Source organism: Maribacter huludaoensis, from assembly GCF_029350945.1.
GTDB classification, from domain to species: Bacteria; Bacteroidota; Bacteroidia; order Flavobacteriales; family Flavobacteriaceae; genus Maribacter; species Maribacter huludaoensis.
The window spans coordinates 288,357-403,699 of sequence record NZ_JARKMS010000003.1 but is presented as its reverse complement, the minus strand read 5'-3'; the positions used below and the strand labels follow the sequence as shown (position 1 = coordinate 403,699).

Genomic DNA, 115,343 nt, shown 5'->3' with positions numbered 1-115,343 from the left:
ATTTTACAATTAATTAGGGTTGATGACGATAATGACCATAAAACTATCAAAGCTTACCAAGATTATAATGGTAGAACTAAAGTTATAAATCTTGATGCAGGTTATATTAAAGCACTGGAAATTCAATTATCTCAAGTAGATGTTGATATTCTTCACCACAACAGTTTACCTGAACTTTTAAAACAAAATGCAGCGCGTTATCAAGAGGTAGACAACATTTTGTCAGAATTGGGTAAATCTGAATTTCTTCCGGAATTTAAGGTAAAGGTTCCCTATTACCCATTAGATTCATTAGATATGTTAAAAGTAGATAGTTTGGTTTCCTACTATAAAAAAGCTATTGAGTTAAGTGAATCTATATTGCATAATTCACAACTTAATATTTTAAAATTATCTGATGCCAATACGGCATATCAATACAATACGGTACTTTACCTTAAGGAAAGTTATCTTAAACCTATTCAAGAAATTGTAAGTTATGATTCTTTAGGAATTTTAGAATATACATCACGTCAGCAACTAATGAATCATGTTTTCCCCACAGGAATGCCAAAATCTGAAATCGATATTGAGATGCAGATAGATAGTGTTATGTCGTCCAAATTATATTCTATTCCAACTACTTCTTTAACTGACCCATCTTACTCAAACATTGAAAATCTCCAAGCTATAGCAAAAATGGGGTATGACGGTATTTTGGCAATTGCCGATGAAGTAAAAGAAACACTGGCCCAAGAGAAAAGACAAAATGAGTTGGCAAATCTAGAAGAAGAAATCATATTACAAAATGATTCACTGGTCACTTTTATTGAAATAAATAAAGATAGCATACCACTGAAATATGCGAATGCTTTAAAGCAAATTAAATTGTTTGCAAGCACAACCCTGAACGATTATTCTAAAGTAAAATCTGCCCAAAACAGATTAACGGCGGCTAGAAGTACGGTTACCTGTTTAAAAAAATTAAATGAATTATCCGTAACGGTTTCCAAAATGGCCACATATAAAAGTACCATAGAAGATTCATATACCGATCGTATCTGGAATCCGTTTATGGCAACCTTAATGGATGAAGACATAAAAAAACGAATAACATCTGCTTACACTAAAATTCTGGAGCCCTATTTCTTAGAGCAAATAGAACAATCGCTTACATGTGAAAACACCACCAATTTACATGAGCAGATCAACGCCACTTACCATACGGTAATAATGTTGAAAGATAAGGATACCAAAAAGCTGGAACGTAAGCTGAAAAAAGAAAAGGAACCTACAGTAATTTTAGAAATGTTGAATGTACAAAACACAAAGCAATAGTCTATGAAATCGTTTGGTACATACATAATAAAAGGGTTGTTTTTGTTTTGTTTTCTAACAGCATTCCATGGTATTTCACAAGAAGATGAGCCAGAGGTATTACCCGAGTATTCTAAATATAAAGACCTCACTACTAAAACCTGGATTAACACCTACGGGAATATTAGAATTGGCAAACGTTTGTTTTGGGACGCACAAACGCACCTAAGATTAGCCGAAACAGAAGACACTCCTTTTGTAGGTCAGGTAGCCCAAGTCTATAACAGACATGCAATTGGATATATACATTCTAAATATTTCAATGTACGTTTAGGTGGTGTACTCCGTTTGAACTTTAATACCGACGAAGCTTCAACTGACCGTAATTTAGTGCCCGAATGGCGTATTTGGCATCAGTATCAATTTGCACAGGCTTTGGAAAGTATGATGATTTATCACCGTATTCGTATAGAGCATAGATGGACCCAAGGTTTTGCCGAGAACAGCGAGTATATTTTTAGAAATAGATGGCGTTACATGTTCAGAATGAAAATTCCATTGAACAATCATAAGTTAAAACCAAAAACATTGTACGTAGCCCCAGAGGCAGAATTGATTATGCAGAGTGGAAAAGCTGTAGTAGCCAGCCCTATGGAAGATTTACGACTTACAACTACCTTAGGTTATATACTAACACCTAGATTGACCGTGGCTGCGGGTGCCATGTATTCCCAAGGTCAAGATTTATCCAATGGCGGATTTTTTAAACATAGTTGGGCCATGCGCTTTCATGTATACTTCTCTCCAGATTTTAGAAAGGTTAAGAACAAACTTCCAGAAATTCATTTAACGGACTAGATAGGTACCGCAATTAAAAGAGTATGAAGAAAAAGGATATTACACTTTACGGCTTACTTGCTATACTTACTGTATTGGTAATTTATTTTGGCATAAAATCAAATTCGCTTGAAAATGAAATTGGAGAGGGCAGTAAGGCAAAAGATGAACTAGATGTATTGGTTACTGGCAATAAAGAGTTAGTTGCAATTGACTCCGTGTTAATGAAGGGTGATTATAATAAGGCCATTGAGTCTTATAATAACACCTTACAAAACCATGAAGAATTGAATACCGTTATACCATTACGTATTGCTCTTGCACAAAAGTTAATGGAGAATAGCAGTGTAAATGTCGCCGAAAAGGAGACTGAAAAAACAGCTGTTGATTCTTCTGCTATCGCTTCGGTTACTAAAAGCGAAATCAGAAGTATTGATTCCTTAAGTTTTGCACTAGAAAAGGCGCGTGTACAAATAAGTAATATGCGCCAACAGTTGAACAACAAATCTTTTGGCGAATATTTAAGTTTTACCAGTAAAAAAGGTACTGCACTACATTATGTAGGACAGGTAAAAAATAATAAGGCCAATGGTATAGGTATTGCCGTATTGGAAACGGGCAGTAGGTATGAGGGCGAATGGAAGGACAATTTACGCGAAGGTAACGGTACTTTTTATTGGGCAGATGGGCAATATTATATTGGCAGCTATAAAAATGATATGAGAAACGGTGAAGGCACTTATTTTTGGCCCAATGGGGAAAAATATAAAGGGCAATGGAAAGATGATAAACGCAACGGTAAAGGCATTTTTCATAAAAAAGAAGGTTCTGTTATCAGTGGCATCTGGGAAAATGACAAGCTAAAAGAAGCGGATAAGTAAGCTTATTCATTTAGTTTCATTATAAAACACAAATTTTACTTATTCAGATATGGTCTAATCTCAATAAGAAACCCTTCAATTATGGAAATCGCAAAAATGATTTTTTAGGTATGTTTTACGTTTAAGTTTAAGTAACTTTAGGTTTTAACCAACCTATCTGTACACTAAAATGAAAACGCTATTTCGTTACCTTACTTCCGTATCGTTTATTTTACTTACCACAACACTTTTATCCCAAGACTTTTCTGCACTGGAATATAGAACTATTGGTCCGCAAAGAGGTGGTCGTGTAACTACGGTTACAGGTACACCCATGTTACCGGGTACCTTCTATTTAGGTGCATCTGGTGCTGGTGTATGGAAAACCGATGATTACGGCACAACTTGGAACAATATATCTGATGGATTTTTTGATACTCCCTCCATAGGTGCCATTGAAGTTGCGCTAAACGATCCTAATATTGTATATGTTGGTACAGGTTCTGATGGATTACGAAGTAATATCATAAGTGGTAAAGGCATATACAAATCTATAGACGGTGGTAAAACCTGGAGTAATATAGGACTTGAAAATGCAGGACAGATCGGAGCGGTAGAAATTGACCCTACCAATAGTAATGTGGTTTGGGTGGCCGCTATTGGTAATGCATTTAAGGCAAATGAAGAGCGTGGTATTTACAAAACTGTGGATGGTGGTACTACTTGGACAAAAATGTTGCATATATCCAATACCACGGGATTTGCCGATTTAGAATTGTTACCTGGCAATCCTAATGTGGTTTACGCTGCCGCATGGAAAGCACAACGAACTCCTTGGACCATCATCTCTGGTGGTGAAAATAAAGAAGGCGGTATTTATAAATCGGTCAATGGAGGTAAGGACTGGATAAAATTGGAAGAGGGACTGCCGCAGGGGTTGATCGGCAAAATAGATTTAGCCGTATCCCCCGTAGATTCAAGTATTCTTTATGCAGTAATTGAAGCGCCTGGTGATGAGGGCGGAGTATACAAATCTATTGATCAGGGTAAAAGTTTTGTACAGACATCAAGCAATACAGGTCTTGTAAATAGACCTTTTTATTACACTAATATTGAACTAGACCCAACAAACCCTGATATTGTCTATTCCAATGCCAATCCGCTTTTAAAATCTACGGATGGTGGCAAATCATGGACAATGATGTCCGTACCACATGGTGACAATCATGATATATGGTTGAATCCTAACAATCCAGATTTATTAATTCAGTGTAATGATGGTGGTGCCAATGTTTCTCATAACGGGGGCAAAACCTGGTCTTCTCAATTTAATCAACCTACCGCAGAAATCTATCAAGTTGCTGTAGATGATCAATATCCTTATTGGATCTATGGCGCGCAACAAGATAACACAACGATAGCCATACCTAGTTCTGCTCCAAGTGCAACAGCGGTACAAGGAAGCTCGCAGACCATGATAGATGTAGGTGGTTGTGAAACCGGACCCACTATTCCTAAACCTGGCAATCACAATATTGTTTACAATAACTGTAAAGGTCGTTTTAGTGTTTATAACAAGATTACAGGAGTTGGCAGGGAATACTCTATTGGAGCATCCAACATCTATGGGCACAATCCTAAAGACCTAAAATATAGATTTCAAAGGGTAGCACCAATTCATGTTTCACCACATAATCCAGATGTTGTTTATATGGGCTCACAGTTTGTACATAAGACCAGAAATGACGGGGTTATTTGGGAAACCATCTCGCCAGATTTAACCGCATTTGAGTCCGACAAACAAGTAAACTCGGGGAGCCCGATCACTAGGGATATCACAGGTGAAGAATATTACAGCACTTTATATTCTATTAGGGAATCTAAAATAAAAGAAGGATTGATTTGGACAGGCTCCAACGACGGCGTAGTTTCTTTAACGCAAGATGGCGGACAAACTTGGACGAACGTAACGCCTAAGAAAATGCCAAAAGGGGGTAGAGTGGAATCTATTGAACCTTCTCAATTTAATCCCGCAAAAGCGTATATGTCCGTTGACAGACATTTATTAGGAGATACAACCCCGTATTTCTATAAAACCGAAGATTATGGTAAAACTTGGGAGTTGTTGACCAACGGAATTCCGTCTGACTATACTAGCAAAGTATTACGAGAAGACCCTGTTCAAGAAGGGCTTTTGTTTGCAGGTACTGAATATGGAATGTTCGTATCCATGAACGATGGCAAAGATTGGAAGCCGTTTCAACAGAACTTGCCCGTAACACCAATTACCGATATTACTATTTATAGAGGGGATTTAGTTTTAAGCACCATGGGTCGCGGCTTTTGGGTATTGGACAACATCACCACGTTAAGAAATAATGCAATATCATTGTTAAAAGATACTCCTGTATTATTTCAACCGGATAATACAATTAGATACCGAACACCTAGAAGATCAAAAGGATTTCCTGATTATTCTTCTACCGGAGTACTTATTGATTACTACTTACCAAAAGATGGTAAAAACAATGTACAATTAGAAATATTGGATGCCAGCAAACAAACTATCGCTACTATTAGCAGTGATTCCACTAAAACAAAATCCACAAAAGAAGAAGTGGACAATATGAGTTTAAGTATGTCTTTCAGTTATTTTGATAATACGTTGAATACTAAAAAAGGCATTAACAGATTTCAATGGGATATGCGCCAAAAAGGAGCATGGAGTGATAAGGCTTCTAGAAGTTACAAAAATGGACCTATGGTACCACCAGGTAATTATACTGTTAAATTAACGGTTGATAATGAATCATTTGAGCAGCCATTTGAAATTTTAGTGGACCCACGATTAGCCGATGAAGGTATTGACGAAAAAATTATTGCAACGCATTTAGCTTTTGAAAATAAAGTATTGGATTTATTGACCGACGCCAGAAAATTTCAATCGAAATTAGAGGCTGAAATCAAAAAAAGTAAAGGGGACAGAAAAGAGTCTTTAGAGAGCGTATTAAAAGCCATTAAAAATGATGAAGGAGCGTATCCACAGCAGATGTTAGTACCACAAATAGCATATTTATCATATATCGTTGGGGGTGCAGATAAAATACCCGGTAACGAAGAAGTTGAACGCCTAAAAGATTTAGAACAACAATTACAGGCGGTTAAACAAAAGGCTCAACTTAACTAATTACATATTGGCAATTGTTGAAGTATTCGGCAATTGCCAAAAAATTCGTCGATAAAATTTTACTTTCCGTATAAACAAAAAGGGTAGACTTCTATTCCTTTTTAGTAAAGAAGTATAAAGTTTCACTTTTAATGTGTTAATTAAAAACGCACCTTAAATGAAACAATTTATAATCATAGCTAGCATTTTATTTGCTCACTTTGGTTTTGCTCAAGATGTTGAAACAAATTCCTCATTAAAAAAATTACATAGAGTTTATCAAAATCATAAACTCCACAATACGTTCCCTTTTCTTTTCCTTCTAATTGAGTATGTTTTCGCTTGCCTACTCTTAAATTAACAGTGTTTAAAAGTGTTACTTGATAATTGATTGTTACTAAATCTATATTATTAGGTGATATAGTATGTTTTGATTTGAGCCTATTTTAAATTTTTCACAGCTAAAGTTTGCGACAGGTTAGCAATAATTTTAGCGCTCTTAACAAAACACCCTATACCATGGAAAAAGATAATAACGAGACTTCTAAGATTAAGGACTTAGAAAATTTCAGAAAAGATATGACAGGTAAGCCCCTTACTACAAATCAAGGGCTTAAAGTCAACGACACCAATAACAGTCTAAAGTCAGGCGAAAGAGGATCAACCTTGTTAGAAGATTTTCTATTACGAGAGAAAATTACAAATTTTGACCATGAGCGTATACCGGAGCGGATTGTACATGCCCGCGGCAGTGCTGCACATGGTTATTTTGAATTATATGAAAGTATAGAAGAATATAGTAAAGCGGGTATTTTTACGGATACTAAACGTAAAACACCCGTATTCGTACGTTTTTCTACAGTTGCCGGGTCAAAGGGATCACCTGATTTAGCGAGAGATGTAAGAGGGTTTGCCGTAAAATTCTATACACAAGAGGGCACGTGGGACCTTGTTGGAAACAACATGCCTATATTCTTTATTCAAGATGCCATGAAGTTTCCCGATCTAATACATTCGGTTAAACCAGAGCCTAATAAAGAGATTCCGCAAGCTGCATCTGCTCACGATACATTCTACGACTTTGTCTCACTGACAACAGAAACTTTACACAATCATATTTGGGCAATGAGCGATAGAGCTATTCCTAGAAGCTTGCGGATGATGGAAGGGTTCGGTATTCACACCTTTAGATTGATCAATGACAAAGGGGAGGCGCATTTTGTAAAATTTCATTGGAAACCAACTTTAGGGGTGCATTCTGTAACATGGGAAGAAGCCGTAAAAATTAACGGTGCCGATCCAGATTTTCATAGAAGGGATTTATGGGATGCTATTGAAGCAGGGCAGTACCCTGAATGGGAATTAGGTCTACAAATTATTCCAGAAGCAGATGAGCATAAATATGACTTTGACCTTTTGGACCCCACTAAATTAATACCAGAGGAAATGGTACCGGTAAAAATTATTGGTAAAATGACCTTGAACAGAAATCCTGACAACTTTTTCGCAGAAACGGAGCAAGTAGCATTTTTACCCGGACACATAGTACCGGGAATCGATTTTACAAACGATCCATTATTACAGGGGCGATTATTCTCATATAGGGACACACAATTATCCCGATTAGGCAGCCCGAATTTTCATCAAATTCCCATTAACAGACCTGTAGTGGACACACATAACAATCAACGTGATGCCTACATGCAAATGGAAATTCCAAAAGGACAAACAGCTTATTTTCCAAATAGTTTAAGTGGTGGTTGTCCTCATTTATCCAAAATGGCAGAGGGAGCATTTCATTCATATGAAGAACGTATAGATGCCAAAAAAATAAGAACACGTAGTGAAAGTTTTAGCGATCATTTTTCTCAACCAGCGCTATTTTATAGAAGTTTGGCAGACTGGGAAAAAGAACATGTTGCAGCTGCATATACCTTTGAGTTGGGCAAATGTAACCATGAACATATTAAAGAACGTATGCTATGGTTAATAGCACAAATAGATACGGATCTTGCCAACAAAGTAGGGGAAGGACTGGGAATGGATATTCCAAAAGAAATAGAGCAACCAATAAATCAAGCAATTGGTGCTGATGCCGATGTGAAAAAGCACCAACCAGGAAAAAAGAAAATCTATTTAGAAAAATCTAAAGCCCTTAGCATGGCACACACCAAATTCGATAGCATTGCCACAAGACAAATTGCAATTTTAGCCGCAGATGGTTTCAGCATGAGCGATTATTCTCCAATTAAAGAAGCATTGGAAAAAGAAGGTGCTATGTTAAAAATTGTTGCTCCACATGGTGGCACCATTAAATGTGATAAAGGAAAGGAACATAAAGTAGATGCAGCAATTGCAACAACAGAAAGCGTTCTTTTCGATGCCATTTACATTCCAGGTGGTGAAAAGTCCGTTAGCACCATTGTTGAAAATGGAAAATATATAAAATTCATTAATGAAACTTTCAAATACTGCAAGGCAATTGCAGCAGATAAGGAAGGTGAAAATGTATTAGATCATACGTTCGTAGCTAACTTTAAAGAAGATGGCGCAATACATATCAACGATTCAACAGATAAGTTCATTAAAAGTATTGCCAAACATAGAAACTGGGATAGAAGAGAACATTCTGATAAAGTTCCGGTATAAAAAAATGCTCGGGGCAATATGTGCCGAGCTTTTAATCTAAATAATTAAAGCCCCTCAGGGAAAGCCCATGAGGTATTCAAAGTAAAACAAACATTTAAATTCAAGGCAAGCCTCGGGGTATGATACCCTTTGGCGGTGCCAATAAATTCAAAAATTATGAAAACTAGAAATATCAAAAATTTTGCACTAATGACATTTGCGGTATTGGCATTTGCATCTTGTAACGAGCAAAAGAAAAAAGATGCCGATAAAAAAGCCATGGAAGAAAAAGTAGCCATGGAGGAGGCTGAAATGAAAGCTGAAGAAACAAGAATGAAGGAAGAAGCCAAAAAGAAAGAAATGATGGCAACAAGTATTGCAGCGGTTGCCAGTAAAAATGAAGAGCTAAGCACATTGGTATCTGCGCTTAAAGCGGCAGATTTAGACCAAATGTTATCAGAACCTGGTAGCTATACCGTATTTGCCCCATCTAATAATGCATTTGAAAAACTTCCTGAAAAAATGTCGATTGCAGAATTGGGTAAACCGGAGAACAAAGAAATGTTGACTCAAGTATTACAATACCACGTTGTATCTGGTGTAATTACTAGTGACAAGCTCGTAGAGGCTATTAACGGAGCCAACGGAAAATATACCTTTACAACCGTTGGAGGTAAAGATTTGACCGCAAGTTTAAAGGGTGATAAAATCAACTTAAAGGATGAAAAAGGTAATAGAACAGAAATTGTTTTAGGTAATGTAGAAGCTTCCAATGGGGTAGTACACGTTATTAATGATGTGCTAATAATGAAGTAATCAGTATACACTTTCTGTAAACAAAAAGAAGGACTTCAATAGTCCTCCTTTTTATATTTTAAATAGAAATTTCTATTCTTCACTTGATAGCACATCGCTAAGTTCTAACTCCTCATCCATAGTATTATCTACGGGTACAGAGTCTTTTACCGTATTAAATTTTGCAACACGTTCCATATCATCCTCTTCGCCAGAAAAGTAAGGGAAGACGTCCATAATAGGTGATTCTGATATGGAAGGAACAGAATATTCACCCATAGTATCTTTCATAACACTAATGGTATTGTCATATGCTTCTTTTACGTCATTGGCCTGAACTAAAAGGTACATGTTGGTTTTACGTTCTTTACCACTTTCTTCATCAAAGGCAATTAAAGAAACTTTTGATTTGAACCATCTGTCCGAATTTTCAAAGGGATGAATTTCTGCAAAATTTGCAACCTTTATATTCGTAATCTTTATTTCTTCCGTATCGCTTAGGTAAGCGGACATTTCTTCCGTAATTCTACTTTCTGCTTCGGTATAAGAAATTGCATCTACCAAAAATGGCTCGGTTTTCACCTTTAACATTCCAGATGCATCATCTAATTTTCTATATTTTATTTTACACTCGTACCACGTTGCACTCATATCTTATATTTTTTTTGGGGTGCTAAATATACTTCTTAGTCATAGTTTGCAACCTTAAAAAAAGCAATAGATATTCACAATTTCAAAATGATGGGTATAGTTGATTAGTACTTAAGTACTTATCAAAAAAAAAAAAAAAAAAAAATGATGCAAAAAGAAAATTAATTGAGTTGTGCGCTAAAATAATTCTTGTTTTACATGGTCATAATAAGAATCACTCACCGGAATAATCACATCGGATAATTGCAAATCTCTACCTTTTAATCCAGTGACATAATTTCTATTGACAATGTACGATCTATGCACTCTCATAAATAGACTGCTAGGCAACTCTTGTTCTAATGCCTTTAAACGCTGATTGCTGATTATTTTTTTGGTTTTCAGGTGAAAAGTTACGTACTCACTATCACTTACTACAAAAAGAATATCGTCATACTTAACTTTATGAAGATCATACCCAGATTTTATGGTTATAGTATCCAATTTATCAATAGTGGTATTGGATTGTACCTTGTTTACCGCAGTAACAAAGCGTTCAAAGGTTATTGGTTTCAACAAGTAATCTACAGCATTTAATTCGTATCCTTCTAAAGCATAGTGAGAATAAGCCGTCGTAAAAATTACTTTGGTTGTAGACCCGAGCATTTTGGCAAAGTCCGTCCCTTTTATTTCTGGCATTTGAATGTCCAAAAACAATAGGTCAACTTGTTTTTCCTTCATTATGCTCAAAGCTTCTAATGGATTCTCAGCTTCACCTACTAAATTTAAAAACTCTAATTTATCAATATAGGTTATTAATAAAGACCTAGCCAACTCTTCATCATCTACAACTATACAGTTTATACTATTCATGTAATCTGAGTTTTAAATTCACCTTAAACGCCTTAGAAGTTTCATTGATCATTAATTCATGTCGATCAGGATATAAGATAGCCAAACGCTTTTTTACATTTTCTATGCCAATACCGCCAACATCATCTTTTACAATAACATGCTCTGGTTTTGAATTTTCCAGCTCAAAATCAATACCATCAGTAAATGAAGTAATTTTCAAGTTGATAAATGTGCCTTCAATCTTTTCAATATTACTATGTTTTAAGGCGTTTTCCAAAAAAGGAATCAGCAACATGGGTACAATGGGCACATTTCGATCTTCAATAGAAAACGTAGTGGAAATAGGGTAGGTTTTACTACTCTTTAGGGAGAACAGTTTTATGTAATTCTCAATATAATCTATCTCTTTGTATAACGGTACAATTTCTTGTTCACATTCATATAGCACATAACGCAACATGTCTGATAAATAGCTAATACTCTTTTGGGTTCTACCGGCATCAATTGCAGATAGTGCATAAATATTATTCAAGGCATTAAATAGAAAATGAGGATTGATCTGTGATTTTAATAGCTTAAGCTCTGTTTGTAACGCTTCATTTTTATTGATGATGATTTCCTCTTCTTTACGTTGTGCAAACAAGAATATTTCTACAAGTGTTGCAATGATATAGGCAATTGTAATTAAAAGTAAGTTAATGAAAAACCGTGAAGGTGGCCTTCGCAATTCTTGTAAAGGTCTTCCACCGTCAAACCTTGGTCCGGGTCTTGGTCCGGGCAAAGCACCCATATTAGGTTCGTTAACCATTCCTCCAGACCAAGGGATTACATTGGTCAAAATTAAGGTCAAGCCAACTACAACTGCAATGGATGCTAATGCAAATAAGATGTACTTTCTTCTTAATAAAAGGTATGGAACTGTTAAATAAATCAGTACAGCAATGACTATTATTTGAAAAATAAGTACCATACCGTTTTCCAGTACGAACTGAAAATCGCTGCCACTAAAGATCCATGCGGTAGACCAAACCAAAAGCCATAAGGCTACATGAAATACTATATTCTTATGTCTGTTCATGGTACAAATAAAAGGAATAAATTTTCAACCCAACCTTAAAAACAGTGCTATAAACCGCTGCTAATTAAACGTTCATTGTATATAGAACACCTTTCGCTTAAAAGTAAACGGCAAACACTTAAAACGACCATTCCGCATTAAAGATTCTTACATCTTTGCTAACGAATATTAGTTATAAAATTAAATATATATGAAACGTATTACATTAAAAACAGGATTGTTATTTGCCCTATTAGTAGCTTTTGGAACAGTAGCAGTTAACGCACAATCTAAAGGTGAAAGAAGAGAGCCCCCAACATATGCCAAACTTTTAGAAGAAATGGATGCAGATGAGGATGGTCAGCTTTCCAAAGAAGAAGTAAAAGGTCCATTAAAGGATAACTTTTCTGAAATAGATACCAATGAAGATGGTTTTATTTCTAAAGAGGAATTTGATGAGGCTCCAAAACCTAAAGGAAGACCTAGAAATTAATTTCTACACAGTTTATTCTAAATATTGATTCAGTAAAACACCTTAGGGCAAGCCCATGAGGCATTCACAGGAATCACACTTTTAAATTCGAAGCAAGCCTCGGGGTATTATACCCTTTGGCGGTGCCAATAAAATTTGTTGAAGTTAGCCCAAAGCTTCATGGTCCGCCATGAAGCTTTATTTATCATCAATAAGATAAGCATATAAACAAATGGTCTTATTCAGAAAGGTTAGAAGTAGATTGATAAAATTAGAGAAATTCAAGACCTATTTAATCTACGCATTAGGCGAAATTCTACTTATAGTCATAGGTCTTCTAATTGCATGGAAGATCAATGATATCAACGAATCCAGAAAAAATAGAATTGTAGAAGTTAAAATCTACAAAAGTCTAAGTCAAGAACTGAATACAAATTTAGGTGTATTGGATAGTGCCATTGCAGACTATACCAAGAATATACAAACCTTGCAAAACACCATAAATTATTTGGGTATGGAACCTGCGGAATTAACTGCCGATGCCAAGTCAATGATCGTAAATCTAAATTACCATAAAACCATTGTTAGGGATGAAGCCATAAACTCAGTTAATGCAACCAATAAATTTGAATTTATTGAAAGTGATTCGCTCAAAAAACTGATTGCCGCTTATCCCAATGAACTTGACAACTTTAACAATCAACAAATCAAGATTGAAAATATTATAAACGAGCGCCTAAAACCTATCATTGAAAAGCATATTTCATTAATTGAAATTTTACCGGAAGACAGCTATAATTATCAGCGTATGAAAAACTACGGCAACCAATCAAATTATCCGGATTTGCTAGTAAGCAGAGAATATCAAAATAGTGTCATTGACAGGTTGTTACAAACCAAAGGACAACTTTCTATTGCCAAAAATTTAAGGAATAAGACAAAAATTATTGCTACAAAACTAAATCAAGCACTGAACAGATCCTAACAAATTCACATTAATATGAAATCATATGTCTTTACCTACTAAACATTTACTGGCTTACAAATTTAAATAGCCATCAAACTTTCTTGATCAAAACACTGTCTCACTTAAAATTTCCACCGGTTCACTGATTTTTAAAAATCCATAGTAATCAAGACATTAGTTTTATACTGTTTTAATAACATTAATCAATTTAAAAAGTCAATTATGAGAAAAAATAACATCAAACAAATACCCTCTATTTCTTTTGCTCTTGCATTAGCATTTATAACCTTTGTTGCCTGTAGTAGCGACAGTGTAGATGATGGAGTGATAGATGATAGTACAACAGACGAAAGTGATGTAGATGATGAAGTAGTCACTGAGCTTCATGTTGCGTATAGTGCGTTTAATTCAGATGCCGTGACTGTGTATTTAGATGGTTCCGAAGTTGTTATAGAGACTACCGGACTTCCAAATCATGAAACGGTTTATTGGGGAGAGGGTAATTCCCTATATAAAGAAGAGCCAGATGTTGCCCTTACTCCAAGTATCATGTCCAGTAATAACAATGCTTATACCATACGTGTAGATGCTACTCCTGATTTAACGGGTAGTACTGTACAAACAGAATTAGGTACTGTTGGTATTGCGGTAAGCGGCTCTTCAATATTCAATGACCAAGAAGGTGGGGGTGCCTTAGATCAAGCTGCTGCTAGTTTAGATTGGACAGGTGCCCATATTGGTCCTGGTGTGTATCATTATCACCTAGAGCCAAAGGCTTTTACCAATGACGACGATAACCTAGTAGGTATATTATTGGACGGCGTATTTCTTTACGGACGTAAATGCAGTGCAACGGGAGATTACCCAACGGATTTAGATGCTTCTGGTGGACATACTTCTACCACACAGTATACTGATGGTGAAGAAGAATACCATTATCACATTATCAATGAAGTGTATTCTACTACAGGTTCCTATTTAGCATTTGCAGGTCCATATCAAGGTTACTAAAAATGAATAGTAAACACTTCCATATCATTTGCCTTGCACTGATGTTGCAGACCGGTTGTAAACAAAGTTCCGGTTCAAAGCCTCAGGTAGCAACCCCTGTTGAAGTCAATCAAGATACTAAATTCAAGGAAGAGTTGACCCTTAATCAATTAGAAGGTACCTGGTGTTACAAAAACTCACCTTATGATGGTTATGCATTAACCTTACATGAGAACGGCACATTGGCAGAAAAGGTGGGTTTTGTTAAAGGAAAAAGAGAAGGAGTCGCCAAAAGATGGTCTGTCAATGAAGTTCTTAGGGTTGAGTATCATTATAAAAATAATCGACTTGAAGGTTCTTACAAAACCTGGTGGGAAAACGGTCAGTTAGCTCAAGAAGCGAATTACGTAAATGGTAAAATGGATGGTGTGGAGAGAAAATGGTATCCTGATGGGCAATTGGCAAAAGAACGGCAATTGGTAAACGGTAGGGAAGAAGGGCTACAAAAGGCTTGGTTACAAAACGGAACCTTATATGTAAACTATGAAGCCAAAAACGGACGCATATTTGGTCTAAGACGAGCAAATTCTTGCTACCAATTAGAAGATGAAGTTGTAGTTAAATCAGAAAATGAACCTTTATGAAAAAGACTTTATTTCACGTAGCAGTTATACTTGTTTTGATTTCCTGTAAACAAACGGTAAAAAAAGAAAATATTCAGGTAACTGAAACCAGTAGGGTAGAGCACTTGCCATATTACAATGATGAGTCATTTACACCACACTGGATAACTCCAAATACAGATGAAGAAAAGCAATTTCACAAGATTCCCGATTTTAAGCTGGTTGATCAATTAGGTGATACATTGACCCAGAAGTCATTTGAAAATCAAGTATATATTACCGACTTCTTTTTTACTACATGCCCCGGCATTTGTTTGAAGATGACGAACAATATGACCAAAGTACAAGAGGCTTTTCTCGATGATCCTGAGGTTGCTATTCTTTCACATTCCGTAACTCCGTCCATTGACTCTGTTTCTGTGCTAAAAACATATGCCGATAAAAACGGAGTAATACACTCAAAATGGCACTTGGTTACTGGTGATAAAACTGAAATTTACAACTTAGGTAGAAACGAATATTTTGTGGAGAACGATTTAGGTATACCAAAGGACATCAATGACTTTTTACATACAGAAAACTTCTTGCTCATAGATAAAAATAAACACATACGGGGTATCTACAATGGACTCAACCGTGCTTCAATAGCACAATTGATTACTGATGTAAATGCCTTGCTAGAAGAAAGTTGATTGCAATTGTTTGATTATTTATTGACAAAAAGCCCGTAAACATTAGCTTACGGGCTTTTTAATATCATTTAATCTATGTGCTATTTCAGAGCAGCCAATAATTTTTCAGCTACCAATTCTGATGAAGCAGGGTTTTGACCCGTAATTAAATTACCATCTTGTACCGCATATGCTGCCCAATCCTCTTTCTTAGAGTAAATTCCGCCATTTTCTTGTAGCATATCCTCTACCAAAAATGGTACAATCTCAGTTAGCTGTACAGCTTCCTCTTCACTATTCGTAAATCCTGTTACTTTTTTACCTTTTACCAAAGGATTACCATCTGTACCTGAGACTCTTTTTAAAGCCGCAGGTGCATGACATACAAATGCAATTGGCTTTTCTTGCTCATTAAAAGCCTCTATCAATTTTACAGAAGTAAGGTCGTTTGCCAAATCCCATAACGGTCCGTGACCACCAGGATAGAAAACGGCATCAAAATCATTGGCATTTACATCTGCCAATACTTTTGTGTTGGCAATTATCTCTTGCGCTTCTTTATCCTCTTTAAAGCGTTTGGTATCTTTTGTTTGTGCATCTTCAGTATCACTACTAGGGTCAATTGGTGCTTGACCTCCTTTTGGTGTTGCTACCGTAATTTCTGCTCCTTTATCTAAAAGAGCATAATATGGAGCTGCAAACTCTTCAACCCAAAATCCTGTTTTCTTTCCCGTGTCTCCCAATTGATCGTGAGACGTTAATACAAATAATATTTTCATTTTATCTTCTTTTTAGTTACGCAATTATTTTGAAGTCTTATTATTAGACTTTTACTATCATTTTACCTTTGTTCTTACCATCCATCATATCCAAGAATGCTTGTGGTGTATTATCAAAACCTTCTACTATTGTTTCTTTATAGGTCAGTTTTTCTTCGCCCAACCATGTAGACAATTGTTTCATTGCCTGTGGAAATTTATCAGCGTAGTTAGACACAATGAATCCTTGCATTAATGCACTGTTCTTTACCAAGAAAGGCTGTAAGGCAACCGCCATGGGCAATTCAGTTTTATTGTAGACCGATATAGCGCCACAGATAATAATACGAGCAAACTGATTTATATTGAATAATACAGCATCAGAAATTGGTCCGCCTACATTATCAAAGTAGACATCCACTCCATTTGGTGCCGCTTCTTTAATAGCAGCTTTCATATCTTTGGTTGTTTTGTAATTGATACCGTGGTCAAAACCGAATTCTGATTTCAGCATATCAATTTTTTCGTCTGTACCAGCTATACCGATGACATTTAAACCAAGAATTTTACCGATCTGTCCTACGACACTACCTACAGCACCCGCAGCACCAGAAACTACCAAGGTTTCACCTTTTTTAGGCTTCCCAATTTCATGAAGCCCTAAATAGGCGGTCAATCCGGTCATACCGACGATACCTAGAAAGGCACTTAATGGTGCTTTGCTTTTATCTATTTTCTGCAAGCCTTCGCCTGTAGAAATTTGCTTTTCTTTCCATTGTAATAGTCCCGATACATAATCTCCTTTTTGGAAATTACCATTATTAGATTCCAACACTTCTGCTACGATACCGGAACTTATAGGTTCTCCCACTTTAAATGGAGGAACGTATGATTTTGCATCGCTCATTCTACCACGTAAGTAAGGATCAACGGATATATATTTCGCCTCTAATAAAAGTTCACCATCAGAGATAGTTAGTTCATCTTCCAATTCTTTAAATTCAAAATCGGAAAGTGTAGGGGTTCCTACGGGACGTTGTTTTAAATTAATCGACTTATTCATAAGCTATTTTTTAACTGTTCAAAGTTATCAAAAAAAAGAATGAACATTCATTTTTTAACATTGCTTTATATTTTGAATTTGACATTTCATTAAAAAAGCACCTAAGTGGTGCCTTTCTAATTTAGTTACTCAGAAATCATAATAGATTTCACATTTACAAATTCCTTCATTCCAAAACCGCCATGTTCTCTACCATAACCTGAATCCTTAACTCCTCCAAATGGCATATTTGGTTCTGCCAGACCAAAAGAGTTTATAAATACCATACCGGTGTCAAAATGTTTTTCCGCAAGTTCTGTCGCCTTCTTAATATCTTTAGAAAATATACCACCACCTAAGCCAAATCTACTGTCATTGGCTATACGCATAGCATCTTCATTATCCTTCGCTTTAATTAATGAAGCCACAGGTCCGAACAACTCATCATCATACGCCGGTTGCCCAGGCGTAACGTTGGCTAGTACCGTTGCAGGGTAGAAGTAACCCTCACCGTCAGGTATTTTTCCTCCACATAATATACTGGCTCCTTTCTCTACACTTTCTTGCACTTGTTCGTGGATCTTCTCTCTAAGATCTTCACGTGCCATTGGTCCCAACTCGGTATCCTCATTCTTTGGATTTCCTACTTTTAAGGCATCCATGGCTTTTACGAATTTTTCCTTAAATTCATCATATACCTTCTCGGTAGATATAAATCGTTTGGCAGCAATACAGGTTTCCCCATTGTTATAAATACGTCCCATAACACTTTTTTCAACTGCTACATCTATATCGGCGTCGTCTAATACTAAATACGCATCATTGCTACCTAGTTCCAATACCGTTTTCTTAAGATTTGCACCTGCTTTTTCCCCAATTTTTTCTCCAGCCACAGGGCTTCCCGTAAGGGTAACGCCTCTAACCAAATCATGTTCTATTATGGCATTAGACTGATCGTGTTCAATTATAAGAACATTGAACAAGTCTGCCGGCAAACCTGCCGTATCAAAAATGGTCTTTAATAATTTGGCGGTACCTGTAACATTAGATGCATGTTTCAGTAAAATACTGTTACCTGCCATAAGGTTTACAATAGTATACCGTAGTACTTGATAACTGGGATAATTCCAAGGCTGTATACCGTATATTATTCCCATAGGGGAATAGGTGATAATTCCTTTTCCTCCGTTTGATAGTTCACGCTCTTCATTCTTTAAAAATTCTGGTGCGTGTTTTGCCGAATATTCGCAAATAGAAGTACACAGGTCTACCTCATGGTTGCTTTGTTTAAGCAATTTTCCCATTTCATCGGTCATTAACTCCGCTAGTTCTTTCTTGTAATTTTGAAGTTCCTTTCCAATTGCCTTTATGACATCACCACGTTCTTCAACGCTCTTCATTTTCCATTTCTGAAATGCCTTGTGTGATCGTTGAATGGTCTCTTCAACTTCTGCATCGGTCATATAGGTATGAGATGCTATTTCTTTTCCCGTTGTGGGATTTATTGTTTTAAATGTATCTTGTTTTGTTGTCGTTGACATAATTTGTTTTTTAAGTTACTCGATAATCCAGATTTTAATACTCCATCGCTTACGCTGAAATACTAATTTGTTTTCAAAACATAGTTTTGGGGATTATCCCAAAGAATGTTTATTGTTGCTCACTTGGCACCAAATAAACATCGTTGATATTTACTCTAGATGGCTGAGTTAACACGTAATAAATGGAATTTGCAATATCCTCCGCCTCAAGCGTTTCCATTTTTTGCATTTCCTTCATCTTATCTTTGATATCCTCATCGGTGATTGTGCTGGTCAAATTTGTAGCCACGGCACCAGGTTCTATAGAGGTAATGTTTATACCATATTTTGGTGCCAATTCTTGGCGTAAACCTTCTGAAAACATTTTTACTGCAGATTTCGTTGCACAATACACCGCTCCACCAGGAAAATACCTGTTGGCGGCCATAGACGATATATTTATAATGTTACCGCCTTTATTTTCTTTCAATGCCGGTAGCACTGCCGCAACACCATTTAATACACCTTTTATGTTGACATCTACCATTTTATCCCATTCGTCTGTTTTTAATTTTTCAACGAACGATAACGGCATTAAACCTGCATTGTTGACCAAACCGGTAATTTTACCATATTCTCTTTTGGTCTTGGAAACCACCTTTTCAAAATCTTCTTTCTTAGTTACATCTCCTGTAACTACAAGAGCTTCTCCACCTTTTTTAGTGATGTCTGATTTTAAATCGTTCAATTCATCTTCACTACGTGCCATTAAAACTACTTTTGCTCCATTATCTGCTAACTTCTTTGCTGTAGCTCTACCAATACCGCTAGATGCTCCTGTTATAATTATTACTTTATCTTCTATTTTCATTGCGTTTTAATTTAATTTGAGCACAAGATAAAACCAGTTTTGAGGTTCCATTGACCAGATAAGTTGAACTATTAACGTATATAGTATTACGATACTTCTTTATTGTTTTAAGTCAAAAAACCTTCCCGTTTAGGGTGTTAAAAAGGATACTGAAGAAATTATAGATTTATTAAGACCGTTACTTATTTAAATGCCATTAATTTGATGCCTTATTTCCTTTTTCTAAATAAAAGGTGGAGTTATGATGACAAATAAAATGATAGGCATTGTGGGTGGTGTTGGTAGTTATGCGGGCATAGATTTAATTAAAAAAGTCTACGGGAAGCCACATCTGACCAAGAACATTTACCGGTATCTATGCTATCCGTACCTCATAAGATTATTGACCGTACCAAATTTTTATTGGGTGAGACAGATGTGAACCCCGGTATTGCCATTTCTGAAATCATAGCTACTTTGATTTCTAGTGGAGCCGGTATCATTGGTATTCCCTGCAACACCGCGCATGCCAAGCCTATTCTAAGTTTCATTGAAAAGAGCATACCTGAATCCTGTATTTTGGTAAACCTAATTGAAGAGGTTGGTAATTATATATCGGAAAAACATCCGGAAATTACTAGGGTAGGTGTATTGGGAAGTACCGGTACCATTTTGGCAAAAGTATATCCTGAAGTGCTATCAAAATACGGTATTGAGGTAATACAACCTTCTGAAGATATTCAAGATTTATTTGTGCATCCGTCAATTTATGATACTAGTTATAGTATAAAGGCTTTCTCTAATCCTGTTCATCAAAAGGCAAAAGAAAATTTGAGTATGGCAGCCACATATTTATCTAGAAAAGGTGCTCAAGCGGTAATATTAGGTTGTACCGAAATTCCATTAGCCATTCAATATGAAAAAATAGAAAACAGTTTAATTATTGATGCCACTACGGTATTGGCCAGTGCCCTTATCAGAGAATCTAAAAAAATGGAACAATTAGTTTAAGTATGCATAGCAGGCATACAAGTTGCTCTTTTCAATAACATATATTCGCCTTTAATTTTAAAATTCCGAATAGATGAGCCTGTGTAACGTTTAAAGGTTTTTGAAAGATGACTTACATCTGTAAAACCTAAATCATCTGCTATTTGGGTAAGGGTGAAATCTGAATTTAATAGGCGAATTTCAACCAATTTCAGTTTTGCCTTTATTATATATTCTCGTAAAGACATACTAACTTGTTTTTTAAAATATTCACTTACATAGGTGGGCGACATGTTAAATACCTTGGCTAAATTTTCGACCTTTAATAATTCCGTCTTATCGATATGGGTATTAATATAGGTGAGCATTTTAGTGATGCGATCATCAACTTGGTTCTTTGGCAATTCAAAATAATTGCTCTTTTTAATATTGCGGATCAAAATTTCTAAAATACTCGTCATTAAACTAGTGACCAAGTTTATAGATTCTTCTCCATAGTTTCTAGACTCTTGAAGAATCATACCTATTAGATTTTCTAGATAGTTGCGATCCATTTCATTCTTAATGATATCGCCTGGCAATTGATTGTAGTTAGATAGAATGTAAGACGCTTCTTTAAACCATTCATTTCTATCAATAGTTATCCTATTCGCATTTTTAAAAAACGAATCGGTAAACTTTAAAAAAACAAAACGCGTAGGTTTTTCTATAGTAAAAGAATGGCACTTTAAGGGAGGTAACAAAAACATACTATTTTTACTATAGCTATAGTCATTATAGTTTATGCACTGCGTACCTTCACCTTCTTTAATTAAAACCAGTTCAAAAAAATTGTTCTTCACTGGGCGTTGCTTCCAGTTGGTCAATTCAATTTCTTGTATTTCAAAAGGTTTATGCGCTTCTAATACCTGCATTTTTTTAATTATTAAGTAATTTACAGACTAAAATAAGTAAAATGAAATAAAATTGACGCAACAAAACCTTTATTTATACAAATTAAACCGTTACTATTACTTATAGTTGTAACTTAAAGTAAATATCTTTGCAAGAAGATTACCATTAAAAATTTGTTATTCTATTGGATTTATTTAATCAAAACAGTTTATTTTCAACTGATGAAGTACGTAAAACTACTTTTGACTTGCCGGGAGCAGAAATTATCTTATTTGAAAATTACTTTAATAATCAAGAAAGCAAAAGGCTATATCACAACCTAGTAAACAATACGCCTTGGCAACAGGATAAGATTATCATTCATGGTAAATTAATTGATTACCCAAGATTAACAGCTTGGTACGGAGAGAAAAGCCAAGATGCTACCTCTACAGAAAAGAATAAAGTTATTCCGTGGAATGACGAATTGTTATTCATAAAGAACCGAATAGAAAAAGAGGTCAATATTAAATTTACACGTTGTTTGCTCAATTATTATCGTGACGGTAAAGACAGTGTGGATTGGCACCAAGATTATAAAGGAGAACAACGTAAGAACACTGTAATAGCCTCGGTAACATTTGGCGCTACCAGACCTTTTCAATTAAAGCACGTATCACGATCAGATTTAAAACGAGTTGACATCCCATTAGTTAATGGCAGCCTTTTATTGATGCAAGGCGCTACACAAGAAAATTGGAAACATAAAATTCCTAAAACTTCAAAAATAATTCCCCCAAGAATTAACCTAACCTTTAGATGGATCGGTTGATCTTTTATTCTTCATTCTTTATATTTATACCCAATAGTAGTTAACACTTTAGATTTACCATGAAGAAATCCTATTTAACCTTAGTAGTACATATCCTTGTAAAGGAAGCATATAGAGAAGAAATAAAAGCTGAATTGCTTAAACTTATTAGTCCTACTAGAGGAGAGGAAGGTTGTATTGCCTATGACTTACACCAAGATAACGACAACCCAAATTTATTCCTATTTCATGAAAAATGGGTTAATCAAGAATTTTTGACCAAACATTCTCAAAGTGACCACATTGCGGCCTATAGAATTGCTTCTAAAGATAAGTTGGAAAATGTTACCGCTTATAAAATGACGGATCTTACCAACTAGAACAGTAACAAAAAAGGTTTTATTCCTAATAATTAGTTTATAAACCAGTATTTATATTGGTTTACTGCTTTTTTTGGCGAAATTTTAATATTTAAACCCTTAAAAACCTCTTTTTGTACATACATCACCTTCTTTTGTACCATAAAAATGCTGGGCTACTCATATATCTTTGTTTTAAAATTAAACAGTAGATATAAAACATATAAAAATGAATACTCCAAACATTGCCAAAGAAGACATACTAAACGCCTTTAATTACAGACACGCTACCAAGGAATTTGATGCTACAAAGACCATTTCTGACGAGGATATGAAATTCATCTTAGAAACGGCACATTTATCGCCTAGTTCATTTGGTTTTGAACCTTGGCATTTTGTGGTGGTACAAGATAAAGAGTTAAGAGAGCTGTTAAAACCTGTTGCTTGGGGCGCGCCGTTAAAATTAGATACTGCCAGTCACTTTGTTTTAGGTTTAGCAATGAAAGCGCCTATGGTAAAGCATAACGCACCTTACATTGAACATATGATGAAAGAGGTAAAACAAATGCCTGCCGAAGTTATAGAAATGTACTCTAAATTTTATAGGGAATTTCAGGAACGCGATTTTAACCTGGATACGGATAAAAAGTTATTCGATTGGTCTTCTAAGCAAACCTATATTGCATTGGGTAATATGATGACATCAGCGGCTTTAACAGGCATAGATTCTTGCCCAATTGAAGGATTTCATCAAGAAAAAGCAGAGGCTTTATTACAAGAGAAATTTGGAATTGATACCGATAAATACGGACTAGCTTTTATGGCAGCCTTTGGGTACAGAAAAGCAGATCCGGAGTTTCCTAAATCTAGAAGAAATTTTGAAGACATTGTAACTTGGAAATAAGGACAAGTACATTTAAAAATCACATTTATGAAAGCAATAGGATACAAAGAGAATTTACCAATTGACAATGTAAATTCGCTCCAAGACATAGACGTTGAAACACCTAAAGCAGCTGGCAAAGATATTTTAGTTGAAGTAAGGGCCATTTCGGTAAACCCAGTAGATTATAAAATTAGAACCAACAGACCAGCTCCAAATGGAGAATGGAGTATTATTGGTTGGGATGCTACAGGTGTTGTTAAGGAAGTGGGAGAAGATGTATCTCTTTTTAAAGTAGGTGATGAAGTTTGGTATGCCGGTGATTTAAACCGACAAGGTAGTAATGCCCAATATCAGTTGGTTGATGAACGTATCGTAGGTAAAAAACCTGCAAGTTTATCATTTGCAGAAGCCGCTGCCTTACCATTAACTACGCTAACGGCTTACGAAATGCTGTTTCATAGATTAGAGGTTTCTAAAGATGATGCCAACAAATCTATCTTGGTTATTGGTGCTGCTGGTGGCGTGGGTTCTATTTTGGTGCAACTGGCAAAAAAGCTTACCAAATTGAATATTATTGGTACCGCTTCTAGAGAAGAAACTATTTCTTGGTTAAAAGAATTGGGTGCAGATACGGTAATTAATCACAGAAATAAGCTTAGTGATGAATTTGACAAATATAACTTGCCAGCACCAGAGTATGTGGTGAGTTTAAATGCTACGGAACATCACGTAGATGAAATTGCTAAATTGATTAAGCCACAGGGGAAATTCGGATTTATAGATGACCCAACATCCTTAAACGTGATGCCTTTTAAGGGTAAAGCGGTATCTACACACATTGAGTTAATGTTTACGCGCTCTATGTTCCAGACCGATGATATGATTGAGCAGCATAACATTTTAAACGAAGTTTCTGAGCTTATAGACAACGGAACAGTTAGAACCACTTTGGGAGAAAACTTCGGGACTATAAATGCTGAAAATCTTAGAAAAGCACACGCTTTTTTAGAGACCGGAAAAGCAAAAGGCAAAATTGTTTTAGAAGGATTTTAAATCCATTATCATAAATGTCACATCGAGTGTTTTTATTGAAATAGCATGGAAATAAAAAAGTATCGAGAATTTGGGAACATGCTTGCCATTCTAGATGAAGTAATGTAAAACACTATTAATAGAAATATTAAAACATATCAAAATGAAAAAAACAATACTTCTTGTATTTGCAATAGCAATAACGGCATATTCAAACGCGCAAACACCAACAACAGACGACACAAAGTCTGTAAATGAAGTAGTAACCGCAGACAACGTAGAATGGGGTTGGTTAAACCCTTTACGAGGCGATAAGAGTCCGGCTGCAGGAAAACTTTGGGGAGACAGAACCAAAAACGAACCAGCGGGATTTTTAGTGAAATTCAAAAAGGGATTTTCATCACCACCACATATTCATAATATAACCTATAGAGGTGTAGTAATTAAGGGATTGTTACATAATGATGATGAAAATGCCGAGAAACAATGGCTGCCAGCAGGTTCTTATTGGCAACAACCAGCAGGAGAAGCGCATATTACCGCTGCTGACGGTGAAGAAAATATGGCTTTTTTAGACATTCAAGAAGGTCCGTATTTAGTAAAACCTACATCAGCAGCTTTTGATAATGGCGAAAGACCTGTAAATGTTGATAAAACAAACTTGGTCTGGTTAAATGCTAACGACATTCAATGGGTTTCAGAAAAGAGCAATGTTCAAACTGCCTTTTTATGGGGAAGTCACGAAAAAAATCAGCTACGTGCCGCACTCGTAAAACTGCCAGCTGGTTTTAACGGAAGCATAAAAAACTTAAGCCCAAACTTTAGAGCGGTTATTATTTCTGGTGAAGTAACACATCAGTTTTCTAACGAAGATTCTAAAAACGAGTTACAACCTGGTTCTTATTTTGGAGCGCAAAATGGTGCTACATCAAAAATTTCAACAAAAAAAGAAACAGTTATTTATATAAGAAGCAACGGCGTATTTGAAGTTAAGTAAACGGGTAATATGCTGATTTTTTAATTGTATTAGAGATAAAAAGCTTCCTTGTTTTGGTCATAAGAATGTACAGACTCAAACACTTAATCAAAAAATAGTTTTCTTGAAAAATTCTTAACCCTTAGTCATAACAGATTTGCATTTAACAAGATTTAAATGTTAAAAGGGTCAAATATAATTTCAAATAAGCTATTAACTACTTGGTAATTAGTGGTTTTATTAAAGTTCTTTCTTTAAATTTATAAATATCAGTTTAATGAAATGTAGAGCATAAAATTTAAAGAAATGAAAACAAATATTGGAATTACCGAGGAAAACAGATCAAAGGTTGCAGAGCATTTATCCACCATATTGGCTGATGAATATGTGTTGTATACCAAAACATTAAGAGCACATTGGAATTTGGAGGGTATTGATTTTCACACCAAACATGTGTTTTTTGAAGAGCATTATAATGCAATTAAGGAATATATTGACGGTGTTGCAGAACGTATTAGAAAAATAGGTCATTATGCCCCTGGAACTTTAAAACAATTTTTGCAGTTAACACATTTATCGGAAGAAATAAAAGGAGACAATTCTAGCAGTAATTATATGAAAGTCTTGTTAGCCGACCATGATACCATTATTGTAGAAATGAGAAAAATCATCCCTACAATAGAAGAAGATTTTGGTGACGTTGGTACTGCCGATTTTTTAACTGGACTGTTACAAGAACATGAAGAAATGGCTTGGATGTTACGTGCCAGTTTAAGCTAAAAGTATTTAAACAAAGGTTTAGATTTAAATTATGCAGCAAAAATCTTGCGACCACATAAAAGCAATTTCCGAAATCAAAACTGCTACTGAGCGTGTTTGTGAGGAATGTATTAAACTTGGCGATGGCTGGGTACATTTGCGCACATGTCAAGAATGTGGTGTAACACTTTGTTGTGACGATTCTAAAAATAAACATGCTACGGCCCATTTTCATGCAACTAAGCACCCGGTTATAAATTCGGCAGAACCTAATGAAAAATGGTTTTGGTGTTATCTTGATAATGCTTTTGTAACCTATTAAACCAAACCAATTATGATCGACCCAAAATTTCCTGAATTAACTAATGTTCAGGTAGAAAAGCTTAAGAAGTACGGTAAAATAGAGTTCTATAAAGAGCCAACGGTCGTTTTGGATTTTGGAGACCGGCATTATGATTTTTTTGTGGTGCTTACTGGCGGAATCAGAATTATAGACCCTGATAAAAAAGATGAAAATATTGCCATTCATACCAGGCATCAATTCTCAGGTTCAAGTAGTATTCTTTCGCACAGAGCCGTTGGGGTTTGCGGTGAAACCTTGGCAAATAGCCAGCTAATAAGAATAAGTCCAGAAAATCTAAAAAGTGCCATTGCCAAATTCAGTGATATTAGCGATGTACTTCTGAATGCATTTTTATTGCGTGAAGATGCGCTAAAAAACAATGTTCAGGGTATTAAGCTCATTGGTTCTGAACACTCCAATGAAACCTACGCTATCCGTGATTTCATGGATAAGAATGATATTTGGTACAATTTCATTGATTCAGATAAGGAAGACGGATTGGTGCAGTTATTGGAAACTTTCAATTTAAAAGAATCTGACCTGCCTGTTTTGATCAATAGTCAGAATGAAATTTCCGTTCGTCCATCCATAGATGAAATTGGTACGTGTACCGGTGTTAGATTACAATTGGATGATGATATTTATGATGTTCTGGTGGTAGGTGCTGGTCCCGCTGGCTTGGCTGCTAGTGTGTATGCCGCTTCAGAAGGCTTAAAAGTGTTGACCATAGATAGTAATTCACCTGGCGGACAAGCCGGTAAAAGTTCTAAAATTGAGAACTACCTAGGGTTTCCTACCGGAATTTCAGGACGTGACCTTGCCAATAATGGCTATATACAGGCACAAAAATTTGGTTGTACCATATCCGTGCCGCATAGGGTAGAGGGCATAGCGCGCAAAGATGGTTATTACGAAGTTAATTCTAACAACACATCTATATTAAAGGCTAAAACGGTCATTGCTGCAACAGGTGCGGCGTATAGAAGACTGCCTTTAGAAGGTATTGAAAAATTTGAAGGTTCCGGTGTGTACTACAGCGCCACTTCAATGCACGCCAATATGTGTAAAAACAGCGAAATAGGTATTGTGGGCGGTGGCAACTCCGCAGGTCAGGCGGCATTGTTTTTAGCAAGCCATGCGCATAAAGTATATGTAATCATCAGAAACGAGGATATTGGCGCAAAAATGAGCGACTATCTAGTGCAGCGAATTTTCGCATGTGATAATATTGAAGTTTTAACGGGTAGTAATGTCGTTAAGGTTGACGGTGATACGTATTTGGAAAAGGTAGAAATCAAGCAAAGCGATACTTTAGTCCAAAACAACATTAATTACCTATTTACATTTGTTGGCGCAAAACCGTGTACGGAGTGGTTAGACAATATTATAGACACAGATGCTAAAGGCTTTGTACATACAGGGCTCACTATTTGCGATAATGCTTTAAATGGCGAATCAGTTTTTAAACATAGAAAGCCTTACACTTTTGAAACCAGTTTACCCGGACTTTTTGCTGTTGGAGATGTGCGTTCCGGGTCGGTTAAACGTGTAGCTTCGGCAGTAGGAGAGGGGTCTATTGTAGTTAGTGACATCCATAAATTTTTAGCGCTTGAAACCGAAGCAAAAATTATATAGTACTTTTAAGCCCTATGCCACGTACCATAATTGAAAATATTGTAATTCAAGAATACAAAGACCAAACCTTTTTTGAGTTTTGTAAGTACACTACCATCAGGTTTTTTGAGATCGTGTATTTTGAAAAGGGTAATGGCACCATTAAGATTAATGGGAAAACGGTAAACTATTCGGCTAACAGCATTTTTGTTTTTGTACCAGATGATATTTATATCGTAAATCCGGAATCGGCAACTACTACCATTGCCATTAAATTCTTAAAAAGCTTTTTTAGGGGGGATGCGCCACAAAATGCAAATCTTCCAGTGAACGATTGGTTTCGTAAAATTGAAGGTATTCTAAACAGTGAAAGTCATCAATTACGAGAAATGCGTTTTGAAACCGAATCGGACAAAATACATTTACTTTCATTGATAAAAATGGTGGCGGCAGAAAATGATAAGAAGAAATCATACGACCTGTTTATCATTCAAAATTCACTTTCTGTAATTCTTCACCTTATTGCCCGTAACATTCAGTTTTTAAATGCTGATATGAGTGCCAAAATTGTGGAGTCTTCTAAAATTCAGCAAATCATCAACTTTATTCACGCCAATATTTACAATCCAGAACTGCTGACCACCAAAAACTTGGCAGAAGAGTTTCATATGGCGGACAATTACATCAGTGAATATTTTTAATAAACATACTGATGTTTCGCTTAAAAAGTACATTCTTAACTACAAATTAAAACTGGTAGAAACCCGATTAAAATATACAGATCTGCAGTTCTCAGAAATTGCAATGGAATTAGGCTTTACAGATTCCAGTCACCTTAACAAGACTTTCCAAAGTTATAAGGGGATGACTATTGGTGCTTATAAGGCAAGTATTTCCCAATAAATTACCATTAACCTCTTTTTTTACTAAAAGCCCTTTGTTTTTTACTTATCCAAAGCTTGAGTGCCTAGGTAACTTTGTACTGTAATACTAACAGAAAAATATTTACCAAAAACTCAATATTATGGAATACAAGAATTTTCAAACATTTACGGCAGAACAAAAAGGAGGAATTTTAACAGTGACTATCAACTTTGGTCCTGTAAACGTACAAGGGCAAGAAATGCTTGCAGATTTAAGCAGTCTTTGTTTACGATTAGAGCGCGATAGAAGCGTAAAAGTAGTTGTTTTTGAATCTTCAAATCCAGATTATTGGGTATGTCATTATGATACCAACTTACTTAGAGATATGTCTATGGAAGCGGTACCAAGAAACGAAGTACAGTTATTAGACTTACAAGCAATTTTAGAAAGATTGAGCAACGTGCCACAAGCAACTATTGCTAAAATTGAAGGTTTTGCACGTGGTGGCGGACACGAAATGGCGTTGGCACTGGATATGCGTTTCGCAGCTAGAGGAAAAGCCAAATTTATGCAAATGGAAGTAGGTATGGGCATTTTACCTTGTGGTGGTGGCGCTTCACGTATGGCAAGACAAACAGGACTTGGAAAAGCACTTGAAATTATTTTGGGTGCAAAAGATTGGGATGCAGACGAAGCTGAAAAGTTCGGAACAATAAACAAAGCTTTAGACGCAGACGAAATAGGACCTTATGTAGATGCTTTGGCAGAGCGCATTTCTAAATTTCCGGCAGACTCTATTGCAGCTAGCAAACGTGCAGTTTATGCATCCATAGACTTGCCAATTAAAGAGGCTTTAAAAGAAGAAGCCTACCAATTGTTTCAGGCTACAAGCAGAACACCAGCCATAAAAAGATTCACCTACGCCGATGAGAATGGCGCTCAGTTTGACCATAACAACCAAAAGAATTGGGAACAAATGGTGATGGATATTCAAGAAGTAAATTAAGGGCGCCGAGCGCCTTGCGCTACAAGCTTTACGCCAATCGCATATCGCAGTTAGCTTAGAGCGTGTTGCGCACAGCGAATAGCGAATAAAGTCTCTGTCTAAGGCTAGAGATATTTTCACAGATAAACAGATTAACGAAAAATAAAAGAAGATTAGATATGAAAGCAATGCTTATAAACAACTACGGAGAAAACGGAAATTTCGAAGTATCAGAAATTGAAAAACCAGCGGTAAAGGCAAATCACGTATTGGTAAAAATAGCGGCATCTAGTGTAAATACGATTGACACTATGATTAAGAATATGGGAACCGATTTACCATTATCGCCAGCTACACCAGCCTTATTAGGTATGGATTTCTCAGGAACTGTAGAGTCGATTGGAGATGGCGTAGAAGGTTTTAAAGTAGGCGATGAAGTGTACGGTTGCGCTGGCGGTTTAGCCGATTTACCAGGAACCTTAACGGAATATATTGTAGCGGATAGCAACCTTGTAGCGCACAAACCAAAAGGCTTAACAATGCGCGAAACTGCAGCTTTACCATTAGTAGCTATTACAGCTTACGAAGGTTTAACAAGAGCAGGCGTAAAAGAAGGTCAGAAAGTATTGGTACACGGTGGTTCCGGTGGTGTAGGTCATTTAGCGGTACAATTGGCAAAGTATTTTGGAGCAGAAGTTTTTGCTACAGGTACTGGGGATAATCAAAAAGCTATTGTTGAAAAATTTGGCGCAACCTTTATCGATTTTAAAACTGAAAAAGTAGCCGATTATACTGCAAAATATACCGATGGTGGTTTTGATGTGGTTTTTGATACCGTTGGTGGTGCAAACCTGACCAATTCTATTGAAGCTGTTGCCTTAAACGGACATATTTCTACTACGGTTTCGTTGTGTGAGTTAGACTTAACTCCGTTGCATTTTAAAGGAGCATCATTACACGTGGTATTTATGCTAATACCAATGTTGCATAATTTTAAAAGAGATGCACACGGTACTATTTTAGAGCGTTTGGCTGAAATTTCTAATGAAGGACATTTAACGCCAATAGTAGATGAAAACAAGTTCTCGTTAGAAGAAGTTGGTGATGCTTACGCACATTTACAAAGCGGAAAAGCTATTGGTAAAATAGTAGTTGAGAACTAAAAACAAATAAGGATTTGCAATGTATCCTTATGGTTGATTACTAGTGTTAAATGCCTCTTTTTAGAGGCATTTTTCATTTAAAACATAGCAAAACCTTGTTTTTTACTAAAACCACCATTTTAACTACCAAAGCAGAACAGCCGGTTGTGCGTAATTTTGTTATAGATAAAAAACACAATAGCAGTAGCTATACTTAAAACATATAATTATGAAAACAATAGAACATACAAATGCACTTGCAGAAGCTCGTGCTTTAGAAGTACCATCAAGAGAATTATCCTTAAGACGCGATCCATCAGTTGCACAATTTTGGAATGAAAACCGTAAATTGTTAGAAGCTGCTTGGGCAGAATGGGAAATAGAAAACAAAGACGATTTACTAGTTCCTGACGAAACTTTGCTAGACCCACGTTTACGTAAAGCTATTAAAGAGGCTTGGGAAAACCCGGAAAAAGAATCTGCTGTTGCCGATTTATGGGAAGAAGTTATACCTGGTGTTTATGTAGCACAGTTTTTTGATGTAGATCGCTTAGCGGATTTTCGCAACTATTTAGAAGCTGTGGCAAACTCAAGAATACCAAAACGTGCGCCTTATGGCATACAGCTAAACCGATATGGAATGATGCTAGACCCTCGTTCTGAAGGGCATTTGGCAGCACCTAATTTTCAGGCTTTTTATAATGATATGATGGACCGGTTTATGCGTCCGATAGCACGTTTGTTATTGGGAACCTATGGTTATGACAATCAGACTTTTGGATTTTCAATCCAGTACAATCCAGACAAAGACAAGGATTTGCACGCACATACCGATGCTTCTGCGGCTACCTTGAATATCAACATTAACTTACCGGATGAAAAGTTTACAGGATCTGAAGTCGATTTTTATGATAAAGCTTCAGGAAAAACGGTACAAGCTATTTTTGAGCCGGGTAAAGCCATAATCCATCGAGGTAATGTGCCACACGCAACACATCCAATTACAAGCGGACAACGTAGTAATTTAGTAGTTTGGTTATATGGTGACCGTATGCAAATACCACGTGGTAGTACTAGCAGTTACGGGAGTAGTAGCAGTGACTCTATTAAAGATGTTGCCTTGGAAAGTGTTACGGCTCGTCAACGTTGGAGTTTGCCAGATGGTCCTAAAGATATCGTTGCACCATTTTAATTACAGCAAGCGTAGTTTATTATATTAGACAAAAATAAAATTATAAAACTGGCAATAGTTATATTGCCAGTTTTCATCAACATAAAAAATACAATGAAACATATTTTAATAACAGGAAGTACAGACGGTATAGGTAAATTACTAGCCTTGCGTTTGGCTAAAGAAGGGCACTTTGTTGCCATTCACGGTAGGAGTGATGCTAAATTAAACGCTACTTTAAAAGAAATAAAACAACAATCTAATAATGAAAATGTTATTGGCTTTTTAGCGGACTTTTCAGACTTAAGTGCAGTTAAAAAAATGGCTGTAGAAGTTGCAGAAAAAATGCCAGTAATTGATGTTTTAGTCAACAATGCAGGCGTTTTAATGACAAACGGTAGTAGTGGGACTACAGATATACGGTTTGTGGTAAATTACTTTGCACCTTATGTATTAACTAATGGCATCTTAGCAAATTTAAAAGCATCAAACGCACCAAGAATTGTGAATTTAAGTTCTGCCGCGCAATCAACTATAAATCTACAAGCATTAGAAGGCAAAACAGGCTTGGGCGCCAACGAAGCTTACGCACAAAGTAAACTGGCATTGACAATGTGGAGTTTTTATTTAGCGGAACAAGAACCATCAATTACGGTAGTAGCAGTAAATCCAGGTTCCTTATTAAATACCAAAATGGCTAAAGAAGCTTATGGACAGCATTGGTCACCAGCAGAAAAAGGCGTTGACATTCTATACAATTTAAGTATGACAGATTTAGCAAAATCAGATGAGTATTTTGATAATGATAAAGGTTCATATGCCACAGCACACGCAGATGCATACAACACTCAGAAAATTAAAAATTTACTTTCTATAACAAATACATTGGTTTAGGACTTTTTTGTTCTTTTAATTTGATACAACCTTTTTATTTTGAATAATTTTGCAAGAGTAAAACACCTCAGGATAACCCCATGAGACATTCAACGGAAATAAACTTTTAAATTGGAGGCAAGCCTCGGGGTATTATACCCTTTGGCGGTGCCAATAAAATTTCGCTATTAAAACCAATAAAATGAGGATTGTAGTAAAATTGCTATTTGCATGCACAGCTTTAATAATAACGTCTTGCGGTAGTAAAAAGGATAGCGAAGAAGCCGAAACCACTATAAACTTACGTTTTGTAGATGAGTATGTTCTGCCGGCAGAGTCAGCTCTTAACAGCACTAAAGTTGGTGGCTTATCCAGTATTGATTATGCAAATGGCAGTTATTATTTGATCAGTGATGATACTGAATCTCCAAGATTTTATCAGGCTGAGATTTCGTTCGACTTAAATGGTTTTGATTCCATCTTCATGAAATCGGTCACAATCCTTAAGGATACAAATGGTCTAGGTTTTTCTAAAGGAAGTATTGATCCAGAATCTTTAAGATATGATAACGGCTCGTTCATTTGGACAAGTGAAGGTAATATCAATAATGGAGTAAACCCATTTGTACGTATTTCAGATTCAAAAGGAAAATTCGTTAAAGAAATTGAAATCAGAGACCGCTTTTTAATTCTCGCTGACCCAAAGTTTGGTCCTCGTCATAATGGTGTTTTTGAAAGTATAACCTTAAATCATTTCCAAAAAGGATATTGGGCAGCAATGGAATTACCACTAAAACAAGATGGCGATGAACCAACGGTAGACGAGACTGATTCGCCAGTAAGGATTGCTTTTATCAATAAAGAAACCGGTAGTTTTGAAAAAGAAATAGTGTACGAATTAGATAATGTGGCCAGGCAAGCTAAAAATGGGCATTCTTTTGAATTGAATGGTGTTGTAGAAATTTTGGAATATGATACCAATAAGTTTTTAGTTTTGGAACGTTCTTACGCTATGGGGTACAAAGATGGTGGTAACACGGTTAAAATTTATGATGTAGATGCCAGTAATGCAACGGACGTAAGCAATTTTGTAAGTTTAAAAGACAGAAACTACACAAAGGCAACCAAAAAGCTTTTGTATAATTTTGATACTATTAGAAATGAGTTAACAAACGGTATTGTAGACAATATTGAAGGTATTACGTTTGGACCAAATTTTGAAAATGGTAAAAGGTCTTTAATTGTGGTTGCCGATAACAACTTCAATCTTTACGGCAGTCAACTCAATCAGTTTATTTTGTTTGAAATTGGCAAGTAATTTAAAACCTGTACCCTTAAAGTATTCCAGTTTAAAAATGAGATTAATTTTAAAATGGTCTCATCTTTTCTTATTTTTCAATAATTCCCAAAAGTTTCAAAATTATTTAGGAATTTAAAATGGAATTGAAGTTCTTGCACGATTAATTTTTGCTCATAATAATGGATGACTTAATTACATTTTCAATTGCCGTTTTTACTGGTTTCTTTGCCATTACAAACCCAATTTCTAACATGACCGTTTTTTTATCGTTAACCCAAGGTGCCGATAATAAAACTAAAGAGGATATCAATAAAAGAGCAAACCTAATTGCATTTATTATTGTACTGGTCTTTGTGCTTTTAGGAAAGTATATTTTTGAACTTTTCAATATTAGTATTCCGGCGTTTAAGATCACGGGCGGAATTCTAATTTTCTATATTGGTTTTGAGATGCTTCAATCAAAACAATCTAACGTAAAAAATATAAAACACGTAAATATTGATGAGAATATTGCCGTGTCTCCACTTGCCATTCCAATTTTGGCCGGTCCGGGAACTATTGTTACCGCAATGAACTTTGTGTCCAGTGCACAACCGGTACATATTGCCATAGTTATTGCCGTATTCGGTTTTATGAGCCTTCTAACTTATTTCACGTTCAGACTTAGTAATTTAATAGTAAAATTAGTTGGCTTTAACGTTATTTCGGTAATTGGAAAAATAATGGGTCTTATCATAGCCATTATTGGTACGGGTATGATCATAGAGGGTATTAAAATCTCCTTTAATCTAATTACGAAGTAATTGGCTTACTAAACCATAGGTCATTATTCTTAATTGATATAACATGAAAAAAGTACTTGTTTTATTTGCTCACCCAAAGTTTGAGAAATCTAGGGCAAATACCATTTTGGTCAATTATATCAGAAATAAAGAGGGTGTAACCTTTCACGATTTGTATGAAGAGTATCCAGATTTTCATATTGATGTTTCCTATGAAAAAAAATTATTGGAAGAACATGATGTAATCGTTTGGCATCATCCAATGTACTGGTACAGTTGTCCGCCTTTATTAAAGCAATGGATAGATATGGTGTTGGAATTTAATTGGGCGTACGGACCAAAGGGCAAGGCCCTAACTTCAAAAATATGTCTAAACGCTATTACTACCGGTGGAAGTAAAGAATTGTATTGCTCACAAGGTAGCAACAGCTATACCATTACCGAGTTTTTAAGACCTTTTGAACAGACCGCCAACCTTTGTCTGATGAATTATAGACAACCATTTACCGTTATGGGTACCTATAGATTAACTGATGAACAGCTTAGCGAATACGGTTCGCAATACAGTTCTTTGATAGATAGCCTACAAAATGAAAAGACGGTGCTTAGTACGTAAAGTTCAGTTGTATCAAGAGCGCTAAATAAACCAAACCAATTATGACCGGAAGCCTTCTTTTTGATGCCATTGTATTTTTATTGGGAGCGATCATCTGTGTTTCAATAGCTAAAAGACTAGGCTTGAGCTCCGTTTTAGGCTATCTGATCGCCGGAGTTTTAATAGGTCCGTATGTTTTAGGATTTATAGGTGAAGAGGGAGAAGACATCCTTCATTTTGCTGAATTTGGGGTAGTGGTCATGCTTTTCTTGATTGGGCTTGAAATTGAACCAAAGAACTTCTGGAATATGCGTAAATCCATTGCTGGTATGGGTGGTTTACAAGTTGCCGGGACCATGCTGCTCTCTTATCTCTTTTTTATACTAATTGATTTTGATTGGAAGGTTGCCTTGGTGATATCTATGGCGGTAGCTTTATCTTCAACGGCTATAGCCATGCAAACTATTGATGAAAAAGGCCTTATGGAAACTACCTTTGGTAATTCGGCATTTTCCATATTATTATTTCAAGATATCATCGTGATCTTTATGTTGGGAGCAATTCCTTTGCTTTCCAATACCGAGGTTGAAGCAGCTGCAGATAGTCATGAATCTACCGGTAATCTTTTAGATGGTTTGCCCATGGGCTACCAAACATTGGCCATTATTCTATCTGTAGTGTTGATCATAGGTGCGGGTCAATATTTAATTGTTCCCATGTTAAGAAGAGTTGCTAAAACGGGAGTTAGGGAACTGCTGTTTGCCTCTGCTTTGTTAATCGTATTCAGTATTTCATTCTTAATGGAGTATGTTGGTCTATCACCTGCTTTAGGTGCCTTTTTAGGCGGAGTGGTACTTTCTAGTAGTGAGTACAAACATGAACTTGAAAGTAACCTTGAACCTTTTAAAAACCTTCTTTTAGGTTTGTTCTTTATAGCCGTAGGTGCGTCCATCAATTTTGTGGTCATTGCCAAAATTCCGTTGACCATTGGCGGTATATTATTGGCAATAGTTTTGATAAAGGCATTGATACTTTTTATTACGGGAAAGGTATTTAACCTAAAACTGGACCAAAACTTGTTGTTAACATTTAGCTTGGCCCAAATTGGGGAATTTGCTTTCGTATTGTTATCCTTCGCATTTCAATTAAATATCCTAGATCAGGAACAGATGGATATAATGTTGGTAATCACGGCACTGACCATGTCCATTACTCCCATTATCAGTATCATAAACGAACGTTTCATCTTACCAAAAATTGGAACTAAGGAGTCCATCAAAAGACCTATGGATCATATTGCGAAATCACAAAATGTTATTTTGGTAGGTTTTGGTCATTTTGGAAGTACGGTCGGTAGATTTTTACGCTCTCATGGTATTGAAGCTACTATACTAGATCAAGACTCCAATAGGGTAGATGTACTCCGCAAAATGGGTTTTGAAGTATATTATGGTGATGCCACTAGAATTGATCTTCTTGAAGCTGCAGGTATTGCAAAGGCTAAAATATTGATATGCGCCATAGATAATCCTCCCATAACACAAGAAATTACCAAACTTGTAAAAGAAAAATATCCTCATGTAGAATTAATGATACGTGCCCAGAATAGAAATGATGCATATGAATTGCTGAATTTGGGCTTTGAGAATATTTACCGAGAATCATTGGATACCTCTTTAGCATTGGCAAAAGATGTCTTAAGTAAACTAGGTTTTAGAAAATACACCTTAATTAGACAGGTCCAGAATTTCATTAAGTATGATGAATCTAGTTTAAGAAGGCTTGCAATGGAACCTAAAGGCGATGATGATTACCTTTTTAAGGTTAGAAAAGAACTTGAAGAGCAAGAGCGATTATTGGAGGAGGATTTTAAAAGAGGCATTGTTGAATATGATATTCATTGGGATAGTGAGTCTATTAGAAAAGTATTGAAAAACCAACAGAACAATGCCAAATCTTAAACGCTAAACCAATAACGTAAAGTACCACCAAAACTCAACCTTAAAACTTCTATACAATTTACTCATTCGTAGATCAAATTCCCTAAATCATCTATTAGTACAGTTTTTTCATCTGTTTCATTTAAACCACTTGCCATATTACTTGTCAAAGTATGGAACGATAAAGTAAAGTTTAACTTTTAAAACTAAAACAGATGAAAACAAATACTAAAACATATGCAATACTTGGTTTGTTATTAATTGCTTTTGCTTTACCTAGCAATGCCCAAACACGTAAAAGAACAACAACAAAAACTACCACTACCAGGACTGTAACTAAAACACCTGGAAGGGTTTCCAGTAAGAAAGTAGTATACAGAACACCAACGAAAAAGGTGGTTTCGGTGAGATCGGTTCCTAATAAAACCGTGGTTAGACACAATGGTCAAAATTATTACTATGCCAATAATAAATATTATACGGCTTCTAGAGGTAGATATATTGCTATTGCACCAAAAGTAGGATTTAGAATCAACACTTTACCTGCTAATTCAGCAAGAGTAAGATTTAATAATCGACTTTATTTTAATGTAGGGGGCACTTTTTATATTGAAGCAAATTCTGGATATGAGGTGGTTGAACCAGAAATTGGCACCGTAGTTTATGAATTACCAGATGGGTATGAAAAAGTTACTATTGACGGTTTAACATACTATGAATATGCTAACATACTTTATGAAAAAATACAACTGGACGGTTCTAGAGCCTATGAAGTGGTAGGTATTATTGATATGGAATAATTAAATTAAAATTGAATTTGTAAAGGGCTTACCCATAATGGGTAGGCCTTTTCTGTTTATGAATAGTAGTGAAATATGACAACGGTTAGTTTTTACAAGAACACGTTTTGTTAGATTTACTACTTCATTACATTATTCATCCTCAAAACAATAATTAGCTAATGTCGTCAACAAATCAACTACTTGGTATTTTCATTTTTGCTATGACTCTGCTAAGTGCAACCCCAAATACTGTTAATACCAGTAAGAATACCCTAAACTTTACCATTATCAATAAAGACAAAGCCATTGGCACCCTAAAAGCTACCAAAGTTGTTAATGGTACAAAAATTCATTATCAAAGTATTACGGCAATTAAAACAAGGGTGATCAAGGAAATTGAAGTAGATTATAAATATGATGTTGTATTTGAGGATAACCTATTAAAAAAGGCTAGCGTAATCATTGGGGTAGATGATAAACCCTATGCCGATATCATCACCAACCGTGCAGATAAAACCTACCTAATTACTAAAAACAAAAAGAAAGAATCGGTTATAGAAAATGCTATACATTATGCGACCATAGTTTTATATTTTAAAGAACCTATAGGTATTGATAGTTGCTATTCTGAACAAGATGGTAGCTTTAACACCATTGTACCTTTAGGCAATCATGTCTATAAAAAGATCAACGCCAAAAAACATGAAAATGTGTACTACTATGAACGTGGATATTTACAGAAGGCTGAAATTGATGGCGGATTGATAAAATTTGAAATAGTGGCAGAAAATTGAATTTTAACCTAATTAAATAAATGGTCATGAATACAGGATTAGTGTTATCTGGAGGTGGTATTAGAGGTGTAGCCCATATTGGCACCATAAAAGCCTTGGAAGAATATGATATTTTTCCGACCCATATTTCAGGTACCAGTGCAGGTGCCATAGTTGGTGCGCTATACGCTGGTGGTATTCAATGGCAAGAAATTTTAGACTTTTTCAAGGCAATTCCAATTTTTCACACCAATAGGTTCGCAAGAAGAAAACCCGGATTTTTAGATACCGAAAAGTTTTATGACGAGTTTAAAAAGTTTTTTCCAAATGATGATTTTGGTGCCTTACCAAAACCATTGTTTATTACTGCTACCGACATTATAAAGGGCGAATTAGTCATATTTGAAAAAGGAGAATTGATCAAACCCATTCTAGCCTCGGCAACTTTTCCCGGTGTTTTCTCTCCAATTGATATAGAAGGGTCTTATTATATAGATGGCGGTGTACTGAACAATTTCCCTGTAGAACCTCTATTAAGCTCTTGTGAAACTATAATTGGTAGCTATGTAAACGCTCTTAAACCTGTAGCCATCAATGACCTCAAACATTCATACAATGTTCTTGAAAGAGCATACAAAATAAAATCAGCCGCAGAATCTCTTGCAAAATTCCCTACTTGTAAATTTGTAATATCACCAAATGAACTTTGTGAGTTCGCAACTTTTGATATGCGCAATATAGATACGATCTTCAAAATTGGTTACGAAAGCACCATTAAGGTTTTAAAAGATTTAGAATAAAAAAAGTAAAATGTATTTACTCAGAGACATACTGTGCACGTTCCATGAAGAAATCTTCAAATCGCTCTAATTTTGGAGATAATTTTTCGGCATATAGTACATACTGGCATTTTCTTATACTTTGTGAAACCGTAACCATTGCGATATAATCGGATTTCTGAATTAAAAAATCACCGTCATCAATACTGCAAATTTTTAATTGCGAAGTACTTACACCATTTAACAAAAACAATTTATGTAGGGTAGTAGGGGTGGTAATCAATACATCGATCCCCTCAAAAATTTCCGACTTCTGAATGTCTATATGCAGTTCTTTATAACTGGCATAGAGCCTCATATCCGTATACTTGGTATACTCAAAAAACTTATCATAGAGCTCCAGCACTTTTTCTTTGTTTTCAACAACGACCACTGCTCTAGGCGCATTACCGTCTGCCTTGCACTGTAATTTTTGTAAAGTTGTCAAAATTAAAGCGGTGGTTTTTCCACTCTCCTTAGGACCATAACAATATACATTTGCTCCACTTTTAATAACCGGTATACTCTTCTTCTGAAGTGAAGTGGGCTTTTCAATTGCCAATGCTGTCAACCTTTCAAGTAAATGCGGATTCAGTTTTTTAAATGCCATAGCTAATGATACAAATTAAACGAGCTGTTCATGTGCAAAGATACTACCTACAAGGGGGCAATACCAATTAGAAGGAATATTTAAGCACTAGCTATATAGTATTAGAAAAACGCCCAGCATAATACCTGCCAATGGAACTAGCTTTTCACGCTTATTTTGCTCTTTGAAGATAAAGCCACCTATGACCACGGCAATAAGAATTTGACTTCGTTTAATGGCCGATAAAAGCATGATCAATGCATCTGGATCCTGTAATGCCTTAAAGTAAAAGTAATCTGCAATTTGAAGTAAAATACCCACCAATGGTATGGTCCATCTCCAAGTAAATGCCTTTCTTTTTTCGGCATAAGGAAACCAAGTTACCGTAAGTATGATCAATAAAAATAGAACCGTGTAAAAGCAAAACCAAAATTGCAACGTCTGCGGATTCAAGGCTAAGCTTTGAATTAAAAATTTATCGTACAAACCGCTTGAAGCTCCTAAAAAAGTTGCTCCAACAATAGCAAAAATCCATTTATTTCTCTTAAAATGGATTCCTTCTTTTTTACCGATTCTTGAGTAGAGAATCACAGAAAATATGATAAGAAAAAAACCGATCCACTGCCATGAATTCGGTTTTTCCTGATAAATGGTAATGGCACCTATAAAAGTAAAAAATGGTCCCGCAGATCTTATGGGCGTAACAATGGTTATGGGCAAATGTTTTAATGCTTGGTAGGCCAGCACCCATGATGCTGCCATGATAGCTGATTTAATTGCAATAAATCCGTGAGTTTCAAGAGGAATATTGGTGATATAGAAATCTATGGACACCATATATTCCTTGAAGAGCAAGGAGCCAAAATAAAAGGGCAGGAGCAATAAAAACCCCGATGAGATCGTACCCAACAATACAGGAAAAACCTCATTGCCCTGTACAGCATGTTTTTTGCATAAGTTGTGTAATCCTAAAAATAACGCCGCTAAAAGTCCAAGGTACATCCACATAATGCGCGCGAAGATATTGGTTTTATCTTATTTGTTCATAACCTAAAAACCTTGTATAGCTCCTTTACAACAAAAAGGGGATGCCTTTTGTAAAGACACCCCCTTTTTCAACACTCAAACTTAATGTTAATAAGCCATTTTTACGATTTTTTCAGCGTCTTCTGGCATTAGAGCTTGTCGCTCACCTAATTTCCATCCTCGTTCGGTAAAACGTTTAGCAATCTCTTCAGCAGTACCTTCGTATTCTTTAGTATAATCTGACAATTTGGTATCTATGCCCAATTCTTGAAAGAAAGCTTCGGTTTTCTCAATAGCCGCATAAGCCTTGTCATCAACACTTCCCTCGGTTATATTCCATACACGTTCGCCATATTGAGCCAATTTTTCCTTTTTGGCCTCAAAATTATACTTGTAATGACTTGGTGCCACAATTGCCAATGTACGTGCATGATCAATACCGAACAACGCGGTTAATTCATGCCCCATCATGTGCACGGCCCAATCTCCAGGTACTCCTTTTTGAATTAATCCGTTCAAGGCCATGGTACAGCTCCACATAAAATCGGCCGCAGGTTTATAATCGGTAGGATCTTTAATCACCTTTGGCGCTACTTCGATCAACGTTTGCATAATACTTTCTGCAAATCTATCTTGTAACGATGCTTCTATAGGATACGTCATGTACTGTTCCAAAACATGTGTAAAAGCATCGGTAATTCCGTTTACCAATTGACGTTCAGGAATAGATGTAATCACTTGTGGGTCAAGTACGGAAAACTCTGGGAACAATCCTGGTCCGCCCATGGCTAATTTCTCCTTTGTTTCCGCTCTTGTTATTACCGCTCCTGAATTCATTTCAGAACCTGTTGCCGGTAAAGTCAAAACCGTACCAAATGGCATTCCTTTTTGTGTTCTTACCTTTTTGGTTAGTATATCCCATGGGGTGTCACCTTCATAAACAGCTGCCGCAGAAAGGAATTTTGTCCCATCAATTACAGAACCGCCGCCTACTGCCAATAAGTAAGATATATTTTCATCCTTAATAACCTTCAACGCCTTCATCAATGTATCATATTCTGGATTGGCAGGAATTCCGCCAAACTCAATAACATCAAAATTGGACAGTGCCTTGGTTACCTGATCGTAAATGCCATTTTTCTTAATACTTCCGCCACCGTAAAGCATAAGTACTTTTGCATTGGCGGGTATTTCACTTTCTATTTTTTTAATCGTATCCTTTCCAAAAATGATTTTGGTGGGATTCTTAAATTCAAAATTGTTCATTTTCTTTCTCTTTTAATTTTTAATTGTTCATTGGCTTTACTATTCTATAACAGTAACCAAATCTTTCATTGGTTTTCTCACCTTTACAAGGTTCACCAACCAATCTTCACTTTCATTCCTATAGCCTAACGGCAATAATACCGCACTTCTTAATCCTTTTTCACGAAGACCCAATATTTTATCTACAGCTGCAGGATCAAAACCCTCAATAGGCGTTGCATCTACTTTTTCAAAAGCTGCCGCAGCAATGGCTTGTGAAAAAGCAATATAAGCTTGCTTTGCCGCGTGGTTAAAATTCTCCTCTTCATCTTTTTGTGGATATGAATCCAACAACATCTTTCTATAGTTTTCCCAACCTTCATTTTTAAAACCACGAATTTCATTGGTAAGGTCGAACATATAGTTAATGCGTTCTTCCGTATACGTGTCCCAAGCGGCAAATACCAAAAGGTGAGAACAATCTGTAATCATAGATTGGTTCCATGCTACCGGTCTAATCTGTTCTTTTATATCTTGATTTTTAACCACTATAATTTCAAAAGGCTGTAAGCCACTAGAAGTAGGAGCCAAGCGTGCCGCCTCTAATATGCGTTCCACTTTATCTTCGGCAACTTTTTCACCATTCATGGCTTTAGCTGCATATCTCCAATTCAATTTATCCAATAATTCCATTATCTAATCTTAATTAAGTTGTTTTTGCTAATTGTTCTATATCATTCGACGTAATTATAACATCGGTATTACTCGTGGTATTTGCCAAATTGAGCATTGCTTGTGCAATACTGTCGGCATTAATTATTCTATATTTCTTTAAGGGACCAATGAATAGGGGCTGAATTACTTTAAAAACTACCAGACCTATCTTTTCTAGTAATCGTTGTTCGTTTCTTTCCCCGCCTATTAAAGAGGGTCTTAAAATGGAAGTTCTCGGTATTGCCTGATTTAAAACTTCTTGCTCCATTTCTCCTTTAGTACGGTTATAGAAAACACTACTTTTCTTATTTGCGCCCATTGCGGAAATAACCAAAAAAGTGTTGATTCCATTAGCCTTCGCCAATTTTGCCGCGGCTACAGGTATACTAAAATCAATGTCTCTGTACAAAGATTTATCCGGAGTCTTTTTTGCGGTGGTACCTATACAACAATAGACTTCATCACCGGTAAAATCATTTTTAAAGTGTTCCAATTCTAAAAGGTTACCTATATACTGCTTCACTTTATTGGGCAAACCCTTTATGTTAGATCTTGAAAACAACTTTATGCTTTCATATCTATCATCAACAATAAGTTTCTCTAAAAGCAAGCCACCCGTTAAACCAGAAGCTCCCAAAATAATAGCTGTCTTTTTCATCCTATTCGCATACTTTTATACTGCTCCAAGCTGCCTCAAAAGCTTGTTCCAACTGTTTGTCGTCCAAAACTAAGGCACCACGATTTTGAGCAATGGTTAAAAAGGAAAGCGGATTTATAGCATAGGCATACAACATATAATCTGACATGGGTTTTATGACTCCTTCTTTAATTCCTCTTTTCCATACATCTAACAAGGGTTGTAAATGCCTTATTCCTTCTTGTCTGCTTTCTTCATCTATCATGGGCGTATTATCACATTGGGCCAAGAACATGGCGTAGGCATCTTCTTTCAGTTTAAATTCAGCAATTCGTTTCCAGATTACTTCAAAACCTTCTTTGACCGACATGGTTTCATCATAAGTAGCAAAAGCGTAAGCAGTGTAACTTGATTTCACCTCTAAATATGTCTTGTTTACCAAATCTTGCTTGTTTTCAAAATAGAGGTAAATAGTGGCAGGAGAAACACATGCCATTTTAGCTATTTTGCTCATAGGCGTTGCATGAAAGCCGTCGTTATTAACAAGCTCTATAGTTGCATTTATTAATGCGTTGCGTTTGTCTATACTTTTTTGAAGTGCTGCCATGAATTAAAATCTTTGTACAAAGTTACAGAAAATGAACGTTCATTCTTTTTTATTAACAGAACTTTAATTGGTCGTATTAAAATATAATATCCTCATAAATTCTAAGAACATCCTATAATGGCTCTATCTGATAATTCACTAACTTTAAGATGTCTAATAAAGGTAGTTCCCACGTCCTTTTCATTTATTACATCATTTAACCTTACTAGGTATTCCATAAACACATGTATAAAATTCTATCATTAGACGGCGGCGGTAGTTGGGCAATTATGCAATTACTTACGCTAAAGGACAGATATGGTAATATAAATGGTCATCAGATTTTGAACAAATTTGACTTGGTCATTGCCAATTCAGGTGGTAGTATTGTATTGGCTGCTTTAGCTGAAGACTATACTATTGACAAGGCCATCTCTTTATTTAAAGAAGAGAAGAACAGGGCAGCTATTTTTTATAAAAACAGATTTAAAGATCGATACTTTCCCGTGGATTATCTGGGACTTTTCAATGCCGGTTTTGGACCTAAATATAGTACCAAACGCAAAAAAGAGGCATTTGAACATTTATTTCCCCAAATAGATAAAATTCAAATGAATGAACTGCCAAAACATATTGGAAAAGATTCGTTGAAAATTATAGTCGCCACGTATGATGCCTTAAACAATAGAGCTAAATTTTTCAAGTCGTTCTCAAACAACCCCGACACGGACGACTCCGTAAGATTAACACAGGCCATAAATGCATCTTCAAATGCACCGGTTCAATATTTTGATTTTCCAGCAAGGTTCAAAGCACAGGGAAGCAATATTTTCTATGAGCTATGGGACGGAGCCTTAGGCGGATTCAACAATCCTATTTTAGCGGGAATCATTGAAGCATACAAGCTTGGTGTTGACCTTAAGACCATTCGTGTAATTTCTCTTGGCACCAGCAATTCCTTAATGTCAGCAGATTCTAAAAGGGACTTTTGGAACTGGAAACAGATTGCCCTTCAATTTAGAAGAAAAAAACTTCGATTTTCTACATGGAAACCGCAGCTTAACTTTTTTAAAGAAACTGTTTTACACCAAGCTAAAACCATATTATATCAACCGCCAGACACCGCCAATTACATTGCTATGATGTTCTTAAAAGCTGCAACGGGCAATAAACCCAATGAGCAGATTATAAGATTATCGCCTCTAATTCACTATGATGTTCATACACCAAAAGAAATAGTGCCGTTGGTTAAAGACTTATATCTATTGGATATGGATCTTACAAAAGATGAGGAGATCGATAAACTTATAGCCTGTTTTATGGCTTGGAAAAACGGACATATATATAACCAACCTATTGAGTTCAGGGTAGAACGCAGTAATGACCTCTTGTTTTTACAAGGCGACAAATGGTATAAAAATGGTATAGAGAGATGGATTTTGTGGAAATTTTGATTTAAATATTGCAAATTTATAATGATTATGTTAAATTTAACATAATGTTATTACCTAAATTGTAATACAGTACACTTAAAACATTAAACACTATATATTTTATGAAAAATGCTTTTAAAACCGGTAAATTTTTAGCGATTACATGTGCCTTTAGCACTTTGATGTTCACATCTTGTTCAGAGGAAAAATTAGATACAGAAATTGAAACTGTGCAGGAAGTTAAGACGCTTGAAATTGCCTTAAAATCCCCCACTGATAATCCTATAATTATTGATGATCTGGGGATTACCAATATACAATCCGCAAAATCAAGTAACGCAACCAAAGGCCGTTATAATATTACTTTAAAGTATTTGTTACCACCCACCGAAAGACAAGTTGAAGTTTTTGAAGCTGCGGCAGCAAGATGGGAAAGAATTATTATTAAAGATGTACCAGATGTAGCCGGACCTATTCCTTCTGCTTTCGCTGGTTTTCCTGATATTGAAACTATAGATGATTTGGTAATTGAAGTTGCCTTGGCGCCAATAGATGGACCAGGTGGAATTTTAGGCCAAGCAGGTCCTCAATTTGTTAGAACTGAAGATTTCTTATCATTGACCGGAGTTATGTTCTTTGATGTGGATGATCTTGATTTTCTTGAGGAAATAGATTTATTTGAAGAAGTAATTGTTCATGAAATGGGCCACGTTTTAGGTATTGGTACATTATGGAACACAGCTCCTTTTGGCTTTGACAGAACCCTTAGAGCAGGACCTGATAGCAACCCGTATTTTACAGGAAAAAAAGCCAACGTGTTCTGGAATGCCGAAGGTGGTACAAACGAATTACCTATTGAGAACATGGGCGGTCCTGGTACTGCTTTAGGTCATTGGAGAGAATCTACCCTAAACAATGAGTTAATGACCGGTTTCTTAAATCTAGGAGAGAATCCATTAAGTAGAATTACTGCTGGATCAATGAAAGATTTAGGCTATGGGTCCGCATCTGTTGGGGAGTCTTATGATTTACCTCGTGGAACTGAAGGTGTTGATATCAATGATCTTGGTGATTTTGGCACTGCTGAAAATCAAGGTTTAAACATTGCCAAAATGGAAGAGCTAGTACCATTGAGAGGTTTTGTAAATGTTAAAAAATAAGACACATCCTCTTACAGGGATATCATAACCCTTAAACCATTTAAATTATTAAGCTTGCACCATTTCTTTAATGGTGCAAGCTTTTTATTTTCCATCACATCTACATATACCCTGAGGTTATTCTACAATTTATAAACAACCTTTACGCGTAATTAGTCTTGGCTACTAAAAGTGTACCTATCTTTGTTCAAAATTATTTTATGCCAAGCCAATTTTCAGATTTAGGAATTTCTAAGGATTTACAAAAAAGTCTAGATGAATTACAGATAACCGAACCCACCTCTATTCAGAAGAAATGCATTCCTATTATTTTGGACAAAAAGGATGACCTTGTTGCCTTAGCAAAAACAGGAACTGGAAAAACCGCTGCATTTGGTCTACCATTATTGCAATTGATAAACAGCAAAAGTACAGCTGTACAAGCTGTTATTTTAGCACCAACAAGAGAATTGGCACAACAGATTTATGCCAACTTATCATCGTATACCTCAAATAATACTGATGTTTCCATTGCTGCTTTGTGTGGTGGTATTCCCATTAAACCTCAAATAGAGGTACTTAAAACTCCTACCCAAATTATTGTCGCTACACCTGGTAGATTAGTTGATTTAGTAAAACGCGAAGCTTTAGATATTACTAAACTGAAGTATTTGGTTTTAGATGAGGCCGATGAAATGGTAACTGCATTAAAAGACGATTTAGATACCATTATTGCTAGCATACCTAAAGCTAGACGTACTTTTCTATTCACTGCAACCATGTCCGGTGCCATTAAACAAATGGTGCAAAATTATATGTCCAAACATGTGGTGCATATTGAAGATGATATGTCTACTCTTGGTCATAAAGGCATTGATCATAAATATGTAGTTGTGGAGCCCATTGAAAAACTAGATGTATTAACTCATTTTTTGAATTCAAAAGAGGGACAAAGCGGAATCATATTTTGTAAGACCAAGGCCGCCGTAAACAAACTGGCAAAAAAATTGGCGATAAATAAATTTTCTTCGGGAGCGTTGCACGGTAGTCTATCTCAACCTATTAGAGATCGCATTATGGGGCAATTTAGAGAGGGACACATTAAAATTCTTGTGGCTACCGATTTGGCTGCCAGAGGTATAGACGTTAAAGAATTGGGTTACGTAGTAAATTATCATTTACCGGACACCTATGATGCCTACGTGCATAGAAGTGGACGTACGGCCAGAGCAGGGGCAAAGGGACTTTCTTTGACCATTTTACAAAAAGAAGAGGTTGCAGAAGTTTTCGATTTTGAAAAAGAATTGGGTATTTCTTTTTCTAAATATCAAAAAGCGGACGCCAAAAGTATTGAAGAGAACAACACTTTATTATGGGCCAAGAAAATATTTAAAACAAAACCGAACAGAGAAGTATCGGAAGAATTAAAAACTAAGGTCCATACTATTTTTCATCACTTGACAAAAGATGAATTGGTTGACAAAATACTAGCGAACCATCTTGCCCAATCCATCATATTAAAAAATAAAACTGAGGGTGATAAAAGTAAATAGCGGCATAGAGCTTTCCGTTTTAGAAAGTATTAAAATATTAAAAATAAGCTTTCTATAGTACCCTAATTAAAGCTTTACTCGTAAAATTCGGAAATGGTCTCAATTGGTTTTCTTTTAATATCTGGCACATAGGTTGGTGTCTTTGGGTACCCTACCGGTAGTAACAAAAATGCGCGTTCATTACTTGGACGATTTAAGAGTTTTGCCAGAAAGTTCATAGGACTTGGAGTATGCGTCAATGTTACCAGTCCTGCATTATGTATTGCCGTAATCAACATACCTGAAGCTATACCAACAGATTCATTTACGTAATAATTGTTAACCTTTTCTCCATTCTCACCTATATCGTGCACTTTTTTGAATACGATAATTAGCCAAGGCGCAATTTCTAAAAAAGGCTTGTACATATTTGTCCCCATAGGTTCCAAATCCTTTTTCCAACGTTCGCTCATTCTACTTTCGTAGCTTACTTTTTCTTCTGCTTCGGCAGCTTCCCTAATTTTAGTTTTTAACGCAGCATTGGAAACAGCACAAAAAGTCCATGGTTGTTTGTGTGCACCAGAAGGTGCCGTAGATGCCGTTTTTATAAGAGTTTCAATTACTTCTTTTGGTACAGGGGTATCTGCATATTCCCGTACTGATCTTCTTTCGTCTAAATGCTCATAAAAATCCCGGCTCTGTTGCACGAGTTCTACTTGAGATAGTGCATTTGCTTTATAGAGCACATGCGTATGTCCGTTAACCGATATATGGGATTCAGTAGCCATTTAATACCTTTAATTTTAAATTAATTTCTATACTCAAAGATATTGCTTTTTTGATCTATCGGAAATTCCCTTTTTATTAGCCTTATTAGAGTAAATGTAGAATTTCAGTAAACATTCATTACAGTTACAATTCACTAATTAAACGAAGGCAATTCTACCACGTAAGATTCTACAGAAATGCCATCTTCGCTACCGCTCCAATCTGAGCCAAAAAGTACTCTTGTACCAGTGGGGCTAATTACTGCATGTGGTTCTCCCCAATAATCAAATTCATCTTCATCCGCTCTATGGTGACCAATTCTGTACACATTTACATTGCCGGGCTCCACACGGGCAACTACCAGTTCTTGATCTAACAGAGATTGACCATCGCCTTCAAAGCCTATCATGGAAGCAGCTATCCAACCCGGGTTTTTATGTGCAACAGCAGAAATATGTGTACCTGTTTTTGGATAGTCATATCCTAAATCTTCAGAAATTACGGGTAGGCAATCTCCTGTATTTAAATTGAACGCCACTATATTACCCAAGCATCCGCCATTAGGACCGGCATCAAAGGTTACGGAAAAACCAGCATCTGTACCATCAACCATTCTTCCTAGACAGGAATGTTCTATTTTACTTTTGTTTAGTCTTGCTTTAAAATTACCACTTGTGTCGTATGATGATACATTGTGATAAAACAGATTACCGCTAGGCGCAGGCATTGCTGCAGTATAATTAATATCATCAATATTGAAGGATACTAATTCTTGCGTAGAAATTCGATAAGAAAACGTTTCGCTATTATCGCATCTAAATCCGATGACATCAGAATCCCAAGACATCATCTGCACATCATTGCCCATACTAATACTTCCGGTGCAGTTAGATATTTCTTTAAGGTTTACCAATACTTCTTTATTACCGGTAGACACCAAATACTTCACAAACTCATTAGTAGCGGCATCCAAATAATATAAAATATCAGGGTCATTAAAATCCCAAAACAGTTGTTCTAGATCACCGGGTCGCACATCGTCAAGATTTCGAATAAACTCATAGGTAATCCCATTCAATAATTGATGCACTCCGTTCGTTTGGTCGTATAAAATCATTCTAGTCTCATCAGCGTTCCAAGCTTGTATAGTGCTGTACATTGGTTTAATGACTCCGCCCGGTCCGGCATTAGAGATCCGTCTAATAATAGTCCCAAATGAAGGGTCTACTATAGTTTCCAAATAATTTGGTTTAGCAATGTCTTGCATAGGGTGGGGTGTAAGATCATTTGCTATTAGCTCTGTAGCCACATCTACCAAAATAGTATTTTCTTCGGTTGTAGGTTCTTGTGCTTCCTCTTCTTCAGAGGTATTCTCAATGCTCTATACTTGGGTGTCCTCACTATTTTGAACAGGTAGTATAGCCTCTTCGTTAGAGCAGCCAATTAGTGTACAACTAAGTGAAAATAACCATAGGCAAGTCATCATTTTTTGCATAGCGTAGGAATTTTGGGGTTTAATTATGTACGGATACAACTAGCATTATAGTTGTTAACACAATGATTTTCCGTAATTTGACTACGGATTCCCAGATCTACCTAATATTAAAATTGATTTATGTACAAGCTTACTATAAGATTAGTTGTGGTATCTATCCTATTTATTTGTCAAGGGTGCAGTAGTGATGAAAATGAGGCAGTAGCTGAAAACATTGATTCTTCTGAGGTGGACATTACCGAAACGGCAAACGTACTTGACGACACCTTTAACGACACTATCGTCAACCAAACTAAATTGTTTTGGTTATACCTACATCACGAAGAAATACCCGATGCCTTGATACAAACGGAAGCACCGAGACGAGATTTAATTGTAATGAATGCATGGTTTCATGATTATGTGCGGCAATTTAAATCTGTTAATCCTGATATAAAAACATTAGTCTATAAAGACCTTTCTTCTACCAGAAGTTATGCCGTAGACGATGGAACTGACAATGAATATTTACCAACAGGAGTAGGCTTTCATTATGCCGATACCCATTTTCCTGAATGGTTTTTAAAGGATGAAGATGGTTATAGATTAGAATATACGGGCTATGAAAATCATTGGCAAATGGATATTGGAAACACGGCATACCAACAACTGTGGGCAGAACAAGTGGGAAACGAGCTGGTTGCCAATGATTGGGACGGCGTATTAATGGACAATGCTATTTATAAAAGAGATACGTACCATGAAAATGTTTATCCTGCAAATTATGATACTGACGAAGCCTTTCAATCTGCTTATGAAGCTATGCTAACAGTCATTAATGCCAGACTTAAACAAGATAACAAATTAGGTATTGCCAATATAACGGATACTAGATTACACTCTGGTGTTTGGGAAAGCTATTTACAACATTTAGATGGTGCCTTAGATGAGTGGTGGCTTGTTTTCGGTAATGGAAATTACCTATCTGATTATTCAGAGGGGTTTGTTCCTCAAATTAGCGAAGTAGCTACCAATGAGGCAGAAAATAAAATAACCTTAGTACAACCGCATACTTCAATCTCTGATAATCAAGGATTCTACTATGCTTTTGCAAGTTACTGGCTGGTTAACGATGGTAACACCTATTTCTCCGAACAAGAAATTACAGATGCCTATAGTTCCCCATCACCTTGGCGAGAGGAATACAATTGGAATTTTGGGGAAGCCGTTGATAGTTATTTGCAATTAGAAAACGGACTCTTCAAAAGAGAATTTTCTCGTGCATTAGTACTGGTAAACGCCAGTGATACCGCTAACGTACAAATAGATTTGGATATACCGTATTTAAATGAAGTAGGGGAAGAGGTAAGTTCTATTGAGTTGAATTCCTTAAGCGGAACTGTTTTAAGAAAATTAGATAGTAATTAATAATTACTTAAACAGTAATCGTTAACAGCAAGCTTTTATCCCTTAATATTAATCCATCTTAAAATAAAGACTTTACAATTACCCCAGTATTAAATTTTGGCAGCTAATCTACACGCCTGGTTAATAGCTCTTTTGGCATCTAATTCTGCAGCAACATCTGCACCACCAATTACATGTACTTTTATACCTTTTTCCTGCAACGGTTCCAATAGTTCTTTAAATGGTAACTGCCCAGCACAGATTACAACAGTATCTACCGCCAGTAATTTCTGCTCATTGTTTTGGGTATAGTGCAATCCCTCATCATTTATTTTAGTGTATTGTACTTCATTGATGAACTGTACTTTTTTCATTTTTAAGGTGGATCTATGTATCCACCCCGTGGTTTTTCCGAGATTGCCTCCAAATTTACCTTTGCTACGCTTAAACATGAATATTTCCCTTGGAGATGGGTGAGGTTCCGGCTGTATATTCTCTGTGCCACTACGTGCTTCCAAAGTCTTATCAATTCCCCATTCTTTAAGCCATGCATCAATATTTAAAGCCGTGCTTTCGCCTTCATGCCCCAAGTATTCAGAAACATCAAAACCAATTCCGCCCGCACCTATGACGGCAACACGTTTACCTACGGGTTTTTTATACTTCAATACATCTATATAGCTAAGCACTTTAGGATGTTCTATACCATTGATCTTGGGAGTTCTAGGGCGTATTCCAGTAGCTACGACGACTTCATCAAAATTGCCGTTCTTAAGATCCTCTGCATTTACCCTAGTATTTAATTTAAGGTCTACCTTGTGTATTTCCAACTGTTTAGTGAAGTATCGTAAAGTTTCATAAAACTCTTCTTTACCCGGAATTTGTTTTGCAAGGTTAAATTGACCTCCTATTTCATTTTCGGAATCGAACAAGGTTACCTCATGACCGCGTTGTGCTGCTACCGTTGAGGCTGCTAAACCTGCAGGCCCGGCACCTACAACGGCTATTCTTTTCTTTTTTTCTGTTGGTGTATAGTTAAGCTCCGTTTCATGGCATGCACGCGGATTCACCAAACAACTAGCGACCTTACGTTGAAAAACATGATCTAAACAGGCTTGATTACAGCCAATACATGTATTTATTTCATCTGCCTTGTCTGCTTCTGCTTTATTTACCCATTCTGGATCTGCTAAAAATGGTCTTGCCATTGAAATCATATCCGCATGACCCTCTGCTAAAACTTGCTCGGCGGTTTCAGGCATATTTATTCTGTTAGAAGTAATTAGCGGAATAGATAACTCTTCTTTCATTTTTTTGGTTACCCAAGTAAATGCGGCTCTGGGTACAGATGTTGCAATGGTCGGTATACGGGCCTCATGCCAGCCGATTCCTGTATTAATAATGGTAGCCCCTGCTTTCTCAATTTCCTTCCCCAAGGCGACCACCTCTTGCCAAGAGCTTCCATTTTCAACCAAATCTAGCATTGATAGACGGTAAATAATAATAAAATCCTTACCAACGGCCTCACGTGTTTGCTTTACTAATTCTATAGGCAAACGCATTCTATTTTCATAGCTGCCACCATAATTATCTGTGCGCTTATTTGTTCTTTCAACAATGAATTGATTGATTAAATAGCCTTCTGAACCCATGATTTCCACACCATCATAACCTGCTTGTTTTGAAAGTTTTGCAGATGTCACAAAATCGCGAATGGTGCGGTTGATTCCGGATTTTTTGAGCTTAAAAGGTTTAAAGGGAGAGATAGGCGATTTTATTGCAGACGGTGCTACCGCAAATGGGTGATACCCGTACCTACCGGCGTGTAGTATTTGCAAACAAATTTTTCCACCCTCTTTATGTACGGCGTCAGTAATGACCTTGTGATGTTTTGCATGTTTTTCAGAACTCATTCGTGCAGAAAAAGGACCTGTCCAACCTTGAATGTTTGGAGAAATACCACCGGTTACAATTAACCCAACTCCGCCTTTAGCACGTTCAGCATAATATGCGGCAATTTTTTCTATACCATTCTTTTCTTCTTCTAGTCCGGTATGCATTGAACCCATAAGAATTCTGTTCTTTAGGGTCGTAAATCCTAAATCCAAAGGTTCAAAAATATGTTTGTACTTGGTCATCTTCTTTATTGTTTACTTTATTTACTATGCATGCATAATAATTGAATATACGTTTTTAAAATTGAACATGTTAATAGTTACTATTTTTTTTGAATAACAAACTTGACATGATATACAATCAAATATTAAAAAGCATTAGTAAAATATCTTTTTTAAGATCAATAAAACGGCTTACACTTAAAATAAAAAGAAATTAAAAACCCCTATTAAAACGTATTTTAATAGGGGTTAGCGTTCTGCAGAGTTTTAAGATTATTCCTTATTCGCTTTTGCAAATTTATAAGTAATCCCAATATTTAGACCAAAAGAAGAATAAGGTACTTTTTGAGATAGTTCTTGAGTAGTATCCGTATTTGTATTGGATAACTCATCTACATATATAGTATTCCTATTTATCCCCTCCGGCAAATTGTCTATGCTATAAAAACCATTAACCGCTACAGTACCATCAGGTAATTTTACATCGGTATTGAATTCAGAAATTTCAGAGTCTTTACGCTTTAGACTAATACCGTAATATTCAACCTCGGCAAAAACACTAAAATTAGAATCTAGATCATATTTATACCCAAGCGCACCCACAAAACCCAATGGAAAATGACCATGGAAATCTTCTTTGTAGTTTGTTTCGGAATAAGAACCGTTAGGTACACCTAAAGCTTCAGCTTCTTGCTCTGAAAAAACTGATTTTTGATAGATAACGCCTTCAGTTTTTCCGCCTAATTTTATCAATGCACCAAAACGGCCATATATATTATTCGTGAATTTATAAACTACAGAGGCAGAGGCTCCAAAAGCACGTGCTCTTGCTACCGCATTAACTTCCGTATTTGGCAAATTAACGATTGATACATCCTGGTCCGTACCATGCAAATACCCAAGACCAAGGTCAAAACCAAAAGAGTCATCAAAGAAATAAGTTCCTCTAATTTGAAAATTTGTTCCTTCACCATAACTACCATATGAGTTTTCTGTTGAAGATGCGTTAATACGTTCTCCTAATTTCATAGTGGCGCTACCAATTGCATAGCCAGAACTTGCGGATACCTGCCATTGCCCGTAAGTAACCGAACTTAATAAAATTGCTGTACAAACAGCGATCAAGTGTTTCATAATTAAATAATTATAAGTTGAAAATTAAATAAAACTAATTTTTTAAAAGGCAAAATACAAACACGCAACAATCTCATATACAATGTTTTAACATGTAAAACTTAAACGTATCACTCAGAATTTTAATTGTACCTTTCAAATTAGTTTATCAAAGTTACTTTATTAGAAAAAGTTCTTACGTGCGTGCTTTTTATTTAACACTCTAATTAAAATTTACATTTTATTTATGCCTGTTTTTTACCAAATGCGCAATACGGTATTTTTAATTCTCTATTATTAATAATTTATTAAGAAATAACACTCATGCTATAATTTTGAAGCCATAGTTAATTACTTTTTTGTCTGTTTACTCTAAGAACGGATTCGCATATTTTTCATCGTTGACAAACTCATTATCCGTTAATGTATTTAAAAAATCTACCAAGGCCTGTTTGTCGGTATCAGATAAATTTAATCTCCTTACGTTGTTACCTTGGGTCAATCTATTATCTAAATTAGGATTGTCTTGAACGCCACTGTTGTAATGCTCAATTACCTCCGCCAAGGTTTCAAATCTGCCATCATGCATATACGGAGCGGTTAAGGCTATGTTTCGTAAAGATGGAACTTTAAATTCCCCCAATTCATTGTTATTACCCGTTAAACCGCCAACGCCTAAATCCGTGATAGTGGCATCTAATCCATTATTTCTTGCATCGTCACCTACAAATACGTTGGTAGCATGGCAATCAAAACACCTTGTCTGGTTGCTCATAAACAATTGCTTCCCTCTATTTTCAGATATTGTAAAATTTGGAAAGTTATCCTCTATATCCTGTGCTTGGGCCAAGCCTTCATCAAATTTAGATTCATATGAAACCATTGATCGTATAAACTGTGATAGGGCCAAAGCTACTCTGTTTCTTGTAATATTCTCATCGCCAAAAGCATTCGTAAATAAAGCCGCGTAATATGTTTGTTCTGCCAATTTAGCTTCTAATTCTGCCAATGTGAGCCCCATTTCCACTAAATCCTGAATAGGCACCAAGGTTTGGTCCTCTAAGGTCTCCGCTCTTTCATCCCAAAAAAACCTACCGTTTTCATAAAATCTGGCATTGGCCAGCCCCATAGAATTTCTTGAAGTTAATTCTCCATTAAACCCGGTACTCAATGCATTTGGGTCAGAAAATCCGTGTTGTTGAATATGGCAAGATGCGCAAGAAACGGTATTGTTCAACGACAGATTTTTATCATAAAATAATACCCTGCCCAAAGTTGCCCCGTTATCTGTAATTTCATTATTGTTAGGAGTGTTATCCTCATTTCTAACATCATTGTTCAAAAAGAATTCTGGCAAAAGGATATTGGCATAATTGAACGGAGAGTCCGGTAAGGTCAAAATTGACGAATCATTGGCAAGGTCATCAGCAATTTCATCATTATCATTAACGACCGTATCATCATTCTCATCATTGACCAGTAATTGTTCTTCTTCTGTTATATCTATATACTCATCTTTACTACACGAACATAAAGCAATTACCATAATGCAAAAAGTGACAAAATTCTTTTTCATATTATATTGATTTTAAAAATTGATAAAAAAATAGAAAGTAACTTTTTGTCTTATAGGCCAGTTAATTAAGGGGAGAGTAGAGATAGGATTATGATATTGCAAAAGCTTCGCCATTACTGGCGAAACTTCTACAAACCAAAGGTTAAGCACTAGAAATTGGGGGATAGGTTAAAGTTATTTACCGCAGTAGAAATTTCATATCCCAAACGTAGACCTTCATCACTATCTGCTTGTACGTGTACACCTAAGGGTATTCTTGAATATCCATTTTCCAGTGCCATTTCGGTAAAAGAATTGAACCTTCTAGGTGCACCATTAAATTCTGATCTACCGGCATGGGTTCTATCGGTGAAATTAATTGCATCACCACCAAATATGTCCATAAATACTCCGGATGCCGCTGCTGCAAAAGTTGCATGACCTGATGGATACGCTGGGAAAGCTGGATTTGGAGACGAAATAAACCGTGCTAGATTCGTTTGAAAATCGTCATTTATATATTCTAAAATAAACCTACTTGGACGCTCTGTATTGTATGTATATTTATCATCCCAGGCAGATACTGCCGCATCGTTCATGGCAAATCCTAATTTTAACAATAACTCTAGCGTTTGCCCGTAGTTTAAATCTTCTTGTTCTATAAGCTGATTGGCTATGGAGAATTGTCTTCCTGGTGGGCTCATCATCAATCCCTCAACATCATCTGACCAAAATTCTGAAATCCATAAGTCTTCATTATCTTCCAATCTGGCCGCAGTTGCCGTACGTTCTACCTCATCCATTTCATTATAATAGCCACTATTGCTATTTGCATTATGTGCAAATGGTGGTGGCGTACTTGAAGTCTGTTGCGGTGAAATCACGAAAGTCCTCACCCTGTTCCAGTAAGGAAACCAAGCGCTTTCTCCTTCAGATGCCTCCCAAAGACCTTCGCCCACTAGTGCAACATAAGAACCGGGGTTTGGATCTAATTGTTGGGTCTCTGCTTCATTATCCGTTTGGCTATAGGCAATGACCATTTCTGCCACCAATGCTCCCCATTCCTCAGAATCTTCTATTTCTTCTTGAGATAAATTTTCATATAGTTCTTGTGCTATCTCATTTTCCAAGGTGGCAATACCGGCTTTTGCGTTGTTGGATACACTAAACATAAAATGATCGAATACCAGTGCATAACAAGTGTTCAACGCCAAATTTCTATCCACATTATCGGATCTATCATCTTGATCTAGATCAAAACCTTGTAATTGATTCCTGGTTGACCCATAACCTTCCATATCCGAAACCGCTGTTTCATATCCGGCCAAGTGAATATATGCCAAAGCTCTTGCGGTAGTATTAGGTCTTAAACCGTTAGTGTAACGGTCTAATACTAACCACAAGTCGTTCCATTGGGTTATAAGCTGCACTGTCTCCTCCGAAGGGTTTAAACCGTTATTTCTATTGTTTTGTCTTCTAGCAGTCAAGGAATCTTGTGCTACGGTTTCAACATCATCCGTACCTGTCTCACCAATTTCTAAAACGTCCAATTCATCTTTTGCACAAGATTGCACCAAAACCACTGTAAGGATTATAATTATCCATCTTAATCTATTATTACGCATAACATTTTTTTGTATTAAGGTTAATGTTTATTTCAGGCTATTTTTTTTGCCTTTTCCTTAATACGTTTAGCTTATGATTTTACCCAACCCTTATTTTAAAAATAAATGAAATTAATTTTTGGTTCGTGGAAAAAATGGTAGTATAAATTGAAATTCCAATATTAATTAAGGACTTAAAACTGTACACTTAATTGAAGGTTAGGGGCAAAGGCTATGGTTTTACGGTATGGGTCATTGATCGGTGGTTCGTTCTGAAAAATATTGACAATATTATCCTGATCGTACAGATTAACGAATGAAAGGCCTACAATACCTTTCCAACTTTTCTTGGCATTCGTAAATGCGTAAGTAGCAGATACATCTAATTGATGCATATGGGGAAACCTGTTGGTGTATTCAATATCTAAATCGTTCTGAGAAGAACCTTCATTTGTTTCAAAATCCGGAACAACTACGGGCATACCGGAAAAGTAACCCCAAGTGACAGCCAAGTTTATAGGGTCTAAATGCCATAACCCTGTTACGTGTAAAATATGGCGCTGATCAAAATAAATAGGTAAGGTTTGTCCAAAGTCGGTATTTACTTCGCTTAGTGAATAACTAAAGAGTGCTTCAAAATTATTCCAACGTTTTTTTACAAAAAGATCGCCCCCTTTACTTTTTAGCTTACCTTTTTCTAGCTTATCCGTATTGGTCTGTAACGTTACATTATTGGTATTCCTAATATAGAGTTCTAAATCTACCAACCAGCCAGATTTGTTGTACAAAGCTCCAAGCATAGTTTGGTAACCCTCCAATACAGCTGTGGTTTGATCAGGTAAAAACCAAAATTGTGTCTGATTATTAAAGTCATCAAAATCATCCCTTAATTTTTTTTGAATGAATTGATGTGATCTACCTGCCGAAGTTTTTATGTATAATGCATCACTTGTTCTTACATTCATTGAAATTCTAGGGTCTGCATAGAATCTTTTATTAGGTTCGTAATAATCTGTGTGCATCCCAAAATTGGCAGTTATTTTATCGCTCCAATTTTTGTTGACCGATACATACATGCTATGCGTTAATGCATCTTGATTTCTACGATTGTCTACGCTATTCCCATCATTTCTTTCATCAAACCTTAAACTATAATCCGTTAATGCATATCCGGTTTCCAACGCAGTATTTTCATTTAGCTGCAATTGAACATCGCTAATGAACCTGGTATCATCAATGGTATTGGAGTATTTTTCAAAACTTGAACGCTCTGAAGCAGAAAAACCTTCACTTTTATTATCTATAAATACTGATGATTTGCTAAACCTTGCCTGCGCTTTAAGCTTCTCTGAGAATGTACCTTCCCACTTTACGGTCATACCCCAGTTATTTAAAGACAAATCCCTAAAATCTTTATTATCCTTATCATCAGCATCTTCTAGAGTTGCCGACAATAGGTTTTGAATACTGATATAACTAATGGTTGCCTTATGGTTTTCATTAATATCATATACGAGTTTTGAATTGATATCATAAAATCCCACTTTAAAAAATTCACTATTGACATTATCGGCAACATCCTCTAAACGACTGCCCTGAAAATTAAGATTAGAAAAGGCGGTTAATTTTGGGGAATTAATACTGGGATAATTAGATCTTGCGGCAACATATAAAGCCAATTTATCCTTTGCCAAAGGTATTTGAACAGTTGCCCCTGCATAGACGGTATTTGCCTGAACTTCATATAGGGTGGAGTCTGGTACGGTATTATTTGTGGTCATATGTATGAGTCCGCCAACACGACCTCCCCATTTTGCAGCCAAGATATTTCTCTGTATTTCAATTTTACTAACCGTAGTAGGATTAAAGGGTGCTATGGCTCCATAAAAATGACCATTGTGGTAAATAGGTATATCGTCAATTTCAATTAAGGATTGGTCAAAAGTATTTCCTCTTAAATTTAAACTACCTGGCTTACCGCTTGGCGTATGTACACCAGGAATATTCTTTACTACATTAAAAACATCGCCATCAGTTTCACCCGCCAGCAAACCCAAAGCCTTCATATCAATTTGAAAAGTGTTATCACTAATTTTAGCGTTAACACCCTTTGTCAAGTAATCGGTAATTTGAACTTCATTTAAATGAATTATTTCATGCGCTAGGCGTAGAGGTGTTTTTAACGCCAACAGTTCTGACGCTGTTAAATGCACAGTATTATAAAATGCGGAACGGATGTGGACAGAATCTAGAGGGAACAGATTCTTAATCGTAAAATTGGATTTTACGGGATACAAAAACCGCTCTTTGCCATTGTTCACCTTTACCGTAATATCACCAAGCAATTCAGAGGTTGCAACATCTTCAACGGTAAATGACACATCCTTTCTTACAGGAACGATGAGATATGAATTTATACCATTCCCTGTAAAGGTTATGGGAGCTACTTCTTGTATCGCATTTAAACAGTCAGTTAAATTAACACAGTCAAAATTTGACGGTAACAGTACCTGTTCCAAAAGCGTGTAGTTATAGATGAAATCTACCGAATAAGTATTTTTTAAATGCTCTAGGTGATCAACCAGTTTGATTTTAGATGGAATTTGGGCATGAACAGCATTATGACAAAATAAACCAATGACAACAAGAACAAGACACTGTAAAACTGCTTTCCGGTTCTTATTGTTTACTATCATATTATGTTTTTACGTATACTATTCAAATATAACGGTATTGCCATCTTGAAGACTATATGGAATTTCCATTGTAGTAAAAATAACGCTTAATGAGTTTGCTAAGTCATTATGTGCAACCGTACCCGTAAACTGTAGTGATTTATACTCTTCAGGTAAATTAACTTCTACATTGTAATATCTTTTTATATCGGTAATTACAGAACTAAGGGGAGTTTTATCATAGGTACTTACACCGTTCAACCATTCAGGACCAGAAGATTTATGTGTTGCCTTTTGAAGTTTTCCACCAGTAAGCATTACACTTTGACCCTTGGTAATTATTTCTGAACTGCCTAGATGTGTTACTTCTATTTTACCTTCATAGCAAAATACCGTAAAATCATTGTTCTGTGTGCGTATATTAAATTGCGTGCCCAAAACCGTTACTTGCGCCGTATTGGTTTTTACTACAAAAGGAGCACCACTGGTAACATTGAAAAAAGCTTGGCCAGAAAGGGTAAGCATCCTGCTATTTTCCCAATCATTTTTATTATAGGCTATGCTTGACGCAGCATCTAGTTCTACCAAAGAGCCTGTTGGCAATTCTATCGTTTTTTTCTCCGCTATATCGGTAACAACGGTCGTGGCGCTATTTGCCATAAAATACCAGACTAAACCACAGGAAAGTAATAGCGCTATACTTGCTGCTATACGCAACCAATTTTTGTTGTTATTTTTTATAGGAACAACTGTCTTGTTCGCTTCTTTTAACCTGGTCAAACCCCTATCCACATCAAATGGTTTTACCTTCCAAGTATCAATTTCATCTATTACGGTCTTTAGCGCATCCAGTTCGCCCGAACCTTTCAATTGTTCTTTCTCCTCGTTACTTAAACGATTATCCATCCAACGGGCAATTAAGTTATTATCTTCTAAATGCTTGCTCATATTACCAATACGTTTTTAAAGCTATTTAACCAACCGCCTAAATAGAAAAATCTTTAATTTCCGCAATGCTGTTCAATTTTATCAAGGCCTTTGAAATACGTTTTTCAATAGCGGTCTCACTAACTTCTAATCTAACCGCTATTTCTTTGTACGTAAGTTTATCTATTCTATTCATTAAAAAAGCTTCGCGTTGCTTTTCTGGTAAAGCTGATATTACGGACTCCAATTTTATTTGAAACTCTTTAGTCCTTAGTGTAAAATAAGGGTCTTCATTATCATGCGCTTGCACCAATCCTTTTTCAAATTTTAAGGCCACCTTATTGGTACGTAAAGTGTCTATCATTAAGTTACGGGATATTTTGTATAAAAAACCGGTAACTTTCTCATAAACTACCGTACTGCACTTAGACCATAATTTTACAAATGAATCATGAACAATATCTTCTGCCCTTTGCATATTCCCAAACTTATAATACAGGTAATTGCGCAAATCTTTGGCATGGGTTTTATAAATCTCGTTGTAAACGCTTTCTTCGCAAACCGATGGTTTTCCCATTCTTTGTTATTATAAACTAAAAGACCACTTGTATCTTAAATTATACTAATATCATGAATTATTATTAAAAAATTCCTTGAACACAGGCCTAACACCTTTAAAAACAAAATAATAAATGAAACGAACAAGCAATTTTCAGTTGTTACAGGTAGCAATGTACTAAGCAATACGGTCTTTAGAAAAACCAATTTGTTTACACTAATCTCAATTTTAAAAAAAATTAAATTGTGAAGTATTAAAACGCGCAGATGAAGAATGCAAACTATGCAACCTTATTCATTTTGAAATAGTTACTTATTACTGAACATGCTTAAAGCACTACCGCTTTTTAACATAAGAATCTATACCGAAAGCTTTATTTAATTCTGAAATTAGTTCCTTCTTTTTCGATTCATTAGCACAATCAACCGGTACACTTACATAGGTTAATCCTTTTGGGTAAGAACCTTGTGTATGTGTATACCCTAAGTCTTTTAATCTTTTGACAATAGCAGATATATTATTTTCATCTTTAAAAACCCCCACCATTGCCATACATTCAAACTTGGTTTCTGGACTAGAAACCATAGCCTTATCAGATATTTTTGTTGGCACTTCTTTTTTTGAAATAACCGTCTCTTCTATCACCGTAGACCCATTATTTTCCACAACAGAATCCAACATTATTTCTTGAGACTCTGATGTTGCTAGACTTGGCTGTTTTTTAAAGGTTTCTTTCTCAATAATAGCATCTAACTTATCGTTTTCAAAATCGGCTTCAGTAATTGTCGTATCGGAAATAACGACTGCCATTATTTTGTTAGGGTCTATAGCATCTTTTGCAGGTATTGTTACCGGTACATAAATATCTGAACTAGAATATACATATGTTCGTTCTTTAGCATGATAAGAAGTAGGTAAAGGTGATTCTTCAGTGGTTTCCAATTCAATAGTAGAATCTGCAATTTTATCTTCTTTGGTAAATATATACAGGTAAATAAAAATAGAGAATAAAGCTATTACGATAATCGCAATTGCAAAATCCCATCTGCCTTCTTTACTACTAAAAATATCTTTTTCGGGGGTCATGGTTATGTATACGTTTTAAAATATAATTATCTACCTAAAAAAGTAAATATAACCAATCTAAATATTATGTCTATAATTAAGAAATGATTGTCATCTATAATATGTAGAGATAATCAATGAATTAACTACCCAACCTTTTTACCATACATGTGATAATAAACAGAATCTATAGAATGATGTATGTCTGTCTTAGAAAAGGGTTTGGTTATAAAATCTATGCAGCCTAATTCTCTTGCAACTTCTTCAAATTCTTGTTTTGTAGAGGTTGAAATAAAAGGTAACCGATAACTGAACATTTCTAAAAATGAGAGCCCGTTCATGCCAGGCATTTCTATGTCTGAAATAACAAACTGAGGCTTGTTGATCTGTATATGCACCCAAGCGTCATAAGAATCTTCAAAGGTCGTAACCTTACCGACCATTGGGTGGGTTTTAGCGAGCTTTTCTGCCAATGACAACCAAAGAGGTGAATCATCAACAATTACTAATTCGAGTTTCATTAATTTGAGTTTGAGGTTTGAAAGACGAAAAGTACCCCATTGACTTAGAATGAAAAATTAATTCTGTTTAAAGGCGTAAAAGTATCTTTATATGTAATTATTACACCTAAAATGCCGCTTATTTAGTGTCATTACAATGTAATAGCTTCTAAACATAAAACATTACCTTGTACATAAAATAAAAATATTATGTGTAAAATATCTAATGACAAAGCTTTATGTTATAAAAAAAGCCAGAATTTCTTCCAGCCTTTTTGCTCTTTATAATCTTCTTAAGTTTATACTTGTTAAGACCCCAATAATTATTGACGTTAATAAATAGGGCAGTAGAAGCTTTAGCCAGCTAAAGCCATAATCTAATTCGTAAAATTTAGCTTTGTAATTTTGCCAATCTACTCCATCTGCAGATTTATGATCAAATATCTTGGTATAAAAACCTTCACGTAAATTTTTATGAAAATTGGTCAGCGCCTCTAAAAACGACAAATGGCTCACCATATCCGTACCTGCAAGTTTATTAAAGCTTAACTGTGCATGCATGGTAGGCACCAATAGCGCAATTTGTTCACTTACCTTATTTCTAAGCATTATCTTATCCGTCATTTCTTGGCTAGTTTCCTTGGCTGCCATATCTCCCATATGTTGCATGCCGTAATACCAGATCCAACTAAATTCATCTTCAGGAACTTCATATTTTATAAATTGTGGATATGAGCCTATAAAACCGTTCATGGTAATATCTTTTTTCATATCCCATTTCTCATGATACCCATCTCTTTGCTCTACCATGGCATCTAACGCTTCTGGTACTTGATAGGTGTTTATCACATAATTGTTCACTAAGGCAGGAAATAAAATAGTTAATACCACCCAGATCGAAATTAGCGCCAAAGCATTAAAACTGGAATTCTTTAAAAAAGTAACCATCCAAAAACACAATGCACTCCAAAACAAAATATACAATACACTTAGAAGAAAAATTGCCCAAAAATTGGCATTCATCGGAATTTGTAAAATAGTACTTGCCAGAATCATTAAGAATATCAGCACAGCAAATACAAACACTATTCTAACCAGAAGTTTTTTAAATAAAAATTGTGCTTTCCCCGATGTTTGTGCCGCCAATATGCGCCATGTACCCAATTCCTTTTCTTCTGAGTATAAATTAAAGGTCATGGCTATCAATATCAAAGGAAAGAGATATATAATAACAAAACCTAGGTCTAAATTGCCAGAAATGAGCAATGAAGGATTCTCAAAATCGGTATCGTATTTTTGCCCCTCTAAAGCGCGAATGGTTACCGCTTGTAACAACGGATTGACATCACTCTGCCCAATGGAAATAGCACTAATATTTTCGGGTTTCTTAATTAAGGTAAACCTCAAATAATACAAAAGCAGCCCTAAGTCCTCACTATGATACTGAATGTTCTTTTTAATGCTTTCTTCCTGAAAAACTTGAGCGGCGGCAATGGTTTTTTCTTGTTTAACTAAATATTGCTTCCCAATTAAAATACCTATAACACCAACGGTCAACAATAAAGCCAGGCTAACCATAAATATTCTTGTCCTAAAAAATGATTTAAATAATAATCTATACATCTATATGGCTTTTAGGTTTGTTGACAATCTTAACAATGCAAAAACGGATAATACTCCCCATAACATTAAAGCTAGCAATGAAATGACTTCATTTTTAAATACATCCGCAATGCTTAAGAAATGATATTCAAAGGGCGGAAATTCTTTCCAATAATTACTTGAAATGGTATTAGGACCGGCTTTTCCCTTGTTCGGAATTAAATCCATTTGCAGCTGATTCATTTCTTGGGCGAGGGTAAAACGATATGTTTCCGCTTTGTCCTTAAAGTGTAGAAAAGATTGAAAATCGGTTCCTGAGAATGCCATAGACAAATTCTTGATCGCGGTATATGGATTGATGAATGCAGACATACGTTCTACATTATTCTGCTTATTATACACTTTGTACAAATTTTCTTGATGCTTTAAATACACTTTAGTGCTCATAGCTTCTCCTTTAGACATCACAAAACCACCATAATTAAAAGGAAGGTCTTCAACCTTTTCTACGTTATGTACACGTAATACAGAATCTTTCAATGCTTTAAAGTGTGGGTCATTAGGATCATGACTATCTCCTATCTGGGCCAGATCATGTTCCACCGCAGTTTCCATTTCAATTTTAGAAGGGGTAGGGTATAGGTAAAAACCAACTGCCTGTAATGATTTTGGAACAATAACTACGAACAATAACCAAATACCCAACAATTTTACCAAGGCACCTTTTGCCGATGCACTAAAGGCTGAAATCAAAATAGTAATGGCACTTAAAATTCCAAAGAACATTAAATAAGCACATAGTAGTACCAGATATCTAAATATGCTATCTGAGTGCATGGTATCATGAGATTCCACTAGTACAAACAACAACAGTACCAAAAATATAGCGCCCAGAAACAACAAGGAAAGACTCCACAAACCAAGCCATTTTCCGAAAACTATTTCTTTACGTGTTATACCTTGACCTATCAAAAGTTTCAATGTTCCGTTTTCCCGTTCCCTTGCTATGGTGGCAAATCCTAAATAGAAAATTAATAAAGGGACTATTACTTTTAACAGCATAGCCATACTCACTTCCCCAAAACGCAACAACCCGGTAGACATACTAGCTTCTGAAAAGTTTACGGTATTCTGTTTATGCGCCTCTAGAAAAACGGCGTTACCTACAAAGTTTTCCATACCTAGATCAAAAACACTTAACACATGTTTTAACCGCAAAGCGAACGACCCGTAATGGGCCATTCTATGCGGGTGTTTATCTGGATTATTTTCCCAACTTTCTTGGACTTCCTCTTGAATTTCATCTCTCGTAAAATTCTGGTCATGATAATTCTCCCACCCGGTATAAGCAGAAAAAAGCAACAAGAACAGCATTAGCGTTGATGCTACTAACATGACCTTAGACCTAAAGGCATCTTGCCATAGTTGCCGGGCCAATAATACAATTACATTCTTTCGCATACTTAAAATTTATAAGTGGCGTTCAATAATATATTTCTTGGTGCACCAGGTCCTAATCTTGAGGGGTTTAGCCCACCCAACCAATAGGTTTCATCAAATAAATTATTGATTTTTAGCGTTAATTGCATACTTGTGTTGTTAGGCTTGTAATATACCGCTGCATCAAATACGGTATAAGATGGTAACAGCAATCTATCCGTGTCGTATGTTGGATTATACCATGTAAAGCGCTCATCCATAAATTGGGCGCCCAAGCCAACTCCAATACCTTTTAAAGTGTTGTTCGTAAAATCATATCTACCCCAAATAGTTGCATTATGCTTAGGGGCCCCACCAATTGGCTCGCCAATAAATTCCTCTATGGCATCTTCTACAATCTCGGCATCTGCATACCCATAAGAAGCGGTAAGTTGAAAATTTGATGCTATATAACCGGATACATCCATTTCAAACCCTCTACTTCTTTGCTCACCTCTAGTCGTCAGATTGTCCAAATCATAGGTATCCCCTAATAAAATGTTCTTTTGGGTAATATTGAATATGGCTAGGTTGGCAAATATTTTTCCGTTCAAGAACTCTCCTTTAGCCCCAAATTCCGTTAAACTACTTTCCAGTGGGTCAAATCTGCTTGGTGAAGTGGACCAAAAGAAACCTTCAGCAGTTGGTGATAACGATACGGTGTTTGTATGCGGTTGAAAACCTTCTAAATAGGTAGCATATGCACTTACGGTATTAGAAACTTCATAGGTTAGACCAAACCTAGGTACAATGGCGTCATTTGTAAACTCTTGCTCATCACCTTCATAATCAAAAATATCAGTAAACCGTTCATATCTTAAATTCACTAAAGCTGAAAATTTGCCGACTTTAAACTGATTTTGAATATAGAAACCATTTGAAGTATTCAAGTTTGCAGGAATACTTAATTCTGCCAAATTATAAGCATTTGTATTTCTAGCACCGTTAAAGGGGTCTGCAAAGTTAAAATGAGGCACAGCAGGTACAGGCATGGTTACACCATCTACCACCATTTGCTGATAATTACCAGGATTAGCAGGGTCGTAGTTTGCTTGACCGCCATCAACCGTTAAATACCTTCTGGCTCTTAAGAATCCTGCTCCAATCTTTCTTTCCCAACGTGTACCATCGTAACCAACCAATATTTTATTGGTAATCCTATCTGTTTTAATGTCATACGTAAAATAGGTGCTAAAATTATCGGTCTCCCAGTATTGCTGTCTTTCATCATATCGCATTCTTGCTAGGGTAGGAATAACATTTCCATCAATATCTACGGCAGTTCCATCCACTCTATGCTCAGCTAGATCCTCATCCCAAGTTTGCTTCATAAACTGCGCATTGAAACCTAAATTGTCAGATAACTTTTTACTGAAGTTCGCCATGAATATGAACTCTTTGTTCTTGTAGTGATCGGTAGATGCACCCACGTTCATTGTAATTGGCGTACTATTGATATCATAATTACCATTGATAGCCCCAAAGATCGGCTGCCCTCTGTCTAAATTACCTACCGCATCACTATAGATCATTTCAACATTCAACGAAGTTGTTTCGTTCGGTATATAACTTAAAGAAGGCGAGAGCAAAATGGCATTGTTGTTTACCACATCTCTAAACGAATCTGCTTCTTGAATTGCGGCATTAAAACGATATAGAAGGGTTTTAGATTCGTTCAACGGACCTGTAAAATCTGCCGTGGCTCTTAACGTTCCAAAGCTACCTGTTGTCAAAGAAACCTCACTACGCTTTTCTGTCAATGGTTTTTTGGTTACCATGTTTACGGTACCCCCTGGATCTGCGCTAGAAAAAGTAACCGAAGACGGACCTTTTATAACTTCAACACGTTCTAAGTGAGAAGTAATAGGCTGTAGAAAGTAATATTGACGGGTACGCATACCGTTCAATACCTGCCCATCATCTGCCTGCGTAATCCCTCGAATATTATAATGATTGTACAAGCCCGTAACCGATACGTTACTAACCGTTTTTACGGCATCTGGAACTTGAAAAGCTAATCGGTCCGCAATTAACTCTTTGGTAACCGAAGTTATGGCTTGTGGCAATTCTTTATTGGCAATGGCTACTTTTGTTGCCGAAAAAGAATAATCACTATTGTAATCCGTTCTTGCTCTACCTATGACTTCAACGGACTGTAATTGCTCTATATTTTCTTGAAGGTTAATTGTGCCCAAATCATAATCGGTCATTTGATTGAATGATTTTTGAAAGCTAAGGGTTTTCATACCTATGTAGCTTACCGTAATTTGATAATTACCGGTTGTAGAAAGCTCAAAACTAAAATTACCATCTTCTGCGGTAACCGTTCCTCCTTTTTTGGTCGTGTTTTCAAGTACATATGAAATGGTAGCACCAAAAATAGGTGATGCGTTATTATCGGTAATTTTTCCGTTAATGTTCATTTGAGCCAATGCAGCATGGCACATAAGCATTAGTAGGATGGTTGTTATATAGTGTCTCATTATATTAAATAGTTTCTAAATAAAGTTGATTAAGTTCATTGGCGTTTATTTCGCTAGCTTTCATTTTTTGCGCTAAAACACCCTCTTTCATTATTCCGATCGTAGTACCCAATTCTACAGCATTAAAAATATCATGTGTAGCCATAAATATTACCTTGCCCATAGCTGCCAATTCCTTACAGATTTTGGTAAATTCTGCTGTGGCTTTGGGATCAAGACCAGAAGTAGGCTCATCCATAAAAATGACTTCAGCATTTTTGGCAAGGGCAACCGCTATACCTACTTTCTGTCTCATTCCTTTAGAATAGGAGGAAAGTCTTTTGTGCTGTGCATCTTTCTGCAAACCTGTTTTGCTCAGAAAATCTTCCAATTCTGGCGTGGAATAGGAAAAACCTGCCAAACGACTAAAGAAATTAAGGTTTTCTATACCGCTCATATTACCGTATAGCTGAACGGTTTCTGGAATGTAAGCAGTAAGCGTATTGGTATCATGGACACCTACTTCTTTATTGCCAACAAAGGCTTGTCCACCATCTTTTTTTATAAACCCCAAAAAGATATTGATGGTTGTGGTTTTACCCGCTCCATTTTGCCCTAGAAGACAAAATATTTCACCTTTTGATACTTCAAAAGAAACGTCTTTTAAAGCCATTTTCCCGCTGTAGGACTTGGTTATGTTTACTGCTTTAAGCATATAAATGTTATGTATTAAAATTGAATGTATATGATGTAAATACCGTGCTGCGCAATGATAAACAGAGCGTTCAAGTATTTAAGTTCTAGTAGAAATAGCTAGAATCTGTATGGAATCCGTATATAATAAATCAGTTACAATCACTGCAACCTCCTTGGAATAAGAGGTTATAAAAACTAGTAAATGATTGAAAACCGAATACTTATCTCAAAAATGAAACAAGCAAAATTACAAATGGATTATACCGATTGTGGAGGTGGTCTAGTAAAGAGATAACTAGATAGAAACCTATCATTGTTGGCTTCAACAGGGGTTACGGTACTGACTTTAGCCGGCACTACATAGAAAACCACTTTTGGTATGGCTGAAGTTTCAACCTCTACTAAGGGCGTAAAATTAACGGCTGTAGTAATATGACAGACTTCACAATGTTGAATATCTGTATCATCTGTATGGTGAGTAAGCGAATGAAGACCTGCAACCTTGAATAACAATATCAAGGTAACATAAAACAAGGCTATAAGATGCTTAGCGTTCTTCATGGGAAGCTTCAAAAATAAATAATAAAATAATTGTTTTTACCAATACACCTTAAAAATGCATCTGAATTGGATACTATGAGAAGTATGGCACGTTTGTAAAATGAATATGCCCACGTTTACTTAGAATACTTTCATGCATTTAAACAAAACATGCTTCGCACTTACCTTGTATCAATAATTGTGATATCTCTATTTTTCTGTTTGGAATTTCGGGAAGTGATACATGTACGGGCAAACAATCTACCTTACCACACTGTAAACATTGAAAATGTGGATGAACATCTTTATGTTCTTTAGAGGTACAGCCATTGCATTTTGCATACCATTTTAATCCATCTTTCCCTAAAAAGGAGTGTAGAACTCCATCATCTTCCAACTTATCCAACACACGGTAAATAGTGGTTTTATTAAACATTTCTCCCAATTGCTCTATCAAAGCTTTTGCAGAAATGGCCACTGAGCCTGTGCTAAACTCATTAAGTAATACCTCAACAGCCTTTGTTTTTCTAATTACTCCCATAAAACAAATATAACGCAACTTTGTTGCATTAACAAATATTATAATTACATTTGCAACTTAGTTGTATTAACAATAACCTCAATGCTATTAATTAAACAAAAATCTGACATTTTAGGAACTTTTGCCAGTTCCTTATGTCTTGTTCATTGTATTGCCACTCCGTTTCTATTTCTTGTCCAAGCTAGTGCAGCAACCTTTTACAGTGGTCCGCCTGTGTGGTGGAAATCTTTAGATTACGTGTTCTTGGCTATTTCATTTCTTGCCATATTTTGGTCAACAAAAAATACAACACTAAAATGGATAAAACCAATGCTTTGGAGTACTTATACAGTGTTAACAGCTATAGTAATCAATGAAAAAATAGAACTCTTTTCTATACCGGAATTTGTTATCTACATACCGGCCATTGCTTTAATCATCCTGCATTTATATAATAGAAATCACTGTAAATGTGCTACTGATAATTGTTGTGTAATTAAATAATAAAGAACAGGTAGAAATAACTAAAAATAGTATTGCTAAACGGGCTAATTTCTATTCATTTAAATAATACTTTACCTGTAGAATTACAGATTATCTATCATTAATTCTAAATTAGTAATTTAGTCCTATATTCAACTTGTTGTATTACTAATTACACTTCCAACAAATAACCAATGACCAAAGTTTTTATATGTTTTTCAGTACTAACTGTAGTAATCACTGCTTCTTGTAATACCGACAAAAAAAAAGCTTTTGAGATTTCGCGTTCTAAGGAAATAGCCGCAAAAAATAAAGTTCACAACAAATTACTGGATATAGAAAAAGAGCAGGGTTGGAGCTTACTTTTTAATGGCGAGTCATTAAAAGGATGGCATCTTTTTAACAACCCGGATTCCACACAATTCTCGGCTTGGGAAGTAAAGGACGGAATGATATTTTGTAATGCTACTGACGAAAGTAAAATATTTGGAGATTTAGTTACCGATAAGGACTATGAAAATTATGAGCTGCAATTCGATTGGCAAATGGCACTTAGAGGTAATGGTGGCATATTTATCAATGTCCAAGAAACTCCCAAATATAAGGCAACTTACAACACTGGTGTAGAATATCAACTTTTAGAACCAGAACATATGGATACCAAAACCCCTTTAAAAAGACCTGGTACCATATGGGGATTGTCACCTCAATTAAATACTGTTGAAGCCAATCCGGTAGGGGAATGGAATACTTCACGAATAATCCAACAAGACGGAAAAATTCAATTTTATCTTAATGGTGTACTTACAGCCGAAGAAGATTTAAACTCCATAGCTTGGAAAAATAAAGTTGCCAACTCCAAATTTAAAGATGCACCAGATTTCGGAAAAACTAGTAAGGGCAAAATTGCATTTCAGAATTGGTATTTTGAGTCTTGGTTTAGAAATGTGAAAATTAGGGAATTATAAAAACATGATTTATATAGCATCGTAACAATTAGAAATGAATATTTTTAAGGACATTTTAAAAATCAGTATCGTAAATTTTAAATAAAGATCAACCGACCGACTACCATACAAGAAGTCCTAATTCAATTGGACGAAATCATAGATAGTGCCATAGCCAACAACGATCGCATAGGGTACTTTGCTTTTTTATACAGAAGAGTCACCGCCGAAATACTTAAAGAAGTTCAATTGGGCAATTTTGAAGATAATGCCCGAATGGAAATCTTTGATGTTGCCTTTGCCAATTACTACTTAGATGCATACCGCGGTTATAGTGAAAACCAACCTATTAGTAAATCATGGCAAATTGCATTTGATACTAAAAATGACCCTTTAACCATTCTACAACATATCATGTTAGGTATCAATACCCACATTAATCTTGATTTGGGTTTAGCAGCAAGCGCAGTAATGCAAAGCAAGCAAATTACCGATATTGAAAATGATTTCAATACAGTAAATTCTATTTTAGGTAATATTGTGAACGAAATGCAAGACCGCCTAAGCCGTGTTTCTCCATTATTGTTTTTACTTGATTTTGCAGGAAAAAATACCGATGAAGAAATTATAAATTTTAGTTTGGCTAAAGCCCGCAAAGTTTCATGGTTAAATGCAAATTTACTTTGGGGTTTAGGGAATGAGCACCAAGATGTAGCTATTCAGCAAATGGACAACACGGTTTTAAAACTTGGGAAACTTATAAAAGCTCCAAAATCAAAAATAGTTACCTACGCGCTAAAATTTTTAAGCAAGTTTGAAGAAAAAAATGTAGGTACGGTAATTTCTAGGTTGCGAGCGGATTAACTGCCCAAGAAACTTCTTATAACACCAATCATCCAAGGCTATACAACATTCTAATTAATAAGTTTTACTTAAAACTTAAAATGTTAAAATAATTCTGGTTCTACCAATATTTATTTAACAGTAGTGCCTATTACTTACACCACTGTAAGAAAACGAAATATGCTATTATGTTATTTTGTTTAATTTTAATATAAAATTATTAAACAATACGTATCTTTATCTAATATCAGTATAATTGCAGTATACACTGCTTAAATCTAAATAAATATGTTCGGAATATTTAAAAAGAAATCAGAGAAAGAAAAGTTACAATCTCAATATGAAAAGCTTTTAAAAGAGGCACATACCTTGTCTACAACAAATAGAAAAATGAGTGATCAAAAAACGTTTGAAGCCGATCAGATTATGAAAAAGATCGAACGATTAAATTAATTGGATTTTTACCCAAATTACCATTCTTGCATTTAAAACAAACGAATGACCATACTCAAAATTGCCATATTTCTTTCTAGCAGTGCTTTTCTATACTATGGTTATGAATGTTTAACTGCACAAAAAATGATAAACGAATTCGCTAGGTTCGGGTTAAAAAATCAACGTATACTAATCGGTTACCTGCAACTATTGGGAGGGCTTGGCCTAATTTTAGGATATTTCCTTTCTCCTATACTGGTTTTCGTATCTGCAGCCGGTCTTACTCTGCTTATGTTCTTGGGTTTTGGTGTTAGAATCAAAATTAAAGATAGCATAGCAGAATCGCTACCTTCATTAATACTAGGTCTTATTAATCTATTTATAGCAATAAACTTCTGTAAACAACTTACAAGCTAAACTTTATAAAAAGGCTATTAACAAACACAAGGTTAAGAACAAGGCCGCAGGAAAAGACTTAAATAACGGATCTTTAATTTTAAAATGCATTATTATAGAACCTAATAATAAAGCAGCTAACCCTAAAGCTGCAGGTTGTACCAACACTGGCACCCAAATACCTACAAGCAATAAAATAGCTAAGGTAACTTTTAAAAATCCTACAACATAGCACATAGTTTCCGATAATCCGTAAACCTTAAACTCTTCTATTATTGTTTTGGCATTACCTCCACGCCATTTAGTTTCCTTCTTATTCTGTATTAGCCAAACATTAAGAATGCTTAAACCAACAATAATTTGACATACAATTATTAAGTAATTCATTTTTCAGGTAGTTTTGTTTATAACGGTCAATATCAACTTTAAACAAAAATACTAATTATGTTTATATTTAATGTAAATTTGTTAAACAAAATAAGTTATGAATAAACAGGAGTGTAAAATACATATTATTGGTGCCGGTATTAGTGGTTTAATAGCAGCAACTGTTTTAGAACAACATGGTTTTTCTCCTGTGCTCATTGAAGCTACCCATAGCGTAGGTGGTAGAGTGAAAACAGATGTTATAAACAACTATCAATTAGACCGTGGTTTCCAGGTCTTGTTAACGGCTTATCCCGCTGCCAAAAAATATCTTGATTATGATTCTTTACAGCTTCAATACTTCTTGCCTGGGGCATCAATCTTTAAAAATCAAAAACAAGTGGTAATCGGTGATCCGTTAAGAGATACATCCCTACTTTTTTCAACTCTTTTTGCCAACGTTGGCTCATTTTTAGATAAAATAAAGATTCTAAAATTAAATACCAGACTTAAAAATAAAACTATTGATCAAATTTTCTCGGACAAAGAACAATCTACTATTTCCTATTTAAAGGCGCTAGATTTCTCTGAAAGTATGATAAATGATTTTTTTAAACCCTTCTTTAGCGGAATATTTTTAGAAGACCAACTAGAAACCTCTAGCAGAATGTTTGAGTTTGTTTATAAAATGTTTGGTGAAGGCAGTGCTGCATTACCTAAAGGTGGTATTGAAGAAATTCCCAAACAATTATTACAGAAATTAGAAAATACGACGGTTACGTATGATTCAGCCGTATCCTCAATCGTAGATGGTAAAATTATTCTTAATAATGGTCAAGAAATAGTAAGTGATTTTATTATCGTTGCAACTGAAGCTAGTAGCTTAATTCAAAACTTAAAGAATCAGAAAATTGATTGGAAGCGTTGTGATACTTTGTATTTTGAAACGGAAGACAGGGCAATTCAAAAACCGTTGATCGGATTAATTCCTGATCAAAACACATTGATCAACAATATTGTTTACCATACCGGTCTTAAGACATCCGTAAATGGCGGTAAGGAATTACTATCGGTTACCGTGGTGAATAATCAGGGCTTATCCGGGAATACTCTTGTTGACCAAGTACAAAAGGAGCTGAAAGAATTTTGTGGTATAACCACTTGCTCATTTATAAAACACTACAGCATTCCTAAGTCATTACCAAAATTAAGTGATTTGCAATATGAAATATCACCTTCTGAAACCCGCTTGACGGAAACTATATATTTGGCAGGTGATGTACAATTAAATGGTTCATTAAATGCGGCAATGATTGCTGGTGAAAAAGCGGCACTTGGGGTTTTAGAAAATTTGCAGGGTTTATTTAAATAAATTTAGGCCCAATTGTTAGACCAGTCTTTCCAAACCACATCTAAGCCTTGTGCTTTCAGCATTTCCGTAATTTGTTCCGTTGGTCTTTCATCGGATATTTCAAATTGCTCCAATGATTCTGGCGCTACGGCATACCCACCTGGGTTGGTTTTGGATTCTGCACTTATGGACGTAATGCCTAAATTGACGATGTTATTTCTAAAGATTTCACTTTCCCGTGTAGATATGGAAAGTTCTACATCTTCATCCAATAACCGAAAAGCACAAATTAGCTGCACCAAATCTGGATCTGTCATTTCAACTTTAGGTTCCAGACCGCCCGAATGTGGTCTTAACCGAGGGAAAGAAATGGAGTATTTGGTCTTCCAATAGGTTTTCTGTAAATATTTTAAATGTAGTGCTGTAAAAAAACTATCGGCACGCCAATCTTCCAACCCGAATAAGGCACCTAATCCAATTTTATGAATACCCGCCTTGCCCAAGCGATCGGGCGTGTCCAACCTAAAATCGAAATTCGACTTTTTACCTTTTGGGTGGTGTTTTTTGTATTCGTCCCTATGATAGGTCTCTTGATATACCAACACAGCATACAATCCGCTTTCGATCAATAGCTCATATTCATCTTGCAATAAAGGCTGAACTTCAATAGTAATGTTCGCAAATTGAGAACGAATTAATTGTAAGGCATTATTGATATAGTCTACACCAACTATTTTGTTTGCCTCACCGGTTACCAAAAGAATATGGTCATAACCTTTAAATTTTATATAGGCAACTTCCTTTAAAATTTCAGCATCGGTCAAGGTTCTACGCGGTATTTTGTTGGTCATGCTAAATCCGCAATAGGTACAAATATTTTGGCACTCGTTACTTAAATACATGGGCGAATACATTTGTATGGTATTGCCAAAGCGCTTTTTGGTCAACTGCCGACTTAACTGCGCCATTTGCTCCAAATAAGGTTTTGCAGCGGGCGATATCAATGCTTTGAAATCTTCTAAATCGCGTTTAGAATTGCCCAAGGCACGTAACACATCATGCTTCGTTTTTGCAAAAATACTCTCTAAGGTTTTATCCCAATTATAGGTGTCAAAGACCGACTTAAAATTGCTCATGTTGTTTAGTTCAAGAAACTGGTTAAAGGACTACTAGCTTCGGCTTTTTTATGCACTACCGGAGCCAATTTTGCTTCATAGGCCATTCTGCCCGCTGTTACGGCCATTCTAAATGCTTTTGCCATTTTAACAGGATGTTGGGAAACCGCTATTGCCGTATTAACCAGCACTGCGTCTGCACCTAATTCCATGGCAAAGGCAGCATGTGATGGTGCCCCAATACCGGCATCAACAATAACCGGAACATTGCTCTGATCTATTATAATCTCTAGAAAATCTTGTGTTTTCAACCCTTTGTTACTGCCTATTGGAGCGCCTAACGGCATTACACATTGCACACCAACTTCTTCCAAACGTTTGCACAGAACGGGATCGGCATGTATGTAAGGCATCACCACAAAACCTAATTTTACAAGCTCTTCTGCCGCTTTTAAGGTTTCTATTGGGTCTGGCAGCAAGTATTTTGGATCTGGATGTATCTCTAATTTCACCCAGTTGGTCTCTAGAGCCTCACGAGATAATTGAGCGGCAAATACCGCTTCTTTTGCCGTACGCACCCCAGATGTATTGGGCAATAAATTGATACGTTCATGTTGTAAATGCCGTAATATATCGTCTTGTGTATCTTCCACATCTACACGTTTAAGGGCAACGGTGACCAACTCACTTTCAGAAGCCAATAAAGCTTCTTTCATTAATGATGACGAGCTAAATTTCCCTGTCCCCGTAAACAATCGTGAACTAAACTTTTTATCTGCGATCTGTAACATATTATTTTATTTTTTCATCTGAGATCCATCGTTGCTCATCAAGCGGACCTCCATTAATCAATTTTTTAAATTCTGATATGGAATTGAAGTTTCGGGTTATTTCGCCAGATACCGCAATACCATGAACACCGATTTTCATTAGTTCCGTAACATCTTCCAAAACAATACCACCTATGGCAATAACCGGTACCTGCGATTTCAATTCTTCAAGGATGGCCAAATACCCGTTTATGCCTAAAACCGGACTCAAATTTTCTTTGGTCTTCGTAAAACGAAAAGGACCTAGACCTATATAATCCACTTTCTTATCCAATAAAGCTTCACAATCTTCTAAGGTATTGGCCGTACCGCCAATAATTTGCCATGATGCCAGTTCTTTTCTAGCAACGGTAGGGCAGGTATCGGTCTTTCCTAAATGTACTCCGTCCGCTTTTACCGAAGCTGCAATCTTATAAAAGTCATTGATTATTAATCTCGTCTGGTATTTTTCCGTGATCTCCCTTGCTTTTTTTGCGGTTTCCCAAACCGTTTTTCCCGGTAACTTCTTTAGGCGTAGCTGCACCAGTTCCGCTCCTGCGGTACATGCTTTTTGAATGTGTTCTAAATGCTCTTCGGGTGTTTGTCCCTGTGATATATAGTGTAATTTCGGAATCATATATTTTACTGCTTAATTGCCTTTTGTATTGTTCTCTAATTGTGCCTGCCGCTTTTCCATCCATACCTGCTCATATGCCGTTTTTAAGCTTATAAAGCTTTGTATAGGGTTGTCCATATTCCATACACCGCCTAAGACCCCAATTCCCCTAAACCCTAAACTTAAGGTTTCCGCTATGTTGGTATTGGTAATACCGCCCATACCTATAACCAATTTAGTACTATGGTTGACATTAAAACCTTTACCTTCATATCCCTTTTTAGAGATGGATGTAAAAACGGGACTCAGCAAATGGTAATCGAACTCAAATTCACAATTTTCCAATACCTGTGGGTCATGAAAAGAGGAACTTATGGTTTTACCATACATATTCAGTTTTTTAAAGTACTGACCGGGGTTATCAATATGATCTATTCGCATTTGTTCTTGAAAATGCAACCCTTTTAGAGAATAATCATTGATCAGCTCATGATGTAAGTGTACTACGATTCTATTATGATATTTTGAATCTATAGCATTCAAATAATCACAATGTTCTTGATAGTCCTTAAAAGGTTTTCTTAGATGATAATATTCCAAACCTTCCTGAAACAATTGATGTAGCAGTTCAATTTCGTTAGGAATATCTTTTTCCGGTGCTATTAGTACGATCATTTTTTTGAGTTAAGGATTGCAATGAAAATCCTTTTGCCTTTTTGCAAAAGATTGAAATGGAAAGCCTGCCCACGCTTTTTAGCGTGGGAACTTCCTTAAACACTTAAAGATAGACTTCTGAACCTTTCTCTTTAAATTCTTTTGACTTTTCATCCATTCCCTTTTGAATGACCTCATTGTTTACAATTTCATTGCTTGCTGCAAAATCCCGTACTTCTTGAGATATTTTCATGGAACAGAATTTGGGTCCGCACATGGAGCAGAAGTGTGCAATTTTGGCCCCTGCCGCAGGTAAAGTTTCATCATGATACTCGCAGGCGCGCTCTGGATCTAAACCTAAGTTGAATTGGTCTTCCCATCTAAACTCAAATCGTGCTTTGCTTAATGCATTGTCACGGTGTTGAGAACCCGGGTGACCTTTGGCGAGATCTGCGGCATGGGCTGCCAATTTGTAGGTTACCACACCTACACGAACATCTTCTTTATTGGGTAGGCCCAAATGTTCTTTTGGGGTTACATAGCATAACATGGCGCAACCGTACCAGCCAATCATTGCCGCACCTATTCCAGAGGTTATATGATCATAACCCGGTGCAATATCGGTAGTCAAGGGTCCTAAAGTGTAAAAAGGTGCTTCATCACAGACTTGGATCTGCTTTTCCATATTTTCCTTGATCATATGCATGGGAACATGACCAGGACCTTCAATAAAACATTGTACCTCATGCTTGCGCGCAATTTGTGTTAATTCCCCTAAGGTTTCCAGTTCTGCAAACTGAGCTTCGTCATTGGCATCAGCTACCGAGCCCGGGCGTAGACCATCACCTAATGAGAATGCCACATCATACTGTTTTAAAATCTCGCAGATCTCTTCAAAATGGGTATATAAAAAGCTCTCTTTATGATGCGCCAAGCACCATTTTGCCATAATAGACCCTCCACGAGATACAATACCCGTTACGCGCTTTGCGGTCATTGGTATATAACGCAGCAATACCCCGGCGTGAATGGTAAAATAATCTACGCCTTGTTCCGCTTGTTCTATTAAGGTATCCTTAAAAATCTCCCATGTAAGATCTTCTGCAACTCCGTTCACCTTTTCCAATGCCTGATAAATGGGTACCGTACCTACCGGAACAGGAGAGTTGCGAATGATCCATTCCCGGGTTTCGTGAATGTTTTCACCTGTTGACAGGTCCATAATGTTATCCGCTCCCCAGCGGCATGCCCAGACCGCCTTTTCCACTTCTTCTTCAATAGAGGAGGTCACTGCGGAATTACCTATGTTCGCATTTATTTTTACCAGAAAATTACGCCCCAAGATCATAGGCTCTGCCTCTGGGTGGTTAATATTAGAAGGTATAACGGCACGGCCACGTGCCACTTCGTCCCTTACAAATTCTGGCGTAATCTTTTGTGGAATAGACGCTCCAAAATGCTCACCCTTATGTTGTTCCCTAATCTGGGTCATTTCATCTATACGCTGATTTTCACGTATGGCTATATACTCCATCTCTGGAGTAATGATCCCTTTCTTAGCATAATGTAGCTGCGTAACATTTTCGCCTTTTTTTGCCCGCAACGGTTTCTTCAAAAGCTTAAAACGCATGTGATCTAAACTTTTATCGTTCAATCTCTCGTTGCAATATTTTGATGAGTACGTATCCAATTCTTCTACATTACCTCTTTCCCTGATCCAATTTTCACGAATTCTCTCAATACCTGCGTGCACATCTATCTCTATGTTAGGATCGGTATACGGACCAGAAGTATCATAAACGGTTACCGGTTCATTAGGAGTTTTCTTTTTGGTCAAGGAATCTATGGTATCCGTCAACGTTATTTCGCGCATTGCTACCTTTATTTCAGGATACAATTTTCCCGGTACGTAAATTTTTTGGGAATTGGGAAATGGTTTACGGGTTATACCGCCTTGTTTAGGTGCTGTATCTTTATTCTTCATATTCTTGTACGGTGATTTTTGTGGTCGTTATCTTTTGTACCTAGTGTTATTACTAATTTGAAGTGGAATTTTACCCTCCTTGTGTAGCCCTGATCACTAAAACTTTATCATTTTCGTTCAGCGTTTTGGTGTTCCAAGCACTCTTGGTAATAATATTCTCATTGACCGCTACGGCAATGCCATTTTCGGAAATCTTCAATTCTTTGATAATACGGTCTAAAGTAGTGTCAGGCCTAAATAGGTGAGGGGTGTCGTTTACGATTATGTTTATCATCTGCTTAAAAATTTAATCAAGAGCGCATGGCCACATTGATTTGATTACAGTGTAAACTAGGGGAATTTGAAATTGAAATGATAATTGGAAAGTACAGGTAGTTGTTCCCGATAACTTTTCCCTACGTTGATATTAATCAAATCAGGTTCTAAGGATATTTCTCAAACTATGAAATAGCTACTCCTAAAGTCTACATGGCTAAGTTAGGAATTAGATATGAGATATGATGGTGAAAGTTAGTATGATTACCAGTTTATTTCAAATTCATTAATATCTGTTAAGTTCAACATCAGCTGCTCTACTATTTTAATACCTTTCAAAGCAACCGCTTCCTCAAAAACTGGTCATCATACTTTCGTTTAAAAGGCAATACATGCTGTTTTTCTCTATATTTCTTAGTTTCTAGAATACTATTAAACCCACTTCCAGTAAAGATTTTTGACGCCTCTTTTAAATGCTTATCTGCTATACCAACACTATGAATAACACTAGAATTTTTAAAGACTTGCTGTTCTGGAATTTTAGAAAATGAATAGATATAAATGTGTTCATTTGTGCGGTACAATAGCGCTTGTCTGTACAATAACAAAACCTCATCTATAGGGGAGGAGTGCATCACCAAAAAATAGGGTTTCTTAAGTGTTACTTCTTGTGAACATTCTCTTGGTTTTAATTGTAGTGTTAGTGGAATTACTTCCTTGTAATTATAATTCGCCAGCATAACTCCCTTTTCAAGGCTATATATGACATCGTAAACGGGCCTCTCATATTTTTCAAAGTAATCTTTATGTAATATGCGAACCAGTAATACGGTCTGTATGGTAGTAAGTTCTGTGATGCTATTTTCGAGTTCCCCGTAAAATCCCGCAGGGAAAACATCAACAACCAAAGTAGCTATCTTATAATCCGTTATGCAGTTTCGAAGAAAGAGGTCGAAACCTTCTTTATCCTTAAAGAATGCATCTTCTTTATGTATCGTTTTTATATCTTTTGGTACCCGGTCATGGTAAATAGAGTTTGTCAACAACACACAATCCGCCAGTGGAATATTTTGTGTGTATATGTAATTCAGAACCCTGTTTATATGCCCAAAACCGGCACCATAGACATAAAATAAATACACTATATCTTATTTAATAATTCTGCGATAATGAACATTTTATGCTCATTAGGTATCTCATCTATCGCCAAAATTGCATACACATAACTTTCTTGATTTGAAGAAAGTGTAAAAGCTTCGGTATCGTTCACCTTTACAATGTTACCTTCTAGATTTACCCTATATAATTCTTCTTCATTACGTTTCACCTTAATTTTATCATCATAAGGACGGACTTCAAAAGCATTTTCATTCTCCTCATTATTAGAGATTTTTACTTTGTCTGGGTATATCTTTACTTTCCACAACAAATCAGAATCTTTATCACGTAATTTTAAACTTCCTTCTTTGAACTTTACCTCATACTTCATTTTTCCGTTGGCATAGAATTTATGCTTGTCTGGTTTACTTTTAAAAGTATAGGTCGTATTGTTCGCAACGATTTTTATAGGCGATAGATCAAAACCTCCAATTAATGCTCCGTCAGCGTTTGCTATGGTAACATCGAGGCTATTGGTTGTCGCACTTGCTTCAGTAGTAGTTTCTGCTGAGCTAGATGAATTCTTGTTTTCTGTTTTACAGCTTCCTAATAGAAGCAATGATAGTACAAAAAGTAGATGTAATTTTTTCATGGTTTTAAAATATTTAGGTAATTTGATATTTCTATTTCTTCGGTATACTTTGTTTTAACTTTCTGATACAATACCTCAGCCATAGCTTCCTTTTCTGCAGGTGTCATTTTATGTATTTGCAGCAGAATATCTAACAGTTCATTCGGCTGTAATGGGTGGTATAAAAATCCATCCGTTTTATCACTTATTACATCTTTTATTCCACCTACATTCGAACCGATTACTATGTTTTTCGTTGCTGCTGCTTCTAACAGTACATTCGGCATACCGTCATAAAAAGAAGGTATGGCAACGATACTAATGGCATTGTAGAACGAAACAAGTTCATTCTGATTCGCGAAAGCAAAAAACTGAACATTAATATCTAGATTTAGAATGTATGTTTTTGTTTCTTCGGCTACATCACCTATTAAACAAAGAACAAAATCGTTCTTAAGGGGAAATTTTGCAAAGGTTTCAACAAAATTTACAACACCCTTTTTAGCTTTTAATTGCCCTACAAAGGCTATCGGTATTTTAGAATTGAACGACTTATGTAAAGCATCTATACTTCTAAGATGACTTTTAGCCGGTTTCCATAACCCTGTATTGATTCCGTTTTGCGTAAAATAAGTATTGTTATGTGTTACTAGGCGTTCAATCTTTTCTCTTTTCTCGCTCGTAACGGTAAATACATGACTAGAGTTCTCTAACGCATATAATAATTGATTTCGCTTCTTTGAAAAGATACCTTCGTCAAAATCATTTCCTCTTATAAAAGTAATAAGCGGTTTTTGTATCCATTTAGCTAAAATAGGTCCGATATTAAGCGGTAGGTTGCCTCCAAACACACCAACGTGGGTCAAAGTATCTAAATAGGGGAGTTGTTGTATAAATTCAGAAGCCAGCGATAAGGTAAACTCCTCCGAGGTCTCAAAAGGTACTGCAGAATAGGTTCCTTTTACAACGATATCTGTTTTGAACTTTTTTTTTCTATTCGTAAAATGAATGACATGAACCGTAACGCCGTTTCGCTTAAAATTACGAACCAAGCGATCACAAGAAACTGCCATACCACCTTTATTAGGCGGATAATTTTGAGTTATTAATAGTACATTCATTAACTGTCAAAATAAGACCCATCATCAGAATCATCATGCAAGAAAACCGTTGAACTGCTATCAAATAAACTACCATAATCATCTGCCATAAATACCATATACGGGTATTCTTCATGGAATCTATTGATCATTTTCCTTCTCCAAACAGACCTATCTTTTGAATAGAGCTCAATATCGTTGGTCAATCTTGCATCGAATTCTACAAAGCAACTAATGCATAATATGGCGTTCTTTTTTTTATAAACTTGAAGTCCGCTATTTTGACTTACAATTTTATTGGCTTTAAACGCATGTATGTTACATACGTTCTTCTTGCATTTATAACAAACTATGGTCGGTTTATTTTCGCAATTGCGAACTACAAACAATCCTGTAAATTCTTCGCAACGTATTTTATTTTCTTCCATAAGATTAAGCGCTAGGTGTTACACAACTGTAGCAGGTGTTGATCAGGTTAATAACTTCTAAAGAGAAATAATCTACAGCAAATGAAGAAATGCTACTTTCTTCATACGGATTGTATTGAGCCGGATTTTCTTTTTTTACATCGAATTTTCGGTATACCTTAAATACGTAATATTCATCATCTTCAGCAAAGCTTATTTGAGTTGTATCTATCGAGGGGTTTAATTGATATTTGTGTTTCGGTATTTTCATTTTAATGGTAAAAGGATATGCAGCCCTATACTTGTGCTTTGTTTTTCTTTTACCAGAGCTTCCCCTTTTTTTAATAATACGTTCTCTTGTTCTTTCACTAAACTGAAAGAAGATAAGCGATTCATCATTAAAAAAACAGGACCCTTTACTAATGACCCGCTCATAGTTTTTTTCTACGCCAGATATAAATCCCCTAGATTCACTTGTGTACGATTCATTTTTAATCAGGTTTTCTTCTGTTACCGTATCTTTTACATTCGCCTCTAAGGCTATTCTAGAATCTAACTGCAAGTCTTCTTCTATCAAGGTAAACAAGGCAGAAAAGTAATCGGCAAAAAAGTCAAAACCGTCTGTAAAATTCTTTTTAAACTTCTTGTTCGTTAAATAGGTCATGATACCCGCAACGATCAACCCAGGACAAGTGAGCATACCTATTACTCCAAAAAATGCTCCTATTGTCTCGGATATAAAGTTCAACGGAATTGATAAAAAATTACATAAGAAAACACCAAGAAGAATAAACCAAATTTTCTTTATACGCTTACTCTTTTGTTCTTGGGCTATTTCTCGTTGTAATACACAGGCCCTGAAAAAACGAATCCATTTTATAGGTGTTTTTTTAGAACTAAAACCACGGTGTAAGTGCGCTCTTTCTATAGGGGCTCCTATATATTGTTCTTTATTTAATACATTGCCTTGTCTATCCATTTTAGAGCGTTAGTTCTTGGTATATGTTTTTCAATTTCTCTTTTTGAGTATCCCACAAAAAAGTACTTTTTACCTTTTTAAAAGCATTAGAAATGTAGGTTTTCTTTCGTTCCGGTTCATCTAATACAAATCGAATACAACGTGCAAGATCTTGTTCTCTATCAGGCTCAAAAAGTAATGCTTCTTTTTCAGTAACCAATTCTGTAACCACTGGTAATTCAGCTGCAATGACCACTGTCTCACAAGCCATGCTTTCTAATATCTTTAGTGGAGAACAACCTTGTGTAATATTTCTATCACATGCCTTTAAAGGCGCTATTGAAGCTTCTGCGAAATATATGTAGTTGTACAAGTCTTTTTTTGAAAGTCTCGATTTTAAAATAACACAATCTTCTAAGCCTAATTTTTCCAACAACTTTTTATAAGGTTTAAAAGCTTTTTCTTTTACCGCCAAACAAATAACCAATTTCAGATCTTCAAAATCTTCCAAGTACGTCATTGCTTTTAGCAATACATCTACACCTTGCCACGGCTGTATGGCGCCAAAGTAGATAATGTACTGTTCAGGAGCATCAATGGGTTTTTCGTAAGATTCTGGTATATGTGCCCCGTTCGGTATCACTTTAATTTTATCGGCATTAACGGAATATTCTGTTTCTAAGTAGGTTTTTGTTACTTCGGATGGCGTAATAATCACAGTAGCTTTTTGTAAACACTGCAACTCAATTTCTCTAAGTTTTTCTAAAAAAGAGGGTGTTAAATTAGGGTATCTGTAAGGTAGTTCTATCGAAGTTAGGGCGTTTACTTCAAAAATTGTTTTTATACTAGGCTCGGCGGTTAAGCCCATGCCGCTCCAAACATCTCTAAAATGACCTATTTGAATAGATTCTTTATTTTTTTGGATATCAATGAATAGCTGCTGCGAGAAAAGTGAAGCTTTTTCCAAATAATTCATCTTCTCTTCGTTGTAATAGCGCTTAATGACAATATTACCTTCTGTTTGTACGGCAGGGTAGGTGCTATTGCCTCGTAAGCAGAATAATTGCAATTCATCGCATTGCTGTGAAGATACATTGATCATCTCTCTTATATGCGTAGATGCACCTTTTGCGCTAGGGAAAACATCATATGTAGCGTAGACATTTCTTGTCATTGCCAATTAAAAAGAAAATTTAACTGGTTCTTTCTCTTTTGAATTTTCAATCTCAAAAAACTCACCCTTATTGAAGTTGAACATGTTGGCAAATATATTGGAAGGAAAACTTTCAATGGCAATATTGTTTTCTTTAACCGTACCGTTGTAATATCTACGTGCCATTTCTATATCGTCTTCTAATGATGAAAGCTCATTTTGTAACTCACTAAAATTACGATTGGCTTTTAGATCGGGATAGTTCTCGGCAACGGCAAAAAGATTGACCATAGAATTTTTCAAGGCACTTTCCGCTTTTCCTTGTTCATCAACAGATGAAGCGTTTTGCGCTAGATTTCGTGCTTTAGTGATATTTTCAAAGGTTTCTTTCTCATGAGTCGCATAGCCTTTTACGGTTTCCACTAAACCCGGAATCAAATCGTATCGTTTTTTTAAGAATACATCAATACTGCTCCAGCCTTCTGCCATCTCCGTTTTCTTTTTTACCAAGCCATTATACACAGAAATAGCATATAAAAACAAGATTACAACAATGGCAATGACTACAATAAATACAAGCATAAGGATAGTTTTATGCTAAAATAACAGAAATAGTCGAGTTATATTATATACATTATAATCAACTTCCTACTAAACGTAGGCTAAATGACCAAAAGCACTAATTTAAATTAACTGTATTGACCATAAATTTTAAATCAAAGTAATTTGGGTCAACTTTTTGTAAGCATGCCGAGTAAACAAAGACTAAAGGCCCTTTAACCAACTATATTAATTATGAAAACGTTTTTCGCCTTTGTTTTAAGCTTAAGCTCCATTTATATGTTCGCACAGAAAACTATAGACTTTCCTTCTAAAGACGGTTTACTGATTACTGCAGATTATTATGAAGCCAAAGGGAGCGAAACCTTTATACTCCTTTTTCATCAAGCGGGGTGGAGCCGTGGAGAATACAAAGAAATAGCACCCAAACTAAACACTTTGGGTTATAATTGCTTGGCAATTGACCAACGTTCTGGCGGAGCGGTAAATTCCGTTACCAACCAGACCCATAAAAGAGCGGTAGCGGCAGGGAAGGAGACCACATACCTAGATGCTTATCAAGATATTGAAGCAACCGTAGCTTATGTTAAAAAAGCATATTCCCCAAAGAAAATCATTATTTGGGGCAGTTCCTATTCTTCTTCTTTGGTGCTTAAATATGCAGGTGACCATCATGATCAGATAGATGCTGCCATGGCATTTTCTCCCGGAGAATATTTTGGCAAAGACGATTTCATAAAAAATAGTGCCACACACATTAACGTACCTACGTTTATTACTTCCGCACAAAATGAACAAGATAATTGGGCCGCCATAAACCAAGCGATATCAACTACAACAAAAGTAACCTATGTACCGGCAACGGCAGGAAATCATGGTTCGCGAGCGTTATGGGAAAAGTTCAAGGATAATGATGGCTATTGGAATGCCGTAAAAAACTTTTTAAAGCAGTTATAGTTTATCCCTAAAACGCTAAGAAGAAAACAACAGTTGCTGTAATTTTGTATTTCATACACCTCAAATACATACAAAATATTGCTAGAAAAAAGACGACAATTACCCCAAACCCAATTAACAGATGAAGACCATTTCATATACTGTTTAGAAGGTGTCGAAGATATAGAAAATGAATTGCTGACCGAAGCGCAACAAAGCTTGGAACAATTGGCCATGAAATATGGTATTGCAAGTATTTATAAAACATGCGATACTATTGAGGGTATGGAAGACAGTCTAAACGCACTGGTCTTAGATGATCATAATTTTAAGGATTATGAGATTATCTACTTGGTCATGCATGGCGAAGCCAATAGTATTTGCCTAAACGATTACTATTACACCTTACAGGAAATTGCAGAGATTTTTGAAGGGCGATTAAAAGGCAAGATACTGCATTTCTCCAACGCCAAAATTCTAGATTTGGACGAAGATGAAGCCCAGTACTTTTTAGACATCACCAACGCAAAAGCCGTCTCTGGTTATGGTAATGCTTTTAATGGCGTTAGCAGTGCCAACCTAGATAAAGCCTTTTTTAATCTTTTTAAAGAAGATGATAATATGTTCGATGTGGTCGAAGAGCTACACCAAAGACATTACAGTGTCTGTAAGTTGTTAGATTTTAGGCTGTATTATTAGAATAGAACTGCCTTACAGCATCTTCAGAAAAAAGGATAATGCCAAATTTGTGTTTTTTTGGAGCCAAACGGCAAACAGCTCGGTTTCCTGAGGTACATTATCCAATTCAATGAATTTAATTTTAGTATTGTGGTCATCCCTAAGGGAGTTGGGCACTATAGAAATACCCAATCCGCCTTCCACTAGCTTAAAAATTGTAGGGGCATGAATTGATCGATGCGATACTTTAGGAGCAAATCCATAATCATTACAAAGCGCTACAATTTGGTCATAGTACATTTGACTATTCTCGTTTGGCAATAAGATGAAAGACTCATCTGACAATTGCGACACATCCTTAAAATTAGATGTAGAAATTGCATGATCTCTTGGCAATACCAAAGCGAATTTTTCTTTAAAAACCGACTTGATTTTCAATGTAGCGGGAACAACATTAGAGCGTATAAATCCAATATCAATTCTTTCAGCTTCCAAAGCGGAAAGCTGATCGGTGTTACTAAGATCGTTCAGATAAAATTCAATATTCGGGTGCGTTTCCGTAAAATTCTTGATAATAGTGGGCAAGTATTTTTGCATTGCAGATCCTACAAATCCAATTTTAAGCAATCCTTGTTTGCCAGAAACTGCAGATTTCCAACGTTCCATGGATACGGTAGCCTGATTTTGTATCAGCATTGCCTCTTGTTTAAAAAGAATTCCCTCAGCACTTAAGCGCACTTTTCTATTGTTGCGCACAAACAAACTCTTCCCCAAAATTAACTCCAAACGCTGTATCTGTTGGCTCAGGGCAGATTGTGAAATGTATAATTTCTCTGCCGCCTCACGATAGTGTAATGTATCTGCCAACACTAAAAAGTAGTGGAGATGTCTAAATTCTAATTGATTAGTCATACTTATCAATAAACATACAATGTTAATTGTTTATTGTTAAAATAGATAAGAACTTTGAATAATAATTATAGCTAATTAAACTTACCATCTATTCTAAATACCTACGTGCTATGAATTTTCAAAAAAATACTTCTCTAGATAAAGTGTTGAACGCTTTATTTGTTCCCTATAAAAAAAGTGTTACCGACGTAGAAAAAATCTCCAAGGCAATGATCGATACCCATATGATTTCTAACGAAGATGAAATCGTAAACGATCATATTGCGTTTCGTACCTTAGGTGTTCCTAATTTGGGAATTTCTTCTTTTGAAAAGATATTTTTACACTACGGATACACCAAAATGGACTCCTATTATTTTCCAGGTAAAAAACTAGATGCCTATTGGTATGCACCGCCAAGCCCGGAGTATCCTAGAATTTTTATTAGTGAGCTAAGAGTACAAGACCTATCTACTAAAGCGCAACGTATCATTTCTGAATATACCAACGCCATCAACACAGACCCTATAGATACTATTGATTTGGACGATACAAAAGCAGTTGGCGATTTTTTCTACCAACCGTTATGGAAATTGCCAACGTTAGCCCATTTTCAACAATTATCGGAAGAAAGTGAATATGCCGCTTGGGTAATCTACAATCGTTATTATTTAAATCACTACACCATTAGTGTTCATGATTTACCTTCCCCATATAATTCTTTAGAAGTATTCAATGAATTTTTAGAAGGATTAGGAGTTGTGCTTAATACCTCTGGCGGAAAGATAAAAACCAGCAATGACGGTTTATTACGCCAAAGTAGTTCGGTTGCCGAAATGGTAGAAGCAACCTTTTCACATAACGAAATTATGAAAATTTCAGGAAGTTATGTAGAATTTGCAGAACGCTCCATACTGCCAGAATTTGTCTCTTTAGATAAAAATGAAATACAAAGAGAGCATAGAAGGGAAGGCTTTGAAGCTGCAAATGCTGATAAAATATTTGAAAGCACTTATTTGGAGCAGACTTCCAAGAAGTAATGGTTTTTACTGGTTACAGTTCTTATTGAACATGGTAATTACATAACTTCTAACCTTTAGTGAAAGGTATATGTCATTGGTTTTTTAAATCAGCTTTTAATTTATAAATTAAAAGCTGATGATTACAGCTATATATCTCAAGTTGAAATTGGGTGAGTTTATTCTATAAGTGCTATTATTTTTTTGTTTAGTTCTTCAACTGGATTATTCTTAAATTTTCTATAAGGACTATAATTTACTAGTCTTTCTTCTTCAATTATTCCATAACACATTTACTATTTCCAATTAATGTGTTTAAGAATCTTGCCTATATTATTATTTTATTCTGAGGCTCAATGGGTAATTTAGCTCAAGTTTTATCTTCTTTTTTTTTTTAAATCCCCTAATAACTGCGCTTTATCCATTTATTTCAAAATATCTTTCTCTCTTCTGCGTTGAACTAAAGCGAAATTTTAACAAAAAAAATTTCAGATACTATTTGTTTTCAAGAACATACAGCAAACATCTATGAAGTTAAAACTACTTTTCATCATTCTACTCCTTGTGGGTGTAGGGAATCTAAATGCACAATGGAGCAACGAGCAACGACAAATAGCCAGTAATAATGCAGAAGGTGATTTCTTTGGGGGTGCCGTTGCGATATCTGGAGATTATGCTATAATTGGCTCAAAAAGTAATGATGAAAACGGAACTGACAGCGGAGCAGCTTATATGTATGAAAAGGCTATTGACGGTACTTGGAATGAAATACAAATACTTCTACCTAGTGATGCAGATGAATACCACCGCTTTGGTGAATCTGTCGCAATAAATGGGAATATTGCCATCATAGGGGCACCTGGTAACCCAGCTGTATATGTTTTTGAAAAGTCGGTCGATGGCTCATGGATAGAATTACAAAAACTAATCGCTAGTGATGGCCCCATTGGTAACACTTTTGGTAACTCCTTATCTATATCGAATAACACAATTGTGATAGGGGCTTTTAGGGATAATGGTTCAACAGGCGCTGCTTATATATTTGAAAAAAGTACTGATGATACTTGGGTTGAAGTAGTGAAAGTAATTCCTGAAGATGCTATTTATGGTTACGGCTTTGGAATCTCAGTATCCGTGTCAAATGATATGGCGATAATAGGCGCATTCTCAGATGATGAAAGAGGTCGTGACAGTGGCTCTGCCTATATTTATGAAAAAAATGCAAATACATGGATTCAAACACAAAAACTCTTTGCAAGTAATAGTAGTAGATATAATAGATTTGGAAAATCTGTGGCCATTTCATCAAATGTTGCTATAGTTGGTGCCGTTAACGATGTTTATATATTTGAAAAAGAAGCAGTTACAAATTGGATTGAAGTCGATAAACTGCATGACTATAGAAATGGTCAACTGGGAAATGCAGTAGCTGTATCGGGAAATGTAGCTTTAGTAGGTGCTTTATTAGATGATGAAGAAGCCCCAGAAAGTGGCTCTGCCTATTTGCTACGTAAATCAGCGAACGGTCAGTGGGATAATATTCAAAAAATTAATGCCAGTAATGCCGCTTTAGGCGATAAGTTTGGCGGAGCTGTTGCTATTTCTGGAGATGATGCGCTAGTAGGTTCCTCATTTAAAAATACAAATGGTCAAAACAGTGGTACGTCATACTTTTTTAATTATACCCCTACAACAAATCAAAAACCGCAACAAACTGCTTATGGTACTTTAAAAGTAGCGGAAAATAGTGATGACATTCTAAGGGATATCAACGCCACTGATGACACCGATACAGAAGGTAACGGGTTACGTTACACCTTAACCACCAAATACGGCTATGGTTTAGATAATGACTTGTTTACGTTAACGGAAGATACGGGCATATTCTCATTTAAATATCGCCCTGACTTTGAAAATCCTCTTGATAGCAACAAGGATAATATATACAACATTCAAGTAACGGTAACCGATAGTGGCGGATTTTATGCATATAGAAATTATACTATACAGGTAACCGATGTCAATGAAACCATTTGGGGTAATATACAAAGGGTAATGGCAAATGATTATTTATCCGGTAGTTGGTTTGGCAATTCCGTTGCCATTTCAAATGATTTTGCCATAATTGGCGCTAATGGCCATGATGATTTTGGCATAAAAAGCGGCGCTGCGTATTTATATGAAAAAGATACCAATGGTAATTGGCTTGAGGCTCAAAAACTAACCGCAAGCGACAGTAATACGAACGATTATTTTGGTAGTGCTGTTGCCATTTCTGGAAATACCGCTGTTGTAGGTGCTATTGGTAATGATGATAATGGAGATAACAGTGGTTCGGTCTATGTTTATGACAGAAATGCAAACGGTACTTGGCTACAAACACAAAAATTACTGGTTGATAATGGTACTTCAAATAGTAATTTTGGTACCTCGGTAGCGATATCCCCAAATTATATAGTAGTCGGTACACACCACACAGACGCGAATTTAACAGATAAGGCTTACATATTTGAAAAAGATGTAAATGATAATTGGGTGCAACTTCAAGTACTTACCGCAAGCGATGCGGTCTTAGGCGATGATTTTGGAGTTTCTGTCTCTATATCAAATGATAAAATAGTAATAGGTGCCGCACGTAATGGAAGTAATGGCAATGATAGTGGGGCGGCGTATATTTTTGAGAAAAGTTCAGATGGTTTATTCACAGAAACACAAAAAATAGTTGCAGGTAATGCTTCATTTGGGCATAGATTTGGTTCTTCGGTGGCTATTTCGGCAAATACAGTCATAGTGGGTTCTCCTGGTAGTAATGATGATGGAAACGGTAGTGGGTCTGCTTATATATTTGAAAAGGGTACAGATGGCAACTGGGTAGAACAAGAAAAACTCACAGCTAGCAATGCAGCTTCTAATAACTGGTTTGGTCAATCAGTATCCATTTCTAATAATAGGGTAGTGGTAGGCTCAGATGAGAATGGAGTAGGTAGGGGTTCCGCTTATTTATTTGAAAAAGATACTAATGGAACTTGGTCAGAACTACAAATACTCGACTCTAGGCCTAATGCAGGTTATGATAGTTTTGGCGGTTCGGTTTCCATATCTGGCGACGTGGCCGTAGTAGGCGCAAGAAATGACGATGAATACGGCGCTCATACCGGTGCAGCTTATTTTTTTGGTGGCACACTTTCAAATCAAGCTCCTAGATTAGAAGCGAACGCAAGTGCTACCGTTGTTGAAAATACGACATCAATCGTACTGGATATCAATGCATCTCACTATAAAGACACAGATGGCAATGGTTTGGTCTATAGCCTTACCACATTAAATAATGGTGGATTGGATAATGATCTTTTTACGCTAATAGGCGATACGGGTGAGCTTTCATTCATCACCCCTCCGGATTATAGCGAACCCTTGGACAATGGTGCAAATAATACTTACAACGTTCAAGTAACGGTAACAGACAATGTAGGTCTTACTGCAACGCAAGAAATTGAAATTAGCGTTACTCCCTCCAATCAGGCACCGGTTCTAACTTCTACGCAATCTTTTGATTTCGATGTAAATGGTAATAATACCGTTTTTAAAGTGACCGCAACAGATGATAGCGATTCAGAAGGTAATGGTTTGGTATACAGCTTTTCAACGGATGATAACGCAGGAGCGGATAATTCGTTATTCAACTTGAATGATCAAAATGGTGAGTTTTCATTTAATATAACTCCTGACATTGATAACCCTTTGGATAATGATACCGATAACGTTTATAATGTTCAAGTAACGGTAACGGATAGTGAAGGATTATCTGCCGTTCAAAATATTTCTATTACTGTCATCGATATAACGATTTGTACGAACAATCAAAGCATTAGCCCCAGCGATGCCATGATAAGGGATTATTTTGGTAGGTCTGTTGCCATATCGGGTAATACGGCCATTGTAGGAGCCAACGGAAACAGCGCAGCCTATATATTTGAAAAAGACGCCAATAACAATTGGGTAGAAATTCAAAAGCTTCAGGCCAGCGACACCAGTTCATATAATGACTTTGGTATTTCAGTGGCCATTTCTGGCAATATAGCTATTGTAGGTGCCTCTAACACGGATGATAACGGTACCGGTAGTGGTGCTGCCTATATATTTAAAAAAGATGCTAATAGCCTTTGGATCGAAATTCAGAAACTTTTACCTAACAATAATGAATCTTATAATCGTTTTGGTTTTTCCGTTTCCATTTCTGGTGAAGTTGCTATCATTGGTGCAACAGGAGATAATGAAAAGGGTCTATCAAGTGGGTCGGCTTATATCTTCGAAATGGAATTTAATGGCTCTTGGATAGAAACGGCAAAGCTTACTGCTTTCGACGGTGGAACTTTAGATATGTTTGGCTATGCAGTATCCGTTTCTGCTAATAAGGCCATTGTGGGTAAATACAGCGAAAATGAGAATAACGCCGCTAATGGTGCCGCTTATATATTTGAAAAAGATGTGGATGGCAATTGGTCGCATATTAAAAAACTGACGCCTAGCAATAATGCTCGGGTAGATTACTTTGGCAGATCTGTCTCCATTTTCGATGATGTTGCCATAGTAGGTACATATAATTCTTATTTGAACGATGGTAATGGATCAGCCTTTATATTCGAAAAAAGTTCTTCTGGTAGCTGGAACGAAATACAGAAGTTAACCGCTAGCAATGGCAATAGGTATGACTATTTTGGATATTCCGTAGCTGTTTTTGAAGATGTGGTCATGGTAGGTACAAATGATGTATATGGTTTAGCTAAAAATTCCGCCTATATTTTTCAAAAAGAAACAGATGGTATTTGGACGGAATCTTATAATCTGGTTGCCGAGGGTAATACTGGCGTAGATTGGTTCGGATCGTCGGTAGCCCTCTCAGGGAGTGCCGCTATTGGTGGTGCAGATAGTCGAGATTACGCTCAAATCTTTTCATGTATTTCTATACCTGATAACGATAAACCGATGATTGTATTAAAAGGGGAGGACCCCATTGAAATAAACGAAGGCGACACTTATTTCGAGCCTGGTTATTCTGCTACGGATTTAGTTGACGGTAGTCTAACCGATAATGTCATTGTAGGTATGCAGAATGTAAACCTAGGTCTAGCTGGCACATATGAAATTACCTATAATGTTAGCGATGAATCCGGTAATGCTGCAGATGAAGTTAGTAGAACCATTAATGTAATTGCCGTACCTATGGATACCATTAAACCCATAATTGTTTTAAATGGCGATAATCCTTTAGAACTTAATGTAGGTGAACCATTTGTAGAAGACGGTTATTTGGCAACAGATGATGTAGACGGTGATATAACAGACCTTGTCATGGTAGATACGACCGATTTAAATATCAATGTTGCGGGTACCTATAGTGTAAGGTACAATGTTGAGGATAGTGCTGAAAACGCTGCAGTTGAAGTTGTTAGAACCATTGTCATTAATGAATTGATTAGTCCGCCGGTTCAACTAGCACCTAATGATATTAGTATACTTTTGAACTCGCCTTCTTGTCCTAGTTCTTCTAACGGAAGCATAACTATTATCAATGATAGTGAATATGACTTAATTGCAACACTCTCAGGCGATGGTATTGATGTAATGGCTGTGGATCTTGCCCAAAAGAGCTCATATGTTTTTCCAAACTTACCATCGGGTCAGTTTGTTATTAATTTTGAAGGTTCATATGTAGAAATTAACGCTCCTGAATTCAATGTGATGGTTCCAGAGTTAGAGGCTATAGGTATTACGAACAAGAAAATAGACCAATCTGCTGCCTTAGGCCTTATAAATGTCACGGGAAGCAAATCATATCAAGTAAAAACCGATAAGGAACTTTTAGTATTCGAATTTTCAAACACCGGATTAAATAGTATTGAGCTCCCTTTAAAAACCGGGCAAAATACTTTTGAAATAAAAGGAACTTCAGATTGTCAAGGTATAGAGACAGTCACTTTTCAATTTAATGAATTAAGTTTATTTCCAAATCCAGTTACAGAGTGGTTAACCGTATCAGGGTTCAATGCCGAGGGTGAGGTCACTATTTTAATAGCAGATGTAACAGGCAAAGTAGTGATGAATACTAGACAATATATTGAAAATAATACGCTTAGAATAAAAATATCAGATACGCTAACATCGGGCATGTATGTGTTGAGAATATCTAAAAATGAAAAAGACAAAGCTGAATTTAAAATTGTTATTAATTAAGGTAATATTCTCTAAGTAATTTATCAGCTAATATATACTTAAATATTCCAGTAAAAAAAGGTCTGACTTACTATGTACAACAACCTTTCAAATACTCTATTCTCAGAAAATATATAAATGTTCTATAATTTATATTATGTAAAATAGAATGTTTAATAACCCCACTATTAGTTACTTATTTTAGCCCTATTAGAAACATTGTAAAATCTAACTTATAAGTCCACCAACATCATCTCACCGACTTATAAATCATCCACAGGATAATTAAAAAGCTCGTGTATGTAAAATAGACTTTTAAACAACCCACTATCTTATACAAATTTCATCATTATACATAACCTAGGAAATACTAACTTATAAGTCCACCTTCATCGTCCCACCGACTTTTAAATCATCCACAGGATAATTAAAAAAGCTCGTGTAAATCATGCACAGGATAATCTAGAAACTCGTGTGAATCATTCTAAAATCAATTAAAAACATTCGCGCTATTTCGGCATAAACTTATTGTGGTCAGATTTCGCAAAATCTTTTTGCTTACCAGATTTCAGCTCGTCTAATTTCGCTTTTTCTTGTGCAGCTTTTATCATTTCCGGAGAATCTTGTTCTTCGCTTGCCCAAAATTTCCACCAGGGTTTAGATTTCTTTACAGTATCCTGTTTCTGTTGTTTTGAAACTACCGGTTTTATTTTATCGCTCTTATTAGGAATAGTTTCCTTAGGTTGGTATTCTGTTTTAAATTTTTCCGGTGTCGATTGTTTAACTGTTTCAGGTTGCTTTGGCTTGGATGTCGCTGTTGGAGCTATTAGATTACCATCATGCAAAAACTTAAACTGTACTTTGCTAGATGCCAATGCCTGAGAAATGGTCTGCAACATCTCATTCTTCTCAATTTGCTCTATTATAGAATTGCATTTATCAATAAGCGCTTGATCTTTAGAAATAGCACTACTTAAATTAAAAGTAATCTCGCCTCCAAAAGACTTACGTTGTAAAATCATGAGCATTACTTGCTGAAACGATGTATTTATATCGGTAACCAGTTCTTCTATATGCTTACTTTTTAGAGCTATGCTATAATTCTGTTCCTTATCCTCAGAAATCACAAAATTATCCTCAGATTCGTTTTTAGGTAATTTCTCTCCTCCCATGGCAATCACTTCCCCGTTTTGAACCAGAAATACTTTATCTGAAATAGGATCTTGCTGCGGATTATCAAAATACTGCTTTACCATCACCGGCAACTTTAAACGCATTTCCGAATTAGCATCTATAGCGATCAACACACCTTTAAAAGGAATACCCACCATTAGCGTATCGCACTCTAAATCGGCCGCGACCTTAATCATAAACGCAGTATCTAAAATCTTTTCACTGGCATACTCATGACCTTCGGCAAACAGTACATTTGTACCCTCTGCCTCTGTAATTTGATACGGGACATCTATTGCTTTTAGATTTGCTAGCGCCTCTTTTTTAATAGCTGGAAACCTAGCGTACAAATCAGATTCATCTGAAGCACCTTCATATACCATGGCATTGCCACTATCTTTACCATAAGCCACTACCGGAGCAATACTATCATTGAATAAAAACTCTTTGAACTGCAGTTTTTCGTCTTTACGGTAATCAGATGTTTTTAGGATCGGTAATAAGGTATTCATCAAAAATTCAATTAAAAGTTGCTGTACATATAAAACTTTTGAAAATATGTTTTAGTGTACCTACTCCCCTATTTTAAACACCAAATCCTTACAATTTTTAAATCTTAACCGCTTAATACTTGTCTATTGTGCATAAAAAAACCGCTCATTACTGAGCGGTTTTAATAATATATAAGCTTAATTCTATCTGTTTAGTACATACTTTGCCACTTCTAGTTCTAGGGCGTAGCATTCTTCTATTTGGCGTTCTACATCATCCATACTTTCCATAATAGAAATATCGTTCATCTTTAATAATTCCAGTAAAGCATCTGTACTAGTTGCAGTACGGTTGATAGTAGTTTTTAAGTTTTGTTTTTTCTCAAAGCCACTAGGTGTCTGTGGCTCATACAAATAAGATTCCATCTTCATTAATAATTGCTCTACCGATTTTCTTTTTCTTTCCAATTCGGTTAAAACAGCTACTTTTTGGGAACTTATCGATATTTTCATAAACCATTTATTTTATATAATTAACGTGTCATTTTTCAATTGATTGTGTTAATAAATAAAGTTTCCTTAAAAATTAGACGTAATACACAAAAATCATATTTAGCTTTTAGGCATAAAAAAACCGCTCATTACTGAGCGGTTTTATTTGTACGATGCTAAAAGTAACTTCTCTTAGAAAAGTCCTTTTGCCTTGTCTAGTAAGCTACCTGCATCTCCGCCAACTAAACCGCTAAGGCTTTCTAAACTAAAAGCCGAATCTGAAGCTTCATTCGATAGAAATTTCTCCTTAAGCCCATTTACCAAATCTGGTGCTACGTTGCTAGCTTCTGCTTGCGCTTCTTCAGCGTTCATACCTTTACTTTCTAGTATTTCAGCTAGTTTTCCCTTTAAATTCTGAACAATACCACTATCCTCCGTAGCATTGCCATCATTTGAAAACAAACTTGTTACTGCGCTTAAGTCACCGGCACTTATTTTATCCATAAGCCCACTAATTAAAGAGTTGGCTCCTTCTTCCGCGGCTCCGCTAGTAGCTTCAGAATTTAAAGAATTTGCGCTCATGGTTTCTTGCAATTTTTGAATTGCCATTTGTTTTAATTGATCTAACATGTGTTTATAATTTATATAGTTAATAATGGTATTACTCTTTATTAACAAGGAGTTACAAGATTGCACCTACCTTGAGACCTCTAAAAAGATGGTAGACATTTTAAAGATTAGGTTGTCTAGACCTTATTTGGATAGTGTACCAAAAAAAGTCCGTCATTGCTGACGGACTTCTTAAAGTTTATTCTATAACTCTAACGTTAACTGCGTTTAAACCTTTTTTTCCTTGGGTTAGTTCGAATTCTACTTCATCGCCTTCACGAATTTCGTCAACTAATCCTGAAATGTGAACGAAATGATCGTTCGCTGAACCTTCTTCTGTAATAAAGCCGTAGCCTTTTTCATCGTTGAAGAACTTTACTGTTCCTGTACTCATAAATGTAATATAATTTGATATTATTAATTACTAGAGAATTAGCAATTATAATGCCAAAATTCTAAAACTATCCAAATTTTAATTTTTAACACCATCTTCATATGAGGTAATGGGTATAGCAGATTAGACATAACACTTATCACCCCAACCCTACTGGAACAACCATTTAACAAGGAATTTCAAAAAAATTAGGATCACTTAAATAAATGCTTTATTTTAGTATCGTAAAATAATTATTGTGACGACCAAACCGAATTTTGTTCTACTTTCTGAAAACAATACTTACTACGTAGAATACCTTATTGGGCATCTTGTTTTAGCGAACAGCATTACGGAAGCCGTTATTTTTGAATCGCAATCTCAAGCCTTAAAATTTCAAAAATATCTTTATAAAAACTGTAGTGTCCGTTTTTCCGTAAACACTTTTATTGCATAATAAGTTGGGTCTCTATTTACCCTACAATTTTATTAAAATCCAATTTCTGTTCAAGACTTATATTATGAAATACTTTTTACTATTCTTTGCTGCAACTACAATGATTTCTTGTCTATCCTCCGATGATAATGATGCAATAACGGTTGAACCTGTTGACTATACTGAAATCAATGAAAAGCAAATTAATGATTACTTGACCGCCAATGAACTGGATTCTGAAACTACAGCGTCAGGTTTACATTATATTATTGAAAATTTAGGTGGTGGTCCAAAACCATCTTCGGCTTCCGCAAATGTTACCGTTGCCTACAGAGGCTATTTCTTGGACGGTTCCGTTTTTGATCAAAACAATGCTGGCTTTACTACTGATCTTTCCAAAGTTATTGCCGGATGGACAGAAGGTATTCAATTATTTAACGAAGGTGGCAGTGGCGTTCTATTAATACCCGCTCATTTAGGTTACGGTAGTTTTGATTTTAATGGAATACCAGGTGGATCTGTATTATTATTTGACATTGAATTAATATCTGTCAATTAATCATAAAAAGCATCTACGGACATTTTTGCAGTACGCACCAGAGTTAATGCTCCCTCTTGCTCCGTCCACGCAAAATATAATGTTTCTTCCACCATTTCCATTTGGGGAAAACCAGACTTACGGGAATCTGCCATTGTGGTAATCAACCTACTTTTAGAGACAGTACCGTTCTTATGAACGGCCATAGCTTTGAACAAAGCTGTTTTGTCATTGGCTTCCATCCAACTGACTATCGCATTATCTTCATCCTTCCAAAGTACATCTACACGCCCCATAATTGTACCTATGGCAACAATAACTGGTTCTGTAAATTCTGCACCTCCATCAGCAGAGAAAGCGATTTGCACTTTTTGTTTTTTTGAAGCTCCCGTAAACCAAGCTACTACCAAATTATTACCCAAAGCGTCTACTTTGGGACCGTTAACCGGACAACCTTTTATTTGCCAATCATCTTCATGAATTACTTTAGGTGTAGTCCACTCCCCTTTTATTTGGCGCACAATGCTTATGTCACGTATTTCATTTTCCGAGCGATCACGATATATTACAACCGGACCGTTATCCGTAATCGCAGAAGTGGTCTGGCAGCAATCACAAGTCCTGGAGTCAAGCTCATATTCTTCTAATAATTCTCCGCTAGTAGAAACAATTCCTGCCCTTAATGTCATTGCCCCACGTTCACCATTTGCATTTTCCTCCGTATTTCTGCCATCAAGCCAGTTCACAAAAAAATAATTATTATAGGGCACAACGCTTACAAAACCATGTTCAGTTGGTGTATTATCGTTATGTAATGACAAATCTGTTCTCCAACTAGTTGTACCTTTTAACTTAATGTTCATCTTTACATCATAAGAATAGGTGCCCTCAGTTGATTTTTTTAAGATGTGAGACCATAAATCTCCATTATTCTCGGTAATCATAGGGTAGTCTGCCCAGTTCACGAACCAATCTGTACCACTTAGTATATTTTCAGGTTGTTGCCACTTGCCATCGACCAGTTCTGAATATCTCATAGTGGCCAAAGTATCATTAGAAGTTTCTACCCATGAAAGTAAAGCAACATCTTTATTTGACATTAGGTGTGGCAATGCACTAGATGCTGCTGCCGGGGATTTCATTTTTTCTACCACAATTATAGGCGCTTCCGACTTTGGTGTTTTAGATTCTTCCTTGCAACCCATTAGCAAACTGAACAATACACAAATAAAAAAGTTAAATGATGCTGCCCGCATTATTGTACCGCTCTAAGTTTTTCGATCATTTCCGGACTGTCCCATTTCAATCCGCCATCAAAACGCAATACCTGCTCTCCCATTTTGTTATATATAACTGTTGCGGGCAGGGCACTTATATTCTCTTCTGCATAGACTCCGTTAAACTTTATAAAATTTAAATTAAATCCACGAGATTCCTTAAACTTATTGATTTTCTCTACAGACTGATCAGATGCAAACAAAAATACATAGTTGTCATTCAATAAAAGCGTTTGAGCTTTTTCCATATCGGGCATTTCTTCAATACATGGTCTGCACCACGTAGCCCAATAGTTAACTAACACGCGTTTACCCTTGTAATCGGTTAATTCTATAGGGTTACCCTCTAAATCTTCATAAGTTGAAGTAGCTACTTTATCTGTGGCAGGTTCTGTTTTCTCAACTATAACCGTTCTAGATTTTTCCTCTTTACAACCTATAAAAGGTAAAGCCGTAATAAGTAGTATAAATATTCTTAAATGCATCTTCAAATATACTATTTAGCACTATGAATTCGATAGGCTCGGAAACAAAAAAACCGCCAAAGAGGCGGTTTTTCATATCATAAATTATTGCGATTTATTGAACTTCAACCAATTCTAGTTCAAAGGTTAAATCTTCACCTGCTAATGGGTGGTTTGCATCTACTACAATATCATTTTCGTTAACTTCCGCAACACGTAATTGTCTTTCGCTACCATCTGCGTTGGTTGCCATTAACGCCATATCAACTTTTGGCTCCATATCTGCAGGTAAATCCGATTTTTGAACTGTTTGAAAAAGCTCCTTTTGTTTTTCACCGTATGCATCTTCTTTGGCAATAACGATAGTTTTCTTCTCGTTAACCTCCATGTCAAGCAATCCTTTTTCAAATCCCGGTATTAAACTACCTTGCCCTAATTTTACATCTAATGGTTCTCTACCTATTGAACTGTCAAATGTTTGACCATTACTCAATTTACCTGTATAATGAACTTTTACTTGACTATCCGCTTTTACTTTACTCATACTATTAAATTCTACTATTTAACTTCATTTAGGTGCAAAGGTATAGTTCTCAATAGGGAATAACGAAGATTATGAGAAAACCTTCCCTTTCTGGGGCGTTCTTTACCTTATGGAAGACATTACCGAACCAAATCACTTATAGTAAAGCGAACATTACCTTTTTTCAATGGTACCAATACGCCCGTTATACTGAATGGTATTACGATTTGCCGTATTAACCGAAACCAAACCGGACATATTAGGGTAGATATCTATATAAACCGTATAGTTATCGGATACATCGTTTATTTGAAAACGAATGGTATACTTTTGCTTTATTGCATCAAAATCTTGAACATAATTATCGGGAAGTCCATCAAACTCTATTCCAGATGCATCCCCGTAACCACCACCAAATTGCCGTTCTCCATAGTAGTGTAAATTAGCGGAAACGCTGTCACCGTGTATCCTTAAAAAATTACCATTTCCATTCAGGTCTATTCTTGAGACCGTATTACCGGGAGCAATAAGACCACTGTTAGCTATTGCCGTTAAACTTTGCGTTACCATAGGGTTTGCAGATTTAGCCGTAAATTCAATCCTTTTAGATGCAACTAGGGCATGAACAGGATGTGATTGGTTAATCATAGTTTTTGACGATTTGCAACTACAAATTACACTTAGGGCAAAAAATAAAAGAAGCGGAGCTCTCATAATATACTATGTTTATTCACCCAATATACCACGAAATCTATGCCAAAAGACAGTATTTAATCTTCATAGTCCTCTTCTTCAAATTCAGTATTTACCAACACTGATTTATTGAAATTCAGGTTTCGAGATTCTTTATAAAATGCTTTTATCATACGTTGACGCTTCCTATCGGATATGTTTAACGTATCCAAACCTTTAATCTTTTGTTTCAAAGCTTCTCTTTGCAACATTACCGCAGTTTCATAATTGGGTTCAAATTGAAACATTACAGGACCTTCGTCTTCTTCATTTGATTTTGTAGTGGTAGAATCTTTGGTTTGTGAGTACAACAGTGTCGTACAGAAAAAAGTACAGCAAAAAGCTAGCCGCATAAAAATTTTCATGTCAAGTTCATTAATGTTCTACCCCTAAATTAGTAACATTTTTTTAAACTAGGACATAATCATGATCTATATAGGGAAATAATTATCGCTTTTACCAATCACCTAAGAAATAGGCATTTAAACGTGTGGTCTTAAATTGACAGGTTTCCTGAATTTTAAGGTATATTCCATAAAATCAAACTCCAGCTCTGAAGTTTCCCTAATATGAAAATTGACCATTTTATATTGCTCTGGCAATATTTCCGTAGTTGATTTCAAATAGTCCAACAAATTATTGTTTGCCTCGGAAAGTTTTAAAATCTTACTTTTTAAATATACTTTGGTTTCAAACAACGCCACAGTTGAAGGTTCATATAAATAAGAATCTACCCTAATTTTAAAATATTGAATGGTATTTTTACACCGTTCCAATTTTCCTAAACATGCAGATTTATCCTTTACATTTTCCATAGCGGTAACGTTAAAAATGAAATTGTGGGAATTTTACTTCAAGATAAGAAAATAGGACTATATTTATACCACGTTTGCGTAAGTTTAACTTTACTTTAAAATAAACCTATTTTAGCTAACGTTGTAGAAACAAAAGGGTTAATGAATCTTAACTTCTAGAGCAATAAATATTATGAATTTTTTAATTGTAATACGTTGTTGAAATGAGTACCTTAAATTAAATTTTTAGCCTATGAATATCAATTTTGAGTACGACGATGTTAAAGCAAGCAACCGATTAGAGATAATGGCTGCTGAGAAATTAGAAAAATTACTGGATAAATATGACTTCATCGTCAGGTCCGATGTTTTTTTCAAAAAAGAAAATACATCTTCACCAGATTCCGGAATGATTTGTAATATACGCTTAAGTGCACCAGGTCCTCGCCTGTTTGCCCAGTCGTCTTCAGATAGTTTTGAGGCCGCAATAGCTTCCTCAATTGAAGACCTAAAAAGACAATTGGAAAGAAGAAAAGCTAAAATGCAGTCTCATTAGACTGCATTTTTTTATTGATCCAAACTATCTATAGTAGCCGTATGATTTGCAATTACGGACTGTACCCGTTCTGAAAATGGATTTTCTTTTAGTTCCCGTATCAATCGTTTTCTTCTTGCATCGGATATATCTAAAGAATCTAAAATTTCTTTCATACGATATTGATGCGCCAAACGACTCTGTTTTAACGCTACTCTTTCAGAAGCGGTCAACACATAATCGGCTTCAAATTTATTTAAAAGCATTCGCTGTTTTACCCTTGCATCAAGCTGCAAAGAATCCTGTGCCCAGGCCCCTTGAATACCTAAAATAAGGCATACCAAGAAACCACAAAAAATGGTTAGTTTTTTCATTTTAATAACTTGTTCTACCCTAAATTTAAAACAAAAAAATTATACTCCTCTTGATTTCAAAATAAAATTGCACTTCATCGATTAAAAAAAGTCGTTTATCCGACAAAAGCTTAACACCCTACTTCTACATTTAAAACTAACTGATTTACAGTTTTTTAGGAACTTATTTTTCATAATAGGTTCAAGTCAAATGATGTTCAACATTGCTTCTCTCTGTATTTTAACAGTGCTAGCACAAGGAAATGACTTATTTTATCTAATCAAATTTTTAGAGGATAAAAGTAATTTTATAGGACATACTCTGTGATCTTTATAAAATAATAGGAAAACATAAAATTTTGATTTTCAATAGTTGTACAATTTAAATAAATACAATAGTTAAAGTCAAATTTTAATACCTTTGCACCTTCAAAAATTACATATGATAGTTTGGATCGTCTTTATAGCCTTTGTTCTTATATTTCTTGCCTTGGATCTTGGTGTTTTTCATAAAGATGAACATGTTATTAAATCTAAGGAAGCGGGTATTTGGACCGCTATTTTTGTAACTGTTGCTTTTGCTTTTAGTGTTGTAATCTATTGGGTATTTGATGCCGGAATAATTGCAAACCCAACAGGACTAACTCCTAATGACGCTGTTTTAAAATATATAACGGGATATCTTATTGAACTTTCACTTAGCGTAGACAATGTATTTGTTATTGCGGTAATATTTTCATCTTTTAAGATTCCCGCCTTATATCAACACCGTGTACTATTTTGGGGAATTTTAGGAGCCATTGTTTTTAGGGCTTTAATGATTTTCTTTGGAGTTGCACTAATTACCAAATTTGAGTGGATCATATATGTGTTTGGTGTCTTCTTATTATATACGGCCTTTAATATGCTAAAGGGTGACGATGATGACTTTGACCCAAAGGACTCGTTTGTTTTTAAGCAGATTAAAAAGATATATCCGGTTACGACAACCATGCACGGTCATGATTTCTTTGTAAAGAGAATGGGACTCAATGCTGCAACTCCCCTTTTTGTAGCGCTTATTGTTATAGAACTTACCGATATTCTTTTTGCCCTAGACAGCATACCGGCTATTTTAGCAATTACCGCAGACCCGTTTATTGTTTTTACGTCTAATATTTTAGCGATTCTAGGTTTGCGATCTATGTACTTTTTAATTTCAAGAATGCTTGAAAAATTTAAGTATATCAACTATAGCCTCGTAGTTATTCTTGCCTTTGTAGGTTTAAAAATGTTATTCTCCCATTACATTCATTTACCTGAATGGGTATCGCTGACCGTTATCTCTGTTTCTTTGGTTGCAGGAATTCTAGCTTCGGTATTGATTAAGGGCAAAGAATAAAAAATTCTTAAAGTTTACACTGATCAGTCTTGTGCCAGCTTGGCATCTATTATTGCCATTGCATCGTTAACCGTTTGCATCTTTTCCATGTCCTCATTTTCCAGACGAATGTCAAATGCATCCTCAACATCAAGCACGATATCTACAAGATTTGCAGAGTTAATATTTAAATCGTTCATGAAGTGACTATTTTGCTCAATGTCCTTGACTGCTACGTCTTCGGGTAAGTAGATTTTTACGATATCCTTTAATTTCTTATATTTTTCTTCTTTTAGCATATTAAAATCATTTAAAATACCTTTTGGTATACGTTTTTGATAGTTAGTATTTTTTAAAAATAATACAAGCATTAACATCTCCAAATCCAAAACTTGCTTTTGCAATTACTTTAGGAGCGTACTTAATTGTTTGCCGAGGTATATTAGCTTCCGAAATTAATTTTGAAATTTCAGGATTTATTTCATCACAGTTTACATTTTTAAAGACTACTTGTTCTTTAAATTGCAAAACGGTTGCCACACATTCTATACTACCTGCGGCCGCTAAACAATGACCTACAGAACCTTTGAACGAATTAATGTAAGGAAAATCATCTTGCTTCCTAGATAGAGCCTTGGTCCAGTTTTCTATTTCCAAGGCATCTTTAGTGGTTGCGGTCAAATGACCATTTATGACATCAATATCCGCCGCTTCAATTCCTGAATTGGCAATGGCATTACGTATGCAGCGCTGCACAGCCATACTATTTGGAGCCGTCATGGACCCTTCTCCCATCTGCCCACCACTATTGTTCTCCCCTCCCAATACTTCTGCATAAATATTTGCACCTCGTTTTTGGGCGCTTTCTAATGACTCAAGAACCAATGCCCCGGCTCCACTGCCGGGAACAAATCCCGCAGCTGTGGCACTCATAGGCCTGCTTGCCTCCGTAGGGTTATCATTGTAACCTCTTGGTAAAATACGCATGGCATCAAAACCGCCCCACACATATGGACCACTATCACTACAACTGCCCGTTAACATTATGTCGGCCTTTCCTTGACGAATTCTTTCGTACGCCATGATAATACCCTCGGTACCTGTAGTACATGCCGCGGAGTTCGTGGTCACTTGATTTCCACAACCTAGTATTCCGCCTAAATAGGCACTTATACCACTCGCCATGGTTTGTATTACCGACGTACTGCCAAGCCTACGTACATTACCATCATCTATTAAATGTATGGCTTCCCTAAACTTGTCCACACCTAAAATTCCGGTACCAAAAATGATACCCCGATCCCAGCTTGGTTCATCCGTATTGTTCTTATCCAACCCCGCATCTATCCAGGCATCCAGACCTGCAATGACTCCATATACAATTCCCGTTGCATTTAAGCCTCTACGTTCAAGTGGCGTAAAATAGTTATCTATAGTTTTATCCGCTACAAAAGGCTCGCCAGCTACTTGGCAACCAAAACCCAACTGCTCTAAATTTGGTTGATACCGAAGCCCACTTTTACCTTCCAGCAAGGCATTTGTGAAATCGGTTAAACCTACACCATTTGGTGCACATACCCCTAACCCTGTAATAACTACACGTCTATTCATTGACTACACCTATCATGCCCGCTAAAATTCCTTTGCAGACCAGTTTATCATCTTCATTGTACATTATAACCTCGCACTTTAATTTCTGAAATCTAAAATATATCAAATTTGAAACCACCCTAACCCGTTCTCCAGGTAATACCGGAAGCAAAAACTCCATTTGAGAGCTGCTCATACCAATGGTAAAATTTTCTAATTTGGTCTTTTGCCCTAAAAGATAAATACCTAAACAAACCAGGCCAATTTGAGCACAACACTCCGTTAAAATTACTCCTGGTGTAATAGGGTCGTTTTTAAAATGGCCTTGATAAAAATCCAATTTTGGCGAAAACCTATAACTGCCTTCCACCATTGTATCATTAATATCCAAAATTTCATGCACAAAAAGGAATGGATCCGAATATGGAAGTTTATTCAATATCCAATCATATGTTTCTTTCATTTTCTTCCCTATTAAATCAAACTTTCGCCACCATCTACTTTGATAACTGTACCGGTAATCCACTTAGCTTCATCCATTGTTAATAAATACACGGCATTTGCAACATCCTCAGGTACTGTTAACCGATTTTGCGGATTTCTCTTCAACGCATGTTCTTTTATCTTTTCAAAACTGGGAATCATAGATAAAGATTTTGTCATGGTAATACCGGCCTGAATACAATTTGCTTTTATACCTATCGGTGCAAATTCTAGGGCAATACTTCTGGTCAGCGCCTCTAAAGCTACTTTAGCTACAGAGACGGCACTATAATTTGGCAATGCTTTCGTATTTCCTTCACTTGTAAAAGATACGATTCTGGTATCTTCAGCAAACAAATCTGCAGTTACCAATGCCTTGGTCCAATCATACAGACTTAAAGCCATCGCATTAAACGTAATTCTAAAATCAGTATCGCTCAAAGATGCTTCACTAGGTGAATACATTGGTTTTAAAGTACCTTTTGCGACACTGTGAACCATTACCTTTATTAAATGCCCTTGCGGCAGTTGTTGCTGAATATCAGAAATAATACCTGCCCGTTTATCGGCATTTAGCACATCTACGTTCATTGATAAAAAGTCATTTCCGTAGCTTCTAATTTCATTAAAATCTTTTTCTATTTCATCCATAGCGGCACGGCGATCACGATGCATTATAAGAACATTATAACCATGACGAGCTAATTTCTTTGCCGTTGCAAGTCCTAATCCACTACTTCCTCCTAATATTAATGCCCAATACTTACTTCTCATCATCGTAATTTAATAGTTCTACCATTCAATTAAAACGCGTTGTGCCGAGAAACCGGGACCAAAACTCAATATTAACCCCTGCTCACCTGCTGCTATGTCTTTCTCTAAAAAACGCTCCAAAACGTATAAAACAGTTGCACTACTCATATTACCATACAGGCGTAACACTTCTCTAGTATCATCAATATTCCTTCCAAGGGCACCAAAAAGAGATTCTACTGTCTGCACTATTTTTTTTCCTCCGGGATGAAATATTAAATGATCTACTGTATTTATATTACTCCCATACTTTTTTAGAAATGGATGAACGATATCCTCAAAATGATCGGAAATAGTTTCTGGAACCGCAGGATCTAGAATCATTTTTAATCCGTGGTTGGTTAAATCGAAACCCATCATTTGGGTAGCATCCTTAAAATGATACATTTCTTCTCCTACTATCCTAGGACCAACTGCATCTTCTTCTGATGATAATAGCACGCAAGCCGCACCATCTCCAAAAATTGCGGCACTGACCATATTTGCCATAGAAAAATCCTGAAGCTGAAAGGTTGCGGTAGGACTTTCTACCGCGACTAATGCTAAGCGCTTACCAGGATTGGCTTTCAAGAAATTATGGGCATAAATAAGACCCGATACTCCCGCAGCGCAACCCATTTCTGTGACCGGAAGCCTAACAACATCTTGTCGCAATCCTACATCATTGATCAAATAGGCATCTAAAGACGGAATCATAATACCTGTACAGCTAACCGTAATAATATAATCTATTGATGAAGCCGCCCATTCACTTTTCCGTAATGCATTTTTTAGCACATTTGCGCCCATTCGTTTAGCTTCTCTACTGTAAATCTTGTTTTTATCTTCAAAAGATGTAGTTATGAACACATCTTCAGGAGGCATAATAGAATAGCGTTTATCTACGGCAGCACCTTCAAAAATCTTAACCACCTTTCTGGTAAAACGATCTTCCTGATCACTCAACCAATATTCTACAAGGGGAATAATATCCTTTGTATCTCTAGAATACGGTGGCAATTCTTTAACAACATTAACAATTCTTGTATGACCCATAGCTATTCTTAATCTTCAATCTACCTATTTCTTTTTTAAAATCCACACATATCTAAATGCCCATTTCCATTTTATTTTATGGGACGCATTGGTAACCCTACTTGCAAAATGTTTTAATTCCTCTTCTTTAAATGCCCTACGTATAGATAATAATCCGTCCTTCTTGGCAATATCTGTTTTTATAAAAAAGAAACTAAATGCCTTAAACAAAGAATACGCTACAGGACTACGTTCCAAATCATTTATAACCACCCCTAATTTTGCTATTTCCACAAATCTATTTACAAATTTTATGATTCCATTATCCGTAAAATGATGCAAGGTCAACGTAGACATTACCACATCAATATCACTATTAGAAAAATCGGTCTTTAAAATATCGGTATTAACATAACTAATTTCTGGATAGTTATATGAATACTGTTGTGCCAATTGTAAGGATTGTTCATTGAAATCAACTCCAATCAATTTTACCTTGATATTGTGCTTTCTTGCTTCATCCGCCAGCTTTCGTAACATGGTTCCCTCAGCACAACCCACATCTAAAATCGTATACGATTCTTTATGCCCTTTGTTAATCATCTCAAATACAGCACTTAAAGTAATACTATAACCACCCAACAACTTATTTACCCTATTGATATCTTGTAGAATAGTTTCGAGCTCACTTATGGTACCAGAAAAGGTATCCATAATCTCCACCTCGCTACTTCTATGTGTAAAATCTACCATTATGCTATCAAGTCCCCGTGGGTTTTAGAGATTATATATTTCAATATTGAACTGGACCTTCCAACGGATTTTATTCCTAACGAAACCAATGCTTTGTTCATTAGAATACCTTGTAACTTTCTACCAAACCATAGGCGTTTTTTAAAAGCTTTTGCCCAGGCCAACTTATAATCTTGTTCTAATAGGTTTCTCGAATAATCTGCATCATTAAAAAACCGTACAATTAATTCAGAAGCTATTTGGGCGCTATGAATGGCCATTGCCATTCCATTGCCGCATAGTGGATGTATAAGACCTGCCGTATCTCCGCACATAAGCATATGATCGACAATGGTTTCTTTATTATCGAAAGCTATTTGGGCAATGGTCATGGGCCGTTTAAATATAGGCTCTGAAGTTGACAAGAATTTCTTTAAAAAAGGATTTTCAGCAACTACCGCCTTATTAAAACTATTTACATCTTTATACGTCTTGAAACTATCATAATGCACCAAATAACAGAAATTTACTGCCCCGGTCTCTGTTTTTGACAATCCCCCATAACCTCCTTTAAAATTATGTAGCGCAACCAAATTCTCTGGAAAATCGTTATTGTAATAATGCGCCTTTACCGCTAACCAAGATTGTTTATTCTTACTAAAATCCCGATTTAAATTTTTATCAAGAACGGAACGTTTACCATAAGCACCTATGGCCATTTTAGAAGAATAACATCCGGTCTTGGTTTTGATAGTAAAAGAATCTTCTTTAAAAACTGTTTCAACAACCTTTTCAAAATAAAAATGGACACCTAATTCCTGAGCTCTTTTAAATAATAAATTATCAAATGCATACCTACTAATCCCAAATCCGCCCAATGGTAATTCTGTTTGCACCATAAATCCGTCTTGCGTACTTATTTGAAATTTTGAAATAGCCAAGGCACCAGAAATTTTTAAGTCTACACCTAATCCCTTCAAATAGGGCTCAATTTCCTTTGAGACATACTCTCCGCATACTTTATGGTGCGGATATTGCTGAATTTCAATAACGGCAACGTCTAAGCCTTCCAAAGCCAAATGAATGGCAGCAGTCAAACCTGCCAATCCGCCTCCAATAATTAGTATGCCATGCTCTTTCACTGCATGGAAGTTACACCAAAAACAAAAAAGCCCTGCAAATGCAGGGCTTTAATTTTAACTCAATACTAAAATTCGTATCTCTTAGTTGGTTTGCGTTTGTGCTTCTTGTTTTAAGGACTCACTTGCAACAATAGCTAATTCTACACGTCTATTTTTAGCTTTACCTGCTGTAGTGGTATTATCACCTACTGGCTGCGTTTCACCATACCACTTGGTATCAAAACGGCTAGCGGCTACACCTTGACTAATAAGATAATTGGTAACGGATTCTGCTCTTTGTTTAGAAAGATTAAGATTATACTCCTCTGCACCGGCACTATCCGTATGTCCTTCAACAAGAATATTAGACTGTGGGTATTCCTTAAAAATGTTCACTAGCTTATCTAAAGTAGCCGCTGATGTACCTTGTACATTACTTTTGTTCGTATCAAAATAAACACCGGCATCTTCGTTGAAGGTTACGTTAATACCTTCACCCACACGTTTTACCTCTGCCCCTGGTATCTCTTCCTCTATACGTTCTGCTTGACGGTCCATTCTATTGCCAATATATCCACCTGCGGCCCCACCAATGGCAGCTCCTAAAATTGCACCAAGAGCGGTATTATTACCACTGCCTACATTGTTTCCTAAAACACCACCGATCACCGCACCTCCTGTGGCACCGATTACAGCTCCTTTTTGTGTCTTATTTGCATTTTTTACCGTACTACAGCTCATTACCAATGCAAGAGCAAGAAAGTAACTAGTTCTACGTAATATCATTGTTTTCATATGTTTAATTTTAATTGAAGTAGGTTATTTTTTTGTGAATTCGTATACAACATTTACTGGAGCACCTTCTACCATAACATTGGACTTTAAGGTCATG

The 115,343-nt window shown here is 36.0% G+C and carries 116 protein-coding genes and 1 riboswitch (2 of these 117 cut by a window edge); of the genes, 50 read left to right on the top strand and 66 right to left on the bottom strand.

The features are described from left to right. The 6 genes from PXC01_RS11805 to PXC01_RS11780 all read left to right on the top strand — a co-directional run. Positions 1-1,317, top strand: partial view of a hypothetical protein gene (locus PXC01_RS11805; RefSeq protein ID WP_276472498.1) — the 3' portion only. The gene continues 639 nt to the left of window position 1, outside the view; 1,317 of the gene's 1,956 nt are visible here — the last part of the coding sequence; its start codon lies off the left edge, out of view; its stop codon occupies positions 1,315-1,317. A gap of 3 nt (positions 1,318-1,320) precedes the next feature. After that, positions 1,321-2,154, top strand: coding sequence for a DUF2490 domain-containing protein (locus PXC01_RS11800; protein ID WP_276472497.1), 834 nt, complete (start codon positions 1,321-1,323; stop codon positions 2,152-2,154). A gap of 23 nt (positions 2,155-2,177) precedes the next feature. After that, entirely contained in the window at positions 2,178-3,014 is an 837-nt protein-coding gene (locus PXC01_RS11795; RefSeq protein WP_276472496.1) for an MORN repeat-containing protein, read from the top strand. A gap of 169 nt (positions 3,015-3,183) precedes the next feature. Beyond that, positions 3,184-6,180: a WD40/YVTN/BNR-like repeat-containing protein gene (locus tag PXC01_RS11790; RefSeq protein ID WP_276472495.1), complete on the top strand. Its 2,997-nt coding sequence runs from the start codon at positions 3,184-3,186 to the stop codon at positions 6,178-6,180. A gap of 498 nt (positions 6,181-6,678) precedes the next feature. After that, a complete protein-coding gene (locus PXC01_RS11785) occupies positions 6,679-8,808 on the top strand; it encodes a catalase (protein ID WP_276472494.1) in 2,130 nt (709 codons plus the stop codon). A 156-nt stretch (positions 8,809-8,964) separates the two neighbouring features. Next, positions 8,965-9,603: a fasciclin domain-containing protein gene (locus PXC01_RS11780; protein WP_276472493.1), complete on the top strand. Its 639-nt coding sequence runs from the start codon at positions 8,965-8,967 to the stop codon at positions 9,601-9,603. 72 nt (positions 9,604-9,675) lie between these two features. Here the strand turns inward: PXC01_RS11780 and PXC01_RS11775 are convergent, their stop codons facing one another. The 3 genes from PXC01_RS11775 to PXC01_RS11765 form a co-directional block, all read right to left on the bottom strand. Further along, on the bottom strand, positions 9,676-10,233 hold the full coding sequence (locus PXC01_RS11775) for a DUF4494 domain-containing protein (protein ID WP_074673874.1): 558 nt from the start codon (positions 10,231-10,233) through the stop codon (positions 9,676-9,678). A gap of 177 nt (positions 10,234-10,410) precedes the next feature. Further along, a complete protein-coding gene (locus PXC01_RS11770) occupies positions 10,411-11,085 on the bottom strand; it encodes a LytR/AlgR family response regulator transcription factor (RefSeq protein ID WP_276472492.1) in 675 nt (224 codons plus the stop codon). Continuing rightward, complete coding sequence (locus PXC01_RS11765; protein ID WP_276472491.1) at positions 11,078-12,145, bottom strand: sensor histidine kinase; 1,068 nt, start codon at positions 12,143-12,145, stop codon at positions 11,078-11,080. Before PXC01_RS11765 ends, PXC01_RS11770 begins: the two co-directional genes overlap by 8 nt. 190 nt (positions 12,146-12,335) lie before the next feature. Between PXC01_RS11765 and PXC01_RS11760 the strand changes: the two genes are divergently transcribed. From PXC01_RS11760 to PXC01_RS11740, 5 genes are all read left to right on the top strand, one after another. Then, on the top strand, positions 12,336-12,617 hold the full coding sequence (locus PXC01_RS11760) for an EF-hand domain-containing protein (RefSeq protein ID WP_058102755.1): 282 nt from the start codon (positions 12,336-12,338) through the stop codon (positions 12,615-12,617). Positions 12,618-12,828: 211 nt separating this feature from the next. After that, positions 12,829-13,581, top strand: a complete 753-nt coding sequence (locus PXC01_RS11755; RefSeq protein ID WP_276472490.1) for a hypothetical protein — start codon at positions 12,829-12,831, stop codon at positions 13,579-13,581. Positions 13,582-13,785: 204 nt separating this feature from the next. Continuing rightward, positions 13,786-14,574, top strand: coding sequence for a YHYH protein (locus PXC01_RS11750; protein WP_276472489.1), 789 nt, complete (start codon positions 13,786-13,788; stop codon positions 14,572-14,574). 2 nt (positions 14,575-14,576) lie between these two features. Continuing rightward, positions 14,577-15,197: a toxin-antitoxin system YwqK family antitoxin gene (locus PXC01_RS11745; protein ID WP_276472488.1), complete on the top strand. Its 621-nt coding sequence runs from the start codon at positions 14,577-14,579 to the stop codon at positions 15,195-15,197. Continuing rightward, positions 15,194-15,868: an SCO family protein gene (locus tag PXC01_RS11740; RefSeq protein WP_276472487.1), complete on the top strand. Its 675-nt coding sequence runs from the start codon at positions 15,194-15,196 to the stop codon at positions 15,866-15,868. Before PXC01_RS11745 ends, PXC01_RS11740 begins: the two co-directional genes overlap by 4 nt. Positions 15,869-15,948: 80 nt before the next feature. On the opposite strand, the gene PXC01_RS11735 is transcribed toward PXC01_RS11740, so the two are convergent. The 4 genes from PXC01_RS11735 to PXC01_RS11720 all read right to left on the bottom strand — a co-directional run bounded on the left by PXC01_RS11735 (position 15,949) and on the right by PXC01_RS11720 (position 20,038). Next, positions 15,949-16,626, bottom strand: coding sequence for a type 1 glutamine amidotransferase domain-containing protein (locus tag PXC01_RS11735; protein WP_276472486.1), 678 nt, complete (start codon positions 16,624-16,626; stop codon positions 15,949-15,951). A gap of 43 nt (positions 16,627-16,669) precedes the next feature. Next, on the bottom strand, positions 16,670-17,668 hold the full coding sequence (locus PXC01_RS11730; RefSeq protein ID WP_276472485.1) for an NADP-dependent oxidoreductase: 999 nt from the start codon (positions 17,666-17,668) through the stop codon (positions 16,670-16,672). 125 nt (positions 17,669-17,793) lie between these two features. Further along, the gene (locus PXC01_RS11725; RefSeq protein WP_276472484.1) at positions 17,794-19,188 is read right to left on the bottom strand and encodes an NAD-dependent succinate-semialdehyde dehydrogenase; all 1,395 of its coding nucleotides are present in this window, start codon (positions 19,186-19,188) and stop codon (positions 17,794-17,796) included. A gap of 109 nt (positions 19,189-19,297) precedes the next feature. After that, positions 19,298-20,038: an SDR family oxidoreductase gene (locus tag PXC01_RS11720; RefSeq protein ID WP_276472483.1), complete on the bottom strand. Its 741-nt coding sequence runs from the start codon at positions 20,036-20,038 to the stop codon at positions 19,298-19,300. Positions 20,039-20,395: 357 nt separating this feature from the next. Here PXC01_RS11720 and PXC01_RS11715 point away from each other — a divergent pair, with 357 nt between their 5' ends. After that, complete coding sequence (locus tag PXC01_RS11715) at positions 20,396-21,028, top strand: aspartate/glutamate racemase family protein (protein ID WP_276472482.1); 633 nt, start codon at positions 20,396-20,398, stop codon at positions 21,026-21,028. On the opposite strand, the gene PXC01_RS11710 is transcribed toward PXC01_RS11715, so the two are convergent. After that, complete coding sequence (locus PXC01_RS11710) at positions 21,025-21,921, bottom strand: AraC family transcriptional regulator (protein WP_276472481.1); 897 nt, start codon at positions 21,919-21,921, stop codon at positions 21,025-21,027. The genes PXC01_RS11715 and PXC01_RS11710 overlap by 4 nt on opposite strands. 164 nt (positions 21,922-22,085) lie before the next feature. On the opposite strand from PXC01_RS11710, the gene PXC01_RS11705 reads away from it, so the two are divergent. The 21 genes from PXC01_RS11705 to PXC01_RS11605 all read left to right on the top strand — a co-directional run bounded on the left by PXC01_RS11705 (position 22,086) and on the right by PXC01_RS11605 (position 40,667). Then, complete coding sequence (locus PXC01_RS11705; protein ID WP_276472480.1) at positions 22,086-22,712, top strand: alpha-ketoglutarate-dependent dioxygenase AlkB family protein; 627 nt, start codon at positions 22,086-22,088, stop codon at positions 22,710-22,712. 59 nt (positions 22,713-22,771) lie between these two features. After that, positions 22,772-23,071, top strand: coding sequence for a putative quinol monooxygenase (locus PXC01_RS11700; protein ID WP_276472479.1), 300 nt, complete (start codon positions 22,772-22,774; stop codon positions 23,069-23,071). Between the two features lie 208 nt (positions 23,072-23,279). After that, positions 23,280-23,954 carry an NAD(P)H-dependent oxidoreductase gene (locus PXC01_RS11695; RefSeq protein WP_276472478.1) on the top strand — a complete coding sequence of 225 codons (675 nt, stop codon included), beginning with the start codon at positions 23,280-23,282 and terminating at the stop codon, positions 23,952-23,954. A 27-nt stretch (positions 23,955-23,981) separates the two neighbouring features. Beyond that, the gene (locus tag PXC01_RS11690) at positions 23,982-24,989 is read left to right on the top strand and encodes a zinc-binding alcohol dehydrogenase family protein (protein ID WP_276472477.1); all 1,008 of its coding nucleotides are present in this window, start codon (positions 23,982-23,984) and stop codon (positions 24,987-24,989) included. Between the two features lie 142 nt (positions 24,990-25,131). Further along, positions 25,132-25,965 (top strand): DUF4437 domain-containing protein, encoded by an 834-nt coding sequence (locus tag PXC01_RS11685; RefSeq protein ID WP_276472476.1) that lies wholly within the window; start codon positions 25,132-25,134, stop codon positions 25,963-25,965. 285 nt (positions 25,966-26,250) lie between these two features. Continuing rightward, positions 26,251-26,724 (top strand): Dps family protein, encoded by a 474-nt coding sequence (locus tag PXC01_RS11680; protein ID WP_276472475.1) that lies wholly within the window; start codon positions 26,251-26,253, stop codon positions 26,722-26,724. A 31-nt stretch (positions 26,725-26,755) separates the two neighbouring features. Then, positions 26,756-27,025: a UBP-type zinc finger domain-containing protein gene (locus tag PXC01_RS11675; RefSeq protein WP_276472474.1), complete on the top strand. Its 270-nt coding sequence runs from the start codon at positions 26,756-26,758 to the stop codon at positions 27,023-27,025. Positions 27,026-27,037: 12 nt separating this feature from the next. Next, entirely contained in the window at positions 27,038-28,681 is a 1,644-nt protein-coding gene (locus PXC01_RS11670; RefSeq protein WP_276472473.1) for an FAD-dependent oxidoreductase, read from the top strand. Positions 28,682-28,695: 14 nt separating this feature from the next. Continuing rightward, positions 28,696-29,361 (top strand): AraC family ligand binding domain-containing protein, encoded by a 666-nt coding sequence (locus PXC01_RS11665; protein ID WP_276472472.1) that lies wholly within the window; start codon positions 28,696-28,698, stop codon positions 29,359-29,361. Beyond that, complete coding sequence (locus PXC01_RS11660; protein WP_276472471.1) at positions 29,348-29,563, top strand: helix-turn-helix domain-containing protein; 216 nt, start codon at positions 29,348-29,350, stop codon at positions 29,561-29,563. The genes PXC01_RS11665 and PXC01_RS11660 overlap by 14 nt, the downstream gene beginning before the upstream one ends. 121 nt (positions 29,564-29,684) lie before the next feature. After that, positions 29,685-30,530: an enoyl-CoA hydratase/isomerase family protein gene (locus tag PXC01_RS11655; RefSeq protein WP_276472470.1), complete on the top strand. Its 846-nt coding sequence runs from the start codon at positions 29,685-29,687 to the stop codon at positions 30,528-30,530. 158 nt (positions 30,531-30,688) lie between these two features. Next, a complete protein-coding gene (locus PXC01_RS11650) occupies positions 30,689-31,672 on the top strand; it encodes a zinc-dependent alcohol dehydrogenase family protein (RefSeq protein ID WP_276472469.1) in 984 nt (327 codons plus the stop codon). A 208-nt stretch (positions 31,673-31,880) separates the two neighbouring features. Continuing rightward, entirely contained in the window at positions 31,881-32,843 is a 963-nt protein-coding gene (locus PXC01_RS11645; RefSeq protein WP_276472468.1) for a 2OG-Fe(II) oxygenase, read from the top strand. 93 nt (positions 32,844-32,936) lie between these two features. Continuing rightward, positions 32,937-33,716, top strand: a complete 780-nt coding sequence (locus PXC01_RS11640) for an SDR family NAD(P)-dependent oxidoreductase (protein ID WP_276472467.1) — start codon at positions 32,937-32,939, stop codon at positions 33,714-33,716. A 181-nt stretch (positions 33,717-33,897) separates the two neighbouring features. Next, positions 33,898-35,013, top strand: coding sequence for an esterase-like activity of phytase family protein (locus tag PXC01_RS11635; RefSeq protein WP_276472466.1), 1,116 nt, complete (start codon positions 33,898-33,900; stop codon positions 35,011-35,013). A gap of 161 nt (positions 35,014-35,174) precedes the next feature. Next, positions 35,175-35,798, top strand: coding sequence for a MarC family protein (locus PXC01_RS11630; RefSeq protein ID WP_058102779.1), 624 nt, complete (start codon positions 35,175-35,177; stop codon positions 35,796-35,798). A 43-nt stretch (positions 35,799-35,841) separates the two neighbouring features. Continuing rightward, entirely contained in the window at positions 35,842-36,393 is a 552-nt protein-coding gene (locus tag PXC01_RS11625) for an NAD(P)H-dependent oxidoreductase (protein WP_058102780.1), read from the top strand. A gap of 41 nt (positions 36,394-36,434) precedes the next feature. Continuing rightward, positions 36,435-38,333 (top strand): monovalent cation:proton antiporter-2 (CPA2) family protein, encoded by a 1,899-nt coding sequence (locus PXC01_RS11620; protein ID WP_071342264.1) that lies wholly within the window; start codon positions 36,435-36,437, stop codon positions 38,331-38,333. A gap of 194 nt (positions 38,334-38,527) precedes the next feature. Next, positions 38,528-39,112 (top strand): DUF6515 family protein, encoded by a 585-nt coding sequence (locus tag PXC01_RS11615; RefSeq protein WP_074673925.1) that lies wholly within the window; start codon positions 38,528-38,530, stop codon positions 39,110-39,112. Positions 39,113-39,315: 203 nt separating this feature from the next. Beyond that, on the top strand, positions 39,316-39,888 hold the full coding sequence (locus PXC01_RS11610) for a DUF6134 family protein (RefSeq protein ID WP_276472465.1): 573 nt from the start codon (positions 39,316-39,318) through the stop codon (positions 39,886-39,888). 26 nt (positions 39,889-39,914) lie between these two features. Continuing rightward, positions 39,915-40,667, top strand: a complete 753-nt coding sequence (locus PXC01_RS11605; protein ID WP_276472464.1) for a patatin-like phospholipase family protein — start codon at positions 39,915-39,917, stop codon at positions 40,665-40,667. A gap of 16 nt (positions 40,668-40,683) precedes the next feature. On the opposite strand, the gene PXC01_RS11600 is transcribed toward PXC01_RS11605, so the two are convergent. The 6 genes from PXC01_RS11600 to PXC01_RS11575 all read right to left on the bottom strand — a co-directional run bounded on the left by PXC01_RS11600 (position 40,684) and on the right by PXC01_RS11575 (position 45,503). Further along, positions 40,684-41,295 (bottom strand): DEAD/DEAH box helicase, encoded by a 612-nt coding sequence (locus PXC01_RS11600; RefSeq protein WP_276472463.1) that lies wholly within the window; start codon positions 41,293-41,295, stop codon positions 40,684-40,686. Between the two features lie 87 nt (positions 41,296-41,382). Beyond that, on the bottom strand, positions 41,383-42,282 hold the full coding sequence (locus tag PXC01_RS11595; RefSeq protein WP_276472462.1) for an EamA family transporter: 900 nt from the start codon (positions 42,280-42,282) through the stop codon (positions 41,383-41,385). A gap of 126 nt (positions 42,283-42,408) precedes the next feature. Next, on the bottom strand, positions 42,409-43,566 hold the full coding sequence (locus PXC01_RS11590; protein WP_276472461.1) for an iron-containing alcohol dehydrogenase: 1,158 nt from the start codon (positions 43,564-43,566) through the stop codon (positions 42,409-42,411). A gap of 39 nt (positions 43,567-43,605) precedes the next feature. After that, positions 43,606-44,238, bottom strand: a complete 633-nt coding sequence (locus tag PXC01_RS11585; protein ID WP_058102788.1) for a nitroreductase family protein — start codon at positions 44,236-44,238, stop codon at positions 43,606-43,608. Between the two features lie 13 nt (positions 44,239-44,251). Continuing rightward, positions 44,252-44,917 carry an NAD(P)H-binding protein gene (locus PXC01_RS11580; protein ID WP_276472460.1) on the bottom strand — a complete coding sequence of 222 codons (666 nt, stop codon included), beginning with the start codon at positions 44,915-44,917 and terminating at the stop codon, positions 44,252-44,254. Between the two features lies 1 nt (position 44,918). Beyond that, positions 44,919-45,503: a TetR/AcrR family transcriptional regulator gene (locus tag PXC01_RS11575; protein WP_276472459.1), complete on the bottom strand. Its 585-nt coding sequence runs from the start codon at positions 45,501-45,503 to the stop codon at positions 44,919-44,921. Between the two features lie 224 nt (positions 45,504-45,727). Between PXC01_RS11575 and PXC01_RS11570 the strand changes: the two genes are divergently transcribed. The 3 genes from PXC01_RS11570 to PXC01_RS11560 all read left to right on the top strand — a co-directional run bounded on the left by PXC01_RS11570 (position 45,728) and on the right by PXC01_RS11560 (position 49,607). Next, positions 45,728-46,936 (top strand): patatin-like phospholipase family protein, encoded by a 1,209-nt coding sequence (locus PXC01_RS11570; protein WP_276472458.1) that lies wholly within the window; start codon positions 45,728-45,730, stop codon positions 46,934-46,936. A gap of 101 nt (positions 46,937-47,037) precedes the next feature. Then, complete coding sequence (locus tag PXC01_RS11565) at positions 47,038-48,075, top strand: leishmanolysin-related zinc metalloendopeptidase (RefSeq protein WP_276472457.1); 1,038 nt, start codon at positions 47,038-47,040, stop codon at positions 48,073-48,075. Positions 48,076-48,275: 200 nt separating this feature from the next. After that, a complete protein-coding gene (locus PXC01_RS11560) occupies positions 48,276-49,607 on the top strand; it encodes a DEAD/DEAH box helicase (RefSeq protein WP_276472456.1) in 1,332 nt (443 codons plus the stop codon). Between the two features lie 74 nt (positions 49,608-49,681). Here the strand turns inward: PXC01_RS11560 and PXC01_RS11555 are convergent, their stop codons facing one another. Then, positions 49,682-50,374, bottom strand: a complete 693-nt coding sequence (locus PXC01_RS11555; protein ID WP_276472455.1) for a nitroreductase family protein — start codon at positions 50,372-50,374, stop codon at positions 49,682-49,684. A 134-nt stretch (positions 50,375-50,508) separates the two neighbouring features. Continuing rightward, a complete protein-coding gene (locus PXC01_RS11550) occupies positions 50,509-51,621 on the bottom strand; it encodes a hypothetical protein (protein WP_276472454.1) in 1,113 nt (370 codons plus the stop codon). A 348-nt stretch (positions 51,622-51,969) separates the two neighbouring features. Here PXC01_RS11550 and PXC01_RS11545 point away from each other — a divergent pair, with 348 nt between their 5' ends. Then, positions 51,970-53,256, top strand: coding sequence for a putative glycoside hydrolase (locus PXC01_RS11545; protein ID WP_276472453.1), 1,287 nt, complete (start codon positions 51,970-51,972; stop codon positions 53,254-53,256). 89 nt (positions 53,257-53,345) lie between these two features. Here the strand turns inward: PXC01_RS11545 and PXC01_RS11540 are convergent, their stop codons facing one another. From PXC01_RS11540 to PXC01_RS11470, 15 genes are all read right to left on the bottom strand, one after another. Then, a complete protein-coding gene (locus PXC01_RS11540; protein WP_276472452.1) occupies positions 53,346-55,373 on the bottom strand; it encodes an NADPH-dependent 2,4-dienoyl-CoA reductase in 2,028 nt (675 codons plus the stop codon). 252 nt (positions 55,374-55,625) lie between these two features. Beyond that, a complete protein-coding gene (locus PXC01_RS11535; protein ID WP_276472451.1) occupies positions 55,626-56,486 on the bottom strand; it encodes an outer membrane beta-barrel protein in 861 nt (286 codons plus the stop codon). 346 nt (positions 56,487-56,832) lie between these two features. Next, entirely contained in the window at positions 56,833-58,041 is a 1,209-nt protein-coding gene (locus tag PXC01_RS11530; protein ID WP_276472450.1) for a cytochrome-c peroxidase, read from the bottom strand. Between the two features lie 149 nt (positions 58,042-58,190). Next, positions 58,191-59,645 carry a vanadium-dependent haloperoxidase gene (locus PXC01_RS11525; protein ID WP_276472449.1) on the bottom strand — a complete coding sequence of 485 codons (1,455 nt, stop codon included), beginning with the start codon at positions 59,643-59,645 and terminating at the stop codon, positions 58,191-58,193. A gap of 173 nt (positions 59,646-59,818) precedes the next feature. Then, positions 59,819-62,320 (bottom strand): TonB-dependent receptor plug domain-containing protein, encoded by a 2,502-nt coding sequence (locus PXC01_RS11520; RefSeq protein WP_276472448.1) that lies wholly within the window; start codon positions 62,318-62,320, stop codon positions 59,819-59,821. 18 nt (positions 62,321-62,338) lie between these two features. Further along, a complete protein-coding gene (locus tag PXC01_RS11515; RefSeq protein ID WP_276472447.1) occupies positions 62,339-63,247 on the bottom strand; it encodes a FecR family protein in 909 nt (302 codons plus the stop codon). A 37-nt stretch (positions 63,248-63,284) separates the two neighbouring features. Further along, the gene (locus PXC01_RS11510; RefSeq protein WP_276472446.1) at positions 63,285-63,803 is read right to left on the bottom strand and encodes an RNA polymerase sigma factor; all 519 of its coding nucleotides are present in this window, start codon (positions 63,801-63,803) and stop codon (positions 63,285-63,287) included. Between the two features lie 318 nt (positions 63,804-64,121). Continuing rightward, complete coding sequence (locus tag PXC01_RS11505) at positions 64,122-64,871, bottom strand: SPOR domain-containing protein (protein ID WP_276472445.1); 750 nt, start codon at positions 64,869-64,871, stop codon at positions 64,122-64,124. Between the two features lie 125 nt (positions 64,872-64,996). Further along, entirely contained in the window at positions 64,997-65,371 is a 375-nt protein-coding gene (locus tag PXC01_RS11500; protein WP_276472444.1) for a response regulator, read from the bottom strand. A gap of 261 nt (positions 65,372-65,632) precedes the next feature. Continuing rightward, entirely contained in the window at positions 65,633-66,973 is a 1,341-nt protein-coding gene (locus tag PXC01_RS11495; RefSeq protein ID WP_276472443.1) for a DUF3526 domain-containing protein, read from the bottom strand. Then, positions 66,974-68,413, bottom strand: a complete 1,440-nt coding sequence (locus PXC01_RS11490; protein ID WP_276472442.1) for an ABC transporter permease — start codon at positions 68,411-68,413, stop codon at positions 66,974-66,976. It abuts the gene before it with no gap. A 2-nt stretch (positions 68,414-68,415) separates the two neighbouring features. After that, a complete protein-coding gene (locus tag PXC01_RS11485; RefSeq protein WP_276472441.1) occupies positions 68,416-70,914 on the bottom strand; it encodes a TonB-dependent receptor in 2,499 nt (832 codons plus the stop codon). 4 nt (positions 70,915-70,918) lie between these two features. Then, complete coding sequence (locus PXC01_RS11480) at positions 70,919-71,608, bottom strand: ABC transporter ATP-binding protein (RefSeq protein ID WP_276472440.1); 690 nt, start codon at positions 71,606-71,608, stop codon at positions 70,919-70,921. 239 nt (positions 71,609-71,847) lie between these two features. Then, a complete protein-coding gene (locus PXC01_RS11475) occupies positions 71,848-72,150 on the bottom strand; it encodes a hypothetical protein (RefSeq protein WP_276472439.1) in 303 nt (100 codons plus the stop codon). A gap of 139 nt (positions 72,151-72,289) precedes the next feature. Then, positions 72,290-72,670 (bottom strand): Fur family transcriptional regulator, encoded by a 381-nt coding sequence (locus PXC01_RS11470; RefSeq protein ID WP_276472438.1) that lies wholly within the window; start codon positions 72,668-72,670, stop codon positions 72,290-72,292. Positions 72,671-72,751: 81 nt separating this feature from the next. Between PXC01_RS11470 and PXC01_RS11465 the strand changes: the two genes are divergently transcribed. The 5 genes from PXC01_RS11465 (at position 72,752) to PXC01_RS11445 (ending at position 75,774) form a co-directional block, all read left to right on the top strand. Next, complete coding sequence (locus PXC01_RS11465) at positions 72,752-73,153, top strand: MerC domain-containing protein (protein WP_276472437.1); 402 nt, start codon at positions 72,752-72,754, stop codon at positions 73,151-73,153. A 173-nt stretch (positions 73,154-73,326) separates the two neighbouring features. After that, positions 73,327-74,100, top strand: coding sequence for a 3-keto-disaccharide hydrolase (locus tag PXC01_RS11460; protein WP_276472436.1), 774 nt, complete (start codon positions 73,327-73,329; stop codon positions 74,098-74,100). Between the two features lie 81 nt (positions 74,101-74,181). Beyond that, entirely contained in the window at positions 74,182-74,943 is a 762-nt protein-coding gene (locus PXC01_RS11455; RefSeq protein WP_338089469.1) for a DUF5995 family protein, read from the top strand. Positions 74,944-75,210: 267 nt separating this feature from the next. Then, positions 75,211-75,375: a Lacal_2735 family protein gene (locus PXC01_RS11450; RefSeq protein WP_276472435.1), complete on the top strand. Its 165-nt coding sequence runs from the start codon at positions 75,211-75,213 to the stop codon at positions 75,373-75,375. Between the two features lie 45 nt (positions 75,376-75,420). Continuing rightward, a complete protein-coding gene (locus PXC01_RS11445; protein ID WP_276472434.1) occupies positions 75,421-75,774 on the top strand; it encodes a DoxX family protein in 354 nt (117 codons plus the stop codon). A gap of 3 nt (positions 75,775-75,777) precedes the next feature. Here PXC01_RS11445 and PXC01_RS11440 read toward each other — a convergent pair whose 3' ends face one another. Beyond that, entirely contained in the window at positions 75,778-76,140 is a 363-nt protein-coding gene (locus PXC01_RS11440) for a DoxX family protein (protein ID WP_276472433.1), read from the bottom strand. A 97-nt stretch (positions 76,141-76,237) separates the two neighbouring features. Here PXC01_RS11440 and PXC01_RS11435 point away from each other — a divergent pair, with 97 nt between their 5' ends. Continuing rightward, positions 76,238-77,491: an FAD-dependent oxidoreductase gene (locus PXC01_RS11435; protein WP_276472432.1), complete on the top strand. Its 1,254-nt coding sequence runs from the start codon at positions 76,238-76,240 to the stop codon at positions 77,489-77,491. 2 nt (positions 77,492-77,493) lie between these two features. On the opposite strand, the gene thiH is transcribed toward PXC01_RS11435, so the two are convergent. The 13 genes from thiH to PXC01_RS11370 all read right to left on the bottom strand — a co-directional run bounded on the left by thiH (position 77,494) and on the right by PXC01_RS11370 (position 88,832). Next, complete coding sequence (gene thiH, locus PXC01_RS11430) at positions 77,494-78,606, bottom strand: 2-iminoacetate synthase ThiH (protein ID WP_276472431.1); 1,113 nt, start codon at positions 78,604-78,606, stop codon at positions 77,494-77,496. A 5-nt stretch (positions 78,607-78,611) separates the two neighbouring features. Next, positions 78,612-79,376, bottom strand: a complete 765-nt coding sequence (locus PXC01_RS11425) for a thiazole synthase (protein ID WP_276472430.1) — start codon at positions 79,374-79,376, stop codon at positions 78,612-78,614. Between the two features lies 1 nt (position 79,377). After that, positions 79,378-80,031, bottom strand: a complete 654-nt coding sequence (gene thiE / locus PXC01_RS11420; RefSeq protein ID WP_276472429.1) for a thiamine phosphate synthase — start codon at positions 80,029-80,031, stop codon at positions 79,378-79,380. A gap of 12 nt (positions 80,032-80,043) precedes the next feature. Next, positions 80,044-80,685, bottom strand: coding sequence for a thiamine phosphate synthase (locus PXC01_RS11415; RefSeq protein WP_276472428.1), 642 nt, complete (start codon positions 80,683-80,685; stop codon positions 80,044-80,046). A gap of 103 nt (positions 80,686-80,788) precedes the next feature. Next, entirely contained in the window at positions 80,789-82,648 is a 1,860-nt protein-coding gene (gene thiC, locus PXC01_RS11410; RefSeq protein WP_276472427.1) for a phosphomethylpyrimidine synthase ThiC, read from the bottom strand. A 70-nt stretch (positions 82,649-82,718) separates the two neighbouring features. After that, positions 82,719-82,922: a sulfur carrier protein ThiS gene (gene thiS, locus PXC01_RS11405; protein WP_276472426.1), complete on the bottom strand. Its 204-nt coding sequence runs from the start codon at positions 82,920-82,922 to the stop codon at positions 82,719-82,721. A gap of 101 nt (positions 82,923-83,023) precedes the next feature. Continuing rightward, positions 83,024-83,117: riboswitch (TPP riboswitch) on the bottom strand. 121 nt (positions 83,118-83,238) lie between these two features. Beyond that, positions 83,239-84,045: a hypothetical protein gene (locus PXC01_RS11400; RefSeq protein WP_276472425.1), complete on the bottom strand. Its 807-nt coding sequence runs from the start codon at positions 84,043-84,045 to the stop codon at positions 83,239-83,241. Next, positions 84,045-84,653 carry a hypothetical protein gene (locus PXC01_RS11395; protein WP_276472424.1) on the bottom strand — a complete coding sequence of 203 codons (609 nt, stop codon included), beginning with the start codon at positions 84,651-84,653 and terminating at the stop codon, positions 84,045-84,047. The genes PXC01_RS11400 and PXC01_RS11395 overlap by 1 nt, the downstream gene beginning before the upstream one ends. Further along, positions 84,650-85,753: a glycosyltransferase family 4 protein gene (locus PXC01_RS11390; protein WP_276472423.1), complete on the bottom strand. Its 1,104-nt coding sequence runs from the start codon at positions 85,751-85,753 to the stop codon at positions 84,650-84,652. The genes PXC01_RS11395 and PXC01_RS11390 overlap by 4 nt, the downstream gene beginning before the upstream one ends. Then, positions 85,753-86,160, bottom strand: a complete 408-nt coding sequence (locus tag PXC01_RS11385) for a hypothetical protein (RefSeq protein WP_276472422.1) — start codon at positions 86,158-86,160, stop codon at positions 85,753-85,755. The genes PXC01_RS11390 and PXC01_RS11385 overlap by 1 nt, the downstream gene beginning before the upstream one ends. Positions 86,161-86,164: 4 nt before the next feature. Beyond that, on the bottom strand, positions 86,165-87,118 hold the full coding sequence (locus PXC01_RS11380; protein ID WP_276472421.1) for a hypothetical protein: 954 nt from the start codon (positions 87,116-87,118) through the stop codon (positions 86,165-86,167). Between the two features lies 1 nt (position 87,119). Next, positions 87,120-88,271, bottom strand: a complete 1,152-nt coding sequence (locus PXC01_RS11375) for a glycosyltransferase family 4 protein (protein ID WP_276472596.1) — start codon at positions 88,269-88,271, stop codon at positions 87,120-87,122. A gap of 6 nt (positions 88,272-88,277) precedes the next feature. Continuing rightward, complete coding sequence (locus PXC01_RS11370; RefSeq protein ID WP_276472420.1) at positions 88,278-88,832, bottom strand: LemA family protein; 555 nt, start codon at positions 88,830-88,832, stop codon at positions 88,278-88,280. Positions 88,833-89,045: 213 nt separating this feature from the next. Here PXC01_RS11370 and PXC01_RS11365 point away from each other — a divergent pair, with 213 nt between their 5' ends. Together PXC01_RS11365 and PXC01_RS11360 are read left to right on the top strand one after the other, a co-directional pair. After that, positions 89,046-89,768 carry an alpha/beta hydrolase gene (locus PXC01_RS11365; protein ID WP_276472419.1) on the top strand — a complete coding sequence of 241 codons (723 nt, stop codon included), beginning with the start codon at positions 89,046-89,048 and terminating at the stop codon, positions 89,766-89,768. Between the two features lie 78 nt (positions 89,769-89,846). Next, entirely contained in the window at positions 89,847-90,446 is a 600-nt protein-coding gene (locus tag PXC01_RS11360; RefSeq protein ID WP_276472418.1) for a DUF6642 family protein, read from the top strand. 12 nt (positions 90,447-90,458) lie between these two features. Here the strand turns inward: PXC01_RS11360 and PXC01_RS11355 are convergent, their stop codons facing one another. Then, entirely contained in the window at positions 90,459-91,337 is an 879-nt protein-coding gene (locus tag PXC01_RS11355; protein WP_276472417.1) for a LysR family transcriptional regulator, read from the bottom strand. Positions 91,338-91,447: 110 nt separating this feature from the next. Here PXC01_RS11355 and PXC01_RS11350 point away from each other — a divergent pair, with 110 nt between their 5' ends. Together PXC01_RS11350 and PXC01_RS11345 are read left to right on the top strand one after the other, a co-directional pair. After that, positions 91,448-92,356, top strand: coding sequence for a DUF1338 domain-containing protein (locus PXC01_RS11350; protein WP_276472416.1), 909 nt, complete (start codon positions 91,448-91,450; stop codon positions 92,354-92,356). Positions 92,357-92,863: 507 nt separating this feature from the next. After that, positions 92,864-98,569 carry an immunoglobulin-like domain-containing protein gene (locus PXC01_RS11345; protein ID WP_276472415.1) on the top strand — a complete coding sequence of 1,902 codons (5,706 nt, stop codon included), beginning with the start codon at positions 92,864-92,866 and terminating at the stop codon, positions 98,567-98,569. Between the two features lie 488 nt (positions 98,570-99,057). On the opposite strand, the gene PXC01_RS11340 is transcribed toward PXC01_RS11345, so the two are convergent. The 4 genes from PXC01_RS11340 to PXC01_RS11325 all read right to left on the bottom strand — a co-directional run bounded on the left by PXC01_RS11340 (position 99,058) and on the right by PXC01_RS11325 (position 101,707). After that, the gene (locus PXC01_RS11340) at positions 99,058-100,233 is read right to left on the bottom strand and encodes a DUF1444 family protein (protein ID WP_276472414.1); all 1,176 of its coding nucleotides are present in this window, start codon (positions 100,231-100,233) and stop codon (positions 99,058-99,060) included. Between the two features lie 183 nt (positions 100,234-100,416). Then, positions 100,417-100,725: a hypothetical protein gene (locus PXC01_RS11335; protein WP_276472413.1), complete on the bottom strand. Its 309-nt coding sequence runs from the start codon at positions 100,723-100,725 to the stop codon at positions 100,417-100,419. Between the two features lie 171 nt (positions 100,726-100,896). Beyond that, positions 100,897-101,334, bottom strand: coding sequence for a hypothetical protein (locus tag PXC01_RS11330; RefSeq protein WP_276472412.1), 438 nt, complete (start codon positions 101,332-101,334; stop codon positions 100,897-100,899). A gap of 178 nt (positions 101,335-101,512) precedes the next feature. Next, positions 101,513-101,707, bottom strand: a complete 195-nt coding sequence (locus PXC01_RS11325; RefSeq protein WP_276472411.1) for a cold-shock protein — start codon at positions 101,705-101,707, stop codon at positions 101,513-101,515. A 500-nt stretch (positions 101,708-102,207) separates the two neighbouring features. On the opposite strand from PXC01_RS11325, the gene PXC01_RS11320 reads away from it, so the two are divergent. Further along, complete coding sequence (locus PXC01_RS11320; RefSeq protein WP_276472410.1) at positions 102,208-102,681, top strand: FKBP-type peptidyl-prolyl cis-trans isomerase; 474 nt, start codon at positions 102,208-102,210, stop codon at positions 102,679-102,681. Here the strand turns inward: PXC01_RS11320 and PXC01_RS11315 are convergent. The 6 genes from PXC01_RS11315 to PXC01_RS11290 all read right to left on the bottom strand — a co-directional run bounded on the left by PXC01_RS11315 (position 102,678) and on the right by PXC01_RS11290 (position 106,471). After that, positions 102,678-103,916 (bottom strand): hypothetical protein, encoded by a 1,239-nt coding sequence (locus PXC01_RS11315; protein WP_276472409.1) that lies wholly within the window; start codon positions 103,914-103,916, stop codon positions 102,678-102,680. The genes PXC01_RS11320 and PXC01_RS11315 overlap by 4 nt on opposite strands. Beyond that, complete coding sequence (locus PXC01_RS11310; protein ID WP_276472408.1) at positions 103,916-104,422, bottom strand: TlpA family protein disulfide reductase; 507 nt, start codon at positions 104,420-104,422, stop codon at positions 103,916-103,918. Before PXC01_RS11310 ends, PXC01_RS11315 begins: the two co-directional genes overlap by 1 nt. 94 nt (positions 104,423-104,516) lie before the next feature. Beyond that, positions 104,517-104,945, bottom strand: coding sequence for an FKBP-type peptidyl-prolyl cis-trans isomerase (locus PXC01_RS11305; protein WP_276472407.1), 429 nt, complete (start codon positions 104,943-104,945; stop codon positions 104,517-104,519). A gap of 153 nt (positions 104,946-105,098) precedes the next feature. Beyond that, the gene (locus PXC01_RS11300) at positions 105,099-105,572 is read right to left on the bottom strand and encodes a DUF4251 domain-containing protein (RefSeq protein WP_276472406.1); all 474 of its coding nucleotides are present in this window, start codon (positions 105,570-105,572) and stop codon (positions 105,099-105,101) included. 122 nt (positions 105,573-105,694) lie between these two features. Then, entirely contained in the window at positions 105,695-106,021 is a 327-nt protein-coding gene (locus PXC01_RS11295) for a hypothetical protein (RefSeq protein ID WP_276472405.1), read from the bottom strand. 117 nt (positions 106,022-106,138) lie between these two features. Then, positions 106,139-106,471, bottom strand: coding sequence for a hypothetical protein (locus PXC01_RS11290; RefSeq protein WP_276472404.1), 333 nt, complete (start codon positions 106,469-106,471; stop codon positions 106,139-106,141). A 232-nt stretch (positions 106,472-106,703) separates the two neighbouring features. Here PXC01_RS11290 and hpf point away from each other — a divergent pair, with 232 nt between their 5' ends. Beyond that, positions 106,704-107,006 carry a ribosome hibernation-promoting factor, HPF/YfiA family gene (hpf, locus tag PXC01_RS11285; protein WP_276472403.1) on the top strand — a complete coding sequence of 101 codons (303 nt, stop codon included), beginning with the start codon at positions 106,704-106,706 and terminating at the stop codon, positions 107,004-107,006. A gap of 11 nt (positions 107,007-107,017) precedes the next feature. Here hpf and PXC01_RS11280 read toward each other — a convergent pair whose 3' ends face one another. Continuing rightward, the gene (locus PXC01_RS11280; protein WP_276472402.1) at positions 107,018-107,359 is read right to left on the bottom strand and encodes a hypothetical protein; all 342 of its coding nucleotides are present in this window, start codon (positions 107,357-107,359) and stop codon (positions 107,018-107,020) included. Positions 107,360-107,780: 421 nt separating this feature from the next. On the opposite strand from PXC01_RS11280, the gene PXC01_RS11275 reads away from it, so the two are divergent. Then, positions 107,781-108,719: a TerC/Alx family metal homeostasis membrane protein gene (locus PXC01_RS11275; RefSeq protein ID WP_276472401.1), complete on the top strand. Its 939-nt coding sequence runs from the start codon at positions 107,781-107,783 to the stop codon at positions 108,717-108,719. A 23-nt stretch (positions 108,720-108,742) separates the two neighbouring features. Here the strand turns inward: PXC01_RS11275 and PXC01_RS11270 are convergent, their stop codons facing one another. From PXC01_RS11270 to PXC01_RS11230, 9 genes are all read right to left on the bottom strand, one after another. Further along, positions 108,743-108,997, bottom strand: coding sequence for a phosphopantetheine-binding protein (locus tag PXC01_RS11270; protein WP_276472400.1), 255 nt, complete (start codon positions 108,995-108,997; stop codon positions 108,743-108,745). Between the two features lie 43 nt (positions 108,998-109,040). After that, the gene (locus PXC01_RS11265) at positions 109,041-110,309 is read right to left on the bottom strand and encodes a beta-ketoacyl-[acyl-carrier-protein] synthase family protein (RefSeq protein WP_276472399.1); all 1,269 of its coding nucleotides are present in this window, start codon (positions 110,307-110,309) and stop codon (positions 109,041-109,043) included. After that, entirely contained in the window at positions 110,302-110,751 is a 450-nt protein-coding gene (locus PXC01_RS11260; RefSeq protein ID WP_276472398.1) for a 3-hydroxyacyl-ACP dehydratase FabZ family protein, read from the bottom strand. The genes PXC01_RS11265 and PXC01_RS11260 overlap by 8 nt, the downstream gene beginning before the upstream one ends. Positions 110,752-110,762: 11 nt before the next feature. Next, complete coding sequence (locus tag PXC01_RS11255) at positions 110,763-111,548, bottom strand: SDR family oxidoreductase (protein ID WP_276472397.1); 786 nt, start codon at positions 111,546-111,548, stop codon at positions 110,763-110,765. Positions 111,549-111,563: 15 nt separating this feature from the next. Continuing rightward, on the bottom strand, positions 111,564-112,619 hold the full coding sequence (locus tag PXC01_RS11250) for a type III polyketide synthase (protein ID WP_276472396.1): 1,056 nt from the start codon (positions 112,617-112,619) through the stop codon (positions 111,564-111,566). A 24-nt stretch (positions 112,620-112,643) separates the two neighbouring features. Further along, entirely contained in the window at positions 112,644-113,351 is a 708-nt protein-coding gene (locus PXC01_RS11245; protein WP_276472395.1) for a methyltransferase domain-containing protein, read from the bottom strand. Then, the gene (locus PXC01_RS11240; protein WP_276472394.1) at positions 113,351-114,472 is read right to left on the bottom strand and encodes an NAD(P)/FAD-dependent oxidoreductase; all 1,122 of its coding nucleotides are present in this window, start codon (positions 114,470-114,472) and stop codon (positions 113,351-113,353) included. Before PXC01_RS11240 ends, PXC01_RS11245 begins: the two co-directional genes overlap by 1 nt. A gap of 81 nt (positions 114,473-114,553) precedes the next feature. Continuing rightward, a complete protein-coding gene (locus PXC01_RS11235; protein WP_276472393.1) occupies positions 114,554-115,246 on the bottom strand; it encodes a YiaD family glycine zipper/OmpA-like lipoprotein in 693 nt (230 codons plus the stop codon). 24 nt (positions 115,247-115,270) lie between these two features. Further along, positions 115,271-115,343, bottom strand: the 3' end of a protein-coding gene (locus PXC01_RS11230; protein WP_276472392.1) for a lipocalin family protein. 407 nt of this gene lie beyond the right edge of the window; 73 of the gene's 480 nt are visible here — the last part of the coding sequence; its start codon lies off the right edge, out of view; it ends in the stop codon at positions 115,271-115,273.

Excerpts from the sequence above, each read along its gene's own strand:
- thiE (WP_276472429.1), bottom strand. The coding sequence starts at position 80,031 with ATGATTCCGAAATTACACTATATATCACAGGGACAAACACCCGAAGAG.
- hpf (WP_276472403.1), top strand. The coding sequence starts at position 106,704 with ATGAATATCAATTTTGAGTACGACGATGTTAAAGCAAGCAACCGATTA.
- PXC01_RS11720 (WP_276472483.1), bottom strand. The coding sequence starts at position 20,038 with ATGAAAATAGAAGATAAAGTAATAATTATAACAGGAGCATCTAGCGGT.
- PXC01_RS11695 (WP_276472478.1), top strand. The coding sequence starts at position 23,280 with ATGAATACTCCAAACATTGCCAAAGAAGACATACTAAACGCCTTTAAT.
- PXC01_RS11530 (WP_276472450.1), bottom strand. The coding sequence starts at position 58,041 with ATGAAAAAGAATTTTGTCACTTTTTGCATTATGGTAATTGCTTTATGT.
- PXC01_RS11700 (WP_276472479.1), top strand. The coding sequence starts at position 22,772 with ATGAAGAAATCCTATTTAACCTTAGTAGTACATATCCTTGTAAAGGAA.
- PXC01_RS11415 (WP_276472428.1), bottom strand. The coding sequence starts at position 80,685 with ATGATCGTACTAATAGCACCGGAAAAAGATATTCCTAACGAAATTGAA.
- PXC01_RS11295 (WP_276472405.1), bottom strand. The coding sequence starts at position 106,021 with ATGAAAATTTTTATGCGGCTAGCTTTTTGCTGTACTTTTTTCTGTACG.
- PXC01_RS11470 (WP_276472438.1), bottom strand. The coding sequence starts at position 72,670 with ATGGGAGTAATTAGAAAAACAAAGGCTGTTGAGGTATTACTTAATGAG.
- PXC01_RS11275 (WP_276472401.1), top strand. The coding sequence starts at position 107,781 with ATGATAGTTTGGATCGTCTTTATAGCCTTTGTTCTTATATTTCTTGCC.
- PXC01_RS11390 (WP_276472423.1), bottom strand. The coding sequence starts at position 85,753 with ATGAATGTACTATTAATAACTCAAAATTATCCGCCTAATAAAGGTGGT.
- PXC01_RS11245 (WP_276472395.1), bottom strand. The coding sequence starts at position 113,351 with ATGGTAGATTTTACACATAGAAGTAGCGAGGTGGAGATTATGGATACC.
- PXC01_RS11730 (WP_276472485.1), bottom strand. The coding sequence starts at position 17,668 with ATGAATAAGTCGATTAATTTAAAACAACGTCCCGTAGGAACCCCTACA.
- PXC01_RS11465 (WP_276472437.1), top strand. The coding sequence starts at position 72,752 with ATGCTATTAATTAAACAAAAATCTGACATTTTAGGAACTTTTGCCAGT.
- PXC01_RS11480 (WP_276472440.1), bottom strand. The coding sequence starts at position 71,608 with ATGCTTAAAGCAGTAAACATAACCAAGTCCTACAGCGGGAAAATGGCT.
- PXC01_RS11585 (WP_058102788.1), bottom strand. The coding sequence starts at position 44,238 with ATGGAATTATTGGATAAATTGAATTGGAGATATGCAGCTAAAGCCATG.
- PXC01_RS11515 (WP_276472447.1), bottom strand. The coding sequence starts at position 63,247 with ATGAGCAAGCATTTAGAAGATAATAACTTAATTGCCCGTTGGATGGAT.
- PXC01_RS11665 (WP_276472472.1), top strand. The coding sequence starts at position 28,696 with ATGCCACGTACCATAATTGAAAATATTGTAATTCAAGAATACAAAGAC.
- PXC01_RS11485 (WP_276472441.1), bottom strand. The coding sequence starts at position 70,914 with ATGAGACACTATATAACAACCATCCTACTAATGCTTATGTGCCATGCT.
- PXC01_RS11710 (WP_276472481.1), bottom strand. The coding sequence starts at position 21,921 with ATGCAGGTATTAGAAGCGCATAAACCTTTTGAAATACAAGAAATTGAA.
- PXC01_RS11315 (WP_276472409.1), bottom strand. The coding sequence starts at position 103,916 with ATGCGGGCAGCATCATTTAACTTTTTTATTTGTGTATTGTTCAGTTTG.
- PXC01_RS11520 (WP_276472448.1), bottom strand. The coding sequence starts at position 62,320 with ATGATAGTAAACAATAAGAACCGGAAAGCAGTTTTACAGTGTCTTGTT.
- PXC01_RS11290 (WP_276472404.1), bottom strand. The coding sequence starts at position 106,471 with ATGGAAAATGTAAAGGATAAATCTGCATGTTTAGGAAAATTGGAACGG.
- PXC01_RS11780 (WP_276472493.1), top strand. The coding sequence starts at position 8,965 with ATGAAAACTAGAAATATCAAAAATTTTGCACTAATGACATTTGCGGTA.
- PXC01_RS11270 (WP_276472400.1), bottom strand. The coding sequence starts at position 108,997 with ATGCTAAAAGAAGAAAAATATAAGAAATTAAAGGATATCGTAAAAATC.
- thiC (WP_276472427.1), bottom strand. The coding sequence starts at position 82,648 with ATGAAGAATAAAGATACAGCACCTAAACAAGGCGGTATAACCCGTAAA.
- PXC01_RS11330 (WP_276472412.1), bottom strand. The coding sequence starts at position 101,334 with ATGTTAGATCAATTAAAACAAATGGCAATTCAAAAATTGCAAGAAACC.
- PXC01_RS11610 (WP_276472465.1), top strand. The coding sequence starts at position 39,316 with ATGACTCTGCTAAGTGCAACCCCAAATACTGTTAATACCAGTAAGAAT.
- PXC01_RS11460 (WP_276472436.1), top strand. The coding sequence starts at position 73,327 with ATGACCAAAGTTTTTATATGTTTTTCAGTACTAACTGTAGTAATCACT.
- PXC01_RS11450 (WP_276472435.1), top strand. The coding sequence starts at position 75,211 with ATGTTCGGAATATTTAAAAAGAAATCAGAGAAAGAAAAGTTACAATCT.
- PXC01_RS11435 (WP_276472432.1), top strand. The coding sequence starts at position 76,238 with ATGAATAAACAGGAGTGTAAAATACATATTATTGGTGCCGGTATTAGT.
- PXC01_RS11440 (WP_276472433.1), bottom strand. The coding sequence starts at position 76,140 with ATGAATTACTTAATAATTGTATGTCAAATTATTGTTGGTTTAAGCATT.
- PXC01_RS11675 (WP_276472474.1), top strand. The coding sequence starts at position 26,756 with ATGCAGCAAAAATCTTGCGACCACATAAAAGCAATTTCCGAAATCAAA.
- PXC01_RS11735 (WP_276472486.1), bottom strand. The coding sequence starts at position 16,626 with ATGAAAATATTATTTGTATTAACGTCTCACGATCAATTGGGAGACACG.
- PXC01_RS11785 (WP_276472494.1), top strand. The coding sequence starts at position 6,679 with ATGGAAAAAGATAATAACGAGACTTCTAAGATTAAGGACTTAGAAAAT.
- thiH (WP_276472431.1), bottom strand. The coding sequence starts at position 78,606 with ATGAGCAATTTTAAGTCGGTCTTTGACACCTATAATTGGGATAAAACC.
- PXC01_RS11600 (WP_276472463.1), bottom strand. The coding sequence starts at position 41,295 with ATGGCATTTAAAAAACTGAATCCGCATTTACTTGAAAGGTTGACAGCA.
- PXC01_RS11345 (WP_276472415.1), top strand. The coding sequence starts at position 92,864 with ATGAAGTTAAAACTACTTTTCATCATTCTACTCCTTGTGGGTGTAGGG.
- PXC01_RS11375 (WP_276472596.1), bottom strand. The coding sequence starts at position 88,271 with ATGACAAGAAATGTCTACGCTACATATGATGTTTTCCCTAGCGCAAAA.
- PXC01_RS11630 (WP_058102779.1), top strand. The coding sequence starts at position 35,175 with ATGGATGACTTAATTACATTTTCAATTGCCGTTTTTACTGGTTTCTTT.
- PXC01_RS11670 (WP_276472473.1), top strand. The coding sequence starts at position 27,038 with ATGATCGACCCAAAATTTCCTGAATTAACTAATGTTCAGGTAGAAAAG.
- PXC01_RS11575 (WP_276472459.1), bottom strand. The coding sequence starts at position 45,503 with ATGGCAGCACTTCAAAAAAGTATAGACAAACGCAACGCATTAATAAAT.
- PXC01_RS11795 (WP_276472496.1), top strand. The coding sequence starts at position 2,178 with ATGAAGAAAAAGGATATTACACTTTACGGCTTACTTGCTATACTTACT.
- PXC01_RS11755 (WP_276472490.1), top strand. The coding sequence starts at position 12,829 with ATGGTCTTATTCAGAAAGGTTAGAAGTAGATTGATAAAATTAGAGAAA.
- PXC01_RS11495 (WP_276472443.1), bottom strand. The coding sequence starts at position 66,973 with ATGTATAGATTATTATTTAAATCATTTTTTAGGACAAGAATATTTATG.
- PXC01_RS11555 (WP_276472455.1), bottom strand. The coding sequence starts at position 50,374 with ATGGCTACTGAATCCCATATATCGGTTAACGGACATACGCATGTGCTC.
- PXC01_RS11725 (WP_276472484.1), bottom strand. The coding sequence starts at position 19,188 with ATGTCAACGACAACAAAACAAGATACATTTAAAACAATAAATCCCACA.
- PXC01_RS11595 (WP_276472462.1), bottom strand. The coding sequence starts at position 42,282 with ATGTGGATGTACCTTGGACTTTTAGCGGCGTTATTTTTAGGATTACAC.
- PXC01_RS11615 (WP_074673925.1), top strand. The coding sequence starts at position 38,528 with ATGAAAACAAATACTAAAACATATGCAATACTTGGTTTGTTATTAATT.
- PXC01_RS11770 (WP_276472492.1), bottom strand. The coding sequence starts at position 11,085 with ATGAATAGTATAAACTGTATAGTTGTAGATGATGAAGAGTTGGCTAGG.
- PXC01_RS11500 (WP_276472444.1), bottom strand. The coding sequence starts at position 65,371 with ATGAAACTCGAATTAGTAATTGTTGATGATTCACCTCTTTGGTTGTCA.
- PXC01_RS11305 (WP_276472407.1), bottom strand. The coding sequence starts at position 104,945 with ATGAGTAAAGTAAAAGCGGATAGTCAAGTAAAAGTTCATTATACAGGT.
- PXC01_RS11265 (WP_276472399.1), bottom strand. The coding sequence starts at position 110,309 with ATGAATAGACGTGTAGTTATTACAGGGTTAGGGGTATGTGCACCAAAT.
- PXC01_RS11650 (WP_276472469.1), top strand. The coding sequence starts at position 30,689 with ATGAAAGCAATGCTTATAAACAACTACGGAGAAAACGGAAATTTCGAA.
- PXC01_RS11680 (WP_276472475.1), top strand. The coding sequence starts at position 26,251 with ATGAAAACAAATATTGGAATTACCGAGGAAAACAGATCAAAGGTTGCA.
- PXC01_RS11550 (WP_276472454.1), bottom strand. The coding sequence starts at position 51,621 with ATGCAAGACATTGCTAAACCAAATTATTTGGAAACTATAGTAGACCCT.
- PXC01_RS11445 (WP_276472434.1), top strand. The coding sequence starts at position 75,421 with ATGACCATACTCAAAATTGCCATATTTCTTTCTAGCAGTGCTTTTCTA.
- PXC01_RS11635 (WP_276472466.1), top strand. The coding sequence starts at position 33,898 with ATGAGGATTGTAGTAAAATTGCTATTTGCATGCACAGCTTTAATAATA.
- PXC01_RS11535 (WP_276472451.1), bottom strand. The coding sequence starts at position 56,486 with ATGAAACACTTGATCGCTGTTTGTACAGCAATTTTATTAAGTTCGGTT.
- PXC01_RS11645 (WP_276472468.1), top strand. The coding sequence starts at position 31,881 with ATGAAAACAATAGAACATACAAATGCACTTGCAGAAGCTCGTGCTTTA.
- PXC01_RS11370 (WP_276472420.1), bottom strand. The coding sequence starts at position 88,832 with ATGCTTGTATTTATTGTAGTCATTGCCATTGTTGTAATCTTGTTTTTA.
- PXC01_RS11425 (WP_276472430.1), bottom strand. The coding sequence starts at position 79,376 with ATGTTACAGATCGCAGATAAAAAGTTTAGTTCACGATTGTTTACGGGG.
- PXC01_RS11690 (WP_276472477.1), top strand. The coding sequence starts at position 23,982 with ATGAAAGCAATAGGATACAAAGAGAATTTACCAATTGACAATGTAAAT.
- PXC01_RS11310 (WP_276472408.1), bottom strand. The coding sequence starts at position 104,422 with ATGCATTTAAGAATATTTATACTACTTATTACGGCTTTACCTTTTATA.
- PXC01_RS11365 (WP_276472419.1), top strand. The coding sequence starts at position 89,046 with ATGAAAACGTTTTTCGCCTTTGTTTTAAGCTTAAGCTCCATTTATATG.
- PXC01_RS11790 (WP_276472495.1), top strand. The coding sequence starts at position 3,184 with ATGAAAACGCTATTTCGTTACCTTACTTCCGTATCGTTTATTTTACTT.
- PXC01_RS11560 (WP_276472456.1), top strand. The coding sequence starts at position 48,276 with ATGCCAAGCCAATTTTCAGATTTAGGAATTTCTAAGGATTTACAAAAA.
- PXC01_RS11565 (WP_276472457.1), top strand. The coding sequence starts at position 47,038 with ATGAAAAATGCTTTTAAAACCGGTAAATTTTTAGCGATTACATGTGCC.
- PXC01_RS11580 (WP_276472460.1), bottom strand. The coding sequence starts at position 44,917 with ATGAAAAAGACAGCTATTATTTTGGGAGCTTCTGGTTTAACGGGTGGC.
- PXC01_RS11745 (WP_276472488.1), top strand. The coding sequence starts at position 14,577 with ATGAATAGTAAACACTTCCATATCATTTGCCTTGCACTGATGTTGCAG.
- PXC01_RS11340 (WP_276472414.1), bottom strand. The coding sequence starts at position 100,233 with ATGAATACCTTATTACCGATCCTAAAAACATCTGATTACCGTAAAGAC.
- PXC01_RS11475 (WP_276472439.1), bottom strand. The coding sequence starts at position 72,150 with ATGAAGAACGCTAAGCATCTTATAGCCTTGTTTTATGTTACCTTGATA.
- PXC01_RS11280 (WP_276472402.1), bottom strand. The coding sequence starts at position 107,359 with ATGAAAAAACTAACCATTTTTTGTGGTTTCTTGGTATGCCTTATTTTA.
- PXC01_RS11355 (WP_276472417.1), bottom strand. The coding sequence starts at position 91,337 with ATGACTAATCAATTAGAATTTAGACATCTCCACTACTTTTTAGTGTTG.
- PXC01_RS11255 (WP_276472397.1), bottom strand. The coding sequence starts at position 111,548 with ATGATGAGAAGTAAGTATTGGGCATTAATATTAGGAGGAAGTAGTGGA.
- PXC01_RS11380 (WP_276472421.1), bottom strand. The coding sequence starts at position 87,118 with ATGGATAGACAAGGCAATGTATTAAATAAAGAACAATATATAGGAGCC.
- PXC01_RS11740 (WP_276472487.1), top strand. The coding sequence starts at position 15,194 with ATGAAAAAGACTTTATTTCACGTAGCAGTTATACTTGTTTTGATTTCC.
- PXC01_RS11510 (WP_276472446.1), bottom strand. The coding sequence starts at position 63,803 with ATGGGAAAACCATCGGTTTGCGAAGAAAGCGTTTACAACGAGATTTAT.
- PXC01_RS11335 (WP_276472413.1), bottom strand. The coding sequence starts at position 100,725 with ATGAAAATATCGATAAGTTCCCAAAAAGTAGCTGTTTTAACCGAATTG.
- PXC01_RS11540 (WP_276472452.1), bottom strand. The coding sequence starts at position 55,373 with ATGACCAAGTACAAACATATTTTTGAACCTTTGGATTTAGGATTTACG.
- PXC01_RS11625 (WP_058102780.1), top strand. The coding sequence starts at position 35,842 with ATGAAAAAAGTACTTGTTTTATTTGCTCACCCAAAGTTTGAGAAATCT.
- PXC01_RS11250 (WP_276472396.1), bottom strand. The coding sequence starts at position 112,619 with ATGGGTCATACAAGAATTGTTAATGTTGTTAAAGAATTGCCACCGTAT.
- PXC01_RS11490 (WP_276472442.1), bottom strand. The coding sequence starts at position 68,413 with ATGCGAAAGAATGTAATTGTATTATTGGCCCGGCAACTATGGCAAGAT.
- PXC01_RS11620 (WP_071342264.1), top strand. The coding sequence starts at position 36,435 with ATGACCGGAAGCCTTCTTTTTGATGCCATTGTATTTTTATTGGGAGCG.
- PXC01_RS11750 (WP_276472489.1), top strand. The coding sequence starts at position 13,786 with ATGAGAAAAAATAACATCAAACAAATACCCTCTATTTCTTTTGCTCTT.
- PXC01_RS11300 (WP_276472406.1), bottom strand. The coding sequence starts at position 105,572 with ATGATTAACCAATCACATCCTGTTCATGCCCTAGTTGCATCTAAAAGG.
- PXC01_RS11350 (WP_276472416.1), top strand. The coding sequence starts at position 91,448 with ATGAATTTTCAAAAAAATACTTCTCTAGATAAAGTGTTGAACGCTTTA.
- PXC01_RS11640 (WP_276472467.1), top strand. The coding sequence starts at position 32,937 with ATGAAACATATTTTAATAACAGGAAGTACAGACGGTATAGGTAAATTA.
- PXC01_RS11385 (WP_276472422.1), bottom strand. The coding sequence starts at position 86,160 with ATGGAAGAAAATAAAATACGTTGCGAAGAATTTACAGGATTGTTTGTA.
- PXC01_RS11590 (WP_276472461.1), bottom strand. The coding sequence starts at position 43,566 with ATGAACAATTTTGAATTTAAGAATCCCACCAAAATCATTTTTGGAAAG.
- thiS (WP_276472426.1), bottom strand. The coding sequence starts at position 82,922 with ATGATAAACATAATCGTAAACGACACCCCTCACCTATTTAGGCCTGAC.
- PXC01_RS11325 (WP_276472411.1), bottom strand. The coding sequence starts at position 101,707 with ATGAGTACAGGAACAGTAAAGTTCTTCAACGATGAAAAAGGCTACGGC.
- PXC01_RS11570 (WP_276472458.1), top strand. The coding sequence starts at position 45,728 with ATGTATAAAATTCTATCATTAGACGGCGGCGGTAGTTGGGCAATTATG.
- PXC01_RS11760 (WP_058102755.1), top strand. The coding sequence starts at position 12,336 with ATGAAACGTATTACATTAAAAACAGGATTGTTATTTGCCCTATTAGTA.
- PXC01_RS11605 (WP_276472464.1), top strand. The coding sequence starts at position 39,915 with ATGAATACAGGATTAGTGTTATCTGGAGGTGGTATTAGAGGTGTAGCC.
- PXC01_RS11395 (WP_276472424.1), bottom strand. The coding sequence starts at position 84,653 with ATGAAAAAATTACATCTACTTTTTGTACTATCATTGCTTCTATTAGGA.
- PXC01_RS11320 (WP_276472410.1), top strand. The coding sequence starts at position 102,208 with ATGAAATACTTTTTACTATTCTTTGCTGCAACTACAATGATTTCTTGT.
- PXC01_RS11765 (WP_276472491.1), bottom strand. The coding sequence starts at position 12,145 with ATGAACAGACATAAGAATATAGTATTTCATGTAGCCTTATGGCTTTTG.
- PXC01_RS11545 (WP_276472453.1), top strand. The coding sequence starts at position 51,970 with ATGTACAAGCTTACTATAAGATTAGTTGTGGTATCTATCCTATTTATT.
- PXC01_RS11655 (WP_276472470.1), top strand. The coding sequence starts at position 29,685 with ATGGAATACAAGAATTTTCAAACATTTACGGCAGAACAAAAAGGAGGA.
- PXC01_RS11235 (WP_276472393.1), bottom strand. The coding sequence starts at position 115,246 with ATGAAAACAATGATATTACGTAGAACTAGTTACTTTCTTGCTCTTGCA.
- PXC01_RS11715 (WP_276472482.1), top strand. The coding sequence starts at position 20,396 with ATGCTATCCGTACCTCATAAGATTATTGACCGTACCAAATTTTTATTG.
- PXC01_RS11775 (WP_074673874.1), bottom strand. The coding sequence starts at position 10,233 with ATGAGTGCAACGTGGTACGAGTGTAAAATAAAATATAGAAAATTAGAT.
- PXC01_RS11505 (WP_276472445.1), bottom strand. The coding sequence starts at position 64,871 with ATGACCCCCGAAAAAGATATTTTTAGTAGTAAAGAAGGCAGATGGGAT.
- PXC01_RS11685 (WP_276472476.1), top strand. The coding sequence starts at position 25,132 with ATGAAAAAAACAATACTTCTTGTATTTGCAATAGCAATAACGGCATAT.
- PXC01_RS11260 (WP_276472398.1), bottom strand. The coding sequence starts at position 110,751 with ATGAAAGAAACATATGATTGGATATTGAATAAACTTCCATATTCGGAT.
- PXC01_RS11525 (WP_276472449.1), bottom strand. The coding sequence starts at position 59,645 with ATGCGTAATAATAGATTAAGATGGATAATTATAATCCTTACAGTGGTT.
- PXC01_RS11800 (WP_276472497.1), top strand. The coding sequence starts at position 1,321 with ATGAAATCGTTTGGTACATACATAATAAAAGGGTTGTTTTTGTTTTGT.